This window comes from Thermomicrobium sp. 4228-Ro (assembly GCF_026241205.1).
Classification (GTDB): Bacteria; Chloroflexota; Chloroflexia; order Thermomicrobiales; family Thermomicrobiaceae; genus Thermomicrobium.
Genome location: NZ_JAPFQM010000006.1, coordinates 805554 through 907128, shown reverse-complemented (window position 1 = coordinate 907128; position 101575 = coordinate 805554). Strand labels below are relative to the sequence as shown.

Below are 101575 nucleotides of genomic sequence, written 5' to 3'. Positions count from 1 at the left end.
CCGGGATCAACTCGTACGAAGCGGTCGGAGTGGCACCGCCCGACGTTTCGCTCGTCGTGGCCGGTGTTCGGGCAGCAGCCGTCTGGCTCGCTCCCGGCTGCCCCGCCTGCTGGTGGTTGCGGCACCCGGCGATCGCCAGGACGCTGCTGAGTGCGAGCGCGAGAAACCGGCGGCGTCGCATCGCCTCCTCCCTCCGCCTAGGTCGGCTGGAACGCCGACCGGTGCTCTATGGTAACGTGCGTCGTCGGCGCATGCACGTAGAGTAGTCGGAGCGGGACACGGAGGACGGCTCAGGGCTGCTCGCGAGCCGGGTGGGGATCAACGGACTCGTCAGCCTGCCACCAGGCTTCGATCGGGACGGTGAGGTACGGCTCGGCCGGTGCGCGGAGGACGCGCGCGAGACGGCGAGCCTGCTCGAAGAGCGCGTCGCGGGCCGGGCGGCGGGTTCCGGCGAGCGCGACCGGCTGCTCCCACCAGCCTTCCCAGGCGGCGAGGAACAGCCGCAGGCCGTCAGGGGTCAGGCGGACACCGCGTTCCGGCTGTGGGGGAGCGAAGTGTTCGGGCAGGAGTTGACCGCGCGTCAGGAGGTCGAGGACGAACGCATCGACGACCGGACGGAACTCCTCGATCAGATCGAGGGCGAGCGAGGGGCGGCCGGGGCGCAGTTGGTGGAGGAAGCCGACGTGCGGGTCGAGGCCGACGGCGCGCAGGGCACTCACCGCGCGCTGGGCGAGCAGCGTGTAGCCCAAGCTGAGGAGGGCATTGACCGGGTCGGGTGGGGGACGGCGCTGGCGACCGGGGAAGGAAAATGCGGGAGGGAAGAGCGTGGCGAGCGCGCTGAAGTAGGCACCGCTCCCGTAGCCCTCGGCGGCGAGGAGCCCGCCGTGCCCACCGGCACGGGCGGCGCGCTGGAGGGCGTCGCGGAGCGCGTCGATGGCGCGTGGGATATCCGGGTGGCGGTCGCGATACTGCATGAGCAGCACGCCCTGGTTCCGCAGCTTGCCGCGGACGAAACGGCGAGCGAGATCGAGGGCGAGCGCTTCGTCGCGAGCAGCTTCCAGCTGCCGGATGCGGAGTTCCGCTGAGGTCGCTTCCGGGCCCACTAGGCGACCCCGGTATTCGCCGTCGGCGGTGAGCAGGACCAGCTCGATGCCACGCTCGAGGAGGACGACGAGAGTCGGGGTGGTGACGTGGACGTTCCCGAAAAGGATGACGAGCTGGAGACGGAGCAGGGGGGCGCGCGCGAGCGTCTCGCCGTCACGCTCGACGACGAGGAGTTCGCCGCTGCGGCGGAGGACCGCCCCCTGTTCGACGACGTACAGCGCGCGCATCGATGGTGTCCTTGCCGGTTCACCCAGTTCCGATCGCGTCGACCGGACTGAAAAGACCGTCGGTTCCGGGTATCCAGCGGTCGGATGGGTGCGGTAGCCCGTGCCGAGCGCTGTCCGGCGATCGGTCAGGGGGGTCGAGGGCGGGAAGCGCTCGGGGCGGCCCACGGTCGTTCCGACCAGAGTTGCAGGAAGCCGGTCGCCGCGATCCACAGGCCGAACCAGGCCAGGTTCAGGGCGACGACGAGCGTGACGAACCCGAGCTTGCCCTGCCGGGAGGCGTAGAGGCCCAGGAGCGCTGCTTCGGTCGCGCTTCCACCCAAGAGTCCGGCGAGGATGAAGCCGAGGACCTCGACCCGGGCGAGGAAGCGGTTCACGTGGTGGGGCCAGCGGGCGACCAGGAACGGCAGGACAGCGAGCGTTCCAGCCAGCGCCGCTCCGACCAGTGCGGAGAGCGGTCGCGGCAGGTAGGAACGGGCGAAGGCGAGCGCACCGAGCAGCGGCAGGAGCGCGAGATAGAGGACGAGCGCGGCTTTGGCGAGCCAGGTCTGCCAGGAGACCGGCTCGCGGGGGCGGAAGTCGGCAGCAGTCCACTCCGGTGGTGCGACGAGGAACTGCACGCCGCTACGGTGGACACCAGCCAGGCGAGCCCACCACAGGAGGGGTGCCGCAGCACCACCGAGCGCGATCTCCGCGGGCGTCGGCCAGCGGGCGAAGGAGCGCAGCGCCAGAGAGTGGAACAGCCAGACCAGCCCGGTGAAGAGGAGCGCGGCGACCGGTCCGGAGAGGACGGCGATTCCGAGGCGGAGGAACCGCGCCCTTCGCAACCGTGCGATCGTCGTGTGTCTCCGACGCGATCGGCGACGCGATCGGCCTGGTGCGCTGTCGGTCCTCCGCATCGCTCCGAGTACCGTCCCGTCGTTGTCGTTCCGATTTCCCGACCTGGAGTTCCCTGCCGGTCCGCTGGCGAGGCGGCCCGCTCAGCGGTCGTCGAGGAGGTCAGGATCGGCCAAGAGGGAGGGGATCCGGTCGGGTCTGACGCCGAGCAGGTGGGCGAGTCGGCCCGGGTGGCAGAGAGCCTGCCAGGCCTCGTGTGCCGTCCGGACGCGCACGCCGCCCAGGACGGTTGCGATCCCATCGCGACCGAGGGTGAGCGGAGCGGGGAAGAGGCGGAACGGGAGCCACAGGACGTCCGCGGTGAGCGCGATGTCGGGGCTCGTCCGTTGGAGTCGTGCGAGCGTGGCGAGCAGCCGCTTGGAAGCGGTTCGCGGTGCCGAGCTCGCGATGGCCTGTTGCCGCCTCGAGAACTCGTCGAGGGCGCGGGGGAGGAAGAGTTCGAGGTCGAGTGCCACGCAGGTCTCGAGCGAGAGGACAGCGGGATGTGCGTGCATCGGGAGAGCCTCCATGATCGGGATTCCGTCGACGGCGACCGCTCTGACTCTCGGCAGTGCCAGCACGGTGCTCGGTGACAAGGAGAGGTGAACCGAACGCGCCGACCGAAGGAGCCGCCGCTGGAGATCGGCGAAGCGGTGCGGCAGCGGGCCGCTTTCGACGCGAGCGCTTTCGCCGGGAAGCGGCAAGTACCCGACCAGGGAACCGGCGATCCGTCCGGAGGCGACGCGGAGCGCCCGTCGGGGCGAGCAGCCATTCCCGCCGATCCTGATGACGAACGCGTCGTCGTCTTCCTCGGGCTCGTCCCGGAGGTCGAAGGCAGCGATGATGTACCCGCGGGGATCGAAAACGACGATCTCGCGCGCGGTCTCGGGGCGAGGGTCATCGAGCAGGGAGCGTGCCGGGTGGCCGGTCACGGTGAAGGTCAGCTCGCCCGCGAAGGTGGCTTCGAGCGTGACCGTCCAGTCGTGCATGGGCTTGCGCTCGCCTCCGAGGGTGGCGTCGCGCGCGGTTTGGTGGAAGTGCGATTCGATAGTGTACCAGGTGGCGGCCTGGACGGCAAGGAGGGCGAGACTGCGTGGCAGGTGCTGACGGGAGACGGCTCGTACGAGGTTCCGACCTGGCCGGTGCACGAGGCGTCTCCGGTGCAGTGGCGAACGCCTTACCCGGAAGGAGCATGCGTGCCAGCAGGGTGGACCTCGGAGCGGCTGAGGCCACGGCCGCTCCGTCGTTGCGATCCCCTGAAGGGGATCGAGTGCGTTGCAACACGTGGGGATCCCGAGACCGGAGAACTGGCAGAGATCCAGGTTGCAATCCCCTGAAGGGGATTGAGTGCGTTGCAACTTGTGGACTCGTCAGGAAGCAAGTCTCTTGCGCCGGTTGGTCGACTTGCAATCCCCTGAAGGGGATTGCGTGCGTTGCAACACAGGGCCGGGTCCGCCAGGTACTAGAGGAGTTCGGGCTCCGGAACTTGCAATCCCCTGAAGGGGATTGAGTGCGTTGCAACGATCAGGGCCGGTTATAGTCCAGTCGTCACGGTCTCGGCCCTCTTGCAATCCCCTGAAGGGGATTGAGTGCGTTGCAACCTTATACCGCGCGCCTGGAACGCCGCGAGCGCTATGCGGTCGCCTTGCAATCCCCTGAAGGGGATTGAGTGCGTTGCAACCGACCCCGGACTTTCGGGCTATTCGTCTAGTACTTTTGGGTCACGAACGGATGTTCGCATTGTCCGGTCACCTCAGACGATCAAGAAATCCGGTAGCGGCTCGCGCGGCGTACCGGCGACGATCTCGACCTTGCGGGCGCACGCTTCGCACAGGAGGTACAACCGCACGCCGTCGACCCGTGGGTCGGCGACCCGCCGTAGGTACCGCCGGACACGATCCAGCTCGTTCGCCCGAAGGTCACACTCGAACACCGAGCGTTGTACCGGCGTCCCGTATCCCTGCAGCCACTTGTAAAGGCGCGTCCGCTTGCTGTCGTCGCTGATATCGTAGCAGACGATGACCAGCATGGGAAGCCCCCCTTCCGCGCCTGACCGTTGCGGTATCGCTGAGCATACCGGCCGGTCAGCGAGCATGCCAACCTGCTCGATGCCCGGCTCGCCCCGCGGCCGGTCGATCGCGGCCTCGCGCGGCGCTGCGGGAAACGGCCACCTGCCGGGGTGGAGGCCCGCGGCTCGTCCGCCGCGGCGCGCTCAAGCCGTCGTCCGGTCGGCTCGCTCCGGGGAGCAGGACAGAGCCAGTCCAGCCTGGCCGAGTCCCATGGCGACCTTGTGTCCCACGCCGGCGTAGGTCGCGAACTCGGCCAGCGCGCGTGCCGCCGCACGCACCGGCGGTTCGACGGCGTCCGACCGGTACTCGCACCAGCCCTGGAAGCCGACGAGTTTCCCCTGCCCGGTGTCGACCAGTCGCGTCTCCAGGTGGTAGGCTGCGACCCGAAGGTGCTCGAAGCCCCGCACGACTTCCGGGGCGATGTGGACGGGCGCGAAGGCGTTCCACCGCTCGGCGAGGCTGCCGAAGACGAGTTTCGGGAGCGGCAGCGGCAGGTGGTGCGTCCCCTGGTGGAAGGTCGTCGGCGAGAAAAAGCGCAGGCGGAGGCGGAGCGGATGCCGCGTGCCCGGTTCGAGGAGCGCTGCCAGCTCCTCGTACCGCGCTCGCCCGGCCAGTGGATGGTCGGTCGCTGGCTCGCCGACCGTGAGCGGCAGCTGGCCGAGCTGGACCGGCGACCCGGGAGCCAATGCTCGGATCACCAGCGACTCGAGCTCATCGTCGAGCAGGGTGACCCGCAGGTGCAGCGGCACACCGGCGCGGGCGGGTGTCTCTCGCCGACCTGAGCGGACTCCTTCTTCGAGGACCGCGACGGTGAAGGGGCGCTGACCGGGCAGATCGTGCAGCTCCCGCGCAGCCGCCGGGTCGACGGTCGCGAGCGCGCGCAGCAGGGCAGCGTGCGCTGCCCGACCGAGGAACGGCGGGAGCAACGCATCGCGGAGCGGGTGGAGCTGGAAGACGAGCGCGACCGGCATCGCACGCGTCCTTTCAGTGCTGTTCCGTCTCCCACTGGTCGAGGAGCTGGAGCAACGCGTCGCGCAGACGCTCGGGCCAATCGGCCTGGCTGCCGAGCTGCAGCCGTCGGGCGAGGTGCTCGATGTCCTGCATCGGGTCCGCGTTCGGCCCGGCACGCTCCCGGTAGAGCGCGAGGATGTCGTCGCGCCGGACACCGAGGAAGCCGTGGCCGACGAACGTCTGGCTCCGGAACTGGGTCAGCCGGTTGAGCTGCGCCAGGATCTCGCGGTCGCGCCGCACGGCCGGGATGCTGGAGAGGAGGAAGTCGAGCAGGGGCCGGGTGATCCGTTCGGGGTTCAGGTTGCGTGCTGCTGCCTGGCGCTGCAGCTCGGGGCGCGACCGCCACCAGTGCCGGAAAGCCGGTGTCGCCTCACCGGTCGCGGTGTGGACCGGTGCGCCGAGCTGTTCCTCGACCAGCCAGCGCAGCATCATCTCGTGGAAGCGGTAGAGACGGGCGAGGAAGTCGGCCTCGCGCTCTTGCTGCCAGACCAGCCGCAGGTTGGCGACCATTTCGGCGAGCAGGGGTTCGCAGGCCTCGGGGACGGGCTCCTTGCCGCCCCGCTCGACGAGTGTCCGCTGGGCAGCGGCCAGTTCCTCGAGCTCGCGGAGGAACTCCTGGGCGAGCGGCCGGGTGCGCGGGTCGCGCAGCGCCTGGCGAGCGCTCGATCGGGCCTCGTCGAAGTGATAGGCGAGACGGTGGTCGCCGGCCTGGGCCAGCTGCCAGACGGCGCGCGGGACGCCAGCCTGTTGGAGCAGGAGGGCGGCCCGGCCGAACTCACCGCGCTCGAGTTCCCGCCGCGCGTCCGCGAGCAGGGCCGAACGCTGCAGCCACCGTCGCACCTGCAGCTCCTGCGGTGTCTCGCTGCCCCGCGGGAGGTACACGAAGCTGCAGTGGCTGCCGAACCGGTCGACGGCATGGACGGTGAGCGCGAAGGTGATGGCCGGCGTCCCAGCGGTGAGCGAGACGACGATCGGCCGCGGCAACGCGGAGCCGGCGAGCTCACGCAGCACGTCACCGACGGCACGGTACATGGCGTCGTAGTCGGCCGGGTTCCCGTGGAGGTTCCGGAGATGGACGGTCAGGTGGGCACGTGCGGCGTACCGGTGCTCCAGCCAGCGTTCCAGGAGGCGGGCCGCGAAGACCGTATCCTGCGGGTGCGGGGGCTGCTGGTCGGTCGCGAGCAGGACGACATGGAGGGCCGGCGGCTGCGGGCGCAGACGGGCGATCGCCCAGTCGAGGAGGGGACGGAGCACGGGAGCGTCGAGGCGGTCGAGCGCGTCCGCGGCCTGCGTCAGGAGCTGCTCGGTCGCAGCGCGGAAGGACTGGACAGCGCCCTGGTGGTTGCGGACCGCCAGGGAGCGACCGTCCAACGCGAGATCGCTGTTGCCGACGCAGCAGACGAGCGTCGTCATACGCCTGCCGGGTGGACTCGTCCTCGCGGTCGCGTCGAAACCGGCTACCGGCGCGACGACCGGTGGATCACCGTCCTCGACCGGCGAGGAGATCGGATGGCCGTACTCGAACGGTACTCGAAGCGCGGCTCATCGGCAAGGAGCGTGCCGGGGTCAGGGCTCGACGACCAGCGTGACGACGCGTCCCGGAGTTGCCAGTACCGCGCGAGCGCTGCGGGAGACCGAGCGGCTCCGGCGCGTCCGGCTCAGATCCGGGCGAGCTCGGCGAGGAGACCGTCGCGACTCGCTGCGAGCGGGTGCGTGGCCGGGTCGTGCCCCGCGGCCGTGACGAGGCGGCCGAGCGCGGCGAGCGGGTCGGCGCAGCGCGCTTCGATCTCCTCGCGGGAGACCGGGGCGAAGCCGTGGGCGACGATGCTGCGGTTGCGGAGCTGGCTGAGCGGGTCGAGCGCAGCGCTCGCTGCCAGGATCGCCTGGGCGACCGGATCGCTGGTGAGCCGGGGAACGGCCAGCAGGTGGCGCAGGAGATCGCGGCTCGGCGGACGGTCGGGATCGAAGGGGGTGCCGCGGAGGTGCTGGCCCAGCTCCCTGTCGCTCGCGATACCCTCCCGAAAGGCAGGGAGAGCGCGGACGCGCCCCTGCCCATCGCGCTCGCTTCCGGTCGGGAGTCCCAGGCAGCGCTCGACAGCCCAGCGCAGCGCGGCTTCCTCGAAGCGGAAGACGCGGGACAGGAAGTCGGCGTACCGCTCTTGTTCCCAGGCGACGACTGCCGAGCCGTACAGCTCGACGAGCAAGGCTGGATACCGCTCGGGGCACGGCTCGCGGGCCCGCTCGAGCGCTTCCGCGTCGGCCAGCAAGCGAGCGAGGGCTTCCTGCTCGGCGCGGGCCAGCTGGCGGAGCGAGCCCCGACTCGCTGGCATGACTGTCCCTTCGAGCCGGTGGAGGGCGCGGCGGAAGTCGAAAGCGGCCCGGTACGCGAGCACTTCCGCGAACGCGAACAGCGGGAGGGGGGCCAGCGCGACGCGGAGCAGATCGGCAGCATGCGCGAAGTCCCAGCGCTGGAGCGCGCGGGCGGCGTCCTCGAGTGCCTGGTGCTGGCGGAAAGCGGCACCGACGTCCATCGGCGTGGGCCGGCGTGTCCGGGCCGGAAGGTAGACGACGAGCGCTCGCTCGCCGAAGAACGGTGCCAGGACAGTCAACAGCCCGAAGGCCAGGGCTGGAGTCCCGCCGGTCGGGTTGAGATAGGCGACGGCGAAGGTGCGGGGATCGGGGACAGCCCGCTGGCCGATGAGCAGGCGGTAGAAGCGGACGGCGTCGTCGTAGTCGGCTGGGTTGGTGTCGATGCGCCAGATCGCGACCTTCTCGACCGTGTCGCGGCCGTAGGCGTGCGGGATCCACTCCTGGAGGAGGCGGGCGGCGGCGACGGTATCGCTGGCGCGGAACTGCTCGTCCTCCTGGTCGCTGGCGACGAGGTAGACGCGCAGCTGGGGACGCTCGTCGGGATCGGCATGGCGGTCGAGGATCCACGTGATCAGCCGCTCGAGGATCGGTGCGTCGAGCCGGGCGAGAGTCGAGTCGCGCTCGCGCTGCAGCTCGCGGAGCAGCCCCTCGCAGGTCGCGCGGAACTGTTCGGGCGGAATCGGCTGACCGTCGAGCGTGAGGTCGCGGTTGCCGATGGTCGAGACGAGGAGGAGCCGGTTGGCGGGCGGTTCGTGGTTGGCCACGGCGTGCCTCCCCTGGCTGGAGGAGTCGGGAGGGCGGTGCGACGGCTCACCATCGAGTCTACCCCAGCAGGGCGGCGCGTGAGTCTCCATCGTCCGGATGTCCCGTCGCGAGCCGGCAGGAGGCGCGGCGCGCGTCGCGGACGGGGACGCTGGCCGGAAGCGGCGTGGAAGCGCCGCCAGTCCTGGTGAGCGGGCTTCCGGACAGGCCAGGGTACGGTCGGTCCCGGCGTCGCCGCTCGGCCCGGTCGGTCGTCGCCTGCACTCGCGGTGCGCGAGCCGGCCGCGCTGCGCGCCGACTGCCGCGCGGCGGGCGCCCGCGGCACCGGTCAGGCATCTGCACCGGCTGGTGCGGCGAGCAGGCGCAGGCAGACCCAGCCGAGCGGGCGGGCAGCCTGGCTGTTCCGTTCAACGAAGCGACGCGTGCGCGGGAAGGGTAGTTTCTGCTGGCCGCGCCCGAGCCGGAGTCCCGTGACCAGCTGGGCGAGGACCTCTCGGCCGTCCTCGACGTCGGAGAGTTCGAGCAGCGGGCCGATCGTCTTGGCGCGCCAGCCGGTGCCCCAGCCGAGCTGGAGGTAGGTTTCCGGCGTCGCGGCGCGGGCAGCCTCCCGGATGCGCTCCGCCAGCTCGCGGTAGAAGCCGGTGACCTGGCTCCGCGTCTCTTGCATGCGTCGCAACTCGACACCCACGAGTCGCCAGGCGAACTCGCGGCAGGCACGGAAGAGCTGCTCGATCTCGACGACCTTTCGTTCCTGCGCGGGCAGTCCACGTGCGACGCCGAAGTCGAGGTCGAGCCGGAGCTGGAGTCGCGTCCCCTCGGGGAGTGCCTCGACCAGCCAGCGGTGCTTCCGGCTGACGAGCTGGAGGCCATCACCGGTCAGCCGGTAGATCCCCACCTGCTCGACGACGGTCGCGTCGGGTGGGAGCGGGGCGGAGTCGGCTGGCCGGAGGGCGCGCAAGAGGTCGTGGTTGGGGTCGAACTGCTCGCTCTGCTGGAAGAGGCGTGTCTCGAGCGGGCGGGCGAACCATTCACGGCTGGGTCGCCTCTCCGCTCCGAGCTGGTCGAGGAGCGCACGCCCGATCGGTGTCCCTTCGAACCGTTGCGGCTGTCCCTGTTGCGCGAGAGACCGGAGCTCCTCGCGGAGGAGGGCGTAGGCGAGCGCGGTGCGCAGCGCGCCCTTGAGGCTGCTGCCGGGGAGATAGGGATGGCCGCGTGCGTCGCGTGCGAAGGGGAGCAGGGTCCAGTGCTGGCGGGTCTGGCTCGCGACGTCCTGGCCGCGCGGACCGGGCAGGACTGCACGGGTGTACTGGGGCCATTCGTCCGACGTGATCAGGTTGTCGACGCGGGGATCCTCGCCGCGGCGGATCCGCTCCTCGGTCATCCGCTCGGCGATGAGGCGCTCGACGTCGATGAGGTAGAAGCGTCCCCGCGCGGCATCGGCGACGACGTCGTAGCCACCGACGAGCGGCGGTCCACCGGCGCCGACGTGGAGCGGGGAGAGGACTTCGAGTTCGAGCTGGTAGGAACGGAGTGCGAGGAGCGGACGAGCGCGAGCGGGTTCCGACATGGGCCTACTCCTTCAGGTCGACCGGGACGGTGAAGGCGTACCCGTAACGGTAGACCGGATGCACGGTGCGCATGACCTCCGGCGTGACGTCGACGAGCTGCCCGAGGACGGTCGTCCCCGGCGGTCGTGCCACGACCGAGCCCTCGCTGACCATGCGCAGTTCGCGGCGCCGGTAGCTCGCGCCGTCGGGCGAGGCGATCCAGCCGCCGCGGAGGGCGAGGTCGAAGCGGGCGAACGGGCCCAGGACTCCGGCCGCGAGTTCGGACCGGGTAGGAGCGTAGAGGGAGAGCGTCACCAGGCCAGGAGCCTGTTCCCGTTCCGGGACATCGATCTCTTCGCCTGGCTCCAGGGAGAACTGGCCGTGGCCGGTCGAGCGCAAGCCGCCCAGTCCCAGCTGCCCCAGCTCGGCGAGCGCTGCCTCGACGAGCGGGCGCCAGCTCGCGTCGCGCCATTCGACGAGGACGAAGAGGCCGCAGTCCGGTCCGAAGCGGAGCCGGCCCGAGCGGAACACCTGCGAGGCATTGGTGACGCGGTCGATGGCAACGCGGGGGACGACGTCGCGGACCCAGAGCGGGATGCCGTCACGGGTGAAGCTCCGGGGAAGGGCACGACGCTCGCTGGGAAGGAGCCAGGCTGCGACAGGGGGGAGGAAGGCCGCTGGAGCGAAGGCGTCGCCCGGCAGCTCGCCGCTGAGCCAGGCCTGGAACAGTCCGAGCGAGACCCAGCGGGTCTGGCGGAGCCGCTTGCGCGCGTCATCGGGCGGCGGACTGGGAAGCGCCAGCTGCGGTTTGGGCAGGAAGCGGACGGACCCGGCGAAGGGGAAGGCGCTGGAGAAGAGGAATGACGGTTCACCGGCGCGGAACGGCGCGAGGAAGCGCTGCAGCTCGCTCTCTCCCCACCCGAGACGGACCACCGAGCAGAGGGCGCTGAAGAGCGTGTCCGAGTGGACGAACTCGGCGGTCTCCTCGATCCCGACGCCCCGTTCGGCGACGTGGAGCGGTCCGCGGAAACGGAGGAGGTAGGTAGTGACCGTCGGCATCGCGTCACCCTGCCTGCCCGGCGAGACCGGCTGCCTCGCGCAACCAGGCGAGCACGTCATCGCGTGCCGCGAGCAGCGCGTCGACCGAGTCGAAGGTCCGCTGGGGGAGCTGGGCGACCGGCTGGTCGTAGTGCGGGCGCGGGCGGACGCTGAGCGTCAGGTTCTCGAAGCGGACCTTGCCGCTGCCGCGCGAGCCGTAGCTCCCGAGGTAGTCGTCCTCGAGGAGCGCGAGGGCGCGGGCGACCGTCCAGAAGCGGTCGACGTCGCGGGGCTCGTAGAGGGTGTAGACCATCTCGCAGGCAAAGGCGGCACCGGCCGGGACACGCTCGACCTGCCGGGGCACGGCTGCCGAAGTGACACGATCGATCGCGGCTTCCCACTTGATCTCGGAATAGGGTAGGTCGAGCCGCAGCGCCTCGAGCTCGCGTACGCTCGACTCGGTGAGGAAGGCGTCGCGCACCACCAGCCGGGTCGGTGCGGAGGGATATTGGTCGCCCGGAACGCCGAAGACTGGGCAGACCGGGCAGTTGTCATAGGTCGGATTGCGGCCGTCTTGCCGGTCACCGGCACAGACATGGATGTAGACATTGTTGATCCGCCAGTTGGTCGTCAGTCCCTCGATGCGCTCGGACAGCGAGCGGAGTTTCCCCTTGAGCGAGGAACCCGGGACGTAGGGTTGGTTGGTGAGGGGGTCGCGGACGACCGGATTGTCGAGTGCACCGATGGCGAGCCCGCCAGCTGCACCGCCGATGCGTAAGCCGGTGATCGCGCGGACGATACCGGTCAGGCGGATCCGGCCGAGGATCGTCGCGTTCCGGTTCGCCGGTCGAGCCGTCGCGCTCGTGGGTGCCCTCCCCTCACTGTCCACCGTATGCCTTGTGATAGGCGAGAATGGCCTCGAAGAAGTCGACGAAGTGCTGGAAGCGCTCGCGGTCGCGCTCGACGAGCAGGATGGCGGGCTCGAGTGTCTCCTTGAGCCACTGTACCCCTTTGCCATTCGTGCGTGCCGCCTGGTAGGCGAGCTTGGGGCGGAGCAACTGGAGTTCCCGGTACGTTTCCTGGTCGAGTTCGGTCACCGATGCTGCTGCCGTACGGACGTGTATGTCGAGTTCTCGGACTTTGCCGAAGACGGAGCGGATCTGACTCGTCGCTAACGCGTCCGGACTCCGCGGATTGCCGCCGGGTCGGGCGAGGTCGCGGCCGACCCGTTCCGCCACCTGCACGAGCGTGAGCGGATCGCCCTCGACCACGATGCGTCGGATCTCCTCTTCGGTCGGCGGCTCGAAGCCAGGACGGCCTCCCCCACGAGCCTGTCCAGAGGCTGGACGCTGCACACTCATCCCTTCTCCTCCTTTCGCGTGGCGAGTTCGGCCCAGCGGGCAGCGAGCCAGAGGGTCGCGATGACGTCGGGATGCCGGATCTCGTCGCGCAGACGCTCGATCCACTCGCGGGCGGCAGAGCCTTCCGGTAACCGTTCGGCAGCCCGAGCGAGGAAGTAGGCGGCGAGCCACAACCAGCGACCGTACACCAACTGGCCGGGGCGCAGCGTGCCCCGGCGCTGCGCCTCGTCGTGCGCCTCCTCGTAGAGTCGGCCGATCGCAGCGAGGCCGTGGAGGAAGGAGCGCGGGAGTTCCCCGCGTGCGACGAAGCTGGCGAGCTGCTCGACCCGCGCGGCGACGGTACTGAAGCGCGACCAGTCGAGCGTACGGCCGAGGAAGGTGACGGCATTCTTGACCACACGACCGTCCTCGCTCCGCAGCTTGGCTGCCTCGAGGGCCTCCCGCGCGTCGTCAGCGGCCTGATAGAGCGGGGCGTGCTCGGGGACGACGGCGATCCCGGCCGACAAGTGGAGCGAGGGGTTGTCCTGCGTGAAGCGGTGGAAGTCGTCGCGGACGGTGCGGGCGAAGCTGGCCATGCTCTGCCAGTGCCCGACCGCGAAGACGTCGTCGCCACCAGCGTAGACGAGGTAGACCGGGCGCTTCGTCCGGTTCCAGTGCCGGGCCAGCTCGGCCAGCCAGCCTTCGAAGAAGAGCCGGAGGCCGCTGGAGAGACTGGCGAGCCGCGAGAGGGAGAGGTGCTGGCCCAGCCCCTCGGCGAAGAGCCGACCCAGGTCGTCGACGTCCATGCGCAGGATGCCGAGTCCACTCGCCCCCGCACCGGAGGTCGCGATGGTCGCGAACTCGGTCACCGAGCCGTCGGGATCGAGCGGCACGACGTTGGCGAGGAAGGCGAAACCGAGCCCGATGGTGCCGCTGGCCTCGGCGACGTCGAGTGCCGGACCGGTCAAGAAGTCGGTGTCGTCGATCCGGAGGAGCGTTCCTGGCCCGAGCTGTACCAAGGCTCTCAGCTCGTCGTCCGTTTCGGCGAGATGGAGCTCGAGCCCGAGCGCCTGGAGCGTCGACTGGTAGCTGGGGCTCGCCGCGTCGTCCGGGGAGAGCGGCTGGACCTCGCGCAGGAAGAGCCAGCGGGCGCGGCGCAGGGCCGTGCCGAGGTCGATCAGGGAATCGCAGCGGCGACAGATCCGCTCGTCGTCCTCGCGGCGCGCTCGCGGATCCTCGCGGCGGCAGATGGCGCAGGGCGGCTCGGGACCGCCGATCCCGCGCGGGGCGAACAAGCGATCGGCCAGTTCGACCGGATCGAGCGCGGCGAACTTGCGTGCCTTGGCCTCCTGGAGGGCGGCGTGCAAGGCGTTCCAGGCGGCGCGGAAGCGCTCCGGTTCGGCGAGATCGGCACAGGCGAGCGGGCGGCAGGCGAGCGCGAGGTACAGCTCGCCGTCGGTCGTGGCGAGGAGGATCCGGTCGAGGTCGTGGCGGAGGGCGGTCAGCTGGTCGTCGCTCGGCAGCTGGGTGAGCAGGTAGCAGCGGCCGCCGCCAGCGTAGAGCAGGTTGACGATGGGGAGGTCGAGGCGGCGGAGGAGCCAGCGACCGACCGCCTCGGTGACGAGCTGGAGGAAGAAGGAGCGCCCGCGCAGGCTGCGGGCGGCCCGTGCAGCGGTGAGCGTGTAGAGGAAGCGCTGGATACCGGTGACGTCGGCTGCCAGCAGCGCCAGGCGCGGGCTGTCCCAGTGCGGCAGCTGGTGCTCGAGCAGTGCCGCGAGCGTTTCGTCGTCGAGACCGGAGCGGTCGAGCGCAGCGGCGATCGCTGCGGTGGTGCGGAGGTGGTCGTAGAGCGAGATATCGGCGACGTTCTGCCGGTAGTACGCCGAAGGGACGCACCAGGTGTAGCGGTGGAGGAGATGGAGCACGGTGGTGAGACGCGCGTCGAAGTCGAGCGTCGCTGGGATGGTCTCGAGATCCTCGACGAGACGCTGCCAGAGTGCTTCGTAGCCCTGCCGCTCGCTGGCCTCGTCGACAGGTGACGCATTGGGGAAGAGCACCTCCGGCGCGAGCGCGAGTGGCGCGAGCGGCCAGTAGGCCGGTGCGGGATCGGGGGCACCGGCGAGCTGCAGGCGGGTGAAGATACTGCGCAACTGGCGTTGCCCGGGGCGCGTGGCTGCCCAGAGCGCCCCTCCACCGGGCGGTACCGGCGGCTGGTCGGACTCGGCATCGTCGGGCTCGGCAGCCGAGAGGCGGTCGGCCAGGGCGACGAGGCGAGCGAGCCGGTCGGTCGGCTGATGGTGGCGGAGGATCGCGTCCGCTGCAGCGCGCCACTGCGGGAGCCACTCTTCGACTGCGTCGGCGCTCCACTTGGCGTGGGCACCGTTGTGCCCGTAGTCGCTGGGGCCGTATCCCACGTAGCGGTCGCCGTGGCGTTGGCCGGTCCGTTGCCAGAGCTTGCCAAGATCGTGCAGCAGCGCAGCGACGAGAAGCGTCTGGAACTCGTCCACGGAACCGCTCCGATCGGTCTCGTGCAGCGGAGACTAACCGAGCCAGCGGTCGTTGTCAAGAGTTGTCGGTAGGCGCGGAAGAGACCGAGACGCCGGTGGCGCAGTGCGGGCTCGGGTAGCGAGAGGATCAAAACGATGTGGTTGTCAAACGGTCTGTCGATCTCGTATCGTCCACGCATCGCTGCCGGGGCGCCGAGAGGCGGAAGGGAAGGGGAGAGATGGAACTCGATCCGGGGGGCATCATCGGTTGGATCATCGTCGGAATCGTGGCAGGCTGGTTGGCAGGTCGTTTGACCGGCGGTGGTCGTGGACTCGTCGGAGACCTCATCCTGGGGCTGATCGGTGCCTTCATCGGGGATCTCCTCTTCTCGCTCCTCGGTATCAGCGGGAGCGCTGGGCTGATCGGGAGCATCGTGGTCGCGACGATCGGCGCGGTGATCGTCGTGTTCGTCGTCCGTGCCGTAACACGTCGTCGGCGAGGAGCCGAGCGGCACCGCGTGGCAGCGGCTCAGGGGCGTCGTCACCGACGCCCTAGTCGGTGTCTTCAGCCGCGAACGTCCGCTCGAGTCGCTCACGCCTCCGTGGTTCGACGGGATCACGACGTGGCAGCATGCGGTGTCGGCTGCTCGCGTGCCGGAAGGCTGGTCGCACGAGACTGGTGGACGACTCGTCGCTCGGCCACGGCCAGGGACAGCGGGGAGCGATGGACAGGGACCGGTTGCCACCGGTCTCGGGCGGCCGAGACGAGACGGCCGCGAGAGCCCGTCGGTCGCTGGCCCGGTGGAGGTGGGAACTCGTTCCTCTCCGTGCGCGATCCTTCGGGCAACCGGATCGAGATCACGGCGGACGTGGCGCGGCTCCCGAACCGCTGGGAAGGTCCCCGGATCTGGCGCGGTGAGCTTTCCGCAGTTTTTAATGTCTGGACGGAAGCGCCGCCACCGGCGAGCTTCGGGGACGGGACGTGAGACGGCGGAAGGGAAGGGCCATGCGACTGGTCACCTACAGCGAGCGGGGTCGGACGAGCGTCGGAGTTCTGGAGGACGGCTGGATTCTCGATATCCCACAGGCGTACACGGAGCTCGTGCGCCAGCAGGGGGTGACGGATGCAGTCGGGCGGGCGCTCGCGGAATGCCCACCGGACATGGCGCTCCTGCTGGCTCGTGATGGGCTCGGTCGAGCGCGGGAAGCGGTCGCCTTCGCACGAGAAGAGTTGGCGCGCGATCGCGAGAGCGCGCTGCAACGCGGGATGGTGGTAGCAGCCGACGCGCCGGCGGTGCGCCTGCGGGCGCCGCTCCTGCGACCGGGGAAGATCATCTGCCTCGGGTTGAACTATGCCGACCACGCGAGGGAGACGAACTCGCCGATCCCGCAGTATCCGGAACTCTTCAACAAGTTCGCCAATGCGCTCATCGGTCCGGGTGAACCGATCGTTTTGCCGCGCGTCAGCCAGCAGGTCGACTACGAGGCGGAACTGGCGGTCGTGATCGGCAAGGCGGGCCGGTACATCGACGAGGCACGGGCGCTCGAGTACGTGGCAGGGTACACGATCCTGAACGACGTCTCGATGCGGGACTTCCAGTTCCGGGGTCGGCAGTGGATGCAGGGGAAGACGTTCGATCGCTCGACACCGCTCGGCCCCTGGATCGTCACAGCGGACGAGATTCCTGACCCGCAGGCGCTGGAGATCAGCTGCGAGGTGTCCGGTGAAGTGCTGCAGCGGTCGAGTACCCGCGAGATGATCTTCGGCGTGGCGACGGTGATCGCGTATATCTCGCAGATCATGACGCTGGAGCCGGGTGATGTGATCGCGACCGGGACACCGGCAGGAGTGGGGTTCGCCCGCGACCCGAAGCGGTTGCTGCGGCCGGGCGACGTCGTGCGGGTGACGGTCGAGAAGATCGGTACACTGGAGAATCCGGTCGTGGCCGAGGAGTGACCTCGGTCGACGACGCGGCACGGCGAGGAGCACACGACCGTACCAGCTGGTGCTCCTCGCTTTCCGTGCCGCGTCCGGTGTCGACGTCGTCCACTGCTCGTCAGATGACGATATTTCCGCCGCGTTGCGGTGGGCGCAGGACGACGATCTGGCCGGGCTCACGGTACTGGATCTGCGGGTTGATGCGGTTGCCGGCGCGGTAGGCGTCGAGGAGTCCGGTTACCGAGACGAGTTCACCGGCGAGCGCAGTACGGAGGGCCGCCTCGTCCCACTTCCGAGCGGCGAGCTCCCGGAGTGCCTCCTGCCAGATGACGACGTAGAAGTCGCCGTCGAAGTAGTTCCCGAAATTGACGAACAGGCAGGGCCGTCCATCGAACGTGAACCGAGACCGGACGGAGCGCACGACCCCGCGCACTTCCACGATTTGACCGACGGACTCGAGCAGACGGTCGCGGTCGGTCGCATCGAGAAGGGGTCTGGTCGGGCTCACGGTGACTGGATGGGTGCGCGCCACGACGGTCGTCAGGCGGACTCCGAGGAAGCGCTCGAAGGAGGGAACGTTCTCGTACGAGACGTGAAGGACGATGTGACGAAAGTTGCGCCAGAGACGCTGGCGCTCGATCGGCTGAGCGGCATAGAGTCGATCGAGCTCACGCAGCAGCGGCGATTTCGCTGGTTCGACGAGATCGCTCTGGCTGAAGAGCAGGGTGTCGGCGGACTGGCGGCGTTCGAAGAGGCGCGGTTGGAGAGCGAGCGCGTCGAGGCTCATGAAGAGTACGGCAGCTGCGTAGCGATCGAGCGTCTGGGTGCACCGCGTGCTGTCGTGCGCTGGGCGCGCTCGATCGCTGGCCGGCGCGGGCTGCCGGTACCGCTCAGCGATGCAGAAGGGTCGTCGCTGGGTGTACAGGGTCGCAGCCGTCCGCCTGGTGCAGGCAGCGGAGATTCCGGGTCGAGTCCTCCGTCAGTGCGCGGTGCCCGCTCCGCGCGCGAGCGCCTGGGCGAGGTCGCTGGTGTCACCACAGAGGCGCGCGATCGCCTCGTCCGGGTAACCGGCTGCCTGCAAGGGGACGACGACATCGCGCCAGAGGTCCGGTACGGTGGCAGCGAGGAGCGTGCCGCGCCCACCCAGATGGATCTCGCTCAGCGGTGCTGGGAGTAGCACCGTTCGTCCGACGGTGAGCTCGAGCGCCTCGTCCGCCGTCGCGATCGTGACGCTGCCCGCGATGCAGCTGAGCAGGTGCGGGGACTCGTCAGGGCGGCGCACGAGGTGCCGTTCTCCGTCGACTTCCCACCGCTCGAGCAGGAAGTAGCGACAGGCCGTCAGGATCGACCGCCACTCGTCGAGCGCCAGCGGCTGCGTCCGGCGCGCCTGTCGCTCGGACCGGAGCACAGCGAGCCCATCCTCGATATGGAGCGGCCGACCGCGCCCGGCAGCATCGAGACGATCCCAGTCATAGAAACGGTAGGTGATGTCGGACTGCTCCTGGATCTCGTAGAGCAGGATGCCACTGCCGATCGCGTGCAGTGTGCCGGCCGGAACGATCACCGTGTCGCCAGCGCGCACGGGAAGTCGTACCAGGTAATCGGCCAGACGACGCTCGGCCAGGAGCGAGCGGATCGTGCTGGGGTCGAGCGGTTCGGTCAGTCCGACGACGAGTTCGGCGCCGGGTTCCGCAGCGAGGATGTACCAGGCTTCGGTCTTGCCGCGCTGCCCGAGCGGACGGGCCTGTTCGTCGTCGGGGTGTACCTGGACGGAAAGGACGTCGTCGGCATCGATGAACTTGATCAGGAGCGGGAAGTCCCCGAACGGCTGACTGGCTGCCCACCCGCGTTCGCCGAGGAAGTCGGCACCGAACTGTGCGACCAGCTCACCGAGCGTGAGCCCAGCCAGCGGGCCGCTCGCGACACGCGCTTCGTTCGCGGTCTCCCACGATTCGCCGATGCGCGCGCCATGCGGCAGCGATTTGCCGAGGTAGCGGGCCAGGCGCTGGTCACCCCAGGGGCGCTCGACCAGGACCGGCTCGAGGAGCAGGGGCCGGGCGAGGAGCGCCGCGTTCATGGTGCCGGCTCGCTCTCCGTCCGCTGCCAGCGGTCGACGAGGAGGCCGAGCGTGATGCCATAGGCGAGGTGTCGCCAGACCTCCTGCAGGAACGGTACCGGCTGGTTGAACCGCTCGAGCCGGCCGGCGCGGACGTCGGGATGGATGCGGTCGAGCACGACGATCAGGGGCCAGAGGACGAGGTTCTCGCCGAGCGCGAACACCGTGCCGGCCAACCAGCCTGGCCGCGGCAAGCGATGACGCAGGCGGCCATAGAGGACGCCGAGGGCGGCGCCGTTCACCAGGTGCATGATCGTGCCCAGCAGCGGCCAGTACCGGTGCCCAACGGGAAGGAGACCCGCCAGAAGACGCAGGTCGTTCGTACGTCGCCGGAGCAGCGCCAGGTCGACTGCCATCGCGACGAGGAAAGCCAGAGCGCCGACGATTCCAGCGAGAGCGTGTCGCAACGATCCACTCATCATCTCTCCTCTGATCTCGTGACTGGAACGGACGACGCGAGCGCCGCGCGCCGGGCGGCGACCAGCGGGCGGAGAAGCCAGACGAGCAATGGCGGAGTGAGGAGCGTGGTGAGCATCGACATGACCACGGCCACCGAGAAGAGCGGACGTTCGACCACGCCGAGCGAGAGACCGATGGAGGCGACGATCAGGCCGACCTCGCCGCGCGGAACCATACCGAAACCTACAATGGCCATGGAGCGAAACGGAAAACCGAGCGTTCCGAGCGCCGCACCGAGTGCCTTGGTCAGGACTGCCACGGCAGTGACTGCCAGCGCGAGCCAGAGCGTCTCGGACCGGAGGAAGAGCTGCGGATCGACCCGGGCACCCGTGACGACGAAGAAGAAGGGAACCAGGAAGGTGTAGAGCGGGAGCGCCTGCTCGTGGAGGTCGTACCGGTCGCGCACTTCAGCGAGCGCCATCCCGGCGAGGAAGGCGCCGACGATCGGTGCCAAGCCGATGGCGGCGGCCAGGGAGGCCAGTGCCAGCATCAGGGCGAGCGCGACGACGAGCGGCGCGTATTCGATCTGGAGACGCTCGACCAGGGGCGGGAACAGACGCCGGACCGCGAACGCTCCCAGGCCACCGACGACTGCAGTGAAACCGAGCGCGAGGACAGAAATCCAGAGGACCCGTGTGAGCTGGAGCTCGCCGGATACTGCAATGCCTGAAACGACGGTCAGGACGAGGAGACCGATGATGTCGTCGAAGACGGCAGCGCCGAGGATGATCCGCGCTTCGCGGGAATCGAGCGCACCGACGTCGCGGAGCACCCGCGCGGTGATACCGACGCTGGTCGCCACGAGGACCGTTCCCATGAAGATGGACTCGATCGAGGGGTAGCCGAGTGCGAGCATGAGCAGCGTGCCCCCGACGAACGGGCCGACGACACCGAGAATGGCGACGAGCAGCGAGCGGAGGCCGACGCGCAGGAGGTCGCTGAGTCGCGTCTCCAGGCCCACGAAGAAAAGCAGGACGATCACACCGAGTTCAGCGACCGTCTCGAGGGCGAGCGTCAGCCCTTCGCGAGCAGCGTCGCTGTCCTCATGGAACAGTGCCAGCAGTTCGTGCCCGGGCAAGCCGATCAAGCCGAGGGCGAAGGGACCGATCACGATGCCGACGAGGATTTCACCGATGACAGCTGGTTGACGCAGGCGGAGGAATAGCTCACCTCCCAGCTTCGCGGCAACGAAGATGATGAGGAGCTGCGTCAAGACTTCGACGATCGCTGTCATCGGCCGGCCCTCTCACTCGGTCGCACACTCGTCTCAGACTGCATTCCGTATACACTGTCACCGGCTCTCCAGACCGCATTCGGGCCTCAGATATGGATCGCCAGGTTGTCGACCGCGAGGGCAGCCTCGCCGATCACCTCCGAGACGGTCGGGTGCGGATGGACCGAAAGACCGATCTCCCACGGTGTCGCTTCGAGCAGCTTGGCCAGGGCCGCTTCGGCGATCAGTTCGGTCGCATGGTTGCCGATGATGTGGACGCCGATGATGTCGTTCGTGTCCGCGTCGGCAATGACTTTCACGAAGCCGTCCGTCTCCCCCTCGATGAGCGACTTCCCGTTGGCCCGGAAGGGGAACTTGCCGACTTTGATCGTACGGCCCTGCTCCTTTGCCTCGCGTTCGGTGAGGCCGAGGCTGGCGATTTCCGGATGACAGTAGGTCACGACCGGGACGCGGTTGTAGTCCAGCGGCAGCGGCTTTTCCCCGGCGATGTGCTCGACTGCGATGATCCCCTGGTGCATGGCGGTGTGCGCCAGCTGCTGGATCCCGAGGACGTCGCCGATGGCGTACACACCCTCGACGTTGGTGCGGAAGAACTCGTCGGTGACGATGAAGCCGTCTTTGGTACGGACACCGAGTTCCTCGAGACCGATATCCTCGATATTGCCCTCGCGGCCGAGCGCGACGAAGAGGGCATCGGCCTCGATGACCTCCTCCTGGGCGCCGCTCTTGCGCACGCGCATCCGGACGCCACCCTCGGTGATGTCGAAATCGTCGGCCGTCGGCCGGTAGTCCGGGATGATGCGGATCCCCTTGCGCTGGAAAGAGCGGATCAGCTGTTGCTGGACCTCTTCGTCCTCGTTGGGCACGATGCGGCCGACCAGGGTGACCTCGGCGCCGAAGGCGCGATAGACGGTCGCGTGTTCGACACCGGTCGCGCCACCACCGCGGATGATGACCCGCTTGGGGTACCAGTCGAGCTGGGCCGTCGTGTGATCGCTGTTGAGTACGCGCACGCCGTCGAAGGGGATACCGGGAATAGCCCGAGGCCGCGAGCCCGTATCGATCACGATCGCTCGTCCGCGCAGCTCCTGCTGCTGACCGTCCGCACCGTTGACGACAACCGTGCGGTTGGCCGTCAACCGGCCGACGCCCTGGATGAGCGTAATGCCGTGCTTGCGGAAGAGGAAGTGGATCCCCTTGTGCAACTGCTCGACGACTTGCTGGCTGCGTTTGAAAGCGGTCGCATAGTCGCCCTGGACCTCGCCGACGATGACACCGAACTCCTTGGCCCGGCGCGCTCGTTCGAGGAGTTCCGCGCTCTTGAGGAGCGCCTTGCTGGGAATGCAGCCGCGGTGCAGGCAGGTTCCGCCGACCTTGTCCTTCTCGACGACAGCGACCTTCAGGCCGAGTTGCGCGGCGCGGATCGCCGCGACGTAGCCACCGGTCCCACCGCCGAGGAATACGACGTCGAACTCTTGACGCTGTTCGACGGTCATCCCGTCCTCCTTCGGTTCGCGACGGATGAAGACCCTCCTCCGGCAAACCGGAGGCTGCCTGTGGGCAGTATAGCAGGCTTCGCTGGCTGTTCTGCTCATGTGCGACTGATACCGGCACCGTCGCTTTTCTGGCCACCGGGATCGGGTCGATCGAGCCAAACACTGGTCGATCCAAATGGTCGCCTGCGATCCAGAACATCTGTGCTATACTGGATGGCGGTGCGTTGTAGACAGAACATGTGGTGAGGCGCGATGCAGGAGACTCAAGGCAAGCCAGTGGCGAGCTGGCGCGAGATCGACCGGGCGATCTGGCGGCGGATGGCTGAGCGGGCACGGCGAGAAGGCGTACGTGCCTTCCGACTGAACGGCGACCCGCGTCACTGGGCCGTGACGAGTGCCAGCCAGTCCGGTGTCGCTTACGAGGTGACGATTCTGGACGACGAGTTGCTGTGTTCGTGTCCCGGAAGCGCCTACTACCGGTACTGCAAGCACCGCGCGCTCGTCCTCTCTGAACTCGGTCTGCTCGATCCGGAGTTCGGAGTCGAGGCTGCTTGAGCGCGGGCCAGCTATCTGGCTGAGACTTCTCCTTCTCCGCCGAGGCGGCGCTAGGCAGCAGCGAGTTCGCCGGTCAAGGCGGGCTGTAGCCAGCGGAACGCTGTCTGCGGCGCGACTCCCGAGCCGTACAAGAGCAGCAGGTACATGATGCCGAAGATCGGCAGGTGGCCGAGCAGCTCCACCGGCGGCAACAGTGGCACGGTGAGGTTGAACGGAATCCACATCGCGAGGATCACGACGCGGGTGAGGACACCGGTGATGAGCAGGATCCCGATCGTTGCCTCGACGATCCCCGCCAGGTCGCCGAAGAAGCGATCGGAGACCCAGGTCCAGCCGAAGAGACTGTGAAGGACGTTGAAGTGCGGGTACTGCTGGAGGAACGCGCTGCTCAGTTCGGGATTGAGGAGCTTTTCGGAGAAGGCGACGATGACCAGCGCGAGACCGGTGAGTACCCGGAGCGCTGTGACGGCGTGCCGCTCGTACCGGGTGAGCCCGATGAGAACCTGCGCCACGCGAAGCGGCGGAACCGTCTGGCCGAGCACGAGCAGGACGAGCGCGATGCCGAGATAGTGCAGCTGCTCGAGCACAGCGACCGGCGGGAAGACCGCGAAGGCCGCCAGGTAGACGAGCAGCAGGAGGGCTGCGCCAGCCCGGTCGAAAAGTGCAGTAATGAAGGTGAAGGCGACGATGACGGTCGCGACCAGGAGAGCCCATCCGAGGAGCGAGTTCGGGAGTTCGAGCGACGATACGAAAAGTTCGCGCTGATACGCGAACCAGACGAGACTGATACCGGCGTGGAGGGCGAGGACGCGGGTCGCGCAGGGTTCCATGCTGGCGAGGAGCGGCGGATTCGGCCAGTGTGGGGTGCCGAGGGCCCGCTGGAGAAGCCGGAGTCCCGCCCAGAGGAACGCGCTGAGGCCGATGACCGCCAGCGTCGGCCAGCGCCAGAAGAGTTCCCACTGCGGCGAGCGGAGCTGGAGACTTTCCGGCACGAACCAGCGGACATGCGCCGATGCGCTCGCTGGACTGAGGACGAGGAAGATGGCGGCGAGCACGAGCCCCAGCCAGCCCCAGCGTATCCGAGTGGGCGCGAAGCGCTTGCGTCGCATCCTTGTCTCCGTCCGATTTGTGTTTCGAGTCTAGCAGAGGTGTCTGTGGCGCTGCACCGGCGCGCCGGTGTTCCGAACGTCCCCCACCTCGGTGGTTCACCGCTGTACCTCGTTACCGGAGTCGCCCGTGCGCTCCAGTCGGGCGAGGATCTGTTTGAGCCGCTCGAGCGCACGGTGCGCGCGGCGCTGGGCGGCGGTGGGGGAGATACCGAGGAGGTCGGCGATCTCGTCGAACCCGAGCTCGGCCTCCCAGCGGAGGTACAGGATCTCCCGGTCGCGGTCGCGGAGCTTCGCCAGCGCTTGCTCGACGAGCAGGCGGTCGGCCGACCAATCCTCCGCGCCTCGGGGGCAGGCCTCGCGGAGTACACGGCCGAACGCCCGATGCTCCAGCTGTTGGGCGCGCAACCAGTCGAACCAGGAGCGCTGGGCGATCCGGTTGAGCCAGGTGGCCAGCGCTGCGCGGTCGCGCAACTGGGCGCGAGCTGCCCAGGCGCGCGCGAAAGTTTCCTGGATCAGGTCGTCATGGAGGGAAGGCGGCACACCGAGGCGGCGCAAGTAAGCTCGCAGGTGCTCCACATGCTCGCCGTAGAGATCAGCGAAGAGGGTGTCGTCGGGAGCGCTTCGGGACGGGGATGGCTCTGGCTGAGCGGGCTCGGCGGGATCAGGAGGATCCCGCGGTGGCCGTCTCCGGCGGCCGGCGTGGAGCAGCGGTGGCGGCATCCGGTGGAGGAAGAGGTGCGGTGGTGCCGGCCGGTCGTCGAGGAGCAGGTAGCCGAGCGACGGGAGGACGAGGAGCAGGACGAGACTGAGCCGGGCTGGAGTGAGGCTGGACCGCATCGCTCGGTTTCCTTCTCTCCGGTCAGGAGGCCGTACCCGCAGTGTACAGCAGGAGGCCTGCACAGACGAAGGCCAGAGCCACCGGTCCCGCTCGTGCCAGCCGCTGCAGGTTCAGGACACCGAGCGCACCCACCGGGCAAGGAGGCCGCCACAGCGCATACGCCGCTCCGGCAGTGACGAGACCGCGCGCGAGGCCGAACGCGAGGAAGAGGGCTGCACCCTGTACGAGGTCGCGTGACAGGAGCGTCGCCAGACCCAGACTGGCGAGCTGGAGCGTCGGCCAGCGGGTGGTGAAAGCGGTGCCGAGCTCGAATCCCCAGGCTGCGCTCGCGAAGAGGGGACCGCGGTGGAACCGTGCGGGCGGGACCTGGCGCCAGACCGGGCTCCGCCAGCCGGTCACCATCTCGGCCATCGCGAGGGCGGTGACCACTGCGGCGAGTAGGACTGCCGGGCGCTGCGTGGCGACCACAGCTGGCAGGAGCAGCGTGCCGAGCAGTGCGAGCACCCCGCCGGTCAGCGCACCGCCGGCGCTGCTGGCCAGCACGTGGAGGAAGGCGGTCGCCACGGCGTGCCGGCGTGGTCGCTCTGCCATGGTCGGGCCGAGCACGTCGACCATCGAGTACCCTCAAGGCGACCAGAGTGCGGAACACCCGCTGGCCAAGGCGAGCGGGACCAGCCAGAGAGTCATGACTTTCCCTCCGTGTCGACCGTGGGCTGCAGGAGCATGCTGACGATCTCCGGGACTTCCTCGACGCTCCGGAGGACCCCACGTCCCCGCAGGTGACCACGCTCGTCGACGAACGCGAGGCTCGGGAAGCTCGAGAGACCGAGTGCAGCCAGCGCTGCCTCGCCGACGAGCCGGGGCAGGTGTGCGGCTTCTGCCGGAACTGCGCGCTCCGGTACGGCGAGGACCAGCAGGACATTTCGCGCAGCGAGCGACGCTGCGAGCGCTGCCGACTGTGCCCAGAAGCCTGCGCACGGTGGGCAGCGCTGACTGAGAGCGAGGACGACCGCTGGCGCCGCCGGGGGCACGCCGAGGATCAGCTGATCGGACGCGGGGCCAGCGAGGGCGAGCGGCGGGACCGGCTGGCCGAGACTCTCGAGCACTCGCTCTTGGCCCGCGTTGCCGCTGACCTGTTGCTGGAGAAGCTGGAGACGCCGGGCGAGCTGGGACACGATAGTGGCCAGCGCGAGCACGGCGAGCCACGCGAGCGAGGAGCTGACGACGAGGATCCACTCAGGCAGCATGGCGCGTCGTGACTCCTCCAGCCGACCGGCGCAGACTGGCCACGGTCGCGGCCACGCGGGACACGACCAGGACCGAGAGCACGAGAAGGCTGGCAACGGTCACGTCGGCAAGGGACGGTGCCGCTGCCACTGGCCAGGCGATTGCGACGAGCGCGAGCAGAGTCACGTTGCGCAGGAGCGTCCCGCGACCGAGCTTCGCCGGCATCAGGTTGCCGAAGCAGCTACAGTCCGCGCCTGGCGCGCGCCGGGCTCCGACGAGGCCGAACGCGGTGAAGGCGAGGAGAGCGGTCGCGGCGAGCGCGAGCCCAGCGCGCTGGGTGCCCGGTACCAGCAACAGGGCTCCGGTGAGGAGTTCCAGCGCGACGGTCCCGAGCGCGGCCGGGCGTGCCCAACGGCGGAGTCGCGGGAGGACGGTAGCGAGCAGGCGCGCAGCATCGGCGAGGGCGAAGAGCTTGCCGAGCGTGGCGACGAGGAAGGTGCCAGCGAGCAGGGCGGTCGCGACCCCAGCTGCCGACTGGGGAAGGTGCCGGAGCAGGCCGGTCGCGCCGGCCGGCGCAGCTGTGCCGGGGGAGAAAGCCGGCCAGTGATAGTAGGTGATGTACGGAAACTCCAGGTAGAGGTCGCAGGCCAGCGGTGCCGAGAGCGTCCCGCTGTCGAGCGGGACACGCCAGAGGCATCCGTCGCTGATCGCACCGACGTACACGGTACGCTCACCGGGCTCGGCGCCCACCAGGAGCCAGTCGGACGAGAAGCCTCTCTCGGGCAAGCGGTGCGTCGCGCTCAGGTGCCAGGGAGCCGGGTCGACGACGAGGAGCTCGGACGCTTCCACGGAAAAGGCGACCAGACGGTCAGCGGCGAGCGTCGCAGCCTGCGCGGCGAGGTCCCGGGCGAGCGGCGGATCCGTCCGGCGAATCTCCAGCGTGTGCGCATCGAGGACGAAGCGGGCCAGGTCAGCCGTGACCAACCAGAGCTCCTCGCCGACGAGCAGGGGAGTCGCGAGAGAGGGGGACGCGCTCGGTGCGAGACGACCCCGCTGCGGCAAGTAGGCCGTGACGAGCCGCGGGATCGTCTGCTGGGCGATCACCGCACCCGTCCGCTGGTCGAGGACGAAGACGTCGCCCAGGGAGTTCGTCCACTGCGGGAGGACGGAGCGGTTGACGACCAGCAACCGATCGCGACCGGGGAAGAGCCAGGCGTAGCTGCTGGCGCCCAGGCTGGTAGCCCAAGAGGCCCACGCCTGCCGTTCCAGGTCGTACAGGGTGACGACGAGTTGCGGGATGTCACCGCTGCCGCCGTAGTAGGCGAGTCCCAGGAGCGTGCCGTCCGGAGAAAACGCAGCGAAGGCGAGGCCGAGATTTTCGACGAGGTCGGGCTGGCGGCTCGCCAGGCCGGCGAGCGGTGGGGCGGACGCTCCGCGCGGCAGGGAGGCCTCGAGCGACCAGGCGGGGAGCGATCGGATCTCGAGGACGTCGGTCGACCCGTCAGGACTGTCGTGCGCGACAGCGGCGCGGCGACCGTCCGGCGAGAGGAAGATTTCGAGGTACCCCTGGTCGGGGTTAGGTGCCCGGTGCAGTTCCTGACCGGTGCGCGGGTCGAGGACGACGATCTCCTTCGCGTCGGGTCGCGCGAGCGAGACGATCAGGGGCCGATCCGGAGGAGCAGCGGTGGCGTCACGGGTAGCCGACCAGCGTAGCGTGGCGGCCAGCGCTCCGAGGCCGAGGACCAGGATGACGGCGAGCGATCCCAGGAAGACGGTCCGTGCGCGCATCCAGTTCCCAGCGCCCGGTCTTTCCATCGGTGCACCTCCAGCTTCCCGATCTCAACACGTCGCCACCAGAACGGCACGCGTGCACACGACGTTCCCCGAGTCACACCAGTTCGGTTGCGCTCCTCCGTTCGTACAGCGGCAGCGGCTGGGACAGCTGGGGACGCTCCCGGTCGTGCAGCAGTCGATGGATCGGACGACGGACGCGCGGTTACGAGCCGGATCGTCACAGCACAGGTACCAGGCCCGGGTACTCGAGACCGTCCCGCTCGGGCAGGCCTGGTCGCTCCCGCCCCGGCAAGAGCAGAGGCAGCCGGACATCCCGCGGCGGAACCAGTCGCTGCAGCTCTGGGCACGGGCCAGCTCCGGCTCGCGGAGGAGAGCGACCGTTGCAGCGGCGAGGGCCAGCGCGCGGCGGATCCACGTCCGCCGTGTCGTCGTGTCACTCGCCAGATTCGGTGATGCACGGGTGTCCATCGTGTCGTCCACAGCAGGTCTTTCCTTCCACTCTGTCTATTCCTTTAGACGCACGAGAGATCGTCCAGCAGACAGGTGGAAGGTGCGCGCGTCACCTGCCGAGCACTGACGAGCGACCGGCGAGTTCGGCGGCTGCCCGGGGGTCTGTCCAGTGTGATGACGGCCCGCCACGGGAGGGCCAGAGCACCCGCTCGAGCCGTCGAGCCCGCACGCGCTCGACGCTGCGTCCGAACGGTTCGGGGTGCCGGCATTCAGGTTCCCGGCGAGCCGCTCGCCGGGCTGGTCTCCTGAGCAGGCGGTGCGTTACCCGGAAACCGGGCCCACGCGGGGATCCGGCTGCGGACACTGGTGACGCTCCGGCGCAGCGTGCTGGAGGCTACGAGCAGTGCCAGCACGGCCAGGAGCGACACGGCGCCGAGAGCGAGCGCCGCCACGCCGACGGTACCGGTTGGCTGGCGGGCTGGCGCGGGGAGCGTGGCCGTCGCTTCGCTCGTGCCCGAGGCGAATGCTGGCCATCCGTAGTACGTCACCCACTCGGGGCGCAGGTCGAGCCCGCAGGCCGACGGCGTCGAGAGTTCGAGAGTGTCGAGGTTCCAGCGGCGCAGGCACCCCTCTCCGGTATCGCCGAGGTAGATCCAGTGACCGTCCGGATCGGCGCCGACCAGTACCCAGGAGAATGTCCAGTACGCTTCCGGATCAGGCCGCGGCAGCTGGTACGTCGAGCGTACTGTCCACGCGTCGAGGTCGACGACGAGCAGCTCGTCCAGCATCGACTGCACGACGAGCCGGTCGCGGAGGAGCACCGCGCTGCGGGCGGTGAGCTCGCGGGTCAGCGGCGGATCGACGCGCTGGATACGGAGCGAGTCAGTTGCCAGGACGATGCGCGCGACATCGGTGGTGAGCAGGACGAGCTCGTCACCGTGCATCATCGCTCCAACGATGCTTGCGGTCGTCGAGGGTACGGTCTGGCCCCGGGGCGGCAGTATCCCGGGAGCAAGATGCTGGATCGGCTGGGTACCCAGAACGGCTCCCGAGGTACGGTCGAGCGCGTAGACCGTGGCGACCTGACCGGTCCGGAGTGGGAGGACGGACCGGGCGACGACGATCAAGCGGTCTTGGCGCGGGAAGAGCCAGGCGTAGTCGGCGGGACCGAGCAACCGTGCCCAGCCCGCCCACCGGCCGGAGGAGAGGTCGAAGCCGGTCACCACGAGGTGCGGGACGCCCCAGCCAGCGACTTCCCCGGTCGCGAAGAAGGCGAGCGCGACCTCCCGCGCATCGGGCGAGAACGAGGCGAATGCCAACTGCGGGTCACGGACGGGCCCGGGTGTCGTCCCCTCCGAGGGCTGCAGCGGTGGAATCGCTTCGAGCGTGACGCGTGTCCGGAGCGTCCAATCGGGCAGTGTGCGGATCTCCAGGTACTCCCGTGGCGTCGGGCCTTCCTCGATGACCTTCACCGCTGCCAAATCGCCCGTTGGAGCCAGAAAGACTTGCATGACCGCCTGACCACGGTTCGGCACCCGGTTGAAGACAGTCCCGCTGCGTGGGTCGAGGATGGCGACCTCCTCGGCATCCGGCCCGCTCAGCGCGACGACGACCGGTTTCGGATCCGTGGCAGCGGCTGGCGAGCCAGGGCTGGCGAGAGCCAGCATCACGACGAGGGCGATCCACAGGCGCGCGAGGAGGTGCGAAGCAGAGCGAGTGACGGATCCGTCCAGCATGACTCGGTCCTCCTGTCGAGCATCAACACACTCCGACGAGGACGGCGCGCGTGCACACGACGTACCTTCCGGCCGACCCGCACCAACTCGGTTGCGCACTCTGCGAGCAGAAACAACCACTTGGGCATGCTGGGGGCTGCGTGTTCGAACAGCAATCGGTGTAGCGGACGAAAAAGACCTTATTGCGTGCCCGATCGTAGCAGCAGGCATACCAGGCACTCGTGCCGTTCACGGTACCGGGTGGGCAACTAGAGTCGCTTCCGCCCCGGCAGGAGCAGAGGCAGCCACCCATGCCGCAGCGGAACCAGTCACTGCAGCTCTGGGCGTTGGTCGAAGGTGGATCGACCAACAGGGTGGCTGTCGTGAGCAGGAAGCCGAGGAAGCGGCGAAGCCAGGAGCGACGGTTGGACCGGTCGTCGGTCCGCTCAGCGGGCGGGTCGTTCGGCGCCTGCAGCCGGTCGGCGGATACCATTCGAGCGACCTCCTCGTACGACTCATTTATTTCGAGACGCGTGGCGGGAGCGCACCCAGACAGATGGGACAGCGTCCCGCAGGTGCGACCACCTCTCAAGGGGCCGCGGCGTTACTCACCGGCCAACCCTCGGTCAGATGGGGCCAACCGGCAGCGAGTCCACAGCGGAGCGGTTCCGAGAGGACTCCCCGGTCGAACGCGAACCGGTAGAGACACCCGTCTCCGGTGGTGACGAGCCAGAGCGTGCGGTGTTCGTGGTCGATGCCGACCGGTCGCCAGAGGCTTTCCGCACGGTGGGGCAAAGGATAGGCACGCTCGACGGACCACCGGTGGAGGTCGACGAGGAGGACCTCGTCGTACCCGACGAGCACCGCACGGGCACCGCTGACCAGCACCTGCCAGCCGACGCGGCGCGATTCCGACAGTGCTGGGTAGCGGGCGTGGACTGCCAGCGTCTGCGCGTCCAGGACGAAACCCTGCAGGTCTTCGGTCACGACTACCAGCTGGGTGCCCCACAGGGCTGGCGGCAGCGCGCTCGGGTAGGTGACGAGGGTCGGCTCGTGCCGTGCTGGCTTGGCGGTCCACTCGAGCGGCGCGAGTTCCTGTCTCGCTTCGATGCGACCGGTCGCCGGATCGACCAGGAGGAGCGTGGCGACGGTCGGTTGCCGGGGCGACGAGATCCCCGAACTCATGACGACGAGCTTGTCGGGTAACGCGAGAAGGCTGGCAGCTTGCGCACCGGGTAGGGGAAGCGCCCATGTCGCCCAGCTGCCAGCGGCCAGGTCGAGCGTGGTGATCCAGGTGATGAAGCTGCCGCCGCCCCCGGGGAAGCTTTCGGTCGTCGAGGTGAGCCACGCAGCGGCCCAGGTGCCCGATGGGGCGATCACCATCCGCTGCAGCACGGGAGGCTCCGTGGCTGCCGCGGGGAACTCTCGAGCCAGCGCGCGGACCGGGGGAATCCTGGAGTCGAGCGGCAGCACTGCCGCGCGCGACCAGTCGGGTATGCGCCGGACCTCGAGCCGGTCCCGCCACGTCTCACCAGCCAGCTCGCCACGTTTGAGGATGACGAGGTCACCAGCGGGCGAGAGTGCAGCTGCGCTCACGTCGGACGCATCGGAGTAGGAGTCGACGACTTCACCGGTCGAGAGATCGAGGAGCACGAGCCGGCTCCCGAAGATGCCAGTCATGGCGTCAGCCGGTTCGGCTGCGAACGTCAGCAGTCTCGGTCGAGACTGGTCCGGTGCCCCGTGGCCCGCGGTGTGCAGCAGGCCCGCCGGTGTTCGGGAGAGGGCGAGCGCGAGGACGAGGAACAGGCTGACGGCCAGTGCAGCGGCACTCGCGGTGATGGCGTGTCGAGGGTGCCGGAGCGCCACACCGCTGACCAATGCGGCGATGAGGCGTTCGAGCAAGCTGCCACGGCTGCCGTAGCCGGTGCGATGCGGGTGCGCGCGGGTGATGTCGGACACGGTCCACTCTCCTGGCTCGTCTTCACTTTTCTAGACGGGCCGCGCTGCTGGCTGCAGACAGCTGCCGAGCGGGCAGACGGCCAGGATCGCTGTGTCCCCGGGCGGGTGGATCGCGTTCGCTCGTCGGGTACGCAGAGTGCGCACCCGGAACCGGGAGGGCCCAACTCGCCCAGGTGCCACGCTCCAAGTCCAGAGTGGTGACTCAGAGGACCCACCGGCTGGAAGGTCCCGGCGCCACCGAGACGAACCGGACGGCGGCGTACCGGGCGTCCGGTGAGACCTCGGCTGCGTAGGGACGAGGGGAGTCGTCACCGAGAGCTGGGAAGGCGCGTCGCACTGCCTGAGCGGGTGGTATCTCCGAGTCGATCGAAAGCACATGGACGGTCGACCAACTCGGGAGGCGCGAGATAGTCACCCGATCGTCGGTGATGGAGCGGGCGAGCCGGCCACCGGGATCGGCGGCGAGGATCGCCGAGGTGCCAGGCTGTTGGGAGACGATCTGGCCGCTGCGGGCGTCGAGTGCGAGCGAGTGCGTAGCCGTCTGCGCGAGGATCAGTGCAGGCGCAGGCTCGGGACGGGCAGCCAGCCGATCGTTGGGACGCAGCAGTGGTGTCGCGGCGAGAGCAGGAAAGGAGACGATCACGAGCACGAGAAGCTCGACGAGGGGGGCGGGAGACCGGCCGGCTATCGGCACGTCCAGTACAGCGAGCGAGCATCGGAGAACTCCTCTCTGCAACCGGTCTCTTCAGGGACCGCTCGAGCCTGAGAAGAAGGCTGGCCAGCCGAACAGCGGGGAAGGATAGTCGACCAGGAAGCCGCACGCGAGCGGCGCGCTGAGACGACCCGTCGCCAGATCCAGGTGCCGCAGGCAGCCCTCGCGCGTGCCGGTCACGAGCAACGTCTCCTGATCGACCAGGCCGGCGGCGATCCACCAGGTCTCCGGCATCTGCGGCAAGGGGTAAGTGGCCAGCAGTCGCCACGACGCGATATCGATCACGCGCACCGCACCACCGCCGACGACCAGCCGATCTCCCGTGATGAAGGGTCGTCCGGCGGCGACGAGCCGGTCCGCGAGCGGTGGGTAGTGCGCGGTGACGGTGAGCGCACTGGGGTCGATGACGAACCCTTCCAGGTCGGTGGTCACCACCAACAGCTGGCCGTTCCAGAGAACGGGGTCGAGCGCGGTCGAGAAGGTGGCTTGCTCGTCGCCCAGGCCCTCTCCCAGCGGCTTGACCGTCGTCGAGGCACTCTCCAAGGTCAGCTGGCCGAGCGTTTCACCGCTCTGCGGGTCGAGCGCGACGACCGTGCCGACACTGCGCCGGCTCGAGGTCCGCAGCTCGTGGCCGAGCACCAGGATACGGTCGGGAAGGGCTACGAGCGAAGCTGCCTGGCTCGCGGGGAGCGGGTGGGCCCACCCAGCCCACGCGGCACGCTCGAGGTCCACCATGGTCACCCACACGAGCTGGCTGGATGGACCGTCGGGCTTGGGCGCCATCAGCGACCAGAACGTGACGGCAGCCCACCGTCCCTGCGGTTCGGCTGCGAACGCGAGGAGCGTCGGGTCAGAGGCGCTGATCGAGGGGAAGCGCTCAGCGAGCACGCGGGCTGGCGGGATACTGGCGTCGATCGGGACAACGGACTCGATATCCCAGCCAGGAAGGCGGCGGACCTCGAGCCGTGCGTGCGGCCCCGTGTGCTCGCCGGCGTAGAAGACGATGCGGTCGCCGGGCGAGACGAAAGAGGCGCTCACGACCTCGGTGGAGTCAGCGATCGCGTGGCGGTCCAGAATCGCTCCCGATCGGGCATCGACGAGAACGAGCCCGGTCGTGCGGGGGGCCAGTCTCGGGTCATCGGTGGTGCCGACCGGGAGCAGAACGAGGGGACGGACGATCGCGTTCGGTGCGGCACCCAGATGGGGGAGCGAGCGCGACGGTACACCGATTCGGGTCAGGGATGCGGCGATGAGGCTGACCAGCAGGACAGCGCTCGAGGCGAGCAGTAGGCCAGTCGTCCGTCGCGGCGATACGGTCGGAAGCGTTCGGTCACGCATGGTCGACCTCCGAGTATTGACTGTCCGAGCGTCCGGTTTCGGTCGGTACGAGGAGACCGATCAGCATTGCGACCACACCTGTGCACGCGTGCAGTAGGCTGCTCGGGTCGACGGATTCGGACACCAGTTCTGGTTCGACGGGTACTGTCCGCAACTGTTGTTCTGGTTACAGGAGCGGCCGCTGGGGCAGGCCGGTCGCCGGTCCCGCGGACCGCAGCAGTCGAGGGAGCGGACGAGCCAGAGTCTCCCGCTGGAGAAGCAACAGGCCCACCACGCACCGCCTTCCTGAGTGCCCGAGGGGCAGGCGGAATCGCTGCCGCAGACACAGGAACACAGGCAACCGCACATGCCGCAGCGGTGCCACTGGCTGCACGAGGCCTGACCGTGCACGGGTGGCTCAGTGATCAGGAACAGGACGCCACTGACCACCATGCCAGCGAGGCGTTTCAACCAGTTTCGGCGGCTGCCGGAGCTGCCGAGAAGCGAGTGACGGCGGCCGACGTCCGACATGCTCCTTCGTCCGACTCAGCGCTCACTCTTTACGACGTAGTTCGCTGTCCACCGCAGACAGGTCCGGATCGATCGCTCACCGCGTGCCCGCCGCGACCGGGTCCACCGAACGCGCCCGGCCAGTGCTGGGCGACCGGTGATGATGCTCCGTGCGTGGCAGCGAGGGAACAGTGCCATCGGGGTGCTCCAGCTGCGCCGCGTGGCTCCTCGGTGTGGCTGTCCGGACTGCTGGGCAGGAGCGCTCGTTCACCGGACGGCTGGAGCTCCGCGAACGACTGGCCGTGGGTTCGCCAGGTCATGGCCAGAGCGATGGCTCTCGCGAGCGCGACCGGCTCGGTCGGCCTCCTCCGGCTCGCGTGCCACGACTGCTCACCGGGTACGATCGACGAGGTGTGCACCCGCATGGGTTGGCAGGATACGGTCGCTGGGGTCGGGGGCCTGGCGCGCCAGGCTGTTTCGCTCGCGGGCTGGCGATGGCCGTTGGCAAAGGGGGGTGCTGGAGCGAGCGCGAGGCGTTCCAGCTCGCCGGTGGAGGCGACGTCGCCCCAGCCTGAGCGCGACTGCGTCGCGACGGTCAGGCGACGATCGGCTGGTGGGCTTTACAGGGTGTTCACGATGCGGTAAAGGTGGAGCGGGCGTTCCAGCTCCGTCAAGGAACGTCCAGCTTCGTCAAGTTTCCAGGGTGGAGGAGGTTCGTTCATGGTCGCACGGGGACTCGAGGGTGTCATCGCCGGGACGACACGGCTCAGTTCGATCATCGACGGGACACTGGCCTATGTCGGGATCGAGATCGACGAGCTGGCCGCCCAGGCGTCCTACGAGGAAGTCGTCTACCTGCTCTACCATGGGGAACTGCCGACCCGAACACAGCTCGAAGACTTGCAGCGCACGCTCGCTGCGGAGCGGCGGTTGCCCGAGGGGATTCTCCAGCTACTGAGCGAGGCGCCGCGGGCAGTGCCGATGGACCTGTTGCGCACGGCCGTCTCGGCGCTGGCCTGGTACGAGGAGGACCCGAACACGGTCGCGCGCGAGGCGGCGGTCGCCAAGGGGCTCCGGTTGGTCGCACAGGTGCCGACGATCGTGGCGACGATCGGTCGGCTGCGCCGGGGCTTGGCTCCGGTGGCACCGCCAGCTGACGAGCCGAGCACGGCACGCGCCTTCTTGCGCACACTGCACGACCGCGAGCCGAGCGATCTCGAGGTCGAAGCGATGAACAAGATCCTCGTACTGCATGCCGACCACGAGTTCAACGCTTCGACCTTCGCGGCGCGGGTGGTGGCAGCGACGCTGGCCGACATGCATGCGGCAGTCACCGCGGCGATCGCTGCGCTCAAAGGGCCACTGCACGGCGGGGCGAATGCCGCAGTGATGCAGATGCTCGAAGAGATCGGAACGCTCGATCGCGTCGAACCGTACATCGCCGAAAAACTCGCCCGCAAAGAGCGGGTGATGGGCTTCGGCCACCGGGTCTACAAGGGCGAGGACCCGCGCGCCAAGTGGCTGCGGGATCTCTCGCGGCGGCTGGGCGAGGCGCGTGGCGACCTGCGCTGGTACGAGCTTTCGGTCGCGATCGCCGAGGTGATGGCGCGCGACAAGGGACTCTTCCCGAACGTCGATTTCTATGCCGCGTCGGTCTATCACTACCTGGGCATCGATAAGGAGCTGATGACGCCGGTCTTCGCAGCCAGCCGTATTTCCGGCTGGACCGCGCACATCCTCGAGCAGCAGGCCGACAACCGCTTGATCCGGCCGCGGGCCGAGTACGTCGGGCCGATCAACCGCCATTACGTGCCGATCGAGCTGCGGGGCTGACGAGTGCGTACGCGGCGGGGAATGGGGAGGTGCAGGCTGCCCCGTTCCTGAGTATGCTTGGGGCGTGGAACGACTTTGGGCACCGCTCGAGGACGACGAAACCGGTATCCCGCCAGCTGACTGGTGGGGGCGGTACGGAGTGCCGCCGGTGGACGGTCTCTCCCTCGTCGACCTCGTGCGCGTCGGGAGTCTGGACGCGGCGACGGCAGCCTTCCTCTGGCTGGCGCTGGAGCACCGGGCGTCGGTGATCGTCGCGGCTCGCGAGCACGGCGCCGGGAAGACGACGCTCCTGACTGCCCTCGTCGACCTCCTGCCGGAGGGAACGACGCGGTACTATCTCCGGGGCTGGTACGAGCGCTTCGTGTTCGTCGAGACGCTCGAGCGCGACCGGTCGTATCTTCTCGTGAACGAGATCAGCGATCACCTGCCGATCTACCTGTGGGGGAAAGGGGTACGGCGACTGTTCGGGCTCCTGACGGAAGGGTGGCGGCTCGGTGCGACCGTGCACGCAGCGGGAGCCGAAGAAGTGTTCGCGTTGCTCCGCAGCTTTCCTCTGGAGGTACCGTCGGAATCGCTGCGGCCGATCGACCTCGTCGTCACGCTCGGCATGGGGGTAACCAGTGAGGGGCTGTTGCGACGGGTCGTGCGGGTCGAGTCGGTACGCTGGCAAGGTCGGGAGCTGATGCCGCGAGTTCTGGCCGTACGGGAGACCATCCGCTCACCGCTCGCTGTCTACCCGGCGGCGTTCCTCGCCACGGCCGAGGAACGGTTCGGCCTTCCAGTCGAGGAGGCCAGCCGGGAGCTGGCCTGGCGACAGCGCCGCATCGCGCGCTGGGTCGCCGAAGGGGTCGCTGGCCAGCGGGCGTTCCGCGCACTCCTGACGCGGTTCCGACGCGTCTCGACAGAAGAAGTTGACGAGCCTCTCTCCGGGAGTAGGATTGAGGAGACGCCCGACCGGGACGATGCACACGACGAGCGTCAGGAGATCGAGGGATCGGTATGGAAAGACCACGGACACTAGGCGAGCTGCGCGAGAGCGGTTATCGTGTCTTGCCGGTACGGGAAGAGTTGCGGAAGAACCTGATCGCAAAGATCCAGGCTGGCGAGCCGATCTTCCCCGGGATTATCGGCTACGAGGAGACGGTGATTCCCCAGGTCGAGAACGCGATCCTCGCCGGACAGGACATCATCTTCCTCGGCGAACGCGGTCAGGCGAAGACGCGGATGGCCCGGCTCCTCGTGAACTTGCTCGACGAGGAGATCCCGATCGTCGCCGGCAGCGAGGTCAACGACAACCCCTTCGCTCCCATTTCCAAGTACGCGCGTGACCTCATTGCCGAAATGGGTGACGACACCCCGATCGCATGGATCCGCCGAGAAGAACGGTATGCCGAGAAGCTGGCGACCCCGGATACGACGATCGCGGACCTCATCGGCGAGATCGATCCGATCAAGGTGGCCGAGGGACGGTACCTCTCGGACGAGTTGACGATCCACTACGGCCTGATCCCGCGGACGAACCGAGGGATCTTCGTGATCAACGAGTTGCCCGACCTGGCTGAACGGATCCAGGTGGGACTCCTGAACATCATGGAAGAGCGTGACGTACAGATCCGCGGTTACCGGGTGCGGCTACCGCTCGACGTGTTCGTGGTGGCGAGCGCGAATCCGGAGGACTATACGAATCGTGGCCGGATCATCACGCCGCTCAAGGACCGGTTCGGAGCGCAGATCCGGACGCATTATCCGCGCACGATCGAGCACGAGATCGAGATCATGGAACAGGAGCGGACACCGGTCGAGGTGCCGGGGATCACGGTGACGGTTCCGCAGTACATGCGAGAGATCGTCGCCGAGATCACACACCTGGCGCGGCGGAGTCCGGATATCAGCCAGCGCTCCGGAGTGAGTGCCCGCATGTCGGTTGCCAACTACGAGACGCTGATCAGTAACGCGGTCAAGCGAGCAATCCGGCTGGGCGAGAAGCATGCCGTGCCGCGGATCAGTGACCTGCCGGCGCTAGTGGCGTCGACGCTCGGCAAGCTGGAGTTCGAGACGCTGGGCGAGGTGCAGGAAGAGCGGATCATCGAGAAGTTGATCAACGGGGCGGTCGTCGCGACGTTCAACCGGTATTTCTCGGTGCGTGACTTCGACGATCTCATTCTGGCCTTCGAAAACGGTCTTACCGTCGAAGCGTCGGACATGCAGCCAGCCATGCGGTACGTGCACCAGGTCTCACATATCGAGAGCTTGCGACGAGCCACGCAACGGCTCAATGCCACCGGTGATCCGGCACTGATCGCCTCGGCCGTGGAGTTCGTGCTCGAGGGGCTGCATCTGAACCGGCGCTTGAACAAGGAGCGTGCGACCGGACGAGGGCCGGCACGGTACCGGAGCTGAGTCGCCCGCGCCAGGAGGTGCGTCATGAGTGCCACACCGAACCGTTTCCGCTATACGCGCTGGGATGGGACCCAGCAGATCGACGCGTTCACGGCCGAGGAACTACTCGAGGCGATGGCCGACGACCTCCTGGCCGAAGGAGACGTGAACCGGGCACTCCAACGATTGTTTCGTTGGGGCATCGATCGGCCCGATGCACGCATGCCGGGTTTCCGCGAGTTGCTCGAGCGGTTGCGCGAGCGGCGCCAGCAGATCCTGCAGCGGTACGATCCGGGATCGGTGTTGCAGGACCTGAACGAGCGGTTGGAGGACGTCATCCAGACCGAGCGCGCTGGGATCGAACGACGGGTACAGGAAGGGCGCGAGCACCTGGCCCGCGCGCAGGGACGCGTGCAGCGCGGAGAGCAGCCGGGGACGTCCAGCGAGACTGCTGGTTCGGGGTCGGGTGAACCTGACGAAGCGATACCCGATCCAGCACTTCAGCAGCTCCTGGAACGGATGGCGCAACAGAAGTTGTCGTTCCTGGATCAGTTGCCACCGGATCCGGCGGGCCGTATCCGCGCTCTGAGCGACTACGAGTTCATGGATCCGGAGGCGCGCCGAAAGTTCCAAGAGCTGCTGGCTTCGCTGCAACGGCAGGTGCTGGAGCAGACGTTCCAAGGTCTGCAGCAAGCGATCCAGAACCTCACGCCCGAGGCGATCGCCGAACTCCGCACGATGCTCCGAGACCTCAACGAACTCTTGCAGGAGTACGCGCGTGGTGGACAGCCAGACATCGAGCGCTTCAAGCACCGCTGGGGACACTACTTCGGGCGGGACTTCAACAGCGTCGAAGAACTCCTCGACCACCTGGCGCAGCAGATGGCAGCGGTACAGAGCCTGCTCGATTCGCTGCCACCGGAGATGCGTCAGCAGCTCGAAGAGGCGCTCGATGCCGCGCTGCGCGATCCCGCCTTGCAGCAGGAACTGCGCCAGCTCGGGCAGATGCTGGGGCAGCTCATGCCGCGGAACCCCTATCGCCAGGCGCAGCCGTTCAGCGGGAGCGAGGAGCTGACGCTGGGTCAGGCGCTCCGGTTGATGGAGCAGCTCCGCGAGATGCAGCAACTCGAGGAGCAGCTCGAGGGCGTTCGGGACTGGCGTGACCTGGGTCGCGTCGACCTCGAACGGCTCCGCGAGCTGTACGGGGATGAGATCGCGGCACAACTCGAGGCGCTGCGGCAGATCACTCGGCTGCTCGAGGAGGCTGGCTACATCCAGCGCACGCGGCGTGGCTACGAGCTGACACCCCGGGCGATCCGGCGGATCGGCCAGAAAGCATTGCGCGAGATCTTCCAGCATCTCAAGCGTGACCGCTTCGGGCAGCATCAGATCGAGCGGAGCGGCCGGGGTGGTGAGCCGAGCGAGGAAACGAAACCGTACGAGTTCGGTGACCCCTTCCTGCTGCACCTGCCGCGCACGGTGATGAATGCCGTGCAGCGGGAAGGGCCCGGTACGCCGGTGCAGCTTCAACCAGCCGACTTCGAGGTTCGCCGCACCGAGACGCAGACCCGAGCAGCGACCGTCCTTATGGTCGACATGAGCCGGTCGATGCTCTACAATGGCTGTTTCCTCGCTGCGAAGAAGGTCGCGCTGGCACTCGACAGCTTGATCCGCACGCAATTCCCGCGGGACACGCTGTACATCATCGGGTTCTCGTATCTGGCCTCGGTGCTCTCAGCGGAGGACCTGCCGCACATCACCTGGGACGAGTACAACTACGGCACCAACATGCAGCACGGGTTCATGCTGGCACGGCAGCTGCTGTCGCGTCACCGCGGTGGCACGAGGCAGATCATCCTCATCACCGATGGGGAACCGACCGCCTACTTCGACGGTGAGCAGGTGCGCTTCTCTTATCCGCCGACCTATCAGACGTTCCAGGAGACCTTGAAGGAAGTCGCGCGGTGCACACGCGACGAGATCGTCATCAACACCTTCATGCTCGAGCGGAGCCCGTACCTGGCGAGCTTCGTCAACGAGATGACGCGGATCAACAAAGGGCGCGCCTTCTTCTCGACTCCCGACCACCTCGGGGAGTACATCGTGATGGACTACGTGGCGAACAAGCGCTTCCGGTTGCGCTGAGGAGCCGGCATGCTGCGGAGACTGGTCGGACGAGGGGACGAGGAGACACCGCGCGAACGTCAACAGGCGGAGCCGGGTGGCACTCGGCCGGAACAGGAGCAGGTGCAGAGCGCGAGCGGTGAGGTGCTCGTGTACCGCTACGAGGACATCTTGCGCGCGGTCGGGCGCTTCATTGACGAGCAGGAACTTCAGGACGTCGTTATCATGCAGACCGAACACGGCGTATTCGTCCGCGGGATACAGCGGCCACGGGTGGGCCAGCGCGTGACGCCGAGGTTCTGTGAGCGCCTGTTCACGAAGGCCGAGATCGCCGCGATCCTCGAGGAGGGGAGACGGCGCCGCGGCACGGGATCGAAGCTGTTTCAGTAATCTCAGTCATGAACGTGCTCAGGGCAGGATCGCTGTCCACTCCCACGTGCCGTATTTCGTCCGGACGAGTTCGCGAGCTTCCTCGATCTCGTCGGTGGAAAGTACACCCTCTTCGAGACCGTGCCGTTCAGCGAACGTCCGGATGAGGTGCTCCTGGATCGTCTCGCGGGGGAGGTCGGTCTGCAACCGGAGCGGGGCCACCCGCCGTTCGGCGCTCTGGATACCCTTGTCGCTCAGCTTCTCGCGACCGATCCGGATGACACGTGGCACCTTCGCGGGGTCGATATCGTAGGCCATGGTCGTGTGGTGGAGGACTGCCCCGAAGCGCCGAGCTTGAGCAGCCCCGCCGATCTTTCCCCGGGCCGAGGTGATATCGTTGATCGGCTGGTACCAGGCGTCGACACCGAGGGCACGGAGCGCCTCGATCACCCAGGCATCCAGGAAAGCGTAGGATTCCTGGAAAGACAGGTCAGCGACGAGTTCGGGCGGGGCGTAGATCGAGTAGGTGATCACTTTGCCTGGTTCGGTCAGCATCGCGCCACCGCCGGTGATGCGCCGAATGACCGTGATGCCGTGCCGTTCGGCTTCTTCCAGGTCGACTTCGTTCCGGAGCGACTGGAAGCGTCCGATGACGACAGCCGGTGCAGTCCATTCCCAGAAGCGAAGGGTCGGTGGACGCGCACCGGCACCGACCCGACGAGTCAAGACCTCGTCGAGGGCCATCTGCATCGCCGGATCGAACGCTTCGCCAGCCACGAGTTGCCAGCGATACTTGCGCCACCGTGCGACATTCATGATCCGAGAGCCCTCCGAACCGCGCGTGCGACCGCTTCCGGTGAGAAGCCGAGGAGTTCGACGGGAGCGAGCGCTGCCAGGGCCTGAGCGATGCGTGCCGCGAGTTCTCCCTCCGGAGCGTGTGCGGGTGCGCCTTCAAGCGCACGCGTGATGGCGTCGAGTGCCTCCGGTGGTTCGAGGAAGAAGTCGCCGGTCACCCGAACATTCGCGAGTCGGTTGTCGACCAATTCGAAATCGACTTGAACCAGCTTACCGCCGGGTGTCTTGTATTCGCCGTGCAGCATCGTTGTGATGGGTACGCCGTCACGTATCTGACCGATCGTCCTGATACCAAGTGTACAACGGGCGCGGCAGGCTGACGGTGAGGCCGGATGTCGGCAAGGGTGCTACCGGATCGCCGAAGCTGCCTTGACAACGGATGTTGACTGTCCGAAACTGGAAATATCGACGGGCACGTTGGTGCCGAAAGGAGGCGAGATGGCACAGGCATCGGTCGTCGAGCGAGCCATCGGCGCAGCACGACTCGATCCGCGTGCCTATGAGGACGTGGAACGGGACGAGGCGGCGACCGGTACCGCACTTGCGATCGTCGTGTTGAGTGCGATTGCGAGCGGTATCGGGAATCTCGGGAACGATGGCGTTATCGGTCTCGTCGGCGGGGTCGTTTTCGGAGTGATCGGCTTCGTGCTGTATGCCGGCATTGCTTACCTGGTCGGAGCGAAGCTCTTCGCGACAGCCGAGACAAGTGCGACCTGGGGTCAGCTGATCCGAACCCTTGGGTTCGCGCAGGCGCCGGGAATCCTGTACGTCCTCGGGATCCTGCCAGCGGTCGGCGGACTCATCCGGTTCATCGTCGGGGTGTGGATTCTCGTCGCGACGATCGTTGCCATCCGGCAAGCCTGCGACTTTTCGACCGGTCGGGCGGTGCTGACGGCCGTGGTGGCGTGGATCATCTACCTTATCTTCGTTGTGCTGCCGGCCGCTCTCCTGGCGCTGCTGGTGGGCTGAGCGATCGGCCGCGTGGTGCTGGAAATCGGGCGAGTTGGTGAGCGACGAAAGGGACGGGGAGGAGCTGGCGGCCGATCCAGCCGCCAGCTCCTTTACGACATATCCCGCAAGATCATCACCCCACAGGCACAGCCTGGGCATACACCTCCGGCCGACGATTCGCCAGCGAAGGAAGCTGCTGTCGCACCTCGCGGAGGTAGGCGAAGTCGAGAGTCGTGACCACGACGCCCACGCGGTTGGTCGCCTCCGCGATGACGGTTCCCCAGGGATCGGCGACGAGCGAGTGGCCGTAGCAGTGCTGACCGGGATCGTGCGGGCCGATCTGGGCAGGCGCAGCGATGTAGCACTGGTTCTCGATAGCCCGTGCCCGCAGCAGCACGTGCCAGTGGTCCTTGCCGGTGTAGAGCGTGAATGCGGCCGGGACGAAGATGAGTTCGGCACCGGCCAGGGCCAGGAGCCGGTACAGTTCGGGAAAACGGAGGTCGTAGCAGATGGTAAGACCCACCGTGTGCCCGGCGACCTGGGCGGTCACGATGCGGTCGCCGGGGAGGATGGTCACCGACTCGTTGCTGGTCACGTTACCGGAGAGATCGACGTCGAAAAGGTGGATCTTCCGGTAGGTTGCGAGGATTTCGCCATCCGGAGCGAAGAGGACGCTCGTGTTGTAGAACTTGTCCGGTCGCTCCGATCGCTCGAGGATGGAACCGCCGAGCAGGTAGATGCCGAGTCGCCTGGCCAGCTCTGCGAAGCGCTCACTGGTGGGGCCAGGAATCGGCTCGGCATTCGCCTCGTGCAGCTCACGCGGCCCGAGGAAGTTGACGTACTCCGGCAAGGCGACGAGCTGAGCCCCCTGCTGAGCCGCCTCGGTCACCAGCTGTTCGGCGACCACGAGGTTCGCGGTCTTATCCGAGCGCGAGTTCATCTGGACCAGACCGATCCGGAGAAGGTCGCTCATGGCGGTCTCCTCTCTGCTTCGTCGAGCGATCCACTCGTCGCATTGTACTGCGGAAACACGGTACCTGTGCAGTGTACGAGCGGACGGTCGCTGACTCGCTCACGGCACGGTCGGGTGCGAAAACGAGCATCGCTGCGAAGGGTCGGGAATCGGGCGCGACGCTGGCCGCTGCTGGCAGGTGACGTGAACAGCTGATCGGGTTCGATCGCGCCTTCTGAAGACTTGACAACTCTCTCTCTCTCTCTGCTACCTTGAGTGTGGCAAGTCGACCAGCTACGGAAAGGATCGCCTCATGCGACATGCTCGGCAGGCTTTGTTCCTCGCGCTCGTCGCCGTGCTGGTGACAGTCACTGGAGCGAAGGCGCTCGATGCCGATTCCCCCGAGTATGCCCTGCGCGATGCAGCCGGGAACAATTTTCGTTCGATTGCCCGCGTGCGGCACACCCCGTACAGCGACCACATTCTCGTCCAGTCGTTCGGTTTGCGGGTCAACGTCATGACAGTCGGCCATCGTGCGGTCTGTGAAGACTATCGCTGGACGCGCTCGGCTCCAGCCCCGTACAACGGCCGGTTCTGGGACAACGGGGCGCCGTTTCCGCTGTACTACTGGAATACGCCGCAGTGGACGTACGAAGCCTTCGGACAGCGCATGTACTGGGGTGGACCGAACACGCCTGTCTGGATCGAGCACATGACGAGTGGCGAGGATATCTGTGGCAGTTTGGCAGGCCTCTTGCGGGCAGCTGGTATCAAGTCGTACCGGTTTCCGACGTACTGGTACTGGCAGGCGATGACCCGATAGGAGGTGCGCCATGCATCGGGGCGGGTGGAGGCAGCGTGCAGCAGGGCGGTGGAGCGTCGCCGCGATGGCGATGCTTCTCGCCGTACCGCTCGTGCTCGGGTGCGGTACAGCTGAGAGTCCTCGCGCGACCGGGTTGCCGGTCGAAACGCGAGCGAGCGGTATCCGCATCCGCTTGACCGACGTGCAGGCGCGGGTCATCGGCACCGTCTTGCGCCTGGAGCTGCGACGCGAAATGGCCACGCAGCCGAGCGAGACGTTCCTTCCGATCACCGCCGAGATGCTGGACGTGACGGGATTCGTCGGTGACCAGCGTCTCTGGGGAAGTCTCGTGAGCTATCCGGAACGGGACGGCTGGCTTCCGGTCGACCTGCTCGTGGGCTACCGGCCTGCCGAGCCTGGAGAGGCCACCGTGACGATCGAATGGCTTTTGGTGGCGCCGGAATCGGGTTTGAACGGTAGCCCGCGCCGGATCGAGGGTCCCTGGACCTTTGTCCTCCCGAGGAGCGTCTTCGATCGAGCGGCTGTCGCGCCGACCGTGTTTGCGGTGGAGCGCGAGATACCTACTGACCACCCTGACCTGCGGGTCGTGCTGCACCGTCTTTTGTCCAGCCGAGCCGGCACCGGCATTGTCTACCGGCTCGAGACCGGAAAGCTGGGCCCCTCGAATGTCCTCGAAAATGGCCTACGGGTACGCTTGTCCAACGGGGGACTGGTGGAAGCCTCGGGTGAATGGCCACTGCCCGACGGGTCCCGCGTGGCGGAGTTCCCCCCGCTGGGCGAGCAGACACGGGCGTTCGCGGTCGAGTGGTACCCGTGGGTCGTCGCGCACCCTGAGCCGGTTCGGATCGAATTGGACTTGAGGCCACTCTGGGAAGTGCCAGAGGGGGCGATCGTCCCGCTCGGGACGGCGTTCGAGTTGGGCGGTGAGCCACTCACGGTGACGAGCGTGCAGCGTCGGGGCGATGAGATGGTGCTGGTCGTACGGAACCAGCTCGACCCGGAAGCGCGTCGGATGCTTCTCGTCGGACCGGTCTGGGAGGGCATCGTTCTCCGAGCGGAGACGGGCAAGGTCTATCGCAACATCGGTGGGAGTACAGGACTGGAACGGGACGAGAAAGGCGGTGTCTTCGCCGGAGCTTCGACGCTCGAGTTCGAGCTTCCACCGGTGGGCACGCAGCGCGTGTGGCTCGAAGTTCCGGTCACTGGACGGCTCGTCCGTGCCCCGGCGGTAACACTCGCCCTGGACCAGTGAAGAACGGTGAACGAGCAGTGGTTGCCAGCGCCGGCATTCCCGGCAGCGTGGAAGCGATCGTGATCCCGGTTTCCCGGGTAGATCGCTTTCCCCGCTCGCTGGACGACGAGCGAGTCGTGCAGCCGGTCAGGTCGGCAAGCAACGCAGGCCTCTGAACCTTGTCAGCCGGTTGGCAGGTTAGCCGTACTGCCTTTACTGGTATTCGGTCCTACCATTCCGAATCGGTTTTGGACCGTAGCATCCGAGAACGAACGATATCTTCGCCAGGTATCGCGCGTATCCTGGGGCAAACAGGCAGTTGTGTCGTTGTTCCCTGCTTCTCTGCGCCGTACGGTGCGGAGAAGCGCGCTCGAATTCGTTTTCCTCGCAGCACTCCAGATGGGGATCGCACATTCTCACGTAGTAGCATCGACGGATCCGGGACGCGCCATCGAAGGACAGTCCTGCTGGGGGCAGCTCGTGCGCTACCGATGCGAGGGAGCAGGGTTCCTGCGGATAGATATCGTGCACGATTGCGGCAGACCCGTACCATAGCCAGCTATGCTACCGTGGGTCAGGGTCTGGGGAGTATGTCGTCACAGCGAGGGAGCGGGCATGGTTCGTGTCGGGGTCGACACTGGTGGCACGTTCACCGATTTCGTGGTGATCGATGGCGAGGGCGTGCGCATCCACAAGGAGCCGTCCACACCGCGTGATCCAGCGCAGGCGATCGTGACCGGGCTGCGCGCACTCGGCGTATGGGATCGGCTCGAGCGGCTGATCCACGGCACGACGGTGGCGACGAATGCGTTCCTGGAGCGCAAGGGTGCGCGAACTGGGCTGCTGACGACGGCGGGTTTCCGCGACGTGCTCGAGATCGGTCGGCAGAACCGGCCACGGCTCTACGACCTCCGCCAGGTCCGCGAGCCGCCGCTGGTTCCGAGGCAGTGGCGACTGGAGGTGCGGGAGCGGCTGGATCCGCAGGGAGAGATCGTCGTGCCCTTGCACGACGAGGACGTGGAGGCGGCGATCGAGGTATTTCGAGCAGCGGGGATCGAGTCAGTTGCAGTTTCTTTTCTCTTCAGCTTCGTGAATCCGGAACACGAGCGTCGTGCAGCGAGCCTCTTGCGCGAGGCGGGATTCGCAGTATCGGCCTCGCACGAGGTCTCACCCGAGTACCGCGAGTACGAGCGGACGTCGACGACGGTGGTGAACGCGTACGTTTCACCGGTGATGGGGCAGTACCTGAAGACGCTAGCCGAGACGCTGCCGGGTCGTGCCTCGTTGTGGATCATGCAATCGAACGGCGGGACGATCGGCGCCGAGGTCGCTGCACGACAAGCCGTGCGGACGTTGCTCTCCGGTCCGGCCGCGGGCGTCATCGGTGCGCGAGCGATCGCACGTGCAGCCGGGTTCCGGAGGGTCATCAGCTTCGATATGGGTGGAACGTCGACCGACGTCTGTCTGATCGACGGGGAACCCCGTGAGCGGACCGAGGGGCGGATCGGCGAGCTCCCTGTTCGGATACCGATGCTGGATATCCACACCGTCGGGGCAGGTGGCGGATCGATCGCCTGGTTCGACGAGGGTGGGGCCTTGCGGGTCGGCCCACGCTCGGCGGGGGCGGATCCGGGGCCGGCGGCCTACGGTCGTGGTGGTGACGAGCCGACGGTGACCGACGCGGCGGTGGTGCTGGGCTGGCTATTACCGGACGCGTTTCTCGGGGGGACGATGCGACTGGACGCGGAGCGAGCCCGCGAGGTGATCTGGCGGGTGGCGCGGCGGCTAGGACGGAGCTTGGAGGAAGCGGCACTCGGTATCGTCGAGGTTGCCGAAGCCAACATGGAGCGAGCGATCCGGGTGGTTTCGGTCGAACGAGGTGAAGATCCGCGGGAATACGGGCTGGTTGCCTTCGGTGGGGCGGGGCCGATGGTGGCCTGCGCGCTTGCCTCCAAGCTACATATCCCTATAGTACTCATTCCACACCACCCTGGCACCCTATCGGCTCTCGGCCTCCTCACCGCCCCAAGCACCCGCGACTACGTCCGCACGGTCATGCTCCCCGCGAACAGGACTCACCCCACCCTCGAGACGGTCGTTGCCGACCTCACTGCTGCAGCCATACACGATCTCGCCGAAGAGGGCCTCGTACTGACCGAGGCAACCTTCCAGTTCGCGCTCGACCTCCGGTACAGCGGGCAATCGTACGAGCTCACTGTCCCGTTCACCGACTCTCTGAGTGACGCAGTGCAGCGCTTTCACCAGGCACACGAGCAACTATATGGGTATGCCGATCCAGCGATTCCTGTCACGATCGTCAATATCCGCCTCCGGGTGACCCTCCCACCCGCGATCGAGATGGAGGCTAGCCAGCGCGACGCCTTGACGCTCTGGGAACCCGAGCCGCTGGAGATGCGCCATGCCGCCTTTAGCGACGGTACCCGCTGGTCACTGCTCGCTACGCCCCGTTTCGAACGCGCCCAGCTCATGCCTGGAGCGATCCTCAGCGGCCCCGCCCTCGTGACACAATACGATACGACGACCGTCATTCCGCCGGACTGGCGTGGCATCGTCGATGCGACCGGAACGATCGTGCTGCAACGACACGGCGAGCCGAACGACATCGTGAAGTTGGCCTACGGGAGAGGACGGTAGGAGATGCCGGATCGCGACCGGATCGACCCAGTCTCGCTCGCCGTGTTCAGCGCAGCAGTGAGTGCCGTGGCAGAGGAGATGGGCGCTGCGCTCCAACGTTCCAGCTTCTCGCCGAACATCAAGGAGCGGCTCGACTTCTCGTGCGCCGTCTTCGACGAGCATGGTCGGCTGATCGCCCAAGCAGCCCACATTCCGGCGCACCTGGGATCGATGCCCGATTCAGTGCGTGTCGTCCTGGAACAGTGCGCACCCTTCGCGCCGGGGGACGTCGTGGTCGTGAACGACCCCTATCTCGGCGGCAATCACCTGCCGGACATCACGATGGTCAGTCCGGTATTCCTCGGTGAAGAACCGCAAGGCGAACTCATCGGCTTCGTCGCGAACCGAGCGCACCATGCTGATGTCGGCGGTATCAGCCCGGGCTCGATGCCGATCGCGACAGAACTCTTCCAGGAAGGAATCATCATCCCACCGATCAAACTCTGGGAACGCGGACAGCTCAATCAGGCGGCTCTGGCCTTGATTCTCCGCAACGTGCGGACACCCGACGAACGTCGCGGCGATCTCATGGCCCAGTTCGCTGCGAACCGTACCGGCGTCCGCCGCGTCCTCGAACTCGTCGCTCGCTACGGGTTGGTACGGTACCGCGAACTCTGCCAGGCTGTTCTCGACTACGGCGAACGTCTCGCTCGCCAGGCCATCCGAGCGATTCCGCCAGGCACCTACCGCTTCACCGATTACCTCGACGACGACGGTATATCCGACGAACCGGTTCCGATCACTGTCACTGTTGAAGCCGACGGTGAGACCCTCACCTTCGACTTCACCGGAACCACCGCACAGCGACCGGGAAGCATCAATACGGTCGAGACTGTCACGAAATCGGCCGCGTACTACGTGCTCCGCTGCCTCATGCCTGAAGACGCACCGATGAACCACGGTGTCTTCCGTGTTCTGCGCGTCATCGCCCCCGCGGGCACCGTCGTCAACGCCCGGCCACCGTGCGCGGTGGCTGGCGGGAACGTCGAGACGTCCCAGCGGATCGTCGACGTCCTGTTCGGTGCCCTCGCGCAGGCGCTCCCGGACACGATCCCGGCCGCCAGCCAGGGAACGATGAACAACCTGACGATCGGTGGTATCGATCCCGAGACCGGCCGTCCGTTCGCCTACTACGAGACGATGGGCGGGGGGATGGGGGCTCGCCCCGGCCTCGACGGGCTCTCCGCGGTGCACGTCCACATGAGCAATACGCGCAACACTCCAATCGAAGCCCTCGAGTACGCCTATCCCTTTCGGATCGTTCGCTACGCATTGCGCGAGGGTTCCGGTGGCCAGGGTGCCGCACGAGGCGGCGACGGGCTGATTCGGGAAATCGAGTTCCTGGCCGAAGTAGAGGTCACGCTCCTGACCGAACGGCGTCGCCTCGCCCCGTGGGGACTCCAGGGTGGCCAACCGGGTGCTCTGGGCCGGAACATCCTCGTCCGGCGCACCGGTGCTGGTCTCGAAGAGGTCGACCTCGGCGGGAAACGTCGCCTCACTGTCCGACCTGGCGACCGTCTCCGGATCGAGACACCAGGCGGGGGTGGCTGGGGTCGCGTCCAACCCGAGTACGGCTGACCACTCGATGCAGCACGATCGGTGCGAGTCGAGTTCGTCGACTAGGACTCGCGGGCACAGCCTCGCTGCAACCTTCCCGTGGCTTTTTAGGACTCGGGTCACCTTCCCGCACCGTCGCCGCGCGGCTACACGTGATGACGAGAACGACCGGAGCAACGCGCCGCGGGCCGAGGGAAGCGGGAAGGGAAGCGACAGGCATGCTCGAGGAACGCTGGCACGAGGATCGGCGACTCCAGCCTCGCCCGGCCTGCCCGTATTTTCGTCTCTTGTCGGATCCCGAGGCGCAGGCGATCTCGCTCGGTGACCAACGCTTCTGCAACATGATCCAGCAGCCACTCGCCGACTTGGGCTGGCAGGCGTCGTACTGCATGGGTGCGTTCGACTGTTGCCCGCACTTGCATACCCGGCAGGGTGCTGGCGAGGGTCATCCGAGCCGGCAGCTCCTCGAGCTTCTGGCCGCCCAGCGCACCGACGAGAATCAGCAGCGCACCAGGAGATCGAGATCGTCCACCGCGACGGTTCCGTTCGCGACCGCCAGCGAGCGGGCGACGTCAGCAGGAACGCTGCGCATCGCTCTGCGGGAGCGACTGGTAGACATCATGCGTCGCCCGCTGGTCGTCGCGGTGACCACGGTAGCGTTGATCGGGGGACTATGGGCCGGAATCGCGCTCGCCGATACTCTCAGCGGCAACCGCCCGAGTGCCGAAGCAGGTCAGCCAGCGACAACGAGCGCGCCAGCGTTCACGTTGCGCACCAGCCGCCCGACGCCGACTCCGACGCCTTTCCCCGCGCCAGCCCAGGGGCCGGGACTCCCCTCGCTTTCGGTCAGTCGGGCGAGCACAGCGACTCCTACGCCCGCACCACGACCGGCGAAGACCGTCGAACCCACCGCAACACCGATCGCGTCGCCGGAGCCGAGTCCGACACCTCAGCCTGTGGTTGCGCCACAACCGGCACCGAAGCCCGATGTCGTCTGGCCCACAGTCACGCCGAACCCTTCGAGTGCGATCGAGATCGGAACGCCGACTCCGACAGCGGTCCCCTGGCCGTCGATCACTCCGACGCCGACCGTCACACCGACCCCGACACCCTCGCCGACTCCAACGCCGATTCCCACACCGACGCCGGACCCGTGGGCGAACCTGCCGCCGATGGCCCGCGTCGGTCAACCGGTCCCGGTCACGAGTGTCGGTAACCTGCTCACGACGTTGACACCGTATCCGTTCGCGGGGAATGCGCTCGCGGGAACCGCTCCAGCGACCGGACTCCCCGACGTCATGCTCCCAGCGAACGCTGGAATCCTCCACGGGCTCCAGAGCGGTGCCAACTCGGGACGGATCTGGTTGAACACGCCTGAGCCTATCCAGCGTCTCGTCCTGGTCGTCGAGGGGATGAGCAATACGGGCCCACTCGCACCCGTGCTCCGTATCAGCATCAACGGCATCACCCTCTGGGAAGGGGTGAGTCCGTTCCCCCATGGGGACTGGTCGACGGTGGCGTGGGTCATCGACAAGCCACAAATCCTCACGACATCGCAGCTCCAGATCACGCTCTCGCTGGCTACACCGGGCGAAACCGGTGAGGAGCCGTGGGTGGCGCTGGCAAGCGTGACCGTGTACGCCGAGTGAGGAGGGCTCCGGCGCGCCTGACCCGTCGCTTGTCGGAACGTGGCATCGACCTCAAGCGAACCAGCGAGCGACCATCGAGACGAACGGTGCCAGGAGCAAGGCGGGAAGGAACGAGCCCACCCGCACGCGACCGATCCCCAGCAGGTTGATGGCGATACCGATCATCATGAGGCCGCCGACACCTGTTACGAGGAGCACACGGGGATCACTGGCCGGATCGGGGAGAAGCTGCGCGAGCGCACCGGCCGCGAGGGAGACGCCGCCCTGGTAGACGAGGATCACCAGGATCGAGAAGCCGACACCGATGCCATAGGCACTGGCGAGCGCGACGCTGGAGAGCCCATCGAGCGTGGCTTTGATAATGAGGAGCGTCGCGTCACCAGTCAGACCGTTGTTGAGCGAGCCGATGAGCGTCATCGGTCCGACGCAGAACAGGAGGCTCGCGGCAACGAAGCCCTCCGTGAACGACCCCCCGCCGCCGACCCACTGCTTGATCCGGTTCCCGATTCCCTCGAGCCCTTCCTCGACCCGCCACCACTCTCCGAGAAGACCACCCACGACGAGCGTCAGGAGCCCCAACACGATCCCATCGAGACGCCCGACGGTCGCTTTACCGAGACTTCCCGCCATCGAGAGTGCGATGAAGACGGTCGTGAGCCCGACTCCTTGAACAGCGATGCGCTGCATGCGTTCCGGTAAACGACCATGCAACAGCAAACCGAACGTCGTGCCGACAGCGACCGTCGCGGCGTTGATCACAGTGCCATTGGTTCGCGACCACACCTCGATCAGCTCCATCCCTAACCCCTTTCGCGTTTTCACCCTTGCGCAGTGTAGCGGTCCGGTCGATGCTGTGGCCAGAACGGCCGTGGGACCTCATCGCAGACCGCTGCCGTGCCAACCTCCATACCGGCCGCCAGTATGAACGGCTATTCGATCTTTCGTCACCGAGAGGATCAGCGGAGACGGTCTCGACAAGCGGGAGGTGGACGCAGTGAACGACAGGCAGGAGGCCGCTGTCCGGTATCGCACGAACCTCCAGGACGAGATCGACAGCGCGACGCTCTACCGGGCACTCGCCGAAGCCGAGCACACACTGGAACTGCGCGAGGTATTCGAGCGACTGGCAGCGATGGAGGAGCAACACGCCCGATTTTGGGAGGAGAAGCTCCAGGAACTCGGCGTTTCCGTACCGCAGCCGCGACCGAGCTGGCGGACGCGGGTACTGGTGTGGGTCGCACGCCGCTTCGGACCTGCCGTGGTCATCCCGACGATCACGGCACGCGAGTGGGCAGACCAGGCGAAGTACGATGCGCAGCCCGAGGCCGCACGTGCGAATCTCCCCCAAACGGAGCACCAGCACGCGCGGATCCTGCAGCTCATCGGGCGTGAGCGCCCGAGCGGGCTACCGGGGAGTGCCCTCGCAGCGCTGGAGGGAAGACATCGCGCGGTCGGTGGGAACGCGCTGCGTGCCGCGGTGTTGGGGGCCAACGACGGGCTCGTCTCCAATCTGAGCCTGGTCATGGGTGTCGCGGGAGCTGACCTCGCTCCGCGGACGATCCTGCTCACCGGGATCGCTGGGCTCCTCGCTGGTTCCCTTTCGATGGCGATGGGTGAGTGGTTGTCGGTACAGAGCGCTCGCGAACTCTTCGAGCACCAGATCCGGATCGAGCGCGACGAATTGATCGCATTCCCGGAAGAGGAGCGCGAGGAACTCGAACTCATTTACCGAGCGAAGGGGGTACCGGCCGAGACGGCACGGCAACTCGCCGACCGGCTGATCCGCGAGGGTGCACCCGCACTCGAGACGCTCGTCCGGGAGGAACTGGCCATCGACCCCGAGGAGCTGGGCGGTTCGGCATGGGAAGCCGCGATCGCGTCCTTCCTGCTCTTCTCGGTCGGAGCCATCGTCCCCGTCCTGCCGTACATCGCCTGGGGCGGGATACGGGCAGCAGTGGCGAGCGTCGTGCTGAGCGGGCTGGCCCTGTTTCTCCTCGGAGCCGGGATCACGGTCATCACCGGTCGCAGCGCACTTCGCTCCGGGTTGCGGCAAGTGCTGATCGGGCTGGCAGCTGCCGCGATCACCTTCGGCGTCGGACGACTCTTCGGTATCGCCCTCGCTGGATGACCAGCACGCGCCCGGGCAGCCTCTCATGCCCGGGCGCACCGGGTGAGTCAAGCTGGCAGGATGTTTTGACTGAGGCGGAAGAGGTTGTTGGGATCGTACCGTCGCTTGAGCTGGCTCAAACGCTCGTAATTCGGGCCGTAGGCAGCACGCACGCGCTCGTTCCCCTCGTCACCGAGTTCGTTGACGTAGACGGCCTTCGGCAGAGCAGGCAAAGCGCCCCAGGCTCGTTCGATCCAGGCTCGGTTCGCACCGTCGTGGCTGGGTCACGTCAGATCGCCAGGGCGGTCACCGCCCAGGGCCGGTTGCGATGCGCGAGCGCCATGGCCGCCGGTGGAACTGTGGCGACTGCGCCGTCGAGACGAACAAACAGAACAAGACTCTGTGGCGATGGCGCTTCCAGGTAAGCACTGGCCAGCGGTTCGATGACGAGCGGATCGAGCGTGTCGAGGAAGTTGCCGCGACCGTAGTAACGGAGCCCCGGTGCAGCGACCTGGTCGAGCATGCGTTGCAGCGCAGTGTACGGCACCCGGACGGTCTCCTCGAAGACAGGAGTTCCGAGTCTGCGGAACCGTGCGAAACTCTGCACGGCCAGCTCGCTGGATGCCGTCGATACGAGCATCAGTGCATCGGCCGGCACGCCTTCCGGTATCGTCAGGAAGACGAAGGTTGCCGACAGACTCGGTGGGCTCGCTTCCAGAAGCTTCTCGGCTTCCGGGAAGACTGGTGCGGCAGCTTCGATCGGGAAAGCCAACTGGTAGACGGAGACTTCCGGCCCGGCCGGCTGCAACCGGTGGGTGAAAGACGTCGCGACACCGAAGTTCCCACTGCCACCGCGGATCGCCCAGTAGAGATCGACGTCAGCGTCCGGTGCTGCGCGCCGGAGCGTACCGTCGGCGGTCACGATGTCAGCGGCGAGGAGATGGTCGATCGTCAAACCGAGTTGCCGTGCCAACCACCCCATCCCGCCGCCGAGCGTGAATCCAGCGATACCGGTGTGCGAAATCTGTCCGCCGGTCACTGCGAGACCGTGCTGCTGCGTCGCCGCGTCCAGGTCCGCCCAGCAAAGGCCAGGGCCGGGCACCGCCAGGCACCGAGCGGGATCGATCTGAAGCTGCCTCATCGGAGAGAGATCGAGCACGATTCCACCGTCGTACGTCGAGTGACCAGCGAAATTGTGGCCGCCGCCCCGCACAGCCAGTCGTATCTCGTGCTGCTGAGCGAACGCCACGACCTGCTGCACGTCTTCGACTGTCTGAGCAGAAACGATCAACGCCGGGTGACGATCGATCGTCCCGTTCCAGACAGCACGAGCCTCGTCGTAGCCCGCATCACCAGGAGTACGGACCTCGCCCTGGAGAGCCGTACGGAACGCATCGAGAGCACCGGGATCGAGTGCCCGTTCTTCACCGTGCCAGGTACGGAACACGTTTCGGTGGGACCTAGCGCACCTCCTGTGCGATCCAGCTAGCGTAGGCCGTCAGCTCGGCTCAGCACGCCCGCGTCTGGGCGGCCCATCGGAGTGGACCACACCCTGCCCACCGCATCCTGGCCAGTGGCGATTCAGCGCTTGTTCATTCTCGGAGCGGAACGTGCAGGCGAGGGCGTTCCTCGTACGTCTCCATGTCGATCGTCTGGACGACATATGTCGCCTCGGGCGATGTCGAGGCAGCGGCCACATTGCCGTCGCGATCCATCGCGACGATGTTCATGACGGTATCGGCCTCGGCATAGGGGTCGTCCAGGGCACGGAGATCGAGCATCGCCTGGCGGAGCGCGTCCTCGAGGGTGAAACCGAACCGCAAGTACATGACGACGCTGTGCGCGGTGGCACAGCGAATGGCCATCTCCCCACGGCCGGTACAGGCTGCAGCGCCGAAACGGTTGTCCGCGTAGTTCCCCGCACCGATGATCGGCGAGTCACCGAGTCGCCCCGGCCACTTGAAACCCCACCCGCTCGTCGAGACCGCACTCGCGATGTTGCCAGCGAGGTCACGCACGATGACATTGGTCGTGCCGAAGAGCTCGCGGTGAAGGAGCTGGCGCCATCGACGGACGACCGACATATACAGTTGGTAGTGATCTTCGTACACGTTCTGCTCGGTACTGCGTTCACCGCGGATCACCGCACGCCAGATCGCCTCTGCCTCCGGTGTGAGGAGATTCGCCGGCTGGAAACCGTGGGTACGCGCGAAGAGCTCGGCTCCGTCACCGACGAGCATGACGTGCGGCGTACACTCCATGATCCGGCGGGCAACTTCGATCGGATGCGGGTAATGTTTGAGGGCACCGACTGCGCCAGCGGCGAGCGTCCGACCATCCATCACGCTCGCATCGAGTTCCACCTCACCGAGGATATTCGGGATACCGCCAGTGCCAACTCCCTGATCGCGCAGATCGTCCTCGACTGCTTTCACTGCAGCGATCGCAGCTTCGAGCGCAGTGCCGCCGCGCCGCAGCACCTCGATCGCGTAAGGAAACCCGACGGCAGCATTGCGGCTACCGACGACGATGCCACGAACGTCACGTTTTGTCATTGGGCACCCTTCCCGCTCGCCCGTTCACTGCCCGTGAATCCCGCGCTCGAAGTCGGTGCGCCACCAGCGGAGATACAGGACACCGTCGTCGGCACTGCTCACGGCCTCAACCGGAATCTCGAGCTCGTGTGGCGGTAAGCCGTAGCGCACGTGCACCGAGACGAGCTCGCCGGACGGCAGCGCTGCGCACAGGTCGTGCAGGTGCGCGACCCGCTCTCCCTCAGCGGTGACGACTGCAGCACCACGGTGGAGCACTGCGTTGGCCTGATCGATCGTCCGCACGATCTCGCCGAGCTCGACAACTTCTGGCGAGGGTGGCGGTGGCTCCTCTAGAGAAGCCGGTGGAATCCACTGCGGGATATAGAACGGGCTGGTACGTTCACCGGTGAGTCGCTGGATGAGTTCCCCGGTGTAGAGCTCTTTCTGGAATTCGGGGAACTCGTCGAGCGCCGCCCGTGTCCGCCGTATCACCAGTCCTGCTGTGTTGCCGTCCTCGAGCACTTCGAGTTCCGAGAGTGGCACGACCAGGCTGTGCCGCAGGATGAACCCGCGCCGGATCACGACGCTCTTCACCCGAAGCGACGAGGGATCGATCAGCATCCACTCGATCGTACCCGCATCGTGCCCGTCGATCGTCCGGAGTACATCACCGAGGCAGACGCGCATCCGGATCCTCCCCTCCATCCCCGACCCGCCCGAGAGCGTGTGTGGCTAGTCTACCGGACACCGGTGGAGAAGGGGAGCGGGCACGTTGCGTACGGCTGACTCCAGCAGCAATCGAGACGGCAAAGGTCACCAGCGCGAGGGCATTACCGAGCCCACCAGCTCGCCGGAGCGCTGCGTCAGCGACGAGATCACCGGCCAGCCGGAGCAGGAGCGAAGCGCCGAGCACGGCCGGAGCCGCGTAGGTGAAGCGCCGGTACGCGAGGCGCAGGCCGGTGACGGCGGGGAAGATGATGAACGCATGCGCGAAGACCTGCGAGAAGACGAAACCGAGCGCGAGCGCGTGAATCTGCGCATCGTACCGGAAACCGCTCCGCTGGTGGCCGAAGGCGAGTGCGAGGAGGCCAGCGACAGCCAGCCAGAAGTAGCCGTGCAGGAGGCACACCGCACTGAAACGGTGGAGACCATGCTGGCGCAGTCCCCGGCGGGCGACATCGAAACGGAGCAGCCAGAGGGCGAGCGACAGGAGAGCGAGTCCGCGCAGACGAGCACCGGCTGCTGTCGCGAACATTTCCAGTACGGTCCCGCCGAGGAGGAGCGAGACGGACACGACGAACCAGGTGCGTACCCGGCGATCCGGTCGCAAGGCCCGGGCCAGTTCCAGGCGTTCGCCGGTGATGATGAGGACGAAGCCGGTGAGCCACCAGGGAACGAGAGCCGGGATACCCACACCTGCCGAGAGGAGGAAACCGCTCACGAGCCACGACAGCGCACCGGCGAACATCACGGCATGGTGGACGGTCCGGGCGACTGCCAGAAGGTACCCGAACGTGAGCGTAAAGGCGAGGAAGGCAACCAGCATGAGAAGTTGAACGATCAGCGGGGGTGCGCCTGCGAGCGAAGCGAGGGAGGCAGCGAGTGCGGCCAGCGGCGCAGCGAACGAGAAGCGGCGGCCCACCGCGACGGCCCGCTCCAGGCCGATCAAGGTGACGAAGAAGCCGACGACCAGGAGCGGGCCGTGCTGGACGGTGAGCTGCGCGCGGTGCGGAAGGGGGATGTGCCAACCCATCCGTGCGAGGCCAGCGAGAACCCCGAGCGCCGCTGCGAGTGCACCGAAGGCGATCAGCCCACGCGAGAGCCACACGACGAAGCGGCGTCGGGATCGCTGGTGCATCGGAGTGCTGCCTTCCCCTCGTCAGCCGACCTTTCCGATACGGACGCGCCAGACCTGCGGACCACGCTCGAGGTCGTCCCAGGTGAACTGGCCAGCCAGTTCTGCCTGGAACTGGTAGTAGAGCGGCTTCGGATCGTGATCGTTCACGAGTACGAAGGCCTGACCGGGTGCCAATTCCTCGAACGTCCTGAAGATGAGCGGATGCCGCTGCGGCGGTGGTACGTCCCGCACGTCGAGCTCGATCTCGTTCGCTAGCCGCTCGTAGAGCGGGAGATAGGCTTGCTCCTCCTTCTCGAGGTGCAAGCGGACGATAGCAGCCAGCTCGATCGCGCGGCGTCGGACCTGCTGTTCGAGCTGTACGCGCTCCGCCGCTGAGGCTGTCGCGAGACTGGCTACCAGGCCGCGAAGCTCCTCGGCAGAGCGGCGGATCGCTGCATGATCGAGTCGCATCGTCAGGGTCGCCTGGTCGGGCGGAATAGACGGCTCGATCCGGTCGTAGAGTTCGCGTTCCTCCTCCTCGGCATGCGGCAAGAGCTCTTCGTGGAGAAAGCGCACGAACCGATCCGGGTCGGTCACTATCCCGTCTTCCGAAAGTAAGGCCGCCAGCTGGTCGTAGAGCGCTCGATGGTGCTGACGGATCGCCTCAGCTGAAAGACTCATCGCGAACCCCCTGTTCTCCTCCAACCGTCCGTTCCAAGGCTCCACTGCCAGACACAAGCACGCCGAGCGGCCCGACCGGCCCGCCATCCGTCGCACGCGCGATATCAGCCAGCGTCGTCTCGTCGAGGAAGCGCGCGACGGCCTCGACCACAGCCAGCCAACGGTCGTGCGCGATACAGGGACGATCAGCTGGGCAGGTTTCGGTGCCGAGCAGGCAGTAGCTGAGGAAATGCGGTTCTTCGAAGAGCGAGACAATCTCAGCGAGCCTCACTCGCTCGGGCGGTCGAGCCAAGCGAAAGCCTCCTTCACGTCCGCGTTGCGAGCGGAGCACACGCGCACGCGCCATCGTATGGAGGATCTTCGTAAGGTAGTTGGCGGGGATCGCCGTGGCCAACGCGAGATCGCGTGCAGTCATCCATTCGTTTGGGTGCTGCGCGAGGACGATCGTTGCGAGCAAGGCGTACCGACTCGTTCGCGAGAGCATGGGCAGCCTCCGTCACTGCCTCGGAATATAGCACATGTACATGAGAATAGCAAGATATCCCTATTGCGGGATTCTCTCGTGTGGGGAACACAGGGAGCACGCGCGCGGAGGTGACCACCAGTGCACGAACGCCGACCGCTGCCTGTTCGGCTCTCTGAACTGACCATGGCGGCCCTGGCGATTCTGACTGTCTGGCTCCTGACGCTGCCGCACGATCCGGAAACCGCGTTCGCAAATCGCGTCATCTAGGGCATCTTCGTGCTGGACTCTGCCGTGCGGCTCGGTCAGGCTCTGGATCGGAGGCCGTTCGTCCGCGAACATCTCAGCGAACTGATCGCGATCCTCCCCTGGGACGAGTTTCGCGTCGCTCGCATCCTGCGGCTCATCCGCTTGCTTCGGGCTGGCGTTTGGCTCTGGCGTGCGACGCGAGAACTGCGAGCGATCGCCCGACACAATGGACTCGCTTCTGGGCTCGCGGTCGCGAGCGCTATCGTCGCGCTCGGCAGCGCGATCTTCGGGCTGGTCGAGCCAGCCGTGCAGAGTTACGGCGATGCGCTGTGTTGGGCAATCGTGACAGTCACGACCGTCAGCTCCGGAAATTTTGCGCCGCGAACAGAAGCAGGAGGCGTCGTTGCAGCAGTGTCGATGCTGGTCGGTATCGGCGTGATCGGGATGTTGACGAGCAGCATCGCAGCCGACTCCCTCGGGGCTCGACAGCATGCCGGAAATCCGACGATCGAGCACATCCGCGAGCGGCTGGCACACTGGGACGAGCTCGATCCCTCGGAAGGCGATCGGCTGGCCAGGATGCTCTGGATGCTGGCGAGTGAGCGCGAGGGAGCAAGCGTGTCCCCAGGAACGCTCAGCGGAAATCGTGCGAGAGCGTCCCGACCCGCTCTGCGACCGGGCCGAGCGGTCGGCCGAGCGGTCGCACCTCCTCAGCGACCAGGCTGGCCAGTGATCCCTCGCGCTCGACACGCCCATCGATCACCAGCACCGGTTGCCGACGGAGCATCGTCCGGTACTGCTCACGCACTGGTGGCGGCACGATCACGTTGACGAGTCCGGTCTCGTCTTCGAGCGTGAGGAAGAGCACGCCACGGGCCGTCGGAGGTGCTTGCCGACAGACGACGAGTCCAGCGACGCGCGCTGTCACGCCATGCGGGAGCGTGCGGAGCCGTGCTGCCGGGACGACGCGCAGGATCCGTCGCTGCCGCTCGTACAACTCCATGAGATGCCGGTCGAGGCAGAATCCGAGGATCGCATAGTCCAGGAACGTCTGCTCGACGAGATCGAGCGGTGGCAACACCGGTTCCGGCTCAGGCACCTCGAGCAGTCGTGGGCAATCTGGGCATTCTCGTGCGACCGCGAGCAGTTGCCAGAGCAGCTCGCGGCGGCCGATTCCTGGAGCGAGCGTCTCGAACGCTCCCACGAGAACGAGTGCTTCGACCTGCTCCGGGGTGAGCGCAGCCCGACGTACCACGTCAGCGGGATCACGGAAGGGACGGTCAGCCCGTGCAGCAACGATCCGCTCGGCTACTGCTGTCCCGATACCGCGGACAGCAGCCAGGCCGAGCCGAACCGGCCCACGAACTGGATCACCTGTCAGAGTCGCCCGTACTTCGCTTACGGTGACATCCGGTGGGAGAACGCGGATACCGCGGCGCAGCGCATCCCAGATCAGGACTTCGGGCGCGTAGAAGCCCATCGGCTGGTTATTCAAGAGCGCACAGAGCAGTGCAGCTGGGTAGTGCGCCCGTAGCCAGAGCGTCTCGTAGGCCGTTTGTGCCAACGCTGCAGCATGGCTCTTGCAGAAGCCGAACTCGGCGAACGCTGCCATCTGGGCGAAGATCCGCTCGGCGACCGGCCGCGGCACACCGTTCCGTTCGGCACCAGCCAGGAAGTCACCGCGCAAGGCCTCCATCGCGGCCCGCGAGCGCTTGCTGCCCATCGCCCGGCGGAAGGCATCGGCCTGACCAGGCGTCATCCCCGCGATCGCCATCGCGACCTCGAGCACCTGCTCCTGGTACAGGATCACACCGAGGGTCTCGCGCAGGATCGGCTCGAGCTTGGGATGGAGAAAGCGGACCGGCTCGATCCCCTGGCGCCGGCGGATATAGGGATGCACCATCCCGCCTTGTATCGGCCCTGGCCGGATGATCGCGACCTGGGCGATCAGATCCTCGAACCGTTCCGGGCGAGTGCGCGGTAAGCTCTGCTGCTGGGCCCGACTCTCGACCTGATACGTGCCGATCGTGTCGGCCACCTGGAGCTGCCGGTACACTGCTGGGTCGTCGAGCGGGAGCCGATCGAGATCGATGCGGACGCCAGTCGTGCGCTCGACGAGCTCGACTGCCTGGTGGACGACCGAGAGTGCACGGACACAGAGCAGGTCGGTCTTGATGAGTCCGGCTTCCTCGATGTCCCGCTTGTCCCAGCCGAGCACGATACGACCAGGCATTCGGGACGGCTCGACAGTGGTGAGTTCCACGACCGGCCGACCCGCGATCACCATTCCTCCGACATGGACGGAAAGATGCCGAGGGATGTCCTCGAGCTGTGGAGCCAAGCGCACCAGCCAGGCGAGACGACGACGCTGCTCGCCGGACAGGCGCGGAGCCAGGAGCCGTGCAACCTCGGCGAGCCGCTCGCCCAGGCGTCCCTGGCTCTTCGCCAGTTCATCGACGATCTCGGCTGGCAAGCCGAGCACACGACCGAGGTCACGGATCGCGCTCCGGGTTTGGAAGGTGACGTAATTACAAACCATCGCGGCGTGCTCGACACCGTAGGTGGCGTAGACGTAGGCGAGCGCCCGCTCGCGGTCCTCGAGGCCGAAATCGATGTCGATATCCGGCATGGAGGGGCGTTCCTCGTTGAGGAAACGCTCGAAGAGCAGGCGATGGGCGAGCGGATCGACCTGTGTGATGCCGAGACAATAGGCGACGAGCGAGTCCGCTGCCGATCCGCGGCCACGACCACGGAAGCGATTGGCGAGATCGGCACAGATGAGAAAGAACTCAGCGACGCCGAGCCGCTCGATGACCCCGAGCTCGTGCTCGAGTTGCCGGACGACCGGCTCGGTCAGCGTGCCGTAGCGGCGCTGTGCTCCTTCGTATGCCCAGCGTCGTAAAGTCTGCATCGGTGTCTCGCCGGGTGGCACGAGGTGGGGCAACGGTGGGAAGCGGACGTGCCGGAAATCGAGCGCAACCTGGCAGCGTTCGGCGATGCGCAGTGTGTTCACGAGAGCAGTCGGCACGGAACGAAACCGCTGCGCCATCGTCGCTGGTGCGACGAGCCGGTACGCTGCCGACGTCTTGCGGGCTGGATGGGGCGTATCGACCGTGATACCCTCGCGGATGCAGACGAGGATATCCTGCAGACGCCAGCCCTGTTCGTCGAGATAGTGGACGTTCCCGGTGGCGACGACCGGCAGGCCGGTCGCGCTCGCGAGCGCAGCCAGCTCGGCGCAGCGCTCGCGGTCTCCGCGTTCGCCGTGCTCCTGGAGCTCGACGAAGCAGCGATCGCTACCGAAGACGCGCGCCAACCAGCGAGCTTGCGCCAGCGCCGCGGCTCGCTCTCCCCGAGCGAGCGCCTGTGCGAGCGGCCCTCGCCGGCACCCAGTGAGGACGAGAAGTCCCTCGTGGTACTCGGTCAGCCAGCGCCAGGGTAGCGCGACCGCTCGTCGCTCGGACGAGCCAGCAAGTGCCGATTCCGTCTCCCCCGGTCCCTCGGGCGTCGGCCAACCGAGTCGCGCCGCTGACAGAAGACGCGCGAGCGTCGCATAGCCGCGTTCGTCCTCAGCCAGGAGCGTGAGATGGCTCCCGTCCTCCATCGTCACCTCGGCACCGACGATCGGGTGGATACCGGCTCGCTCGGCAGCGCGGACGAAGCGAACGACACCGTGCAGCGCATCGTGGTCGGTGAGGGCGAGGTGCTCGTAGCCGAGTGTCGCTGCTCGTTCGACCAGTTGTTCAGGCTGGCATGGGGCGTCGAGGAGCGAGAAACACGAATGCACATGGAGTTCGGCGTACGGTGCACACATCCTGCGCTCCTGTCCTCAATCGAGTCGTCCGACGAGTCGCCAGGCCGGTCGTTCGGACGTGCCATCGCGTGCGAGGTGGTCGCGGGCGAGCAGCAGCCGCTGGCCATCGGCCAGCTCGACCCACACCGTCCGACGGTGGCGTTCCACCGGCCACCAGAGATCGAGCCGCTCGTAGAGACCACCACGCACGATGGGTATCCAGCGCTCCTCGAGCCAGAGCCACCAGCCGCTCGGGCGACGTGCGACTCGCACCGGCTCGCCGTGGAGCGGATGCGCCGCGAGGTGCGTCGTACCCTGGACACGCCAGCGGAGTTCCGGGAGCGGGGCAGCCGGAACGTGCTCGCGGAGGCGGACGACTCGCCCCCGAGCGAACCGCTGTGCGGCCTGCCAGAGGCGCTCGCGTTCGGCAGCCCGTACCGGGGTATCCGCGAAGAGCGCTGGCTGACTCGCGTGCACGGGCGCGTGCTCCTCGACCGTGAGACGGAGCAGCGCGAGCGGGCGGACGACGGTGATACCGGTGAGAAGCGACCGGGCAGCGGCGAAGAGATCAGACGCTGTCTGCAGCGGCTGGGGTAAACGACGAAGGCGCGAGACAGTCCGATCGTCTTCCTCCACCAGCTCGAGTTGGATGTTGCGAGCAGCGTGAGCGAGCGCAGCGAGCCCATCAGCGATCTGCTGGCAGAGCAGACGGAGCGCCGACTCGAGAGCGTCGCTCGTTGCGACCGGCGGCTCGAGCGCGTGCTCAGCGCGAAGCGGAGCGAGCGGTGCCCAGCCGCGGAACGGAGTCGGGTCGTCTCCGCGGGCCAGACGATGCGCGAGCACGATGTCGGCCCCAAAACGCCGGCGCAGGCCCTGCAGTGGGAGGTCAGCGAACTGGCCGATGGTCACGATACCGAGCGCGCGGAGCCGATCCTGGACGCAGGACGGCAAAGGAAGCCACTCGAGCGGCAACGGGCGGAGGAAAGCGCGTGTCTCCGGCTCCGGGACGACGATGACCTCGTCCGGAGTCGCGAGCCGGGCAGCCAGCCGAGCGACCCAGGGCGTCGCGGCGATCCCGATCCGGCCAGTTCCACCTGCCTGCACGAAGGCGGCAAGGATTGCCCGGCCATACCGCTCCTCGTTACCGTACTGGAGCCGGACGCCGCTCGCATCGAACCAGACTCCCCGCTCTTCCTCGTCTTTCTGGATCGCCGGTGTGAGCGGGGCGAGGAGTTCAGGGAGCGGTTCGTGCGGCCAGCGATCGATCGCTAGATAGCCAACAGGCACGGATCTCCTCCTCCACCCGTGACCGGAGTGACGGATCGTCCTGGAGACGCGCTGCCGCGGTCTCACGCGTTCGACCGAGGATGGTTTCAGCGAAAACCAGGCCGAGTGGATGCAGACGGACGACGCCGAGCGCTAGACCGAGATCGATCCGTTCGAGCGCGACACGCACTCCTTCGCGCAGGCACAACTCGATCGGTACCGGCGGATCGCGCGGCGGCCACAGCGGGCTACGTTCGACGTGGACACGGACGCGCAAGCTCTCGGGCAAAGCATGCGCCGCGAGCAGTCCCGGTCGGACGAGCTGAGCGATCGGCTCGACCCGAAGTCGTACCTGTGCAGCGGCGAGCGCGTGCGTGTCCACTCGATCGCGGACGACGACGAACGCTGCCGGCAGACCGCGCAGGAGCGGACGGAGCTGGCGGAGACCGCGGTCGAGTTCCGGCCGCCGCGCGAGGTGCGGTGGAAGGTCGAGCACGACGAGGTCGAGCGCACCGGACAGCACGAGAAAGCGCGCGAGCTCGAGCGCCTCGGTGACGGATTGCGGGAGCGCGACGAGGAGGTCGAGGACAGCGACACCCCAGTGATACAGGCGATCGAAGTCGACGCTGTGCGCCGCATCGAGGTAGGCGACCCAACCACCGCTGCGCTGCACAGCCCGGACGAACCAGCCAGCCAGTGTCCGCTTGCCGGAGTAGGGTGGGCCAGCCAGCTCGATCAGCCGGCCCCGGGGAAGGCCACCGCCGAGCACAAGATCGAGCCCGAGGAGATCGGTCGAGAGGAACCGTGGGCTTCTAGCCGAACCGGGCGGCATCGCCGGTCGAACGCAGTCAGCATCCAACGCCAGGCATGCAGGATCGAGCAACACGTGCGGGCCGAAACGCTCGACGATGAGCTGGCGGAGCCAGGCGATCCGCTCGCGACGGGGATCGTCCGCGCGACTCGCGCTCGCAGCTTCCGAAACGAGTTCTACCTCGTCTCCGACAACGCACTCTCCGCAACCAGAGCTTCGCGATACCGGCACGTGTCCCCCTTCCCGCGCCGAAAGTCGTACATGCGTTCGCATGCATCGTAATCGAACACCTGTTCGCAGTCAAGAGTTGCCTTGCGGGCACAGGGAGAAGAGACCCGTCGCACTTCCTGTCGGTCTCGTCGGGGAACTGCCGGTCGGTACTCAGTCGATTGATGGCGGCTCGCTTCTCGCCGGCGCGTCGCAACGCGCGATCGTCCAGGAAGCGGTGGGTCGGCACTCGAGTCCGGTTCACGAACTCGCGACACCGCGAGTTCGTCTCGCTCCGATCGTGAGAGCGACAACCCAGCGTGTCTCCTCTGACGTATCCTGACACCCCGATGCCGGCATCGGTCGATCGTTCGGAGATGAGCGTGAGCGAGGCACCACCGGTGCGAACCAGTCTCGCCGAAACGGACAGCGAGCAGGGCGGCCATCTCACTGAAGTCGCACTCGTGGCGCTCAAACTCGGCTGCCTCGCCTTCGGGGGGCCAGCTGCCCATATCGCGATGCTGCGCGAAGAGGTCGTCGTTCGTCGGCACTGGCTCAGCGAGCAGGAGTTCCTCGACCTTCTCGGAATCACGAACCTCATCCCGGGGCCGAACTCGACCGAGATGGTCATCCAATGCAGCTATCGCCGAGCCGGTTGGCCGGGTCTCCTCGTCGGTGGGATACTCTTCATCTTCCCGGCTGCCGCGATCGTTCTCGTCCTCGCCTGGCTCTACGTCCGTTGGGGCACCGTGCCAGCAGCGATCTGGCTCCTCGAGGGAGTGAAGCCGGTTCTCCTCGCCATCATCGGCCAGGCGATCTGGAGCTTGGGGAAGCTCGCCATCCGGCGAACGATCCGGATCGTGCTGGCTTTGCTGGTCTTCCTCCTCTACCTCGCTGGCGTCCACGAACTCCTGCTGCTCGCGGGTGCTGCACTCGCCATGCTGGTGTTCCGTATCGGGCGACGTCGCGCGGAGTCGTTCGCGCTCGCGCCCGTGGGTGCGCTCGCGACCAGCACGGTTCCCGTCGGTAGTGCGAGCGCACCGGTCAGTCTGCTCGAACTGTTCCTCACCTTGCTCAAGATCGGCTCGGTCCTGTACGGGAGTGGGTACGTGCTCCTGGCCTTCTTGCGGCGCGACTTCGTCGAACGGCTCGCCTGGTTGACCGACCAGCAACTCCTGGACGCGATCGCGGTCGGGCAGGTGACGCCGGGACCGGTCTTCACGACGGCGACCTTCATCGGGTATCTGGTAGCGGGCCTACCGGGCGCATTGCTCGCGACGATCGCGATCTTTCTGCCAGCTTTCGTCTTCGTCGCAGTGGTCCGGCCAGTGGCGCCGCGGTTGCGCCGCTCTTCTTGGCTCGCATCGCTCCTGGACGGTCTGAACGTGGCGGCAGTCGCGCTCATGGCCGGTGTGCTGTGGGAACTCGGACGCACGGCGATCGGCGATCCGCTGAGCGGGTTCTTGGCGATCGGAGCGCTCGTCGCGCTCCTCCGCTTCAAGGTGAATTCGGCCTGGCTCATCATCGCTGGTGGGGCGATCGGGGTCGCGACCCGTCTCGTCTGACGGCGCACCCAGCGGTCACCACCCATCACCCGTCCCACCGCTCCCCGCTCCGCCGAGCAGACCCCAGCCAGCACTCCACAGCCGCCGGTCACTGTTGACAGAACACCACTCGCTGCAAAAGGGTAGGGGAGCGGTGGGCAGCGCCTCTCCTCCGCGCGGGCGAGGTGCTCATCGTCGCGGTGAGCGGGCTGCTCGCTGGTGCAACTGTGCGCACAGCGAGGCAGCAGCACGAGCCGATACCTGCACCGCGGTCCCGGGACGTACGCCCAGTGCGCCGCCCGACGACAGCTTCGCAACCGTTGCGATCGCGGTCAAGCGTGCGGCGCGCGCCGCCGACCGGTCATCACAGCGCTGGACCATTCACGGGATCTGGATTCACGCGTGTCGATCCCGTCGTGTGCTCGGTGCCGCAGGCTTGCCCGAATATGCGCGCATAAGCACACTTATGCGCATGCCTTCGCTCTTCACTTGCTGTAATGGAGCCAGTGGCCTGACCGAGCAACCACTCCTCCACGGACTCAGTCCATCGCAGTGTGCTCGGCCGAAACCTGCTGCACGCCGTCGAGGAGTTCGGCGAGCCCGATTCGGTCGCTGCCGACGAAGGCAGCCAGTCGTCCACGATTGCAGCGAACCTCGACTCGCTCGCCGATCGCCAGCTCGACGGACGGTGGCTGGCTTGTCTCGACCGTGATACCACAGCGCAGACGAACACGGTAGATGGTCTCAGCTCCGACGAAACGACGGTCGACAACGACGGCGACCCCCTGTGGATGGGGCTCGAGGATGACGTCCCGGGGTCGGATCAAGAGTTCTATCTCCTTCGACACGGTTGACACCCCGTCGAGCGCGAACGTGCCGAGGTCGCTCCGCCCAACCGATCCCCAAATGCGTGCAGGCACGAAATTCGCCTGCCCGAGCAGTTTTGCGACCTCGCGGGTACGCGGTTCATGGTACACCCGTTCCGGGCTGTCGACTTGTCCGATCGTCCCGTCCAACATGACCGCGACCCGATCGGCGAGCGCGAGCGCCTCGTCGCGGTCATGCGTCACGAGCACGACCGTGACACCTACCTCACGGAGCAGACGCCGCAACTCCTCCCGCATCCGGTGGCGTAACTCGGCATCGAGGTTGGCGAAGGGCTCGTCCAGCAGCAGGACCGCGGGATACGGCGCCAGGGCTCGCGCGATCGCCACGCGTTGCTGTTGCCCCCCGGAGAGTTGATGCGGATACCGCGAACGGTATTCCTCGAGCCCCAGGAGACTCAGCAGTTCATCGACACGCCGTTTGCGCTCGCCTCGCGACAGCCGCCAGAGTCCGAACGCGATGTTTTCCTCCACCGTCAAATGCGGGAAGAGCGCGTAGTCCTGGAAGACCAGTCCCACACCTCGCTCTTCAGGAGGCAGAAAACGACGACCCTCGGCAACGATACAGCCACCGATTTCGATGACTCCCTCGTCGGGTCGTTCCAAACCTGCGATCAGCCGCAGCGTCGTGGTCTTTCCACAGCCGCTCGGGCCGAGAATGGCGAGCAATTCGTGTCTGGTCACCTCGAGCCAGAGATCCCGCACGGCCGGGCGCGCGCCGTCGGAATACCATTTCCAGACACCAGCCAGCCGGACCAGTGGAGCACCGCTCACTGTATCCCTCTCCTCCCCTCTGCCCGCTCCTGCCACCAACCCAGCAGTCCCATCGGTGCAACGCCGACGCAGACGAGGAGCAGCGCCGGGAGTGCCGCGTGCGACCAGAATGCGTCGGCCGTTGCGTTCCAGACGGTCGTCGACAGCGTTCGAAAGTCAATGGGACTGAGTAGGAGCGTCACCGGAAGTTCCTTCACCGTGGTCAGGAACACGGCCGCATACGCATTGACGAGACCAGGAAGGGTCAAGGGCAGCTGCACCTTCACCCAGACCTGCCAAGGCCGCATGCCGAGTGTCCGCGCCGCTTCCTCGAGGCGCGGATTTTGCTGCACCAGTGTACCCCTGAGTGTACCCACCGCCTCGGAGAGAAACCGGAGGGTATAACCAAAAATCAAGAGCGGAATCGTCTGATACAACCACGGCGCGAAGCGAACCGAGATCGAGACGAGGGCCAGCGCGAGCACGATTCCAGGAAGACCGTAGGCGATCCACAGCGGCACATCGAGCACTGTTGCCAGGCGCCGCCTACCGCGCACCACGGACCGACTGACAGGAAAAGCCGCTGCCACCGTGACGGCACCGGCGAGCAGGCTAACCCAGAGCGTGTTGACGAGCGGCTCGCCCACTGAAGGCAGTACCTCACCGATTGCCCGGGCCCGGGCAAACCAGTACAGGGCCATTCCGACTGGCAGCCCCAAGGCGAGTGCCGGAAAGACCGAGCTGGCGAGCACGAGGAGCCAGCCCCACCACCGGAGGCGGAGCGCCGCCTGGGGCCGGCGCACACCGACGGTGCGATAGAACGCCACCCGTCGCTGCCACTCGCGCGCCGCGAGGACCAGCATGACTGCCAAGCTGACCAGAAGAAGCGCCAAGCCCGCAGCGGCTGAACGATCGAAGGAGAGACGATACTGATTGTACACGCTGTAGGTGAGTGTGGAATACCGGAGAATCGCGATCGCTCCGAAGTCGCTCAGTGTATAGAGCGCCGCGAGCAGCATCCCCGACAGGACTGCCGGCCCCAACAACGGTACCGTCACCCGCCAGAAACGCATCCATCGCCCGGTTCCGAGAGTCCTGGCGACTTCTTCGAACGCGGGGTCGAACCCACGCAGCGCCGCGCGCACAGCCAGATAGCTGTACGGATAGGTAACGAGCGTCAAGGTCAACCAGGCACCGAAGAAGCCATAGACCTCCGGCAACCGGAACGACCCAACCGAGCGATCGAGCAGCGACGCGAGTGCCCCGCGCGGACCGAATGCAGCGACGACAGCGTACGCTGTGAGATAGCTCGGAACCGCGAGCGGCAGAGCGACCAGCACTCCGATCCAGCGCCGCCCGGGGACCGCCACACGCTCAGTCAAGCAGGCGAGCGGGAGAGCGACCACAGCGCTCGTTCCAGCAACCGCAGCCGCCAGCCCCACGCTCCGGAGGAGCAACTGACCCGTGCGCGGGTGCAGGAGGGTGGCAAGCGTCCGCTCACCACCCCCTGCTGCGCGCCACACCAGATAGAGAACGGGAATGACGGCCAACAGCACGATGACCAGCGCCAGGAGGTCGTGCGTCTGCACCGTCGTCACGGACCGACGAGGCCGTCTCGCACGCTCGCGGCTGGGGCGGTCGAGTCGCACGGTCACAACAGGCCGACCTCCTGAAGCAGGCTCAACGTTCCCCGGAGATCGTCGAGATCGGAAAGATCGAGGGCGGGCGGATTGAGTGTCTCGAGCGGCGGCAGGTCCGGGTGAGCCGACACTCCCTTCACGAGCGGGTACTCGAAGGTTTGCTCAGCAAAATACCGCTGGGCCGCCGTTGTCAAGAGGTAATCGAGGAAACGAAGAGCAGCATCCTGAGCACGACTCGTGACCAAGATGCCGACACCCGCGACATTGACGAGCCCACCCGGATCACCGTTCGTATAGAAAAAATTCTCGGCAGGAAGCGGACGACCGGCCTGAGCCCGCTCGCGCATGAGATAATAGTGGTTGACGAATCCTGCCTCGACCTCCCCATTGATCGTCGCCTGCACGATCGTGGCATTGTTCGGGAAGACGCGTGTCTCGAGCGCCTTGAGACTTTCGAGCCACGACCGTGCGACGTCCTCACCACGGAGGCGCCGCAAAGCAGTCACGAACGCCTGGAAGGAGCCGTTCGTCGGCGCCCAACCGAGGCGGCCACGCCATCGTCCGTTGCCTGCGAAGTCGACGATCGATGCTGGAATTTCCTCAGCCCTGACGCGATCGGTGTTGTACACCACTGTCCGAACGCGTCCACTGATACCGATCCAGAGACCTTGTCGCGAACGGAACGCGGCTGGTACCCGCTCGAGAAGCTCCACAGGGAGGGGAATCAGCCGTCCCTCCTTCGCCAACGCGCCGAGCGCTCCTGCATCCTGCCCGAAGGAAAGGTCTGCCGGTGAGCGGTCACCCTCTTCGAGGATGGCCGTCGCGAGCTCAGCAGTGTCTCCATACCGAACCCGGACGTCGAGTCCGACCTCTTGTCCGACGCGGTCGAGCAGGGGGCCGATCAAGGACCGCGAACGACCAGAGTAGATCGTGAGCACTGCTGTCGAGGGCGCTGCGGACGTCTGCGGAACAGGGGTCTGCGCGGAAGTCGGTGGCGATGCATTCGCGGTCGTCGTCTCGGTCACCGAGAAAGTCGGTGTCGGCGCTACGGAAGCGTTCGAGCACCCGATCAGGAGCGAGGTACCGCTGACGAGCCCGATACCGCCGAGGCGGATGAGATCGCGGCGACGCATGATGTTGCTCCAGTCGTCGTGTCTCTCCGTCTTCCAACCCCTTCCGGAGGTGGACTGACGGTCAGGGCTCGGCGGCCACCGGAGAATCCCGACTCATTCAGTCGGGATTTATTCTGCTGGACAACGAAGCGGATGTCAAGATCGATCCCAGAGGAACCCACGTGTCCCCAGCGGTGCACCCGGCCCGCATGCCGGACGGGGAGCGTGCCCGTGCCGCTCTGACCGGTCGCACAGCGGACTTGACGAGCCAGCAGCATTCAGCTACGGTGATCGTGTCGCCGGTAACACAGCGCGCTGGAGGCCACACCATGGCACGCTCTCGCCCTCTCCGGACGCTCAGCACGGGAGACCGGGTGCTCAAGGCTCTCGAGCTCGTAGCTCAGCGACACGATACGCTGACGGTCAAGGAGCTCGCTATCGAACTGGGGGTGAGTCTCTCGACCGCGTATCACGTCGTCCACACCCTATCAGCGAGTGGATATGCCCTCTTGGAGCGCCACCGATGTTTGCGCCCAGGCCCGGCCCTCTATCGCCTCGCTGCTTGCCTGCCGAGTCCCTCCGCACGCCCAGAAGCGCTCGAACCGCTGGTCGACGAAATCGGGCGCATCACGGGCTGCCGCACCTATCTGGCTGCATGGTCCGATCGCGACGTGGAAATCGTCTACGTGCACGGCCGGCGTGGTGTGCGAGAGTTACCCGGGCTCGGGCGTGGCTTCCGCGGTGCGGCGCACGCACTGGCACTGGGCAAAATCCTCCTCGCCGGTCGCGAGCGACGAGACTGGCCGGACTACCTCCAGGCTTCGCAGTTCCCTTCACGAACCCCGTTCACGCTGACCGATCCGTCGCGCCTCCTTTCCGAGCTCGACGCGGTCCGTCAGCATCGTATCGCGTACGACCGCGAGGAGTTCACGCTCGGGGCCTGTTGCCTGGCTGTCCCCTTGACCCCTGCGCTTCACGAACCCGTCGGCCTCGCCGTCGGCATCAGTCTCCCGCGTCGACGTTTCGAAGCGGAGGGCGAACTGATGAGCGCGCTCCTTCACCAGGTGGCCCGGCTCCAGGTTTTTGGCACATAGTGCCAAAATCCAGGGCGATCTCTTGTTCCCCTCCGCCTTCCCATCTACGCTGAGGATGAGCACAGTGGGTCATCTGGTCTCTCTTCCGTCCGGCTGGGAGGTAGTATGGACCGAGCTACCCTGTGGGAACGGCTCGACGCTGTCCTCGATCCGGAACTCGACGAGTCGATCGTCCGGCTCGGCTTCGTTCACGCACTGGAACAGACGGGCGATACGGTTCGCGTCGTGCTGCGCCTCCCGACCTACTGGTGCTCACCGAATTTCGCCTATCTCATGGCCGATGGCGTGCGACGCGCCTTGTTGGACCTCCCCGGCATTACAGCGGTGCGCGTCGAGGTCGAGGACCATTTCGCCTCTCGTGAACTCTCCGACGGCGTGACCGCCGGGCGCTCATTCCACGAACTCTTTCCCGACGAGGCGAGCGAGGACCTCGAGGAATTACGCCGACGCTTTCTCGTCAAGGGGTATCTCAGTCGTCTCCTGGTCCTGATCCAAGCGTTTCGTCAGAGTGGGGCTCAGGTGACGGAGCTGACCGAGGCTTCGCTGAGCGCACTCCAGATCGAAGGTGACCATGCCTGGCTCCGCACCGCGCACGGCGAACGCGGTCCAGTACGCGCACGAATCGTCGAGCGGTACCTCGTGCGCCGGGCTGAACTTGCCTTGCCGCTGGACGCGTCGGCGCCGCTGCTCCTGCGGCCGGACGGTGAGCCGATCGGCGAGGAAGGATTCGACGCGGAACTGCGGCGCCTGCGCGCGACCGTCGTCAATCTCCGCGCGAGCACAGCGCTCTGCGAAGCGCTCTTAGCGAGTCGGCAGCAGTGGTAGCGAGGACACGAGGGAGGTGACGCGATGATCACCATTGACGGGCAAGAGGCCTTCGTCATCGACGGGCACATCCACTTCTGGGACGGCAGTCCGGAAAACTGGCGCAACCAGTGGGGCGAGGCGTGGATCAAGTGTTTCTACGACTACCATACGGCCCTGAGCCCCAAAGAAGCGGTCTGGCCCTTCGAGAAATTCATGAAGTACAGCGAGGAGGACGCGATTCGTGACCTCTTCCTCGAGGGCCACGTCGACATGGGGATCTTCAATTCGACGTATCTCAAAGAGTTTTTCAAGAACGGGTTCAACACGCACGAACAGAACTACGCACTCGTCCAGAAGTATCCCGATCGCTTCATCCTCTGCGGCTCGTTCGACCCGCGCTGGGGCGAGGCCGGGTTCGAGACCTTCCGCCGCATGGTCGAGCAGTACCCGATCCGCGGACTCAAGCTCTACACCGCCGAGTGGTACAACGGCTCGCGCGGCTGGAAGCTGAGCGATCCGATGGCCTACCGCTATTTGGAACTGTGCCGCGAACTCGGTATCAAGAATATCCATGTCCACAAAGGACCGACGGTCTATCCGCTCAGCAAAGACGCCTTCGACGTCCACGATATCGACTACGCAGCGACGGACTTCCCCGACCTCAATTTCATCGTCGAACATGTCGGCCTGCCGCGCCTCGACGACTTCTGCTGGATCGCCAAGCAGGAGAAGAACGTCTACGCCGGTCTGGCCGTGGCGAGTGCTTTCATCGCGACGCGCCCGCGCTACTTCGCCGAGATCATGGCGAACCTGCTCTACTGGCTCGGCGAGGACAAGATCCTCTTCGGCAGCGACTACGCCATCTGGACACCCAAGTGGATCGTCGAGGCCTTCGCCCGCTTCGAGCTGCCCGAGGATATCAAGCAGGAGTACGGGGTCGACCTCACGCCGCAAGCCAAGCGGAAGATCTTGGGCGAGAACGCCGCGCGCCTCTACGGGATCGATATCGAGGCCCAGAAGGCCAAACTCGCCCAGGATCCGATCGGGCAGCGACTGGCCGCACGCCAGGCAGCCTGAGACGGCTATCGGAGAGGGAGGGCGGGCTGGGGCCATCCAGAACCCAGCCCGCACGGCGCGGGACGAAGGGAGTTGCGAGATGCTGGCGGCACGACTCTATCGCTACGACCCGTCGATGCAGGAGGAACTGCGGCTCGAGCAGGTGCCCGATCCGACGATTCGCCAGCCAGACGAAGTCCTCGTCCGCATCGTCGGCGCCGGCTTGTGCCGCACCGACCTCCACATCATCGAGGGAGTCTGGCGCCCTATCCTGGATCCGGAGGGGAAACTCCTTCCCTACACGCTCGGCCACGAGAACACCGGCATCGTCGAAGCGGTCGGCAGCGCCGTGCGCAACGTGCGCGTCGGGGACCGAGTCATCTGTCATCCCCAGGCCACCTGCGGACTGTGTCTCGGCTGCCGGGTCGGGGAGGACATGTACTGCACGAGTGCGCGATTCCCGGGACTCGATTCGGACGGTGGCTTCGCCCAGTATCTGGTCACGACAGAGCGCGCGCTCGTCAAGGTGCCCGAGGGCGTTGACTTGGTCGACATCGCCCCCCTGGCGGATGCTGGACTGACCGCCTATCGAGCTGCCAAGCGCGCAGCCCGGATCGCCCCGCCCGACGGCTGGGTGGTGATCATCGGGATCGGCGGGCTCGGGCACATCGCGTTGCAGGTCTTGCGTGCACTGGCTGGGGTGCGGATCGTCGCGGTCGACCGTTCACCCCTCGCCCGCGAACGAGCGGGCGAACTCGGGGCGGATCATGTCCTGCCGGGCGGTGCCGATCTGGTGCAACAGGTGCAAGAACTGACGAGCGGTGGGGCGCATGTGGTCCTCGATTTCGTCGGCGAGCAAGGTGTCGAGCAACAAAGCTGGCAGATGTTGCGCAAGGGTGGAACGCACCTCATCATCGGCTACGGTGGGACGCTGGAAATTCCGACCGTGCGGATGATCTTCGGCGAACTGACCGTCGCCGGGAGTCTCGTCGGAAATTACAAGGAACTCGTCGAACTGATCGATCTCACTGCTCGCGGGAAGGTGCGCGTCTTTACCCAGCGCTATACGCTCCAGGAGATCAACCGCGCCATCGACGATTTCAAGCACGGTCGCTACTTCGGTCGAGCGGTCATCACGCCGACATGAGTCACTCGGCTCGCACGCACCGAGACCAGCGTGGGAGCTGCAGAGACGCCCCACGCTGGTCTCATCGATCGCACCGCTCTGGAGAGGTGGTCAGGACGACAGAGTACCCGGCAGGCGTGCGACGATTTCTGTCGCATCGAGAACGGTAGGGTGGGGGAGCCCGTGCTGACTGGACACGTCGTGTGGGCGGAGTCTCGGCGCAATCTGCTGAGAACCGCCCGAAGACGACGAAGCACCCGGCGATCGCCGGGTGCTCAACTGACGAGCGGTAGCGGGGGTGGGATTCGAACCCACGACCTCTGGGTTATGAGCCCAGCGAGCTGCCACTGCTCCACCCCGCGGCAGGGCGAGCGGAGTGTTCGGATCGTCGGCTCAACCGTGCGCGCAGCGGCCTCGCCTCCCGCGCGGTTGCCCGCGCAGTACTCTCCGGCGCTGGTGCGGGGCACGACCCGGTTCGGAATGGTTCGGGGTGTTTCCACACCGCTCTCGGCCACGCGCACGGGTGAACCGGCGATCCGAGTGAGGCGCCTTGCGCTCGATCCGCTCGACTGTGTCGGTGCTCCGAGCGTATCCCGGAGGAGGAAGGACTGGCCTCGGCCATGAGGACGGCTCGGCTCCAGTCGGTTACCCGCTGTCCACCTGCCGCCTCGCTACCGGGTCATCTCCCCGGGGCCTTACCCCCGTGACGGGGTGGGACGGCTCATCTTGGGGTGGGCTTCCCGCTTAGATGCTGTCAGCGGTTATCCCGTCCGGACCTGGCTACCCAGCGCTGCCGGTCGGCCGACAACTGGCACACCAGCGGTCCGTCCAGCCCGGTCCTCTCGTACTAGGGCCAGCTCCCCGCAACCGTCCACCGCCCGCGGCGGATAGAGACCGAACTGTCTCACGACGTTCTGAACCCAGCTCACGTGCCGCTTTCATGGGCGAACAGCCCAACCCTTGGGACCTCCTCCAGCCCCAGGATGCGACGAGCCGACATCGAGGTGCCAAACCGGGCCGTCGATGTGAACTCTTGGGCCCGATCAGCCTGTTATCCCCGGGGTAGCTTTTATCCGTTGATCCACGGCCCGCCCACGCAGTACCGTGGGGTCACTTGGCCCGCCTTTCGGCCCTGCTCGGCACGTCCGCCTCGCAGTCAAGCCCCCTTCCTGCCCATGCACGCTCCGGCCGATTGCCATCCGGCCTGAGGGGACCTTTGGGCGCCTCCGTTACCCTTTAGGAGGCGACCGCCCCAGTCAAACTGCCCACCAGCCACGGTCCCTGGCCGCGTTCCCACGGCCCAGGTGAGGGCGCAAACCCAACCAGGGTGGTATCTCACCGCCGGCTCCACGGGACCTGGCGGCCCCGCTTCCCCGCCTCCCACCTATCCTGCACAGGCCGGGCCCGCACCCAGTGGCAAGCTGCAGTCAAGCTCCACGGGGTCTTTTGTCCCGCCGCGGGTCACCCGCTTCTGCACGGGTCCAGCAGTTTCACCGGGCCCCCCGTCGAGACAGTGCCCACGTCGTGACGCCTTTCGTGCGGGTCGGAATTTACCCGACGAGGAATTTCGCTACCTTAGGACCGTTATAGTTACGGCCGCCGTTCACCGGGGCTTCCCTTCGGGGCTCTCCACCCCTCCGGTTCACCTTCCGGCACTGGGCAGGCGTCAGCCCCGATACGTCGGCTTTCCGCCTTCGCCGAGACCTGTGTTTTTGGTAAACAGTCGCGCGGGCCTGCTCTCTGCAACCCCTCGGGCTCCCCACCCTACCGGGGCCCCCTTCTCCCGAAGTTACGGGGGCAATTTGCCGAGTTCCTTGACGGGGTTCTCCCGCTCGCCTCGGTGTCCTCCACCAGCCGACCTGTGTCGGTTTGCGGTACGGTCACCGCCGCCCGTCGCTAGAGGCTTTTCTCGGCCACGCCGCCAGATCCGCTCGGCAGGGCCTCACCCCCACCTCGCACTCGCCTGGTGCCGCTCCCCGGCCGGGCTTTCCCTCGGCCCACGACCCAGGCTTGGACGGTCCCTCCAACCGCCGGACCCTCGACGCGGCGTCCCCCCTTCGCTCAACCAGGCGCCGGTGGGGCCGGAATCTTCACCGGCTGCCCCTCGCCTACGGCTGCCGCCCTCAGCTGAGGACCGCCTCACCCGCAGCTGACGACCATCGCTGCGGAACCCTTCGGCACTCTCCGGCGGGGCGGATTCTCACCGCCCTTCCGCTACTCGTGCCGGCATTCGCACTCGTCGCCGCTCCAGCACGGCTCCCGCCGCACCTTCCCCGCCGACGACGACGCTCCCCTACCGCCCGCCTGACCCCACGCGGCCAGACGGACCCGCGGCTTCGGTGCCGGGCTTCGCCCCGCGTCATTTTCGGCGCACGGGCGCTCGACCAGTGAGCTGTTACGCACTCTTTCAAGGATGGCTGCTTCTAAGCCAACCTCCTGGTTGTCTCCGCACCCGCACCACCTTTCCCACTCAGCCCGGACTTCGGGACCTTAGCCGGCGGTCTGGGCTGTTCCCCTCTCGACCCAGAACCTTTTCGCCCCAGGTCTCACTCCCAGCGACCAGCGACCAGCATTCGGAGTTCGCCTCGGCTTGGTAGGCTCCACGCCCCCGCACCGAAACGGTGCTCTACCTCCAGCCGCCTCCACGCTGAGGCTGACCCTCAAGCCATTTCGGGGAGAACCAGCTATCTCCGGGTTCGCTTGGCATTTCACCCCTACCCCCAGCTCCTCCGAGCCCTTTGCCACGGACACCGGTTCGGCCCTCCACGCAGGTCTCCCCCGCGCTTCAGCCTGGCCAGGGGTAGCTCACCCGGTTTCGGGTCGGCCAGGCGCGACTCCACGCCCTCTTCAGACTCGCTTTCGCTCCGGCTCCAGGTGCCTCCCCCTTCGCCTCGCCACGCCCGACCACTCGCCGGCTCATGCTCCAATAGGCACGCCGTCACCGCTCCACGCAGCTCCGACCGCCTGTGGGCGCACGGTTTCAGGCGCTCTTTCACCCCCCTCGCCGGGGTCCTTTTCACCGTTCCCTCACGGTACTCTCCCCTATCGGTCGGCCAGGGTATTTAGCCTTGGAGGGGTGGTCCCCCCAGCTTCCCACAGGGTTCCTCGTGCCCCGTGGTACTCACGCACCTGCCCCACGCCACCAGAAGCCAGTCCGCCTACGGGACTCTCACCCTCTCCGGTCGCCCCTTCCAGCAGCGTTCGGCTCCCAGCCCCAGCAGCGCGGCCGCACTGCCGCTTGGCCCGAGCAGGCCGTCCAACCCCGTCGCCGCTTCCGGACGGCAGCCCTCTGGGCGACGACGGTTTGGGCTCCTCCCGTTTCGCTCGCCACTACTCCGGGAATCGCTCTCTCCTCCTCGGGGTACTGAGATGTTTCACTTCCCCCGGTACCCACCCTCCCAGTCGCACCGGGCTCCTCACCCCGCACTTCCCAAGAGGGCGACGTGGCTCCCCACCACGCCAGGTTGCCCCATTCGGAGACCCCCGGATCCCCGCTCGCCCGCAGCTCCCCGGGGCGTTTCGCCGCTCGGCCGCGTCCTTCCTCGGCCCTGGCCGCCTAGGCATCCACCGTGCGCCCCTCTCCCCAGTCCACTCCTTCGGGTTCCGCTCAGGAACACCGACACAGTCGAATGGACCCGGACAAGGACGCCTCACACTCCGCTCGCTTGGTAAGGTGCGCATCCGCGACGCAGCGCACCTCGACAACCGAGGTGTAGTTCGCGCTTGGCCCCCGTCATCAGCACGAGTGGGACGACTCCGGGTACGGAGACCAGCGGGCGTCCGCCCTCCGCGGCCTCCGGCCGCCTCCTCAGGCGCGCCCCCTGCTCCCACGCCCCGTCCCGAGCTCCTCGCTCCGCGCCCCACCCGGTTGACCCAAGGAGCTTCCCGCTCCCTAGAAAGGAGGTGATCCAGCCGCACCTTCCGGTACGGCTACCTTGTTACGACTTCGTCCCAATCACCAGCCCCACCCTCGACGGCTACCCCCCACGTACCGTGGGTTGGCCCACCGGCTTCAGGTGAAGCCAGCTTTCGTGACGTGACGGGCGGTGTGTACAAGGCCCGGGAACGTATTCACCACCGTATGGCTGACCGGCGGTTACTAGCAACTCCGCGTTCACGCAGGCGGGTTGCAGCCTGCGATCCCCACCACGACCGGGTTTCCGGGATTGGCTCCAGGTCACCCCTTCGCAGCCCATTGTCCCGGTCACTGTAGCGTGTGTGTCGCCCAGGGCGTCAGGGCCATGCGGACTTGACGTCATCCCCTCCTTCCTCCGGGCTTTCCCCGGCAGTCGGGTCAGACACCCGCGTAACTGACCCCGAGGGTTGCGCTCGTTGCGGGACTTAACCCAACACCTCACGGCACGAGCTGACGACAGCCATGCAGCACCTGTGCCGCAGCTCCCTCTCCGGGCACCCCCACCTTTCGGCAGAGTCCTGCGGCATGTCAAGCCCTGGTAAGGTTCTTCGCGTTGCGTCGAATTAAACCACACGCTCCGCTGCTTGTGCGGGCCCCCGTCAATTCCTTTGAGTTTTAGCCTTGCGGCCGTACTCCCCAGGCGGCGGGCTTACTGCGTTGGCGCCGGCACGGATGGGGTCAACTCCACCCACACCTCGCCCGCATCGTTTACTGCGTGGACTACCCGGGTATCTAATCCGGTTCGCTCCCCACGCCTTCGCGCCTCAGCGTCAGGTAACGGGCCAGCGGGCCGCCTTCGCCACCGGTGTTCCTCCCGATCTCTACGCATTTCACCGCTACACCGGGAATTCCACCCGCCTCTCCCGCCCTCAAGCCAGGCCGTCCCGCGCGACCCCCTGCGGTTGAGCCGCAGGCTTTCACACGCGGCGCGCCCAGCCGCCTACACGCCCTTTACGCCCAGTGACTCCGGGTAACGCTCGCCCCCTACGTCTTACCGCGGCTGCTGGCACGTAGTTAGCCGGGACTTGCTCCGGGGGTACCGTCATCCCCTTCGTCCCCCCGAACAGCGGTTTACACCCCGAAGGGCTTCCTCCCGCACGCGGCGTCGCTCCGTCAGGGTTGCCCCCATTGCGGAAGATTCCCTGCTGCTGCCTCCCGTAGGAGTCGGGCCCGTGTCTCAGTGCCCGTGTGGCTGGCCATCCTCTCAGACCAGCTACCCGTCATCGCCACGGTAGGCCGTTACCCTACCGTCTAGCTGATAGGCCGCAGGGCCCTCCGAGCACAGCCAGACTCACCGCCTGGCCTTTCCTCGCTCGGCCCACCACCCAGCGAGCGTATGGGGTATTAGCCCGAGTTTCCCCGGGTTATCCCCCGCACCCGGGCAGGTTCCCCACGTGTTCCGCACCCGTCCGCCACGGTCGGCACGCTCATCGCGCGCTCCCGTCCGACTTGCATGCATTAGGCACGCCGCCAGCGTTCCCCCTGAGCCAGGATCAAACTCTCCATCCCGGATCACTCCACCAAAGCCCCAGACTCGATCTCGGCGAGCCGAGGGCTCATTTCCTCACATCAACCGATCGTCTCTCACGATCGGCCGACGGGGGCCTCACGCGAACCACACCTCGGTTGTCAAGGTGCTCTGCCTCGCGGCAGCCGGGTCGTTTCCCATCGACTCCATCGCTTCAGTATAGCGAGGAGTGTGCCTTCTCGTCAAGACCCGGCTCTCGTTCTCGGTGCCGCGCCTCTCGCGCGCGGCGAGAGTCGATATTACTCGGGTCGTCGCCCGCTGTCAAGGGTTCCTCTCACGACACCACGCCTGCTCCGACCGTCACCCCTTCAGCGCGCGTCAGGATGCCGCGAAAGAGGAATGCTGTTTGCCGATTGGCGGCTTCCATATCGAACGGATGCAGGGCCGAGGTCGCATCGACCGGAATGATCACGCCGTACCAGCGCAAGGCTGCACTCGCCGCGGTGTAATGCACGCAGATCGAGGCCACGGTCCCACAAATGATCAGTCGCTCGATCTTCCGCAAGCGCAGCTCATGGTCGAGCGGTGTTCCGTAGAACGCGTCGTATCGCCGCTTCTGGAGCACCAGTTCGCCGTCCCGCGGTGCCAACTCGTCGACGATCTGCCAGCCCCACGTCCCGGCGAGACAGTGCTCGCCCCAGATCGGGAACTCCGGATCACCTGGGTAGTGCGTATCCTGGGTGAATACCGTGAACATCCGATGTTCTCGGGCGAGCCCGAGCAGGCGCTGGATCTGCGGGATCGTTGCCGGGGCATCGGGCACGAACAGCTTCCCCTCGGGCTTGACGAAGTCGTTCTGCATGTCGACGACGATCAGCGCGGTCGTCCGTGGATCGACCTCCACCCGCGGTGTCACTTCATAGGCCGGTACCTCCACAGTCCGCACCATCTCGCCACCTCCGCAGTTCACCAGTCACTGCCGAGACTGGGATCATAGTCCGCACTCCAATCATGCAACGTCCCCGACGGACCTTCCCAGTAGAGGTTGCCGGCATCGTCCTGCCACGTCGGCTCGGGATTCTCACCGCTGAGCATCTGGCTCCACTCCTCGGCCATCCAGGTGTTGAACGCATCGTGCGAGGGGTCGTAGAGCCCACCGCTGTCGCCACTGGCGAGATCGCTCCACAGATCACTCGTCGAACCGTCCCAGGTCGCACCAGCGAACGGATCCTCGAACCCACTGAACGCCGGTGCGCTCGCATCGACTGCACTCCAATCCCACGCTGCCGGTATCTCGCCCTGACCGGCATTCGACTGCCAGTAGTCCGGCGTCCAGACATCCGGTACCTGGCCGCCCGCCAGCGGGCCCGGCTCGGCCACCACTTGGCTGGTCACGCCGCCGACCACCGTGGGAAGCTCCGCGACGTACGATGCGAGTGTCCCATACGGTGTCACGAAACTCATGACGTAACCGTTCCAGCCATCCGTCCAGATCCACAACACGCCCTCGTACGGTTGCCCTTGCTGCACCGCAGCATAGGCCAGCTGGACAGTCGGCCAGCCCGAAAGCGCAACCCAGCGCGCATCGTACGCATAGAGCGCTTGGTTCTGTTGCTGCAAGCGGAGGTAGATGACCCCAGCGTACTGCAGCGGATTCAGCGGCTGCGGCAACGGTTCCTGGTACCAGAACAGACCTGGCTGGAACGGTAGCGCGTTCGCCTGCGTCGTCTCGGTCGCAGTCGCGACGACGGCCACCCGTCCATCCTGCGTCCGGACCATCCGCCAATCTGACGGTAGATCGTTGCGCGCGATCGCGACGGTCGGTGTCACCGTATGGTCGGAACGACTGGCATACCAGAGTCCAGCTACCGCTGCGAGACCGGCGCAGGTACACACGAAGGCAAGCGCAGCCACCCCGCCTAGCACAACCCAACCCCGACGTGACATGGAATCCCCTCCTTCGATCGAGACGCAGCCCGCACCGTTTCGCGAACACGGGGTGCCCGCGCGACGGAAGGGGATCGATCCAAGTATAAGACGGAGGCTTTTCCAGCCAGCACCAGCGAGCGCAGGACACCCCGCGCGGGCAAGACCACTTCACTCCACCACGTGGACAGTCCGTTCGCGCTGCATAGCACCGAGTTCGTTCCCAGCGACAGAGGCGGTTCATCCTCGACGGAATACGCTACTCCGCTCCCGGCTCACTGGTTGCATGCCGTCACCAAGCACCCTTTCGGTAGTCTCGTAGCGTTCACCGACCACGACCACGTGTCAGCCCTCGGCGACCATTCGGCATTCCTCCCACCACTGCGCCCCAGACACCCCACGCTATACTTGCCGCCACAGTTTGTCGAGCGAGAGGAGCGCACCGCTCGATGTCTGCTCCAGCTACTGTGACGATCGTCGAAGTCGCACCGCGCGATGGTCTCCAGAACGAATCCGTACCGGTTCCGACCGATCTCAAGGTCGCCTTCATCGACGTGTTGAGCGAGGCCGGGTTTCCGGTCATCGAGTGCACGAGCTTCGTCTCGCCCCGCGCTGTTCCGCAACTCGCCGATGCCGAACTCGTGATGCAGCGTATTCAACGGCGTCCCGGAACACGCTATCTCGTGCTCGTCCCCAACGAGCGAGGACTCGAGCGTGCACTTGCCGTCGGTTGCGACGCGATCGCGCTGTTCGCCGCGGCAACGGATGCGTTCTCGCACGCCAACCTCCGCGCCTCGATCGACGAAACGCTCGCGCGGTACGCCAGGGTTGCAGCAGAGGCGAAGCGCGCGGGCTGCTGGATTCGCGGCTATGTATCCGTCGCTTTCCACTGCCCGTACAGCGGGCCCGTTACCCCCGAACAGGCCGTGCGGGTCGCCCGGGAACTCTTCGCTCTCGGGTGCGACGAGATCGCGCTCGCTGACACCATCGGGACGGCAACGCCTGACGATGTCGCCCGCCTTCTCGACGCAGTGCTCCCTTGGATACCGAAGGAGCGGCTCGCCCTGCACCTGCACGATACCTCCGGTCGCGCACTCGACAACGTGGCAGTCGCGCTTTCGTACGGAGTGACGACGTTCGATGCTGCGACCGGCGGACTGGGCGGGTGTCCCTTCGCCCCTGGCGCGCCAGGCAACCTGGCCACTGAGGCACTCCTTGCGTTCCTCGAGGGACGAGGAATCGCACACGGCATCGATCGCCACAAGCTCCGGGCAGCTTGGACCCGTTTGCACGAGGCGCTCCCTGGTCTCGGCCAGCGAGTGGGGCCGAACCGTACGCGCACCGCGACCCCGCCGACCACCTGAACGGAAGGAGGGCGCACCATGGCTGGTCTGCACTGGCCGGACGAAGTCCTTCGGCAACTCCACGAGGAACCTGTGATCTGGCTCGCCACGGTCCGCCAGGACGGCCAACCACAAGTGGTACCTGTCTGGTTCCTTTGGGATGGCGAGCATGTCGTGATCTACTCGCTTCCCAACAGTCAGAAGGTGCGCAACATCCGTCACAACCCGCGCGTCTCGGTCCACTTCAACAGCGACCCCTGGGCGGAGCACGTGACTCGGTTCGACGGTTGGGCCGAGATCGTTCCGGATGCGCCGCCAGCCGATCGGGTACCGGCCTATCTCGAGAAGTATCGCGAAGGAATCGCGGATCTCGACATGACGCCAGAGCAGTTCGCGACCGAGTACCGGACGCTCATCCGCGTGCACCCGGAACGGCTCATCCACTGGTGAGTGCCGGGCGGTTAGCCAGGTACGACGCCACCTCGCTCAGGGCGAGACGAGTTCCCGAGATGCGGGGACAACGAGCAAGGGCACGCGCGTCGTCGTGAGCAACCGCTCCGTGACGCTCCCGATGAGCCACCGCTGGACAGCACCGTGACCGTGGGTGGTGAGCACGACCAGATCAGGGCGTTCGCGTTCGACGAGAGTCACCAGTTGCCGTCTGGGATCGCCGCTCACGAGGAGCGTGCGCGCGACGACATCGCGCGGCAGACGCGCCCGCACCGAGTCGAGGTACGCTGACGCTTCTCGCTCCAGTCCCGCCATGCGCTCCGTCACCTCCGGGGCGAGTCGTCGGCCACGAAACTCCACGAGCAGTTCCCGATGCGTCTCCGCGACTCGGACGAGCGTCAGGCATGCACCGGCTTTCTGGGCGAGCGTGACCGCATACGGCAGTGCGCGTTCCGCGGCCGGCGAGCCGTCGAGCGGCACCAGGAGGTGGGTCAGCCGTTCGAGGGAGGCTCCACCAGCCCGCACGACGAGCACCGGGCACGCGCCCGCACGGACCACTCGGTCCGCAACACTGCCGAGCACGGCGCGACCGAGTCCACCGCGCCCATGGCTGGCCAGGACCAGCAGCGGGTCAGGCCAGCGCTGGACTTCTGCCACCAGTTCCTCCACAGCCGACCCCAGACGGACGACAGTCTGCGGCGTCACACCCGAGCGGGCTAGCGCATCGCGTTGTTCGGCCAGCAGGACTTCTGCCGGTAGTTCCAGTCGGGGCTCATCCGCGCTGAGCCACACGACTTCGCCACGTACCGGATCGTAGAACGGGCGCATCGTCTCGAGCACACGCACCACCACCACCGGAGCGCTGAAGAGCCGAGCCATGAGCGCAGCGGCCGGCAACACCACATCGGCCACCGCCGAACCATCGTGCGCTGCGAGAACCGTGCGGATCATCGCTTCCCTCATGCCCTCCCCTCGGCGAAGCATAACCTGCGCGTTCCGCTCCTGCATCCAGGCTTCACAGCGCGCAGCTCATATCGTATGCTGCCGCTCGGTTCGGATCCGTCTACTGGGGAAGGAGGGTACAGCGATGATCCGTCATCAGCGGATCGGGATCGACCCCCTGCGACCGCTCGCCACGCAACCGGATAAGGGACACAACCGTTGGCACGAGGCGATTCCCCCTGCCCTCGAGGTCGAGCCGGGGCAACCGGTCGCGCTCGAAACCTGGGATGCCTTCGATGCGCAGCTCACCCCGCAATCGACGATCGCGGACGTGGCGAAAGCCGACCTCGGCCGGGTCCATCCCTTGACCGGTCCGGTCTTCGTCAAAGGCGCGCAACCGGGCGATCTTCTCGAGGTCAAGATTTTCGAGATCGAGGCCGATCCCTGGCAGCACTGGGGCTACACGGTGCAAGTTCCCGGCTTCGGCTTCCTCCGCGACCAGTTCCCGCAGCCGTACATCGTGCACTGGCACTTGTACGAGCAGTACGCCGAGTCACCGCAACTGCCCGGCGTACGCATCCCACGGTGCCCGCATCCTGGCACGATCGGCGTCGCGCCGTCGCGCGAACTCCGGGAGGAGGCGACGCGCCGGGAGGCCGAGCTCGCTGCCCGCGGCGGCTTCGCACTCCCGCCCGACCCGAGCGGAGCCGTGCCGGCCACCGAACCGATCGCCTCGGAGGGACTGCGGACGATCCCGCCACGGGAGAATGCCGGGAATCTCGACATCAAGCAGCTCACGCCCGGAGCGAGCGTCTTCATCCCGGTGTGGGTCGAAGGCGCGCTCTTCTCGATCGGTGACGTACATTTCGCCCAAGGAGACGGCGAAGTGTGCGGGACAGCGATCGAGATGCGCTCGGTGGTTCACCTCGAGTTCCGCGTGCACAAAGGCGAGGCCCGGCGGCGCGGCATCCGCACTGTCCAGTTCCTCCGCGACGGCTACTTCACGGCACCCGAAATGGCTGCCCCACGCCGCTTCTACGCGACGACCGGGATTTGTGTGCGCGACGGACGGAACGAGTCGGAAGACCTGACGCTCGCGGCGCGCGATGCCCTCTTCCGCATGATCGAGTACCTGCAGCGGCGCGGCTTCACCGCCCAGCAGGCGTACGCCCTCTGCAGCGTCGCCGTCGACTTGCGTGTCGCCGAAACCGTCGATGTCCCCAACGTCATGGTAACGGCCATCCTGCCGCTCGATATCTTCGTCGGCTGAGAAACCCGCACAGACAGCGAATCGGGCCGAAGGACGCACGCCTTCGGCCCGAACGATATCCCACGTGCGACACCGGTCAACTGGCCAGCCGGGCGGTGAGGACGATTTCCGGCACGCTCGAGAGCGCGTTCCCCACTGGGCATCCCAGCTTGGTCTGCTCGGCGATCTCCTGGAACGTCGCTGGATCGATTCCAGGCACCTTCGTTTCGGTCTCGAGTTCGATGCGGTCGATCACGATGCGGCCGTCGACCTGCTGGATACGCACGCGCGCGGTCGTTTGGATCCGCTCCGGCTCGTAGCCCGCGCGCCCCAGCTGAGCCGAGAGCGCCATGCTGAAGCAGCCGGCATAGGCGGCAGCGATCAGCTCCTCCGGGTTCGTTCCCGCCTCCTCGCCGAAGCGCGTGCCGAAAGAAAACGGGAACGAGAACACCCCGCTGCCTGCCGCCATCGTCCCCTTGCCGGTCTGCAGCGCACCTTCCCAAGTCGCCGTGGCACTCCGTACCGGCATGCGCTCCCCCCTTTCGGTCGGCAGATTACCAAACGCGAGTGGAGTATAATGCCCGCGCACTAGCCCGGACAACGTTATCGGAAGAGATCCCGATCGGGCGGCATCAGCAGCTCGCGACCGCTTCCATCGCCAGCCTCGAAACGGTAGCCACGGACGATCGCCGCCGGGCACCGTTCGGTCTTCCCCATCACGAGCTCCGCTGCGGCTGCCAGTTCATCCGCCACGGCGATGACCGTGACGCGAAGCTCGTTCCCGTACGGATCGTGCCGCCCGCGATAGTCCTCGAGCGGCCGGAGCCCGGCGACCCCGATGGCGACGTTGACGATGCCGTTCCGCCAGGCGCGCCCGAAGGTATCCGAGACGATGACCGCTGGCTCCCAGTTCGCCCGCTCGGCGAGTTCGCGACGGATAGTCGCTGCCGAGGCATCGGGATCGAGCGGCAAGAGCGCAGCCCAGCCAGGGGGTACGTTGGAGAGGTCGACACCGGCGTTCGCACAGACGAAACCGTGGCGCGTTTCGGCGATGATCAGCCCGCGATCCATGCGGACGATCCGCACGCTCTCCCGCAGCACCAGCTCGATCTGTCGCGGATCGCGCTCCCACCGCCGACCGTACTCGAGCGCCAGCGGCGAGGGCTCGACCGTCTCGAGCTCGACGAGGCGTCCCTCTGCTTTCGAGACCAGCTTCTGCGTCACCACGAGCACGTCTCCCGGCTCGCCCCGGAGGCCGCTCGCCGCCATCCCATCGAGAACCAACGCGGCGACCGAGTCGCCCGGTTTGGCTTCGGGAATCCCGTGGATCGGGACGATCCGCACCTCAGCGCGCGCCATCGCTCAGTCCTCACCGAATCCTTCCGCTACCACGCGCTCGATCCGCAAGAGGATGGTCACCCGACGTTGTGCCCGGAACTGCGGGATCCAGTCCGCTGCCTCACGCTCACCGACGTAGCGGACAGCGAGACGAGCGATATCCGCCTGCGCTCGCTCCTGATCCTCGATCAGTTCGACACGGCCGCTGAGCGTGACGTAGCGATAGCCATCGGGCACACAGAGCGAGGCCCGCGGATCGCGCCGCAGATCGGCGAGTTTAGCGCGACCTTCCGCCGTATTCATCAGTACCGTACGGTCGTCGACGAGCTCGTACCACATCACCGATTGGCGCGGCCGACCGTCCGGTGCGATCGTCGCCAGCACGCCGAAGCGAGGCGCCAGGAGGAAATCACGAAGCTTCTCGGAGAGTTTCGCCATACCCCACAATCCCTCCTCGCCGAACCGAGTCCGCAACCGGAGCATGGCACGATCCTCGTCTGCCCAGCAAGCGCGGCGCGGTCACGGTCGGTTCGGACGAGCGCATTCGCGACTGTGGAGCAGACTGGTGCAGAACCGAGAGTACGCGCCAGCCACTCGTCGCCTGCGAACTCCTCATCCGGCAACCGTACGTCCTTGCCGAATACCGCTGTGCCTGTCATCCTTGTGGTGGCGAGGAGCGACCCATGGCATCACTGCGCCCGCGAATCCTAGCTCTCGATAGCCTGCGCGTTTTCCTGCTGGAGGCGGGTGACGACCGGCTTCCCCTTCTCATCCTGCACGGATTCGCCTCGAGCGCGCTCGCGTGGGCGCGAATCATCGAGGCACTCGGCGCTGACCGCCACGTCGTCGCTTACGACCGCCCCGGATTCGGGCTCACCGTCGTGGCCGCTCCCCGGTGGAAGGGGCTCGATCCCTACGCGCCGGATGCCCAAGTACCGATCGCCACTGAACTCTTGGAGTATCTGGGGATCCATCGGTGTGTCGTCCTCGGTCACTCGATGGGTGGGCGGCTGGCTTACGAACTCGCCGTGGCCCAGCCGGAGCGCGTGGCAGGGCTGATCCTGGTCGCTCCTGCATGGGAGCGCCCTAGCGCGCCCCGTCTCGCGAAGCTGCTCTGCCAGCCGATCGTGGCGTCCCTCGCCCGAGCGCTCCTGCGCCTGGCGAGTCCACTCGCGTTCTGGGCTGGTCAGCGGCTCGCCTGGGCCAGCTCGCCACCTCGGGACATCGCTGACGGTGTGGTGGCAGTCAGCATCCCCGGGTGGGAGGAGCGGTTGTGGCGGGTGACGTGTGCGACGTTGGCCACGCCGAAGACACCGCTACCCGCCCTACCGCGACCGATTCCGACCGTGATGATTCTCGGGGAGCGCGACCGCATCGTGTCGAACGCACGGTCACGCGCACTGGCTCCGGTGTGGTACGTGGGTGGTGCACCGCTCCAGGTCGTCAGCTTCGAGCGGAGCGGGCATCTCCCGCATCTCGAAGAGTCGAGCCGTTTCATCGAGACGGTGAAAACGTTTCTCCAGGAGGTCGAAGATGGCGCGGCTGCAACCCGGTGACCGCTTGCCGGAATGGACCGGCGTGACCACCCGTGGCGAACCGATCGGCACGGCACAGTTGCGTGGTCGACCCGCAGTCATCGTGCTGTTACGCGGCCTCCGCTGACCCTACTGCCGAGCGCACCTGGCGCAGTTGCGCCAGCACTACGACGAGTTCCGCGAGCGGGGCATCGAGATCGTCGCGATCGCTCCCGACGGGCCGCGCGCGCTCGCCCGCTACTGGGAGCAACATGCCATACCGTTCCCCGGCATACCGGATCCTGAGCATCGCATCGCTGCGCTTCTGGGGCAAGAGGTGAAGCTGCTCAAGCTCGGGCGCATGCCAGCGGTGCTGGTGGTCGATGCCGACGGCATCGTCCGCGCCGCCTGGTACGGCGAGTCCATGCGGGATATCCCGTCGGTCGAGGAGACGCTGCAGGCACTCCAGGATCAGGGTACATCCCACGATCGTTGAGCGGGCACCACGAGCCGTCAGGAAGGACGCCGGAAGGTGCGCTCCCGTCGCAGGCATCGGACGGTCGTAGCGCTGGACGTGCGATCGAGGGCGTTCGACGGGAGCCGGGAACCGGGACCAGTCCGCCCGGCGATACCGTCGGTGGAGGGAGGAGCGAACGGCCGGCCGAGCGCGTCGCTGGGTTGCACAACTGCCGAGCGACACGCGCGCACGGCTCGCGTGAGCAACCCAAGGAGCGGAGCATCACCCGCAGGTTGGCGATGGCTCTCGTGCCCGCGCGTCTCTCCTCGCTCGCCAGCCAGCTCGAAAGCGTTGGGATACCTCTTTCCGGCCGTCCTCACGCTCTCTGCTGAGAGCCGCTGCGTTTTCCAGCACTGGCGGATATCCTCGTCGACCTTCTCCAAACATTCCCCCGTACGACTCCCAGATTGGTTACGGGATATCGGTCAATACCGTCAGACGGACGTGCCGAGCGGAAAGACTGATTTGTAGAGTACTCGCCCGCTTCTTTGCACTCTTCGCAGTGAGAGCATTTCACAAAGAGAGCGTCCCGACCTCGCGAGCACTCGTGCGTGTCAAGCCTACGGCCGAGTAGTCGAGCACCGCGCTCGACGGAGTCGCAAGATGGCAGCGGGGGTCGAGCCGGTGAGCACACTGCGGAGCGCACTCGCGGCGACCCCGAGCGCCACCCTCGCGCGAGCGCTTCGGTTTACCCGTCCGGCATACCGATGCGATGCGCGCGCTCACTGCTGGTGTCGGTTCGAAGCAGACAGGGACGCTCCTCGGACACCCATGCCTGCGTGCGACTGCCGAGTGCTCCGCGATTGCGATGGAGCGATCCTACTGACCCCACGCTGACCACACGCCGCACAGACGAAAAGCGGCCGGTTTTCGCACTCGGCCGCCGCTTCGGTTCCGCGTCGTCTCGCGGTTTTCTCTGGTAGGCCGGGTGGGACTCGAACCCACAGCCCGCGGATTAAAAGTCCGCTGCTCTGCCAGTTGAGCTACCAGCCCGCATCCCGGCGGTTCCCCCGCCGGGCTCATCCTAAGTGTACGCGATATCTGCCCGCTCGTACAGCCCGGCGCGCTGTCCTGGACCCGCCCCACGCCCCCGAACGCCGGGATCGGTGCCCTCTCGCACGACGGCCCCGACCTCCACCTGTCGCGACGCAATGCTCCGCCGCCCCGGTCTCCACCGGCGATCCCGAACCACACACGCTCCAGCCTGCACCCTCCGCGACGTCCCGGTTCCGACCGATCCATCAGCCTCCATTCCACCACCGAGGGGAGGGTGAGAGATCCGCTCGAGGTACGTCCGCAGCCAACCCCAGAGCCGTCGGGAGCGTGTACGCTTACGGTGCGAACGAGGAGGGTCCGATGGCTGCGCTCGACGAAGCGCACGCTCGCGCACTCGCGCTGCGCGCCCTCGACCAGCTCGGCGGTCCACGTGCCGTTTACCGCTCACCGCGCCACCCGTTCTCGCTCGCGGGCACCCGGACGCTCCGCATCGACGAGTACGAAGTCCGCGTCCGCTACGGCGAGATCAGCGCACCGGCCGTCGTCGAGCTGGCCGGTTTCGTCTTCGAGATTCGCGATGAGGAGCTGATCCTCCTCTTCGCACCACCGGAACGATGAGCGCGCATCCCGCTGGCCCTGCCCTCCGCCTGCTCACCGGAACGCTCCTCGCCACGCCGATCGCCTACCTCGGCTACCAGCGCAGCGCGCTCGACCGGGGCGGCGCCCTGGCTGCGGCGGCCGTTGGCGCACTGGTCTATGCGGGGGGCGGTTTCGCATGGTCATTACCGATGATCGGCTTTTTCGCCTCGGCGAGCATCCTGACCAGGATACGCTCGGTACGGCAGAGGGCTGGCCACACAGCTGGCTCCGAAGAGACTGCGCGCACGGCTCGCCAGGTGGCCGCGAACGGCGGAGTCGCCGCGCTGCTCGGTCTACTCGAGTTCTGCACGCCCCGCCCGGCGTGGACAGCCCCCTATCTCGGCGCCGTCGCTGCCGCTGCCGCCGATACCTGGGCGACCGAAATCGGTGGACTCAGCCCAGGGTTGCCCCGCTCGCTCCGCACTGGTCGTCCTGTGCCGCACGGCACGTCGGGCGCGGTCACCCCACTCGGGACCGCAGCCATGGTCGCTGGAGCGGGACTGGTCGCGCTCCTCGCGCCCCGGACAGTCCCACGCTGGGTCGTCCTCCTCGCCGGCTGCACCGGGGCAGTCGTGGACACGCTCCTCGGGGCGACCGTCCAGGCACGCTACCGCTGCGCGTGCTGCAGCCGCATCGTGGAAGATCCGCGGCACGACTGCCCGGGACGCGTCCAGCGGGAAAGCGGCCTTCCGGGCGTGACCAACGACACGGTCAATGTACTCGCCACACTCTGCGCGGCGGGAGCGGCTGCCGCACTCGCGCGCCTCAACCGACGAGCCGGCTAAGCGCTTCGCGTGGCTCGAACCGCTGCCCGAGGAAGATCGGCGTATCGAGCTGCGTGTACTTGCGCACTTCCGCAGCGCGCAAGCGCTGGACCATCCTGATCAGTGTCGCGACGTCGTCGTCCTCGAGCGCGACGATGAACTCCTGATCCTGAACGCCGAACGAGTTGACGGTATTGGTCAGGACGCTCGGGAATTCGTCACCGAGCCGGCCATGCTCGGCCATCAAGCGCCGTCGTTCCTCGAAGGGCAAGAGGTACCATTCGGGCGTCTTGACGAAGGGGTAGACGCTCAAGTAGCGCTTCGGTGCAACACCGCGCAGGAAGGCCGGCCCGTGCGTGGGATCGTACTGCGACACCCCTGCCATGCCGAAGTAGGTGTAGCGGAACGGGAGTGCCCGGCCCAGCTCCGTCCGCCGGAGCGCCAGCGCGAGCTCCTGGAAATGCGCCGGATCGTAGCCGATGAGCCAGAGAATCAGATCGACGTCCGGGCGGAAGCCGACGGTGAGATAGGCCCCGCGGAGTTGCGTTCCCTCGCTCCGCTCCAGCACCCGGACGAACTCCTCGATCACCCCGCTCGTCTCGACGGGCAGCCGGTCACGCTCGAGTGCCGCCAGCCAGAAGACCGTGTACTGCGGTACGTCCCGCATCGCCCAGCCTCCATTCCTGTCCCAGGCTCGTCGCTCCTTCCGGTCCCTGCGGCCGATTCTGCCAAACCTCCCGAAATTGGTCGAGTCGGACTTTCTCCGACAGTGCTGCGAGGACACACCGTTCCGGTGAACCGGCTGGAAGCGTCGTCGTCCACCGTGCTGCGCGCGCACCGCATCGCCAGCCTCGCTCCGACGGCAAACGAGGGATCGCCAGGAATGACGTGTTCTCGCGAGAACGTTGAGGCGGCAGCCAGCGCGTCGCTCAGACCTGCGGCTCGGCACCGGCGACAGCCGGTGGTTCATCCGGCCCCACGATCACGACATGCATGCGTTCGGTGTCGAGATAGCGCAATACCACGGCCCGCACCGACTCCGCATCCAGCCCTGCCAGGAGGTCCGGTAAACGCGCGAAGTAATCGAGGCCGAGCTCGTAGAACACGAGATCGAGCAACGCACCCGCGATCCCCCCAGCGGTCGAAAGACCGAGGACGACGTTCCCCGTCAACGCCGTCTTGGCATCGGCCAATTCGGTAGCGGTCGGCCCTTCGCTCCGGAACCGCTCCACTTCCTCGCAGATCTCCGCCACGACGCGCTCGACGTGCACGGGTGCGACGCCCGCATAGGCATTCCAGAATCCCGTGGTCAAACCTGTTTCCAGGGCACTGGCCGCGTAATAGGCGAGGCCAGACCGCTCGCGGACGCGCGCGCCGATGCGTCCCATGAGTCCCAGGCGACCGAGGATCACGTTCGCCAGCCGGAGCGCCTCGAAATCCGGATGACGGCGCGGAATCGTGAGGATACCGAGAGCGAGGTCAGCCTGCTGTTTGCCCGGCAAGCGCTCCTGTCGCCGTATCCCGCGTTCCGGCGGCGCGACTGGCGGGGGTTCCAACGGCGGAGCCGTCCCCTGCCAGTCGGCGAAGGCGCGAGCGAGTACCGTACCGACTCGCTGGGGATCGACACCACCCGCCGCGGCGATCACCGCACCGGTCGGCCGGTAGAAGCGCTCGTGGAACGAGCGGACAGACGCGAGCGAGAGCGACTCGAGCGACTCTTCCGTGCCCAGTACCCGGTGATGGTACGGGTGACCGGGCGGATACAACAGGGTACGCAACAGCGCATCGGCCTGCGCCCGTGTACTCTGCTGCGCTTGCCGCAGCGCGGTGAGTGCCTGCTGCCGCACGCGCTCGAGTTGCTCCTCGGGGAACGCCGGTTCCAGCACTGTCTCGACGAGAAGGGGGAGCGCAGCATCCAGCACCTCGACGAGGCACGTGAGCGTGATGTCGACCCCATCACGGCCGACGCCCACCGAGAGCGTGGCTCCCAGACGATCCAACTCCTCGTTGAAGGCGGCTTCGTCCCACCGTTTCGTCCCGCGGGTAAGCAGCTGACCCGTCACATAGGCCAATCCTGGCTGTCCGGCATCCCGGGCAGCACCAGCCGGCAAGCGCAGGCCGACGACAGCCAGCCGACTCGCCGGGATCTCCTGACCGACGAAGCGTGCACCGTTGGGAAGCACGTCTTCGTACGCAGCCAGCTCGATCCGCGGCAACACGATCGGCTCGACCGGTGTATCCGGTGACTCGCGGAACCAGCAGCGCGGCGCAACGGCGACGGGCGTGTTCATCTGCTGCCCTCCTGTCCCGGTGTCACCGGGAACCGGTTCGAGCCAGCCCACCGTGCGCTGCTCGACCCGAAGATAGGAGTTGGCGACCCGCAGGAGATCGTCTGCCGTGACCTGCTCGATCTCGGCGAGCAGCCGCTCGGGAGAACGCCCTGGGCTCACCATCGCCAGGGAGCCGAGCAAGGCTGCCCGGCTCTGCGCGCTCTCGTTGGCTGCTGCGAATTGCACGGCGAGTTGCCGCTTCGCCCTGCCCAGCTCTTCGGTATCGACCGCGTCCTCCCGTAGACGCGCGATCTCCTCGTCGACGATCCGCTCCACTACTGCTGGCTCGGCGAGCGGTGTCAGCGTCGCCGACACGGTGAACAGGAAGGGATCGAGCGTGAGCGACATGCTCGAGGCTGCCGCAGTACAGAGGCCGGACGCGACCAGCGCACGGTAGAGCCGGGAACTCCGCCCCATCCCACCGCCACCGAAGGCGACCGGTTTGCCGCCCGAGAGCACCGCGTCGAGGACGAGCAGCGCCGGTGTATCGGGATGCGTCGCTTCCGGGGCGTGCCAGGCCATGAGCAGCTGCGCGGTCGGCGCTGGCCGGCGTACCGTCACCCGCCGTTCTCCCCACTGTTCCGGTTCGCGGACGCGCAGCAACGGGGGCGGGTCGCTACCCGGGAGACCAGCGAATCGTTGCTCCACTGCCGCGAGCGCTTCGTCGGGATCGATGTCTCCGACGACGACCAGTACCGCGTTGGCGGGTCGATAGTAGGTGCGATAGTGGCGATAGAGGTCGTCGCGCGTGATCTGCAGGAGATCCTCTCGATAGCCGATGACCGGATGCCCGTACGGGTGCGCCCGGAACGCCGCGGCGAGTACCTCCTCGCGGAGATAGGTACCCGGCTGGTTCTCGCTTCCGGCCCGTTCGGAGAGGATCACCGTGCGCTCGCGCTCGACCTCGGCCGGATCGAAGGTCGCGGCAACCATTCGATCGGCCTCGATATCGAGCGCGAGCTGCCAACCCGGTGTCGGGAGTGTCTCGAAGTAGGCCGTGTAGTCGAGCCAGGTGAACCCGTTGAGCGTCCCGCCCCAGCGATTCACCTGGCGGAAGATCGAACCGGGTGGGAAGCGCGGCGTTCCCTTGAAGAGCATGTGCTCGACCCAGTGCGACAGGCCGGTCACCCCCGGGAGCTCGTTCCGGCTACCCACCCGGTACCAGATCCAGCACGAGACGACGGGCACGTGGCGCAGCGGCTGGACGAGGACAGTGAGCCCATTCGTCAAGCGCGTTTCGAGCGTTCGTTGACCGTCCGACATCACCGTCCCCGTCCACCGATCGCGGCGCTGCCGCTCAGGCCTCGCCCCGGATCAGTCGCCGCAAGACATACGGCAAGATCCCGCCGTGCCGGTAGTACTCGATCTCCATCTCGGTATCCAGTCGCGCGATGGCCTGGAACTCGATCGCCTTCCCGTTCTCACGCTCGGCACGGACCGTGAGGAGCTCGCGCGGCTCCAGGCCATCGGCGATTCCGGTGATGGTGAACCGCTCGCTCCCGTCCAGTCCGAGCGACTCCGCGTTCTGACCGGGGAGGAATTGCAGCGGCAGGATACCCATCCCGACTAGGTTGCTGCGGTGAATCCGCTCGAAGCTCTCGGCGAGCACGGCGCGGACGCCGAGGAGCATCGGCCCCTTCGCTGCCCAATCGCGGGAACTTCCGCTGCCGTACTCTTTGCCGGCGATGACGATCAGCGGGGTACCTGCCATCTGGTAGCGCAGCGAGGCTTCGTAGATCGTCACCAGTTCGCCGCTCGGGAAGTGCACCGTCCAGCCACCCTCGCGCCCCTGGGCCAGCCGGTTGCGCAACCGGATGTTGGCGAAGGTCCCGCGCACCATCACCTCGTGGTTGCCCCGCCGTGCGCCGTAGCTGTTGAAGTCCTTCGGCTGCACACCGCGCTCGATCAGGTACTGCCCAGCCGGGCTGTTCACCGGGATCGAGCCGGCTGGCGAGATATGGTCGGTCGTGACCGAGTCGCCCAACCAGGCCAGGACGCGCGCCCGCTCGATATCGCGCAACGGCGGCGGCTCGAGCGTGAGATCCTTGAAGAACGGCGGCTCCTGGATGTACGTCGAGTTCGGATCCCAGTGGTAGAGATCCCCGGTCGGCACCGGGAGCGAGCGCCACCGCTCGTCGCCAGTGAAGACTTCTCGGTACCGTTCGATGAACAACTCCGGCCCGATCGCCTTCTCCATCGCTTCGCGGATCTCTTCCGGCGTCGGCCAGACGTCACGCAGGTAGACCGGCTCGCCGTTCGGATCGTAGCCGAGCGGCTCGGTCGTGAGGTCGATATCGACGCGGCCCGCGATCGCGAACGCGACCACCAGTGGCGGCGAGGCCAGGTAGGCCGCGCGCACCTGCGGGTGGATGCGTCCCTCGAAGTTCCGGTTCCCGCTCAGCACCGCTGCGACTACCAGCTCGTGCTCTTGGACCGCTTTGGCGATCGGTTCCGGCAACGGCCCGCTGTTCCCGATGCAGGTCGTGCAGCCATACCCGACGAGATGGAAGCGCAGCGCTTCCAGGTACGGCATCAATCCAGCACGCTCCAGATACGCCGTCACCACGCCCGACCCCGGAGCGAGACTCGTCTTGACAGCCGGGTTGGTATCCAGCCCGCGTTCGACTGCCTTCTTGGCCAGGATACCAGCCCCGAGCATCACTTCCGGGTTGGACGTATTCGTGCAGCTCGTGATCGCCGCGATCACCACCGACCCGTGTGTCAGCTCGACGTGTCGCCCGTCCAGATGCACGTCGACGACCTTCCGCCGCTGGCTCACCGGCACGACCGGCTCGCTCGGCTCTTGCGCCTCGTTCACCGAGCCGCCTTCCCAGTCGAACCGCTCCTGCTCGGTCTGCGGCTGGGGCGAGAACTGCTCCGGGAATGCGGCCCGCAAGCTTGCCGGAAGCTCGGAGAGCCGCACCCGGTCCTGCGGGCGACGTGGCCCGGCCAAGCTCGGCTCGAGTGTCGAGAGATCGAGTTCGACGACCTGGTCGAAGACCGGTTCGGGGTCCTCCGGCGCCCGGAACAGCCCTTGCTCCTTGGCGTAGGCCTCGACCAGCCGCACGTGCCCTTCGCTACGTCCAGTCAGACGGAGATAGCCGAGCGTCTCGTCGTCGATCGGGAACATCACCGCTGTCGCCCCCATTTCCGGGGACATGTTGGAGATCGTGGCGCGATCCGGCAGGCTGAGGTGCTTGAGCCCCGGACCGAAGACTTCCACGAACTTCCCGACCACGCCGACCTGCCGCAAGAGCTGCGTGATGGTGAGCACCAGGTCGGTCGCCGTGACGCCTCCCGGCGGCTCGCCGATGAGGCGCAGCCCGACGACCTCAGGCAACAGGAGATAGATCGGCTGACCGAGCAACACTGCCTCGGCTTCGATACCACCGACACCCCAGCCGAGCACGCCGAGAGCATTCACCATCGTCGTATGCGAGTCCGTCCCGACCAGCGTATCGGGGAAGGCGACCGCGTCACCGTCGCTCTGCCGAACGGTGACGACCGACGCCAGGTACTCAATGTTCACCTGGTGCACGATCCCGGTTCCCGGTGGCACCACCCGGAAGTTGCGGAACGCCTGCTGTGCCCAGCGCAAGAGCGCGTAGCGTTCCCGGTTCCGCTCGTACTCCTTCTCGACGTTGCGCTGGAAGGCAACGGTCGTGCCGAACACATCGACTTGGACTGAGTGATCGATCACCAGATCCACAGGTACCAGGGGGTTGATCCGCGCTGGATCACCGCCGAGTCGCGCGACAGCCGTCCGCATCGCCGCCAGGTCGACCACTGCCGGGACCCCAGTGAAGTCCTGCAGCAAGACGCGCGCCGGCAAGAAGGGAAACTCGCGAGCAGGTTTCTCACCTGGTCGCCAGCTCGCCACGAGCTGCACGTCGTCCGCGCTGAAGGCTTCCGACCCAGCCAGACGCAGGACGTTCTCGAGCAAGACCTTCACGGTGAAGGGTAACCGATCGAGGTCGACCGCCAGCCGGTCGGCGATGCGCTCGAGCCGGTAGTAACTGACCCGACCTTCCGGTGTCTCCAGCGCTGCTCGCGCACCGAAGAGATCGTTTCCCTGCATCGTCCGAACTCCCTCTCCCGCACGGTACACCGCGGGTCGTTCGCGCTTCTCGACCGCTTCTAACTCTACTGCGACCGATCCATCCCGGTCAGGCTCGCGTTGCGAGCGTCGATCGGGGCATCTACCGGTTGAGCACGGAAGTCCAGGTTTTCCTGACAGACACGGCCTCGCCGCTGCGTTACACTACCGTTCGCAGCGTGAACGAGGGTCGGCTTCCTGCCGAACCGAAAGATTGCGCTGCAGTCTGTGACCGACTCGGCCTTCCTCTCGAGTCGGTGACCGAATACCCTCTCTGCACCTCCAGTTTCCCCCTCTCTACCCCTCTCTTCGGGGCGGTGTCCAGAGGCCGCCCCGCCCTCGTTCATGCTCACGGGAACGGCGAGACACGCAAGCAACTCCCGCTGGAAAACCAGCGGGACCAGCCGCAGCAGTGACGAGTCCTGTCACGAGGCGTGGAGATACGCTTCCGGATCCGCTTCGAACAATCGCCGGCAGGCCGGGCAGCAGAAATAGTAGCGGCGTCCCCGATAGTCGACAGAGTGACGGGCTGTCGTCGGATCGACGACCATACCGCAGACCGGATCGATCGTCTCCGGTGGGCTCTCGGCCTGGCTCGCGACAGCGTCCAGCTGCCAGGCACTCCGCCACTCCTGCTTCCGCGCGATCAACTCCGCCAGGATGCTGACCGCGATCTCCTCTGGGCTCTGTGCTCGGATGTCGAGCCCAGCTGGCGCCTTGACACGAGCCAGGAGCTCGGCCGGTAGGTCACGTGCCAGCGTCTCGCGGATCGCTGCAAACCGCTTCCGACTGGCCACGAGTTCGACGAGCGGCACGCCGCCGCGCAATGCTGCCTCGAGCGCGTCCTCGTCGTAGGCCCCCAGACTCGCCACGACCGCGGCGGTCGGGCGTCGCTGTGGCCGATCGCCGGGGTCGAGCCCGTCGACCAATTCGTCGGCGCCAGCTGGTGCCGCCACCGCGCCGGGACGCAGCGCGACGACGTAGTAGCCCATGGCATCGGCCAGCCGCACGAGCGCATCGGCTACCGGACTCTCACCGTAGACGAGCAGTTGCGGTGCCGGCAGGAACGGCTCCAGGAAGATCTCGAGCGCTCCCTCGCTGTGACACGTCATCGGTGCCATCACCACTCCCGGTCGTGCCGGTCCGCCTTCGCCGCCAGCCGGATCGATCCGGAGGATCCGCGCCTGACCGTCGTGCAAGGCCGCGATCGCTTCCCGCATCACGGCCGGCTGCGCACAGCTCCCGCCGACCCAGCCGAACAGCGCGCCGTCCGCCGTCACGATGCCCTTGGCACCGGGCTTGGCCGAGGTCGGACTCTGGCTCCAGACGACAGTTGCGAGGACGAAGGGAATTCCCCGTTCGCGGAGCTCGACCGCGAGCGCGAAAAGGTCTCGGGCCAGCTGCCTCTCGCTACCGTGCCGCTCCGTCATGCTGCTCCTCGCCCAGCAGGTCGCCGGGTGACAGAGGAAGAGCCGGGCCGGGTTATGTCCGGCCCGGCTCTGACCCCCTCACTCGGCCACACCCTTCTCCTGCAGGATGCGGTAGAGCTTCGCCGGAGTGATCGGAATATCGATGTGCCGGACACCGAGGTGGCTCAGTGCATCGACCACCGCGTTCACGATCGCCGGCGGCGCACCGATCGTCGGGCTTTCGCCGACTCCCTTGGCACCGAGCGGGTGATGCGGCGAGGGCGTGACCGTCTTGTCCGTCTTCCAGTGCGGTGTCTCGACCGCAGTCGGCAGGAGATAGTCCATGAAGGTACCAGTGAGCATCGTCCCGTTGTCGTCGTACACGATCTCCTCGAAGAGCGCCGGGGCCATCCCCATCGTCAGCCCGCCATGAATTTGCCCCTCGACGATCATCGGGTTGATGATCGTCCCGCAGTCGTCGACGGCCAGGAACTCGCGGATCTTCACCTGACCGGTTCCCCGGTCGATATCGACGACGCAGACGTAGGCCCCGAACGGGAAGGTCAGGTTGGGCGGATCGTAGTAGCACTCCGCTTCGAGACCCGGCTCGAGGCCGAGCGGGAAGTTGGTATAGGCAGCGAAGGCGATCTCCTGCATCGTCTTGTAGCGATCGGGCGCACCCTTGACGCGGAACGCATAGTCCTTCCACTCCAGATCGTCCGGGCTGACCTCGAGGAGATGTGCTGCGATGAGCCGCGCCTTCTCGCGGATCTTCCGGGCCGCCACCGCGGTCGCCGCACCAGCGGTCGGTGTGCTCCGGCTCGCGTAGGTACCCAGGCCGTAGGGAGCCGTGTCGGTATCGCCGTGCTCGACGGTGATGTATTCGACCGGGATACCGAGCTCCTCCGCAACGATCTGGGCGAACGTCGTCTCGTGTCCTTGCCCTTGTGTTTGCACGCCGATCCGCACGATCACCGCACCGGTCGGATGGACCCGGATCTCGGCACTGTCGAACATCTTGATGCCGAGGATATCGAAGG

General features: G+C 66.9%; 85 protein-coding genes, 2 tRNA genes, 3 rRNA genes and 5 pseudogenes (1 of these 95 running past the window's edge). 31 read left to right on the top strand and 64 right to left on the bottom strand.

Annotated features, from left to right (window positions below):
* From OO015_RS13595 to cas10, 13 genes and pseudogenes are all read right to left on the bottom strand, one after another.
* Positions 1-181 (bottom strand): annotated as a pseudogene (locus OO015_RS13595) (hypothetical protein); the annotation flags it as partial.
* Between the two features lie 109 nt (positions 182-290).
* The gene (gene cas1, locus OO015_RS13590; RefSeq protein WP_265942060.1) at positions 291-1331 is read right to left on the bottom strand and encodes a CRISPR-associated endonuclease Cas1; all 1041 of its coding nucleotides are present in this window, start codon (positions 1329-1331) and stop codon (positions 291-293) included.
* Positions 1332-1456: 125 nt separating this feature from the next.
* Complete coding sequence (locus OO015_RS13585) at positions 1457-2155, bottom strand: hypothetical protein (protein ID WP_265942058.1); 699 nt, start codon at positions 2153-2155, stop codon at positions 1457-1459.
* A 153-nt stretch (positions 2156-2308) separates the two neighbouring features.
* Entirely contained in the window at positions 2309-3193 is an 885-nt protein-coding gene (locus tag OO015_RS13580) for a hypothetical protein (RefSeq protein ID WP_265942056.1), read from the bottom strand.
* 764 nt (positions 3194-3957) lie between these two features.
* Positions 3958-4233: a CRISPR-associated endonuclease Cas2 gene (gene cas2 / locus OO015_RS13575; RefSeq protein ID WP_265942054.1), complete on the bottom strand. Its 276-nt coding sequence runs from the start codon at positions 4231-4233 to the stop codon at positions 3958-3960.
* 183 nt (positions 4234-4416) lie between these two features.
* Positions 4417-5244, bottom strand: a complete 828-nt coding sequence (gene cas6 / locus OO015_RS13570) for a CRISPR system precrRNA processing endoribonuclease RAMP protein Cas6 (protein WP_265942052.1) — start codon at positions 5242-5244, stop codon at positions 4417-4419.
* Between the two features lie 13 nt (positions 5245-5257).
* Complete coding sequence (locus tag OO015_RS13565) at positions 5258-6697, bottom strand: hypothetical protein (RefSeq protein WP_265942050.1); 1440 nt, start codon at positions 6695-6697, stop codon at positions 5258-5260.
* Between the two features lie 245 nt (positions 6698-6942).
* Positions 6943-8418 carry a hypothetical protein gene (locus tag OO015_RS13560; protein ID WP_265942048.1) on the bottom strand — a complete coding sequence of 492 codons (1476 nt, stop codon included), beginning with the start codon at positions 8416-8418 and terminating at the stop codon, positions 6943-6945.
* Positions 8419-8744: 326 nt separating this feature from the next.
* Complete coding sequence (csm5, locus tag OO015_RS13555) at positions 8745-9983, bottom strand: type III-A CRISPR-associated RAMP protein Csm5 (RefSeq protein ID WP_265942046.1); 1239 nt, start codon at positions 9981-9983, stop codon at positions 8745-8747.
* Positions 9984-9987: 4 nt separating this feature from the next.
* A complete protein-coding gene (gene csm4, locus OO015_RS13550; protein ID WP_265942044.1) occupies positions 9988-11022 on the bottom strand; it encodes a type III-A CRISPR-associated RAMP protein Csm4 in 1035 nt (344 codons plus the stop codon).
* A 4-nt stretch (positions 11023-11026) separates the two neighbouring features.
* Complete coding sequence (gene csm3 / locus OO015_RS13545) at positions 11027-11890, bottom strand: type III-A CRISPR-associated RAMP protein Csm3 (protein WP_265942042.1); 864 nt, start codon at positions 11888-11890, stop codon at positions 11027-11029.
* A complete protein-coding gene (csm2, locus tag OO015_RS13540) occupies positions 11880-12362 on the bottom strand; it encodes a type III-A CRISPR-associated protein Csm2 (RefSeq protein ID WP_265942040.1) in 483 nt (160 codons plus the stop codon). Before csm2 ends, csm3 begins: the two co-directional genes overlap by 11 nt.
* Positions 12359-14848: a type III-A CRISPR-associated protein Cas10/Csm1 gene (gene cas10 / locus OO015_RS13535; protein WP_265942039.1), complete on the bottom strand. Its 2490-nt coding sequence runs from the start codon at positions 14846-14848 to the stop codon at positions 12359-12361. Before cas10 ends, csm2 begins: the two co-directional genes overlap by 4 nt.
* Positions 14849-15066: 218 nt before the next feature.
* On the opposite strand from cas10, the pseudogene OO015_RS14295 reads away from it, so the two are divergent.
* Positions 15067-15318, top strand: a pseudogene (locus tag OO015_RS14295) (GlsB/YeaQ/YmgE family stress response membrane protein); the annotation flags it as partial.
* Positions 15319-15833: 515 nt separating this feature from the next.
* Positions 15834-16784, top strand: coding sequence for a fumarylacetoacetate hydrolase family protein (locus tag OO015_RS13525; RefSeq protein ID WP_265942035.1), 951 nt, complete (start codon positions 15834-15836; stop codon positions 16782-16784).
* Between the two features lie 100 nt (positions 16785-16884).
* Here OO015_RS13525 and OO015_RS13520 read toward each other — a convergent pair whose 3' ends face one another.
* From OO015_RS13520 to lpdA, 5 genes are all read right to left on the bottom strand, one after another.
* On the bottom strand, positions 16885-17553 hold the full coding sequence (locus tag OO015_RS13520; RefSeq protein ID WP_265942033.1) for a hypothetical protein: 669 nt from the start codon (positions 17551-17553) through the stop codon (positions 16885-16887).
* A 192-nt stretch (positions 17554-17745) separates the two neighbouring features.
* On the bottom strand, positions 17746-18843 hold the full coding sequence (locus tag OO015_RS13515; protein ID WP_265942030.1) for a type I phosphomannose isomerase catalytic subunit: 1098 nt from the start codon (positions 18841-18843) through the stop codon (positions 17746-17748).
* Positions 18840-19301, bottom strand: a complete 462-nt coding sequence (locus tag OO015_RS13510; RefSeq protein ID WP_265942028.1) for a DUF6789 family protein — start codon at positions 19299-19301, stop codon at positions 18840-18842. The genes OO015_RS13515 and OO015_RS13510 overlap by 4 nt, the downstream gene beginning before the upstream one ends.
* Positions 19301-20575, bottom strand: coding sequence for a cation:proton antiporter (locus tag OO015_RS13505; RefSeq protein WP_265942026.1), 1275 nt, complete (start codon positions 20573-20575; stop codon positions 19301-19303). Before OO015_RS13505 ends, OO015_RS13510 begins: the two co-directional genes overlap by 1 nt.
* An 86-nt stretch (positions 20576-20661) precedes the next feature.
* Positions 20662-22071, bottom strand: coding sequence for a dihydrolipoyl dehydrogenase (gene lpdA, locus OO015_RS13500; RefSeq protein ID WP_265942025.1), 1410 nt, complete (start codon positions 22069-22071; stop codon positions 20662-20664).
* A 252-nt stretch (positions 22072-22323) separates the two neighbouring features.
* Between lpdA and OO015_RS13495 the strand changes: the two genes are divergently transcribed.
* Positions 22324-22626 carry an SWIM zinc finger family protein gene (locus OO015_RS13495; RefSeq protein ID WP_265942023.1) on the top strand — a complete coding sequence of 101 codons (303 nt, stop codon included), beginning with the start codon at positions 22324-22326 and terminating at the stop codon, positions 22624-22626.
* A gap of 50 nt (positions 22627-22676) precedes the next feature.
* Here OO015_RS13495 and OO015_RS13490 read toward each other — a convergent pair whose 3' ends face one another.
* The 12 genes from OO015_RS13490 to OO015_RS14285 all read right to left on the bottom strand — a co-directional run bounded on the left by OO015_RS13490 (position 22677) and on the right by OO015_RS14285 (position 34200).
* Complete coding sequence (locus OO015_RS13490; RefSeq protein WP_265942021.1) at positions 22677-23735, bottom strand: hypothetical protein; 1059 nt, start codon at positions 23733-23735, stop codon at positions 22677-22679.
* A gap of 96 nt (positions 23736-23831) precedes the next feature.
* A complete protein-coding gene (locus OO015_RS13485; RefSeq protein ID WP_265942019.1) occupies positions 23832-24572 on the bottom strand; it encodes an RNA polymerase sigma factor in 741 nt (246 codons plus the stop codon).
* A 22-nt stretch (positions 24573-24594) separates the two neighbouring features.
* Positions 24595-25188, bottom strand: a complete 594-nt coding sequence (locus OO015_RS13480; RefSeq protein ID WP_265942017.1) for a hypothetical protein — start codon at positions 25186-25188, stop codon at positions 24595-24597.
* A 68-nt stretch (positions 25189-25256) separates the two neighbouring features.
* Complete coding sequence (locus OO015_RS13475; protein ID WP_265942016.1) at positions 25257-25820, bottom strand: hypothetical protein; 564 nt, start codon at positions 25818-25820, stop codon at positions 25257-25259.
* A complete protein-coding gene (locus OO015_RS13470; protein WP_265942014.1) occupies positions 25810-27615 on the bottom strand; it encodes a MauE/DoxX family redox-associated membrane protein in 1806 nt (601 codons plus the stop codon). The genes OO015_RS13475 and OO015_RS13470 overlap by 11 nt, the downstream gene beginning before the upstream one ends.
* Positions 27616-27639: 24 nt before the next feature.
* Positions 27640-28074 (bottom strand): methylamine dehydrogenase light chain, encoded by a 435-nt coding sequence (locus OO015_RS13465; RefSeq protein WP_265942012.1) that lies wholly within the window; start codon positions 28072-28074, stop codon positions 27640-27642.
* A 239-nt stretch (positions 28075-28313) separates the two neighbouring features.
* A complete protein-coding gene (locus tag OO015_RS13460; protein ID WP_265942011.1) occupies positions 28314-29780 on the bottom strand; it encodes a hypothetical protein in 1467 nt (488 codons plus the stop codon).
* Between the two features lie 22 nt (positions 29781-29802).
* Positions 29803-30252: a methylamine dehydrogenase light chain gene (locus OO015_RS14290; protein WP_416236600.1), complete on the bottom strand. Its 450-nt coding sequence runs from the start codon at positions 30250-30252 to the stop codon at positions 29803-29805.
* A 95-nt stretch (positions 30253-30347) separates the two neighbouring features.
* Complete coding sequence (locus OO015_RS13455) at positions 30348-31718, bottom strand: hypothetical protein (protein WP_265942009.1); 1371 nt, start codon at positions 31716-31718, stop codon at positions 30348-30350.
* Between the two features lie 202 nt (positions 31719-31920).
* On the bottom strand, positions 31921-32367 hold the full coding sequence (locus OO015_RS13450) for a hypothetical protein (protein WP_265942007.1): 447 nt from the start codon (positions 32365-32367) through the stop codon (positions 31921-31923).
* A 96-nt stretch (positions 32368-32463) separates the two neighbouring features.
* Positions 32464-33768 (bottom strand): hypothetical protein, encoded by a 1305-nt coding sequence (locus OO015_RS13445; RefSeq protein WP_265942005.1) that lies wholly within the window; start codon positions 33766-33768, stop codon positions 32464-32466.
* A gap of 60 nt (positions 33769-33828) precedes the next feature.
* Positions 33829-34200 carry a methylamine dehydrogenase light chain gene (locus tag OO015_RS14285; RefSeq protein ID WP_416236608.1) on the bottom strand — a complete coding sequence of 124 codons (372 nt, stop codon included), beginning with the start codon at positions 34198-34200 and terminating at the stop codon, positions 33829-33831.
* 290 nt (positions 34201-34490) lie between these two features.
* On the opposite strand from OO015_RS14285, the gene OO015_RS13440 reads away from it, so the two are divergent.
* From OO015_RS13440 to OO015_RS13415, 6 genes are all read left to right on the top strand, one after another.
* On the top strand, positions 34491-34832 hold the full coding sequence (locus OO015_RS13440) for a hypothetical protein (protein ID WP_265942003.1): 342 nt from the start codon (positions 34491-34493) through the stop codon (positions 34830-34832).
* A 145-nt stretch (positions 34833-34977) separates the two neighbouring features.
* Entirely contained in the window at positions 34978-36090 is a 1113-nt protein-coding gene (locus tag OO015_RS13435) for a citrate/2-methylcitrate synthase (RefSeq protein WP_265942001.1), read from the top strand.
* 64 nt (positions 36091-36154) lie between these two features.
* Positions 36155-37111 carry a type II secretion system protein E gene (locus OO015_RS13430; RefSeq protein ID WP_265941999.1) on the top strand — a complete coding sequence of 319 codons (957 nt, stop codon included), beginning with the start codon at positions 36155-36157 and terminating at the stop codon, positions 37109-37111.
* On the top strand, positions 37090-38490 hold the full coding sequence (locus OO015_RS13425; protein WP_265941997.1) for a sigma 54-interacting transcriptional regulator: 1401 nt from the start codon (positions 37090-37092) through the stop codon (positions 38488-38490). The genes OO015_RS13430 and OO015_RS13425 overlap by 22 nt, the downstream gene beginning before the upstream one ends.
* 24 nt (positions 38491-38514) lie before the next feature.
* The gene (locus OO015_RS13420; protein WP_265941995.1) at positions 38515-40614 is read left to right on the top strand and encodes a vWA domain-containing protein; all 2100 of its coding nucleotides are present in this window, start codon (positions 38515-38517) and stop codon (positions 40612-40614) included.
* Positions 40615-40623: 9 nt separating this feature from the next.
* Entirely contained in the window at positions 40624-40983 is a 360-nt protein-coding gene (locus OO015_RS13415) for a hypothetical protein (RefSeq protein WP_265941993.1), read from the top strand.
* Positions 40984-41001: 18 nt separating this feature from the next.
* On the opposite strand, the gene OO015_RS13410 is transcribed toward OO015_RS13415, so the two are convergent.
* Together OO015_RS13410 and OO015_RS13405 are read right to left on the bottom strand one after the other, a co-directional pair.
* Positions 41002-41778 carry a lipoate--protein ligase family protein gene (locus OO015_RS13410; RefSeq protein WP_265941991.1) on the bottom strand — a complete coding sequence of 259 codons (777 nt, stop codon included), beginning with the start codon at positions 41776-41778 and terminating at the stop codon, positions 41002-41004.
* Positions 41775-42059 (bottom strand): biotin--protein ligase, encoded by a 285-nt coding sequence (locus OO015_RS13405; RefSeq protein ID WP_416236607.1) that lies wholly within the window; start codon positions 42057-42059, stop codon positions 41775-41777. Before OO015_RS13405 ends, OO015_RS13410 begins: the two co-directional genes overlap by 4 nt.
* A 196-nt stretch (positions 42060-42255) precedes the next feature.
* Here OO015_RS13405 and OO015_RS13400 point away from each other — a divergent pair, with 196 nt between their 5' ends.
* Positions 42256-42786 carry a YIP1 family protein gene (locus tag OO015_RS13400; RefSeq protein WP_265941987.1) on the top strand — a complete coding sequence of 177 codons (531 nt, stop codon included), beginning with the start codon at positions 42256-42258 and terminating at the stop codon, positions 42784-42786.
* A 115-nt stretch (positions 42787-42901) separates the two neighbouring features.
* On the opposite strand, the gene OO015_RS13395 is transcribed toward OO015_RS13400, so the two are convergent.
* Positions 42902-43741, bottom strand: a complete 840-nt coding sequence (locus OO015_RS13395) for a carbon-nitrogen hydrolase family protein (protein WP_265941985.1) — start codon at positions 43739-43741, stop codon at positions 42902-42904.
* Between the two features lie 292 nt (positions 43742-44033).
* Between OO015_RS13395 and OO015_RS13390 the strand changes: the two genes are divergently transcribed.
* The 5 genes from OO015_RS13390 to OO015_RS13370 all read left to right on the top strand — a co-directional run bounded on the left by OO015_RS13390 (position 44034) and on the right by OO015_RS13370 (position 51674).
* Positions 44034-44543: a hypothetical protein gene (locus OO015_RS13390; protein ID WP_265941983.1), complete on the top strand. Its 510-nt coding sequence runs from the start codon at positions 44034-44036 to the stop codon at positions 44541-44543.
* Positions 44544-44607: 64 nt separating this feature from the next.
* Positions 44608-45795 (top strand): hypothetical protein, encoded by a 1188-nt coding sequence (locus OO015_RS13385; RefSeq protein WP_265941981.1) that lies wholly within the window; start codon positions 44608-44610, stop codon positions 45793-45795.
* 594 nt (positions 45796-46389) lie between these two features.
* On the top strand, positions 46390-48429 hold the full coding sequence (locus OO015_RS13380) for a hydantoinase/oxoprolinase family protein (RefSeq protein ID WP_265941979.1): 2040 nt from the start codon (positions 46390-46392) through the stop codon (positions 48427-48429).
* Positions 48430-48432: 3 nt separating this feature from the next.
* Complete coding sequence (locus OO015_RS13375) at positions 48433-50046, top strand: hydantoinase B/oxoprolinase family protein (protein WP_265941977.1); 1614 nt, start codon at positions 48433-48435, stop codon at positions 50044-50046.
* 197 nt (positions 50047-50243) lie between these two features.
* On the top strand, positions 50244-51674 hold the full coding sequence (locus OO015_RS13370) for a Tat (twin-arginine translocation) pathway signal sequence domain-containing protein (protein ID WP_265941975.1): 1431 nt from the start codon (positions 50244-50246) through the stop codon (positions 51672-51674).
* A gap of 51 nt (positions 51675-51725) precedes the next feature.
* Here the strand turns inward: OO015_RS13370 and OO015_RS13365 are convergent, their stop codons facing one another.
* Complete coding sequence (locus OO015_RS13365) at positions 51726-52472, bottom strand: DUF554 domain-containing protein (protein ID WP_265941973.1); 747 nt, start codon at positions 52470-52472, stop codon at positions 51726-51728.
* Positions 52473-52668: 196 nt separating this feature from the next.
* Between OO015_RS13365 and OO015_RS13360 the strand changes: the two genes are divergently transcribed.
* Complete coding sequence (locus OO015_RS13360; RefSeq protein WP_265941971.1) at positions 52669-53802, top strand: VIT1/CCC1 transporter family protein; 1134 nt, start codon at positions 52669-52671, stop codon at positions 53800-53802.
* Between the two features lie 47 nt (positions 53803-53849).
* Here the strand turns inward: OO015_RS13360 and OO015_RS13355 are convergent, their stop codons facing one another.
* The 8 genes and pseudogenes from OO015_RS13355 to OO015_RS13325 all read right to left on the bottom strand — a co-directional run bounded on the left by OO015_RS13355 (position 53850) and on the right by OO015_RS13325 (position 59317).
* Positions 53850-54014 carry a BBE domain-containing protein gene (locus tag OO015_RS13355; RefSeq protein ID WP_265941969.1) on the bottom strand — a complete coding sequence of 55 codons (165 nt, stop codon included), beginning with the start codon at positions 54012-54014 and terminating at the stop codon, positions 53850-53852.
* A gap of 56 nt (positions 54015-54070) precedes the next feature.
* Complete coding sequence (locus OO015_RS13350) at positions 54071-55228, bottom strand: FAD-binding oxidoreductase (protein ID WP_265941967.1); 1158 nt, start codon at positions 55226-55228, stop codon at positions 54071-54073.
* 145 nt (positions 55229-55373) lie between these two features.
* Entirely contained in the window at positions 55374-56336 is a 963-nt protein-coding gene (locus tag OO015_RS13345) for a N(4)-(beta-N-acetylglucosaminyl)-L-asparaginase (RefSeq protein WP_265941965.1), read from the bottom strand.
* A 24-nt stretch (positions 56337-56360) separates the two neighbouring features.
* A complete protein-coding gene (locus tag OO015_RS13340; RefSeq protein ID WP_265941963.1) occupies positions 56361-57002 on the bottom strand; it encodes a hypothetical protein in 642 nt (213 codons plus the stop codon).
* On the bottom strand, positions 56983-58173 hold the full coding sequence (locus OO015_RS13335) for a hypothetical protein (protein ID WP_265941961.1): 1191 nt from the start codon (positions 58171-58173) through the stop codon (positions 56983-56985). The genes OO015_RS13340 and OO015_RS13335 overlap by 20 nt, the downstream gene beginning before the upstream one ends.
* A gap of 21 nt (positions 58174-58194) precedes the next feature.
* Entirely contained in the window at positions 58195-58416 is a 222-nt protein-coding gene (locus tag OO015_RS14280; RefSeq protein WP_416236606.1) for a DUF2249 domain-containing protein, read from the bottom strand.
* A gap of 33 nt (positions 58417-58449) precedes the next feature.
* Positions 58450-58833: pseudogene (locus OO015_RS14275) on the bottom strand (hemerythrin domain-containing protein); the annotation flags it as partial.
* Positions 58817-59317 (bottom strand): RrF2 family transcriptional regulator, encoded by a 501-nt coding sequence (locus OO015_RS13325; protein ID WP_265941957.1) that lies wholly within the window; start codon positions 59315-59317, stop codon positions 58817-58819. The pseudogene OO015_RS14275 and the gene OO015_RS13325, both read right to left, overlap by 17 nt.
* Positions 59318-59437: 120 nt before the next feature.
* Here OO015_RS13325 and OO015_RS13320 point away from each other — a divergent pair, with 120 nt between their 5' ends.
* Together OO015_RS13320 and OO015_RS14270 are read left to right on the top strand one after the other, a co-directional pair.
* On the top strand, positions 59438-59566 hold the full coding sequence (locus OO015_RS13320) for a hypothetical protein (protein ID WP_265941955.1): 129 nt from the start codon (positions 59438-59440) through the stop codon (positions 59564-59566).
* Positions 59567-59575: 9 nt separating this feature from the next.
* Positions 59576-59950 (top strand): annotated as a pseudogene (locus OO015_RS14270) (ion channel); the annotation flags it as partial.
* 229 nt (positions 59951-60179) lie between these two features.
* Here the strand turns inward: OO015_RS14270 and OO015_RS13310 are convergent.
* Genes OO015_RS13310 through OO015_RS13300 form a run of 3 tightly spaced genes read right to left on the bottom strand, consistent with a single transcriptional unit; the run spans position 60180 to position 65646 of the window.
* Positions 60180-63359 (bottom strand): DNA polymerase III subunit alpha, encoded by a 3180-nt coding sequence (locus OO015_RS13310; protein WP_265941950.1) that lies wholly within the window; start codon positions 63357-63359, stop codon positions 60180-60182.
* A 15-nt stretch (positions 63360-63374) separates the two neighbouring features.
* The gene (locus OO015_RS13305) at positions 63375-64625 is read right to left on the bottom strand and encodes a hypothetical protein (protein WP_265941948.1); all 1251 of its coding nucleotides are present in this window, start codon (positions 64623-64625) and stop codon (positions 63375-63377) included.
* Positions 64573-65646 carry a recombinase A gene (locus tag OO015_RS13300; protein ID WP_265941946.1) on the bottom strand — a complete coding sequence of 358 codons (1074 nt, stop codon included), beginning with the start codon at positions 65644-65646 and terminating at the stop codon, positions 64573-64575. The genes OO015_RS13305 and OO015_RS13300 overlap by 53 nt, the downstream gene beginning before the upstream one ends.
* Before the next feature lie 353 nt (positions 65647-65999).
* Here OO015_RS13300 and chrA point away from each other — a divergent pair, with 353 nt between their 5' ends.
* On the top strand, positions 66000-67187 hold the full coding sequence (gene chrA / locus OO015_RS13295; RefSeq protein WP_416236599.1) for a chromate efflux transporter: 1188 nt from the start codon (positions 66000-66002) through the stop codon (positions 67185-67187).
* A gap of 518 nt (positions 67188-67705) precedes the next feature.
* Here chrA and OO015_RS13290 read toward each other — a convergent pair.
* From OO015_RS13290 to OO015_RS13280, 3 genes are all read right to left on the bottom strand, one after another.
* Positions 67706-68824 carry an ABC transporter ATP-binding protein gene (locus OO015_RS13290; RefSeq protein ID WP_265941942.1) on the bottom strand — a complete coding sequence of 373 codons (1119 nt, stop codon included), beginning with the start codon at positions 68822-68824 and terminating at the stop codon, positions 67706-67708.
* Positions 68821-70392 carry an ABC transporter permease gene (locus OO015_RS13285; protein WP_265941940.1) on the bottom strand — a complete coding sequence of 524 codons (1572 nt, stop codon included), beginning with the start codon at positions 70390-70392 and terminating at the stop codon, positions 68821-68823. Before OO015_RS13285 ends, OO015_RS13290 begins: the two co-directional genes overlap by 4 nt.
* Before the next feature lie 62 nt (positions 70393-70454).
* Positions 70455-71576: an iron ABC transporter substrate-binding protein gene (locus OO015_RS13280; RefSeq protein ID WP_265941938.1), complete on the bottom strand. Its 1122-nt coding sequence runs from the start codon at positions 71574-71576 to the stop codon at positions 70455-70457.
* A gap of 161 nt (positions 71577-71737) precedes the next feature.
* Here OO015_RS13280 and OO015_RS13275 point away from each other — a divergent pair, with 161 nt between their 5' ends.
* The 4 genes from OO015_RS13275 to OO015_RS13260 all read left to right on the top strand — a co-directional run bounded on the left by OO015_RS13275 (position 71738) and on the right by OO015_RS13260 (position 75659).
* Complete coding sequence (locus OO015_RS13275; RefSeq protein WP_265941936.1) at positions 71738-72649, top strand: IclR family transcriptional regulator; 912 nt, start codon at positions 71738-71740, stop codon at positions 72647-72649.
* Between the two features lie 105 nt (positions 72650-72754).
* Entirely contained in the window at positions 72755-73474 is a 720-nt protein-coding gene (locus tag OO015_RS13270; protein WP_265941934.1) for an iron-sulfur cluster assembly protein, read from the top strand.
* Between the two features lie 24 nt (positions 73475-73498).
* Positions 73499-74533 (top strand): amidohydrolase family protein, encoded by a 1035-nt coding sequence (locus tag OO015_RS13265; RefSeq protein ID WP_265941932.1) that lies wholly within the window; start codon positions 73499-73501, stop codon positions 74531-74533.
* A 79-nt stretch (positions 74534-74612) separates the two neighbouring features.
* Positions 74613-75659 carry an NAD(P)-dependent alcohol dehydrogenase gene (locus tag OO015_RS13260; protein ID WP_265941930.1) on the top strand — a complete coding sequence of 349 codons (1047 nt, stop codon included), beginning with the start codon at positions 74613-74615 and terminating at the stop codon, positions 75657-75659.
* A 269-nt stretch (positions 75660-75928) separates the two neighbouring features.
* On the opposite strand, the gene OO015_RS13255 is transcribed toward OO015_RS13260, so the two are convergent.
* The 6 genes from OO015_RS13255 to OO015_RS13230 all read right to left on the bottom strand — a co-directional run bounded on the left by OO015_RS13255 (position 75929) and on the right by OO015_RS13230 (position 82969).
* Positions 75929-76000, bottom strand: a tRNA-Met gene (locus tag OO015_RS13255).
* Between the two features lie 38 nt (positions 76001-76038).
* A 5S ribosomal RNA gene (rrf, locus tag OO015_RS13250) occupies positions 76039-76157 on the bottom strand.
* Positions 76158-76240: 83 nt separating this feature from the next.
* Positions 76241-79229: ribosomal RNA gene (locus OO015_RS13245) — 23S ribosomal RNA — on the bottom strand.
* 305 nt (positions 79230-79534) lie between these two features.
* Positions 79535-81063 (bottom strand): 16S ribosomal RNA (locus OO015_RS13240).
* The 16S, 23S and 5S rRNA genes sit together here with 1 tRNA gene alongside, the layout of an rRNA operon.
* Before the next feature lie 293 nt (positions 81064-81356).
* Positions 81357-81971: a cysteine hydrolase family protein gene (locus OO015_RS13235; RefSeq protein WP_265941928.1), complete on the bottom strand. Its 615-nt coding sequence runs from the start codon at positions 81969-81971 to the stop codon at positions 81357-81359.
* A 17-nt stretch (positions 81972-81988) separates the two neighbouring features.
* Complete coding sequence (locus tag OO015_RS13230) at positions 81989-82969, bottom strand: hypothetical protein (RefSeq protein ID WP_265941926.1); 981 nt, start codon at positions 82967-82969, stop codon at positions 81989-81991.
* Between the two features lie 428 nt (positions 82970-83397).
* On the opposite strand from OO015_RS13230, the gene OO015_RS13225 reads away from it, so the two are divergent.
* Together OO015_RS13225 and OO015_RS13220 are read left to right on the top strand one after the other, a co-directional pair.
* Positions 83398-84312 carry a hydroxymethylglutaryl-CoA lyase gene (locus OO015_RS13225; protein WP_265941924.1) on the top strand — a complete coding sequence of 305 codons (915 nt, stop codon included), beginning with the start codon at positions 83398-83400 and terminating at the stop codon, positions 84310-84312.
* 18 nt (positions 84313-84330) lie between these two features.
* Positions 84331-84741, top strand: a complete 411-nt coding sequence (locus OO015_RS13220; RefSeq protein WP_265941922.1) for a TIGR03667 family PPOX class F420-dependent oxidoreductase — start codon at positions 84331-84333, stop codon at positions 84739-84741.
* A gap of 36 nt (positions 84742-84777) precedes the next feature.
* On the opposite strand, the gene OO015_RS13215 is transcribed toward OO015_RS13220, so the two are convergent.
* Positions 84778-85704 carry a universal stress protein gene (locus OO015_RS13215; protein WP_265941920.1) on the bottom strand — a complete coding sequence of 309 codons (927 nt, stop codon included), beginning with the start codon at positions 85702-85704 and terminating at the stop codon, positions 84778-84780.
* 124 nt (positions 85705-85828) lie between these two features.
* Here OO015_RS13215 and OO015_RS13210 point away from each other — a divergent pair, with 124 nt between their 5' ends.
* The gene (locus tag OO015_RS13210) at positions 85829-86953 is read left to right on the top strand and encodes an acetamidase/formamidase family protein (protein ID WP_265941918.1); all 1125 of its coding nucleotides are present in this window, start codon (positions 85829-85831) and stop codon (positions 86951-86953) included.
* A gap of 76 nt (positions 86954-87029) precedes the next feature.
* Here OO015_RS13210 and OO015_RS13205 read toward each other — a convergent pair whose 3' ends face one another.
* The 3 genes from OO015_RS13205 to OO015_RS13195 form a co-directional block, all read right to left on the bottom strand.
* Positions 87030-87461, bottom strand: a complete 432-nt coding sequence (locus tag OO015_RS13205; RefSeq protein ID WP_265941916.1) for an OsmC family protein — start codon at positions 87459-87461, stop codon at positions 87030-87032.
* A 74-nt stretch (positions 87462-87535) separates the two neighbouring features.
* On the bottom strand, positions 87536-88291 hold the full coding sequence (cofE, locus tag OO015_RS13200) for a coenzyme F420-0:L-glutamate ligase (RefSeq protein WP_265941914.1): 756 nt from the start codon (positions 88289-88291) through the stop codon (positions 87536-87538).
* A gap of 3 nt (positions 88292-88294) precedes the next feature.
* Positions 88295-88753: a PPOX class F420-dependent oxidoreductase gene (locus tag OO015_RS13195; RefSeq protein ID WP_265941912.1), complete on the bottom strand. Its 459-nt coding sequence runs from the start codon at positions 88751-88753 to the stop codon at positions 88295-88297.
* A gap of 200 nt (positions 88754-88953) precedes the next feature.
* On the opposite strand from OO015_RS13195, the gene OO015_RS13190 reads away from it, so the two are divergent.
* The 3 genes and pseudogenes from OO015_RS13190 to OO015_RS13180 form a co-directional block, all read left to right on the top strand.
* Positions 88954-89826, top strand: coding sequence for an alpha/beta fold hydrolase (locus OO015_RS13190; RefSeq protein WP_265941909.1), 873 nt, complete (start codon positions 88954-88956; stop codon positions 89824-89826).
* Entirely contained in the window at positions 89804-89932 is a 129-nt protein-coding gene (locus OO015_RS13185) for a hypothetical protein (protein WP_265941907.1), read from the top strand. Before OO015_RS13190 ends, OO015_RS13185 begins: the two co-directional genes overlap by 23 nt.
* Before the next feature lie 12 nt (positions 89933-89944).
* Positions 89945-90280 (top strand): annotated as a pseudogene (locus OO015_RS13180) (peroxiredoxin family protein); the annotation flags it as partial.
* A 938-nt stretch (positions 90281-91218) separates the two neighbouring features.
* On the opposite strand, the gene OO015_RS13175 reads toward OO015_RS13180, so the two are convergent.
* Positions 91219-91294 (bottom strand) — tRNA-Lys (locus OO015_RS13175).
* 363 nt (positions 91295-91657) lie between these two features.
* On the opposite strand from OO015_RS13175, the gene OO015_RS13170 reads away from it, so the two are divergent.
* Entirely contained in the window at positions 91658-91915 is a 258-nt protein-coding gene (locus OO015_RS13170; protein ID WP_265941905.1) for a protein-L-isoaspartate o-methyltransferase 1, read from the top strand.
* Complete coding sequence (locus tag OO015_RS13165) at positions 91912-92721, top strand: DUF92 domain-containing protein (protein WP_265941903.1); 810 nt, start codon at positions 91912-91914, stop codon at positions 92719-92721. Before OO015_RS13170 ends, OO015_RS13165 begins: the two co-directional genes overlap by 4 nt.
* Here the strand turns inward: OO015_RS13165 and OO015_RS13160 are convergent.
* The 5 genes from OO015_RS13160 to OO015_RS13140 form a co-directional block, all read right to left on the bottom strand.
* Positions 92702-93367, bottom strand: coding sequence for a chlorite dismutase family protein (locus OO015_RS13160; RefSeq protein WP_265941901.1), 666 nt, complete (start codon positions 93365-93367; stop codon positions 92702-92704). The genes OO015_RS13165 and OO015_RS13160 overlap by 20 nt on opposite strands.
* A gap of 262 nt (positions 93368-93629) precedes the next feature.
* A complete protein-coding gene (locus tag OO015_RS13155; RefSeq protein ID WP_265941899.1) occupies positions 93630-96293 on the bottom strand; it encodes a M16 family metallopeptidase in 2664 nt (887 codons plus the stop codon).
* A 34-nt stretch (positions 96294-96327) separates the two neighbouring features.
* Positions 96328-99108 carry an aconitate hydratase AcnA gene (acnA, locus tag OO015_RS13150; RefSeq protein ID WP_265941897.1) on the bottom strand — a complete coding sequence of 927 codons (2781 nt, stop codon included), beginning with the start codon at positions 99106-99108 and terminating at the stop codon, positions 96328-96330.
* Positions 99109-99551: 443 nt separating this feature from the next.
* Complete coding sequence (locus tag OO015_RS13145; protein WP_265941895.1) at positions 99552-100556, bottom strand: XdhC family protein; 1005 nt, start codon at positions 100554-100556, stop codon at positions 99552-99554.
* Between the two features lie 78 nt (positions 100557-100634).
* On the bottom strand, positions 100635-101575 hold the final stretch of the coding sequence (locus OO015_RS13140; RefSeq protein ID WP_265941893.1) for an aerobic carbon-monoxide dehydrogenase large subunit. The gene runs 1405 nt beyond the window's last position; the window shows 941 of its 2346 coding nt (coding positions 1406-2346); the start codon falls outside the window, past its right edge; the stop codon is at positions 100635-100637.

Coding starts and splice junctions, on each gene's coding strand:
- OO015_RS13520 (WP_265942033.1), bottom strand. CDS start 17,553: ATGAGCCTCGACGCGCTCGCTCTCCAACCGCGCCTCTTCGAACGCCGC.
- OO015_RS13190 (WP_265941909.1), top strand. CDS start 88,954: ATGGCATCACTGCGCCCGCGAATCCTAGCTCTCGATAGCCTGCGCGTT.
- OO015_RS13425 (WP_265941997.1), top strand. CDS start 37,090: ATGGAAAGACCACGGACACTAGGCGAGCTGCGCGAGAGCGGTTATCGT.
- OO015_RS13475 (WP_265942016.1), bottom strand. CDS start 25,820: ATGCTGCCTGAGTGGATCCTCGTCGTCAGCTCCTCGCTCGCGTGGCTC.
- cas2 (WP_265942054.1), bottom strand. CDS start 4,233: ATGCTGGTCATCGTCTGCTACGATATCAGCGACGACAGCAAGCGGACG.
- OO015_RS13490 (WP_265942021.1), bottom strand. CDS start 23,735: ATGCGACGCAAGCGCTTCGCGCCCACTCGGATACGCTGGGGCTGGCTG.
- OO015_RS13195 (WP_265941912.1), bottom strand. CDS start 88,753: ATGCTCCGGTTGCGGACTCGGTTCGGCGAGGAGGGATTGTGGGGTATG.
- OO015_RS13565 (WP_265942050.1), bottom strand. CDS start 6,697: ATGACGACGCTCGTCTGCTGCGTCGGCAACAGCGATCTCGCGTTGGAC.
- OO015_RS13380 (WP_265941979.1), top strand. CDS start 46,390: ATGGTTCGTGTCGGGGTCGACACTGGTGGCACGTTCACCGATTTCGTG.
- OO015_RS13390 (WP_265941983.1), top strand. CDS start 44,034: ATGCGACATGCTCGGCAGGCTTTGTTCCTCGCGCTCGTCGCCGTGCTG.
- OO015_RS13220 (WP_265941922.1), top strand. CDS start 84,331: ATGGCTGGTCTGCACTGGCCGGACGAAGTCCTTCGGCAACTCCACGAG.
- OO015_RS13170 (WP_265941905.1), top strand. CDS start 91,658: ATGGCTGCGCTCGACGAAGCGCACGCTCGCGCACTCGCGCTGCGCGCC.
- OO015_RS13365 (WP_265941973.1), bottom strand. CDS start 52,472: ATGGAGCTGATCGAGGTGTGGTCGCGAACCAATGGCACTGTGATCAAC.
- OO015_RS13445 (WP_265942005.1), bottom strand. CDS start 33,768: ATGCGTGACCGAACGCTTCCGACCGTATCGCCGCGACGGACGACTGGC.
- OO015_RS13375 (WP_265941977.1), top strand. CDS start 48,433: ATGCCGGATCGCGACCGGATCGACCCAGTCTCGCTCGCCGTGTTCAGC.
- OO015_RS13385 (WP_265941981.1), top strand. CDS start 44,608: ATGGCGATGCTTCTCGCCGTACCGCTCGTGCTCGGGTGCGGTACAGCT.
- OO015_RS13335 (WP_265941961.1), bottom strand. CDS start 58,173: ATGCACCAGCGATCCCGACGCCGCTTCGTCGTGTGGCTCTCGCGTGGG.
- OO015_RS13340 (WP_265941963.1), bottom strand. CDS start 57,002: ATGCGCGTCTGCCTCGGTGATGTACTCCGGACGATCGACGGGCACGAT.
- OO015_RS13265 (WP_265941932.1), top strand. CDS start 73,499: ATGATCACCATTGACGGGCAAGAGGCCTTCGTCATCGACGGGCACATC.
- OO015_RS13510 (WP_265942028.1), bottom strand. CDS start 19,301: ATGAGTGGATCGTTGCGACACGCTCTCGCTGGAATCGTCGGCGCTCTG.
- OO015_RS13270 (WP_265941934.1), top strand. CDS start 72,755: ATGGACCGAGCTACCCTGTGGGAACGGCTCGACGCTGTCCTCGATCCG.
- OO015_RS13260 (WP_265941930.1), top strand. CDS start 74,613: ATGCTGGCGGCACGACTCTATCGCTACGACCCGTCGATGCAGGAGGAA.
- OO015_RS13400 (WP_265941987.1), top strand. CDS start 42,256: ATGGCACAGGCATCGGTCGTCGAGCGAGCCATCGGCGCAGCACGACTC.
- OO015_RS13580 (WP_265942056.1), bottom strand. CDS start 3,193: ATGCACGACTGGACGGTCACGCTCGAAGCCACCTTCGCGGGCGAGCTG.
- OO015_RS13205 (WP_265941916.1), bottom strand. CDS start 87,461: ATGCCGGTACGGAGTGCCACGGCGACTTGGGAAGGTGCGCTGCAGACC.
- OO015_RS13310 (WP_265941950.1), bottom strand. CDS start 63,359: ATGTGTGCACCGTACGCCGAACTCCATGTGCATTCGTGTTTCTCGCTC.
- OO015_RS13215 (WP_265941920.1), bottom strand. CDS start 85,704: ATGAGGGAAGCGATGATCCGCACGGTTCTCGCAGCGCACGATGGTTCG.
- OO015_RS13185 (WP_265941907.1), top strand. CDS start 89,804: ATGGCGCGGCTGCAACCCGGTGACCGCTTGCCGGAATGGACCGGCGTG.
- csm4 (WP_265942044.1), bottom strand. CDS start 11,022: ATGCCGACGGTCACTACCTACCTCCTCCGTTTCCGCGGACCGCTCCAC.
- OO015_RS13460 (WP_265942011.1), bottom strand. CDS start 29,780: ATGCTGGACGGATCCGTCACTCGCTCTGCTTCGCACCTCCTCGCGCGC.
- csm2 (WP_265942040.1), bottom strand. CDS start 12,362: ATGAGTGTGCAGCGTCCAGCCTCTGGACAGGCTCGTGGGGGAGGCCGT.
- OO015_RS13480 (WP_265942017.1), bottom strand. CDS start 25,188: ATGGTCGACGTGCTCGGCCCGACCATGGCAGAGCGACCACGCCGGCAC.
- OO015_RS13415 (WP_265941993.1), top strand. CDS start 40,624: ATGCTGCGGAGACTGGTCGGACGAGGGGACGAGGAGACACCGCGCGAA.
- OO015_RS13155 (WP_265941899.1), bottom strand. CDS start 96,293: ATGTCGGACGGTCAACGAACGCTCGAAACGCGCTTGACGAATGGGCTC.
- OO015_RS13470 (WP_265942014.1), bottom strand. CDS start 27,615: ATGGAAAGACCGGGCGCTGGGAACTGGATGCGCGCACGGACCGTCTTC.
- lpdA (WP_265942025.1), bottom strand. CDS start 22,071: ATGACCGTCGAACAGCGTCAAGAGTTCGACGTCGTATTCCTCGGCGGT.
- OO015_RS13225 (WP_265941924.1), top strand. CDS start 83,398: ATGTCTGCTCCAGCTACTGTGACGATCGTCGAAGTCGCACCGCGCGAT.
- OO015_RS13235 (WP_265941928.1), bottom strand. CDS start 81,971: ATGGTGCGGACTGTGGAGGTACCGGCCTATGAAGTGACACCGCGGGTG.
- OO015_RS13495 (WP_265942023.1), top strand. CDS start 22,324: ATGCAGGAGACTCAAGGCAAGCCAGTGGCGAGCTGGCGCGAGATCGAC.
- OO015_RS13230 (WP_265941926.1), bottom strand. CDS start 82,969: ATGTCACGTCGGGGTTGGGTTGTGCTAGGCGGGGTGGCTGCGCTTGCC.
- OO015_RS13145 (WP_265941895.1), bottom strand. CDS start 100,556: ATGACGGAGCGGCACGGTAGCGAGAGGCAGCTGGCCCGAGACCTTTTC.
- OO015_RS13345 (WP_265941965.1), bottom strand. CDS start 56,336: ATGACAAAACGTGACGTTCGTGGCATCGTCGTCGGTAGCCGCAATGCT.
- OO015_RS13435 (WP_265942001.1), top strand. CDS start 34,978: ATGGTCGCACGGGGACTCGAGGGTGTCATCGCCGGGACGACACGGCTC.
- OO015_RS14285 (WP_416236608.1), bottom strand. CDS start 34,200: ATGGTGGTCAGTGGCGTCCTGTTCCTGATCACTGAGCCACCCGTGCAC.
- cas1 (WP_265942060.1), bottom strand. CDS start 1,331: ATGCGCGCGCTGTACGTCGTCGAACAGGGGGCGGTCCTCCGCCGCAGC.
- acnA (WP_265941897.1), bottom strand. CDS start 99,108: ATGCAGGGAAACGATCTCTTCGGTGCGCGAGCAGCGCTGGAGACACCG.
- OO015_RS13160 (WP_265941901.1), bottom strand. CDS start 93,367: ATGCGGGACGTACCGCAGTACACGGTCTTCTGGCTGGCGGCACTCGAG.
- OO015_RS13165 (WP_265941903.1), top strand. CDS start 91,912: ATGAGCGCGCATCCCGCTGGCCCTGCCCTCCGCCTGCTCACCGGAACG.
- cas6 (WP_265942052.1), bottom strand. CDS start 5,244: ATGCCGGTCGCGCTCGTCTTCCAGCTCCACCCGCTCCGCGATGCGTTG.
- OO015_RS13515 (WP_265942030.1), bottom strand. CDS start 18,843: ATGAACGCGGCGCTCCTCGCCCGGCCCCTGCTCCTCGAGCCGGTCCTG.
- OO015_RS13280 (WP_265941938.1), bottom strand. CDS start 71,576: ATGCGTCGCCGCGATCTCATCCGCCTCGGCGGTATCGGGCTCGTCAGC.
- OO015_RS13210 (WP_265941918.1), top strand. CDS start 85,829: ATGATCCGTCATCAGCGGATCGGGATCGACCCCCTGCGACCGCTCGCC.
- cofE (WP_265941914.1), bottom strand. CDS start 88,291: ATGGCGCGCGCTGAGGTGCGGATCGTCCCGATCCACGGGATTCCCGAA.
- OO015_RS13395 (WP_265941985.1), bottom strand. CDS start 43,741: ATGAGCGACCTTCTCCGGATCGGTCTGGTCCAGATGAACTCGCGCTCG.
- OO015_RS13325 (WP_265941957.1), bottom strand. CDS start 59,317: ATGCTCTCGCGAACGAGTCGGTACGCCTTGCTCGCAACGATCGTCCTC.
- OO015_RS13370 (WP_265941975.1), top strand. CDS start 50,244: ATGCTCGAGGAACGCTGGCACGAGGATCGGCGACTCCAGCCTCGCCCG.
- chrA (WP_416236599.1), top strand. CDS start 66,000: ATGAGCGTGAGCGAGGCACCACCGGTGCGAACCAGTCTCGCCGAAACG.
- OO015_RS13485 (WP_265942019.1), bottom strand. CDS start 24,572: ATGCGGTCCAGCCTCACTCCAGCCCGGCTCAGTCTCGTCCTGCTCCTC.
- csm5 (WP_265942046.1), bottom strand. CDS start 9,983: ATGTCGGAACCCGCTCGCGCTCGTCCGCTCCTCGCACTCCGTTCCTAC.
- OO015_RS13420 (WP_265941995.1), top strand. CDS start 38,515: ATGAGTGCCACACCGAACCGTTTCCGCTATACGCGCTGGGATGGGACC.
- OO015_RS13525 (WP_265942035.1), top strand. CDS start 15,834: ATGCGACTGGTCACCTACAGCGAGCGGGGTCGGACGAGCGTCGGAGTT.
- OO015_RS13505 (WP_265942026.1), bottom strand. CDS start 20,575: ATGACAGCGATCGTCGAAGTCTTGACGCAGCTCCTCATCATCTTCGTT.
- OO015_RS13410 (WP_265941991.1), bottom strand. CDS start 41,778: ATGAATGTCGCACGGTGGCGCAAGTATCGCTGGCAACTCGTGGCTGGC.
- OO015_RS14290 (WP_416236600.1), bottom strand. CDS start 30,252: ATGGTATCCGCCGACCGGCTGCAGGCGCCGAACGACCCGCCCGCTGAG.